This window comes from Flagellimonas olearia, from assembly GCF_009184425.1.
In the GTDB taxonomy this organism is placed as follows: Bacteria; Bacteroidota; Bacteroidia; order Flavobacteriales; family Flavobacteriaceae; genus Flagellimonas; species Flagellimonas olearia.
The window spans coordinates 460,381-575,723 of sequence record NZ_WELG01000002.1; the positions used below are offsets into that span (position 1 = coordinate 460,381).

Below are 115,343 nucleotides of genomic sequence, written 5' to 3' on the forward strand. Positions count from 1 at the left end.
CCAGTGAGGGTTTTGAGGAATGGCTCATCCAGATAAAATCGGAACTCGAACAGTTTGAGAAAGAAACGGGTAAAAAACCGGCTCCTTTTGGTGTGAACCTTATTGTGCACCCCACCAACCCCAGATTGGAAGCCGATGTAAAACTATGCATGAAACACAAAGTACCCTTGGTCATCACCTCTTTGGGTGCCGTGAGCCAAGTGGTCAATGCCATCCACAGTTATGGTGGTTTGGTGTTCCACGACATCATTAAAAAACGACATGCCGAAAAAGCGGCCGAGGCCGGTGTGGACGGACTTATCTTGGTATCTGCCGGAGCGGGAGGACATGCGGGGAATCTAAACCCGATGAGCTTGGTGCACGAGGTCAAGAAATTCTTTCACAAAACCATCATCCTCTCAGGTTGCATCAGCACTGGACAGGATATCGCCACAGCCCTTCAAATGGGAGCCGATTTGGCCTATATGGGCACCCGATTTATCAATACCGAAGAGAGCAAGGCTCCCGAGGAGTATCGAAAAATGATCATTGAGGCCGGGGCCAGCGATGTTATCTACACTGCCGCCATTTCCGGGGTACATGCCAATTTTTTGGCGGCCAGCCTTAAGGCTGCCGGGGTTTCGGAAGAAGATTTGAAAAAAGACCGAAAAATAGATTTTGGCAAGGAACTGAATACCGAGGCCAAGGCCTGGAAGACCATTTGGTCCGCAGGACAAGGGGTTACCACCATTGATGATGTACTTCCTGTCTCTAAATTGGTGAAAACCCTAAAAACCGGGTTCAAAAATGCCATAGAGGAACAATACAAGCTTTTGGAGGTATTTCCAAAAAACTAAACCGATCATATTGACAATGCCCGAGGTTTCTGCCAACTATTCCCCTTCCATATTTTTTAAGAGCGGGCATTTGTCTACCATTTATTGTGGTTTGGTCCGTAGGGTAAACGGTGTAACCCAAAAAAGGGAGCGCCTCCGCTTAGCCGATGGGGATTTTTTGGATTTGGATTGGAGTCAATCCACCACTCCAACAAGAAAATTGGTTGTCCTGTTGCATGGCCTCGAAGGTGATGGGCAACGCCCTTATATTACCGGTAGCGCCAAACTGTTCAACCAAAATGGGTTCGATGCCTGCGCGGTGAATTTTAGGGGATGCAGCGGTGAACCCAATAGGTTGTACCGTTCCTATCATTCGGGTGCCACTGAAGATCTGGAGGAAGTGATCACCCATATCCTCAATACCTATTCCTACTCAGAAATTTATCTGAATGGATTTAGCTTGGGGGGCAATCTTTTGCTCAAATACTTGGGTGAACGCAATACAGTTCCGAAAGAAATCAAGGGAGCAGCTGCTATATCGGTCCCTTGTAGCTTAAGGAATTCCTGCGAACAATTGCTCACCCCAAAAAATGTACTTTACGCTCAACGATTCAAAAAGCATTTGATTGCCAAACTCAGACAGAAACAACATCTTTTCCCTATGTTGATCACGGATTCCGATATCAAAAACATCAAGACCCTAAAGGATTTTGACGACATCTACACGAGTCGAGCGCACCATTTTAAAGATGCATTGGATTACTATACCCAATGCAGTTCGCTTCAATTTCTACCGGATATTACGGTTCCCAGTCTCATCATCAATGCAAAAAACGATTCCTTTTTAGGAGAGGAATGTTATCCCATTTTCGAGGCGGGGCAAAATGAAAATCTGTTCTTGGAAATCCCAAAATACGGAGGGCATGTTGGTTTTTGGGGTAAGAATAATTGTACGTACACGGAAAAAAGAAGCTTGGATTTTTTCAATTCCCACTAGATAAATCACATTCTTGGGAAAGATTGTAGCGGTAACTCCAAAAACCCATAAAAATTAGACCTTAAATGCCTATCTTAGTAGCTGCATTTACACAAACTACAATTACGTTCAGAATGAAAAAAATACTTGTATTTCTAGCATTGGGTGCCGTTGTGGCAAGCTGCGGTGGCAAAAAGGAAGAAAAAAAGGACGGTTTTGAGGTAAGCAGAACCAAGACCGAAGAGAAAAAAGTACAAGCCAGTGAAGGTGTTCCAGTAGATATGGACAACAAAGGGGTTGGACCTATAAAGAATGTTGATTTTGCAGATGCCGTCAACGAAGAAATGGCAGCGCGCGGGAAAGCCACGTTCGAGTCCATTTGTGTTGCCTGCCATATGGTTGACCAAAAGATGATCGGCCCTGCCATGAAAGGCATTTACGATCGCAGAAGCCCTGAGTGGGTCATGAACATGATCTTGAATCCTGATGGAATGCTTAAGGAAGATCCCATCGCCAAGGCGTTGATGAAGGAAAACAACAATGCCATCATGCTTAACCAAAACCTTACGGAAGACGAAGCAAGGGACGTTGCAGAGTATCTTAGGACGCTATAACCCTCCAACATACATCTTTGAAATGCTGTTGTTTTATTCCTAAGACAACAGCATTTTTTGTTTATGGCCATGTGGATTCCCAGACAAACAAAACAATATGCTAGCTTTATATAAAATATATCCATCATGAAGAAAAAAATAGTATTCCTGTTTCTTGTTTTTTCTGCTTTGTTCACCATCAAGGCCCAAAATCTCAACGGGGCTTGGCAGGCCACCCTTATCAACAATGATGGTGTGGAGGTGCAATATGTAGCCATTATTACCCATGGATTTTTTTCTGAAGCTTTCTTCGAAAAAGAAAACGGAAAGTTCCTCGGCACCAAGGGAGGTCAATTTTCTTCCGATGATGATACACTGACCTATACCTTGGAATTTGCCTCTTTTGACCCGCAGATGGTCGGTTCAACAAATTCGTTCCCCTACACCTACAAAGACGGAAAACTTTATGTTGGGGAAAAAATCTGGAGCCGTTTGGATGACGGCACTCCCGGTGATTTACAGGGAGCATGGTTGATTTCCGGCCGTAAGCAGGATGGAGAAATTACAAAACGTGATACCTCAGGACCCAGAAAGACCATGAAAATTCTATCCGGCACCAGATTTCAATGGATTGCCTATAACACGGAGACCAAAGCTTTTATGGGCACCGGAGGGGGCACCTATACCACGGTTGATGGTAAATACACGGAAAACATTGGGTTTTTCTCTAGGGACGACTCACGCGTAGGAGCCAGTTTAGGGTTTAACTATGAGCTGATGGACGGGGATTGGCACCATTCCGGGTTGAGCAGCAAAGGGCAACCCATCTACGAAGTTTGGAGCATCCGAAAAGAGTAACAACACTTCTTATCATTTAATTAACCCAAGGGTTAGGGGTGTTTAAGGCATTTTTTTAGTACTTTTCTTTGCATTAACCATTAATTTCCCACAAATGAAACACTCAAGTATTCTTTGTTCCCTTGTTTTGATTTTGACCCTTTCCTGTAATCCAAAGTCGGATGGCTCTTCTGAATTGTTCGGTCCCACATGGGAATTGGAGTACATGTCCGGCCCCCGCATTGCCTTTGACGGACTCTTTCCCAACAAAAAACCACAGATCAGCTTTGATCAAGAATCTAGCAAAGTCATGGGAAACGATAGCTGTAATGGGTATTCGGCAGATTATACCTTGGACGGGAATACCATTTCCTTTGGGGAACCCGGACCTACTACCATGATGTTCTGCGGTGGTGGTGAAAGACAGTTTCTAACTATGATGCAAAAAATAGATGGGTTTGCCTTGGAGGAAGGAAAACTCAATCTATTGATAGGTGAAGTTCCCATGATGCGTTTTATAAAAGTTGAGCCATGAAAAAAATAATGACATCACTTTGTTTTGCCCTGCTCCTTTCAAGCTGTGTGGAGAAGAAAAAAGAGGACAATACCAATCAGGAAGAAATCACACAGGAAGATACCCTGCAAATAAAAACCGTTGAACCCGTTGCCATAAAAATGGACGACAGTTATTTTAAGGCTACTGGCACAGAACCCTTTTGGGGCCTTAAGGTAAAAGAGAACCGAGTGGAACTGAACATGATGGAAGATACCATCATCACACCGCATGCCACGCCCATTAAGGCCCAAGATGCCAACATAAGTATGTACCGTATACAAACCGAAGCCGTTTCCATGGATGTGATCATTGCCCATAAGGAATGTACCAATGCCATGTCCGGTGAAAAATCGCCCTATACCGTCACCATTGCCTATAAATATACCGGGGAAGAGGAAACCCATGCCCTTGAGGGTTGTGGTTCCTATATTACAGACTATCGACTTCATGATATTTGGGTTTTGGAAGAAATGGATGGACAAGCCGTAACCAAAGATGACTTTAATGGAAGGGATGTTCCCAATATGGAAATCGATATTAAAACCAATCGCTTTTCGGGCTTTGCCGGGTGTAATAGGATGACCGGGGGGCTTTTCTTTGAAAAAGATATGCTCCGATTTACCAATGCGGCGTCCACAAAAATGGCCTGCCCCAATATGGATGCGGAGTCTACCTTCCTTAAAAACCTTCAAAGTACTACTACCTATAAGATTGAAAACAATCGATTATACCTGTCCAATGGCAGTCAGGAAAACCTTCTCATTTTCAAAAAAATAGACTGACCATGAAAACAATTGTATATATCGTTTTTACCGCTCTTTTGGTTTTTGGCTGTAAAACCAAAACGGAAAAAGAAAACAACAATGGCCAACCAGAGACTACTACGGTCGTTGAGGAGAAGTCGGCTCCATCTTTAGAAGTAGGATGTTATATCTATGATGCCAACGGAAACCGCATTGTTTTTGAAATTACCGATGTCTCCACAACTGTACTAGGCAATCTCAGCTATGCCTTAAAGGAAAAAGATGGTAACAAGGGAACCTTTGCCGGAGTCATGAACGACAGTGTGCTTTTGGGCAAGTATACCTTTATATCTGAAGGGAAGGAAAGCACCCGTGAAATGGCCTTTTTGGTAGAGGATGCCCAACTCATCGAAGGGTTTGGAGAATTGGACAGTACCGGAACGGCATTCAAGGATGTGACCGTTCTTAGTTTCAGTTCATCCATGCCCTTGAGTAAAACAGAGTGCGATACAGAACCTTAAAAACCCCAATGCAAGGTATAGTGACATGAGAAAATTAATATTACTATTGTTGTTTCCCTTTCTTATCTCCGCACAAGATAATGCAGAAAACAAATCACAGTTCGTGGCCTTGTATACTGTTGGAAATCTTTGGGACAAAGACAAAGAACCCCAGAATCAACCTTATTTTAAGGAACATTCTGTTTTTTTGTCTACGCTTAGAAAAGAGGAAACGATTACTTTGGGCGCAAGATTTAGCGATACAGGAATGATTGTTCTAAAAGCGACTGATTTGCAATCTGCCAAAGCCTTGCTACACCAAGACGTCGCTATTCAAAATGGACTTTTCACGGTAGAAGTGCATCCCTTTCTCCCTTTTTACAGGGGGTGTCTGGAATAATTAAAGGGATTGGTTTTTTCTTTTTCTACCCATTTACACCTATTTTTTGGCAAAAGCACAAATCTGTTTTTAATCAATAATCGGTTACTTTTATGGGAGGTTATTAAATTCTGTGTCATGAAAACAAAAGTCTTTCTCCTCTTTGCCCTGTTCTCCAGTTTTTTGCTGACCGCACAAACCCCATCAGATTACACCATTGTCTTTACGGCTCAGGCAAAGGTCAATATCCATGAAAATAAAAGGGAAGCGGTCAATTCGTTTTTTGGAACCGCCTTAGGCAGAAGAATAGATGCCAAAGCTGATTCCGATTGGGTATATTTTGACGGAGGTGGCTTTGTGAAATTTGCCTACCATTCAGACGAAAATATGGTCTTGGATACGACTGAATTCATCAAATCCATGCAATTGGGGCTATTGGTGCCTTCCACGGAATATGAAGCCGTTCAATCCATCATCAAAGATTCTGGTGCCCTTCCCATGCTGCCCGAAGTGGAAAAATATCAAGACCATGACCACTTCTACTATTTTCATGCTCCGGGGGGGCAAGTGTTCCGAATCGTAAACTCAGCAACAACACTTCCCAAAAAAGGGGAGGTTCTTTTTGATGCCGAAAAAGCGGAAAAATATCGAGCTGATGACTACGGAATGAAAAAATACGTTTTTGCCTTCCTAAAGCGAGGTCCCAACCGCTCCCTCCCCAAAGAGGAAGCCGATGCATTGCAGATGGCCCATCTTCAAAACATTGGAAGAATGGCCCAAGAGGGAAAGTTGGTGCTAGCCGGACCATTTTTTGGAAATGATGACCTGCGGGGCATCTATATTTTTAACGTCTCTTCCTTGGAAGAGGCCAAAAAACTAACCGAAACAGATCCTGCCATACAGGCCGGCAGTTTAATCATGGACCTCAAGGAATGGTACGGTTCTGCTGCCCTTATGGAAGTGAACCAAATTGGCCTTACCTTGGCCAAAAAATCCATTATGGATTAACCTTTTTTGATCATGAAAAACCTTTCTTTTGCCAAATTCGTTGGTTGCGCCTTCTTTTTTATTTTCGCAGTGGAACTACAAGCCCAGGACATGGAACTACCCTACCATCAAATTCCCGATCATGCCGAAACCTACAGTGCCGGCAATATTGTATCACGAATGATTGATGGTTTGGGCTACCGCTATTATTGGGCCACGAAAGGATTGACCGAAAAGGATTTACAATACAAGCCTTCCGAAGATGGGCGAAGCCTTATGGAAACCATGGAGCACATTTACGTGATGTCCAATAATATTGTATTGGCCCCAGACGCAAAACCTTATGAGAGACCCAAAACCCCTACAAAATATTCCTACGAAGAGCTTCGCGAACTCACCCTTAAAAACCTAGAGGCGGCGAGCAATAAAGTATTGGGGAAAAGCTCGGAAGACATGGAAAATTTTAAAGTCATCTTTAAACAAGGTGATCAACAGTCCGAATACCCGTATTGGAACATGATCAATGGAATGCTTTCCGATTGTATTTACCATACCGGTCAAATTGTACTGATGCGAAGGGCAAGTGGCAATCCACAAAACCCAAAGGTAAATGTGTTTCTTGGCAAAACCAGGGAATAAGCCATACCAGTCTTGTAACAAAGTTCTTTTTTTGACTACCTATTAGTAAACAACAATTACTATGGGTTCCGCAAGTCAACCAATGTTGGTGGTCAAAGCCAACCGGGCACTGTTACGAAAGCGCCCCAGCTATAAAGATATTCGCAAAGCCTATGACGGCTACCTTAATGAAACTCAACTTCATTTTAAGGAGCTTACTCCTTTCGAACAAAAGAAGATCAGGGATAAAATCATTGAGCAGGCAAAAAGGGATAGATGGGAAGAAATTAAAATCTACTTTATCAGTCTTTTCATTCTCAGCGCAATCATCACGGGAATTTATTTTTGGTTCTTCAACTAATTTGGAAAGAACCCTTTGTCCTATTTGTCCACCACAACCTTATAGGTTGGGTCTTCCAGCACATTTACCTCGATAATATCATCGGCGTTGGCCAACAATCTTCTACAGTCCCGGCTCAGGTGTTTCAAGTGAAGTTTCTTCCCCACCTTGTTGTAGCGTTCGGTGATCTTGTTCACTGCCTCAATGGCTGACATGTCAACCAAACGGCTTTCCGCAAAATCAATGACCACCTCATCGGGGTCATTGAGCACATCAAACTTTTCGGCAAACAAAGTGGTGCTTCCAAAGAAAAGAGGGCCATAGATTTCATAATGCTTCATCCCTTCTTCATCGATATATTTTCTGGCACGAATGCGTTTTGCATTGTCCCAGGCAAAAACCAAGGCAGAAATAATGACCCCTACCAAAACGGCCAACGCTAAATTGTGCAGGAATACGGTCACCAGAGTTACCAAGACCATGACCAACACATCGGATTTTGGCATACGGCGGAAGGTCTTTAAGCTCGCCCATTCAAAGGTTCCCAATGCCACCATGATCATAAGACCCGTCAATGCGGCCATAGGCACTTTTTCAATAAGACTGGAACCGAACATGATGAACACCAACAACATCAACGCGGCAACTATCCCAGATAATCTTGCCCTGGCACCATTGGAGGTGTTGATCAAACTCTGCCCAATCATGGCACAACCCCCCATTCCGGAAAACAACCCTGAAAGAATGTTTGCTGTACCTTGGGCCACGGCCTCCTTGTTGCCCCTACCACGTGTTTCTGTAATTTCATCCACAATATTCAAAGTAAGGAGACTCTCAATCAACCCAACCCCTGCCACAATAGCCGCATAGGGAAATATGATCTGCAAGGTTTCCAAGGTAAAGGGCAGATCAGGAATATGAAAAGGGGGAAAAGTTCCTTCAATGGAAGCAATATCCCCAATGGTCCGGGTATCCAGACCCAAGAAGAACACAATGCCAAACACCAAAAGAATCGCTGCCAGAGATGCTGGAATCGCCTTGGTCAATTTGGGGAGTCCCCAAATCACCACCATGGTCAACAATACCAATCCAAGAAAAGTAAACAAGGTGCTTCCTGTGAGCCATTCGCCATCGGCAGTTTTAAACTGACTCATTTGCGACATAAAAATGATGACGGCCAGACCGTTCACAAACCCAAAGATTACGGGATGGGGCACCAAACGCATCAATTTACCCAGTCGGAGCAAGCCTGCGGTCATCTGTAAAATTCCCGCAAGAACTACCGTTGCAAAAACGTATTCAACCCCATATTGTTTGGCCAAGCTCACAATCACCACGGCAACAGCACCTGTTGCACCAGAGATCATTCCTGGTCTACCCCCCAAAATGGAAGTGACCAAGCCCATTACAAATGCGGCATACAATCCGGTCAATGGCGATAATCCAGCAATAAAAGCAAAGGCAATGGCTTCGGGCACCAAGGCAAGAGCAACCGTCAAGCCCGATAAAATTTCCGTGCGATAGTTTACTTTTTGGGAAAAATCAAAAAGGTTGAGATACTTTTTCATGGCTTCTTTCTTGAAGCGGGCAAAAGTAGTATTATTAAATGCAAGACCCTAATAAGGTCCTTATTTTTAAGGATTTGATGATTTCCCGTTGGTTCACCCAAAGACCTTTTCAGTCCATAGGTCTAATTTTGCGGTATTTTTTTGGTCTGTTGACGTTTCTCACACATTTTAGACTTCTAACCTTAATGTGATAGCTGTGGGAATAGCCAATATTTGAGCTATCTTGGTTTTTATTAACAACCCAGTAATCAACCATGAAGACCAACCTTAAGCTTATCTCGATGAAACGATGGTCCACCGGAGCAGCTTTGGCAATTGTACTAATTCTTGGATGTAAGCCAAAGGAATCGGTGGTAAATACCTCGAGAGACACGGTAATCTTTACTGAAATCCGGACCGACACCCTCTTTAACAGCAAACAGGTAATCAATATATTGGAAATTCCTGATAGGATGTTCAAGGACTACGAACTCCAAATGGCCTATACGGAGAAAGGAAATAAAAATACTAGTTTCCTTGCACAAAGGGCAAACGCCAAAGCAGCCATCAACGGAGGGTTTTTTAATGTTGAAAAAGGTGGTTCGGTGACCTATTCGGAGCGGAATGACAGCATCGTCAGTTTGACCTGCCCGCCAGAGGTTAAATGGTGCATGCCAGAAGCCATGATCAATGGCGCCATTGTATTTACCAAGGACAACCAATTGATCCTTGAGCCTTTTAAATCGGAAACGTATTACCAAGACTCTAATAAGGAATCCTTCGTTTTAAGGTCTGGTCCTTTTTTGATACAGGACTCGAAAAAATACATCCCAGAAAGTCCGTTTTCCGAAAAACGCCATCCGCGAAGCTGTTTGGGCAAAACCAAGAATTCGGTTTTGCTGATTGCCATTAACGGACGTTCCGAAGAGGCCGATGGAATGAACTTTACCGAAGTCCAAGATTTCCTATTACAGCTTGGGTGTACAGATGCCATAAATCTGGACGGTGGCGGCTCAACCACACTTTGGAGCAAAGAAAAGGGAATTGTGAACTATCCTACGGACAAAACAGGGGAACGACCTGTGGCAAATGCCATATTACTGGCGGCAAAACAATAAAACATGCATAAAAAAACCGCCCCTAGTTTAGTTTGCTAGAGGCGGTCCTTAACTAAATAACCAACCAAAAAACTTTTCTCTATAGTCGAAGACTATGTTTAGTCCTTACATTTTTCTTTGACGAACAACGTCCATTATCGGATTTTTAACTTTTGTTCGTTTTTTTCCAGTATCACTGCCCGATTTCAAGTACTCCATATATCCCCTTCCCGAGAATTCATAGACCGTTCCGCTGGACACATGGTACAACTCAATGGTGCTATCATCAATAACGTAAAGTTCAAAGTAATCATTGCCCAAATAGTCATAATCCAAGGTTAAGGTCTTGAGCATGGCATCGTCTTGTACATCATAGACCTCGTAGTTTCCTTGATAATCCCATTCCAAATTGTTCAAAGGAATTCCAGAAGCATCAATGGAAGACCTAAAAGACCCATCGTAGTTTACTGGAAACTGTAGGTAGTTTTCCTCATCAAATTCATTGATGGCACCTACCTCACTGGTATAGGTCTTTTCCCATACCTGATATTCCTGAAGAAAATAGTGGATGTTGTCATAAAACACCTGATCATAATCAAAATTCCTGCTTTGGTATCCACGTACCACATAAGAGGTATCGGAATAGGGGTTGTAGAGTTCCAGGGTATTGCTGTTCAACGCATATACTTCCAACAACCAAAGTCCGTCCACATCATGGTTTATCTCAACAGCACCTGAAAGAGTTCCATAGGAACCCACATCAATTCCCAATCCGTTCCCTGTTTTTCCAATCCCTACCAGATTGTTATTGGCATAAACCACCCCTCTGTCAAAGGAAATGGTAAAGGCGCGCTGTAAAAAGGGGACTTCGCCACTGCCTTTGGTAGCATTTATATCTACATACCACAAATCGTAGCTTTCCAGGACCAAGGCCGTATTGATGGGAGATTCGGTGATATAATCATCTTCCACAATAACCTCGGTATAACAAGAACTGGCCAAAAGGCCTATCCATACTATTCCAAAAAGTAGTTTTCCAATTTTCATAATCGAGGTTTTAAGATTCAACCTATACAGACCAATCACTGTGCCAAAAATTATAATAAATTGATAATCAGTAGTTAATGTATGCTCTGATATATTTTTTAGCTTTGCCCCATAAATGGTATCCATGGATAGTAGATTGAAATTTGGGGTTTTTGGTGGAGGAAGCTGGGGAACCGCTTTGGTTAAGATGTTATCGGAAAACCACGAAAAGGTAGGTTGGTACATGCGGAACGAAGCGGCCATAAGACATATTCGGAAAGAGGGCCACAATCCCAACTATATCAGCTCCGTGGAATTTGATGTGGACCAACTTGTTCTGAGCCACGATATCAATGAAATTGCCAAAGTTTGCGATGTGCTTATTTTTGCCATCCCCTCTGCGTTTTTGAACGGGGAACTCAAGAATCTCACTGTTGATTTAAAGGATAGGATTATCTTTTCGGCCATAAAGGGGATTGTACCCGAAAGCGGTCATATTGTTGGAGAGCATTTTCATAACCAATACAACATTCCATTCGAGAACATTGGAGTAATCACAGGACCCTGCCATGCCGAAGAGGTGGCCTTGGAACGCCTTTCGTACCTTACCATTGCCTGTGCCGATGCCAATAATGCCAAACTGGTGGCCGAGGGATTGAAAAGTGACTATATCCGTACCAAGATATCCGATGACATCATTGGAACGGAATACGCCGCCATGCTCAAGAACATTTACGCCATTGCCGCCGGTATTGCGCATGGATTAGGGTATGGCGATAATTTCCAGAGCGTTCTGATGAGCAATGCCATCCGGGAGATGAAACGGTTTATTGACCGGGTGTACAAAATGAAACGGAACATCAACAACTCCGCCTATCTGGGTGATCTGTTGGTAACTGGATATTCCACCTTTAGCCGAAATCGCCTGTTCGGCAATATGATCGGGAAAGGCTATACCGTGAAAAGCGCCATGATGGAAATGAACATGGTGGCCGAAGGGTACTATGCCACCAAAAGTGCACACTTGCTCATGGACAAGTTGGAGAAGAAATCCAAAACCCCCATCATTAATGCGGTCTACCAAGTGCTCTACAAGGAAAAGAATCCGAAAAAGGTGTTTGAGAAGTTAACCGACAAGCTGGACTAGTCCCTATCCAACGAAAAGTTGGAATGTTCTTCCAATTCTTCTTCCAAGGTTTTGTGGAATGTCACCATTTGGTCAGCCGTGTATCCAAAAGCCTTTTGGAATTCATCCAATACCGCATCCTTGTACTGGCGCACACTTTCGATATCAAAATACAACCGCCCGGTTCGTCTAATGAAAAAATCCATGGGATTCAGGGCCATTTCATGGGCAATGGCAAACTGGGCCTCTGCCCTGATCATGCGTTCATGCACATCAGAATTGGTAAGGGCCGCGTAGTGCTCCAGAACGGTCTCGGTCTGTTTGCCATAGGTAGTGACCAGATACCACGCGTCGTATTCAGAAAAACCACTGTCCTGGATACGGTCAAAAATCTGTGCGATGTACTTTTTTACGTGCTTGAACTTTTTAAAATCGCTCCCGCAAAGCGGTATTTTATCTGTCATACAAGGGTCCAATAAAACCCCATGATCCTCTTCCATTTGCTTGGCGATGCGGTTCACGGTACGTTCCGCCATTTTCCGATATCCGGTAAGTTTACCCCCCGCAATGCTCACCAAGCCTGTATTAGAGGTGAAAATCTCATCTTTCCGGGAAAGTTCCGAGGCCGATTTTCCTTCTTCATGGATCAAAGGCCGCAACCCAGCCCATGACGAAATGATATCGTCCAACTCCAGATTGATGTCCGGGAACATATGGTTTACGGCAGAAATCAAATAAATGGCGTCGGCAATATCCGTGGTCACATGGTCTTTGTCCGAGTTATAATTGGTATCCGTAGTACCGATGTAGGTCACCTTTCCCCTTGGAATGGCAAACATCATCCTACCATCCGGGATGTCAAAATACACCGACTGTTTTACGGGAAGTTTTTCTTGGGGAAACACCAAATGCACCCCTTTGGTCAAATGCAGCCGTTTTCCTTTTTTGGAGTGGTTCATACTCCGCAACTCGTCTACCCAAGGTCCCGCCGCATTGATCACATATTTGGATTTTATGCTGATTTCCTTTCCAGCCACTTCATCTTTTAGGGTTACCCCGGCCACTCTTTCATCTTCATAGATAAAATCCGTGACCCTGGCATAGTTCAGCACCTGTGTCCCATAATGAAGGCTGGTCTTGATGTTTTCCAAGGTAAGTCTGGCATCATCGGTTCGGTATTCGGCATAATACCCTGCCCCGTTCAGTATCTTTTTGGGCAACAGGGGTTCCAGCTTCATGGCTTCCTTCTTTTCCAACATTTGCCGCTTGTCATCTCCAGAGACCTGGGCCAAGATGTCGTAGACTTTCAGGCCGATGGAAGTCAACCATTTTCCATAGGAACCCCCTTCGATCAAGGGCAACAACATTTTCTCGGGAATGACCAAATGGGGGGCCAGTTTATGGACAATGGCCCTTTCGGAACCCACTTCCTTCACCAACCAAAAATCGAATTGCTTCAAGTAACGAAGTCCTCCGTGGATCAATTTGGTGGATTTGCTACTGGTGCCCGAGGCAAAGTCTCCCTTTTCCACCAAAACCGTTTTCAATCCGCGGGAAGATGCATCCAAGGCAATCCCAGCTCCGGTGATACCTCCACCGATCACCACTAAATCATAAGGCTCTTTGGCCAATTTCTTTAGGACTGTATCCCTGTCCAGGTTTGAAAAAGCAATGCTTCCCTCCATATCTTACTTGGTGAATTCATATTCGCGCTCCACCTTACAAATTCGGACTTTATACCAAGAATACCAAGTTCTGATTCCTTTCTTTTGCGCTTCGCGATGTTCCATTTGGGCCTTCCAATGGGCAATGGCCTCCAAACTTTCCCAATAACTGATGGTCACGCCCAATCCGTCACGGGCACTTTCAAAGTCTAAAAAACCGGGTTGCTTTCGGGCCATTTCCTCCATGGCCACGGCCATTTCCCCATAACCATTGTCGCCATCGGTGCGCAAACTTGTGAAGATAACCGCATAATAAGGTTTCTGTAGTTCCATATCGGGGTCAATCAATATATTCCTTTTCCAAAAAATAGTTCACCAAAGCCTCTTTCATTAAAATGGCCTGTTCCCCAGATTTTAAGGGAGGTAGTTGTTCCTTGACCTTATAATGGGGCCATCCCTCATCATCAAAAAAATCAAAATCGTAATAGCCATAGGGTTCCAACAGTCTACAAATGGCAATATGCATAAGATTGATCTTTTCATCCTTTTTGAAACCCCGGTGGAAACTGCCCAATTCCTGTACCCCAACGAGGTAAATCATCCCATCGATTTCCAAAGGGTCGCCATCGGAAAATTGCCGTGACAATCGTTCTACCAGAAGCTCCCATCGTTCCTTTAATTTCTCGTCCCTGGACATATCATTTGTGTGAATTCCAAAGGTACAAATCAATATTCTATATTTGTTAAAACCCTCGTATGAGCTTTTTGGATATTGTTATTGGGATTTTATTGGTTTGGGGCCTTTACAAGGGTCTTAAAAATGGCCTTTTTGTGGAGATTGCCTCTTTGGCGGCGTTGATTGCCGGAATTTATGGGGCCATCCATTTCTCCTACATTACGGGAAATTATTTGGCCCAGCACATGAACTGGAGTGAACAATATATGAACATTGCGGCATTTTTGATCACTTTTTTTGCCATTATCCTATTGGTCAATTTTGCGGGTAAGTTTCTGACCAAAATTGCGGATTTTGCCATGTTGGGCCTTCTGAACAAGCTTGCAGGCGGTATTTTTGGTGCGCTCAAGGTCGCTGTTATCCTAGGAGCGATGCTCATCTTCTTTGAACGACTTGCCACGCCCTTGAACCTGATCAATGAGGATACCAAAAAAGAGTCTGTCTTTTATAATCCCGTAAAAGAAATCGGGGCATTTGTATTTGCCTTGGTCCTGCCGGATGAAAAACCGGCGGAAGAACCCGAGTTCAACGGACAGACCATTTAAAAATCCAAACCTTACTTTTTTGCCCCTTTCCTACCTACTTTTTGCAATTCAACGTAAGAATCTGCCATCTGTGGAGAATTTATGGCCAAAGCCACCTGCTCCATTAGATTAGCTTACAGAACACTAGGGATTGTAGAACCGGTCCCCGAAAGTACCCCGAGGATGAAAAAATTGTATAGCGCAATGTTGCTTCTTGCAACAGTTGCCTTATTGACTATGTGCAACTCCACATCAATTGAAGATGAGATCGAATACACCGAGGCTTCCATTGGAAATGATAAAATTTCCATAGATCCCAATGGCATTGAAAGTAAGCTCATTGATATGGTCAACGACCACCGAGCTTCCGTTGGAAAGAACACCCTTCAAGATAGTCCATCTTCCTACAAGTATGCCGAGGAGCATAACGATTACATGATTGCGAAAAACAAACTGAGCCATGATAATTTTGAATCAAGGGCCGAAAAGATAGCGGAAGAAACCCATGCTACCGGGGTTTCCGAAAATGTGGCCCGATACTATACCTCGGCCGAGCAGACCATAGAGGCTTGGTTGGACAGTGATTCCCACAAAAAGGCCATGGAGGGAGACTATACGCACACCACGTTGAGCGTGCAGTTGGACAAAGAGGGTAGACCTTATTACACCCAGATTTTCATTAAAGTGGATTAGCATTTTTCCACATACATTTATATTAGTGCTGAAGACCTGTTTGCCAAGCAGGTCTTTTTTGTGAAACACTATGTTCCCACTCAGGTTTTTTTTACCTTTCCTAAAATCTTGAGATATGGCAATACAGGCGCCTTTCAACCTGAACAAATGGATTGAGGAAAATAGGGATACCTTAAAACCTCCGGTTGGCAATAGAAATCTTTATAAGGAGGCAGACGATTATATTGTGATGATCGTTGCGGGGCCCAACGCCCGAAAGGACTATCACTATAACGAAACCGAAGAGCTTTTCTATCAATTGGAAGGCCAAATTGAAGTCCATATCCAGGAAGATGGCCAAAAAAAGACCATGAAACTGGGGCCAGGCGATATGTACTTGCATCCCGCCAAAGTCCCCCATTCCCCGGTACGCCATGAAGGGTCCATTGGACTGGTGGTGGAGCGAAAAAGGAAAGACATGAAAGTAGATGACGGATTGCTTTGGTTCTGTGACCACTGCAACAACAAACTGTATGAGGTCTACTTTACCCTAAATGATATTGAAAAAGACTTTTTGGCCCATTTTAAGCACTTCTACAGTTCCGAGGAACTGCGCACCTGTGACCAATGCGGAACGGTAATGCCCGTGGACGAACGCTTTATTGCCCAAGAAGAATGATACTCCTATTCGCTAAAATCGTAGTGGTTATTGTGGCTTTGCTCCACATCTATTTTTTATGGTTGGAGATGTTCGCATGGACCACAAAGGCAAAAAAGGTTTTTCGCCAGTTCCCTGAAGATTTGTTCGAACCTACCAAAACCCTGGCCGCCAACCAAGGACTGTACAATGGGTTTTTGGCGGTAGGACTTTTATGGTCATTGTTCATCCAAGACCCCATCTGGCAGATAAATATTGCCCTTTTCTTTTTGGGTTGCGTTGCCGTTGCCGGCATCTATGGCGCCCTTACGGCTTCCAAGAAAATATTGGTGGTACAGGGATTTCCCGCCCTATTGGGAATTGTTCTGTTCCTGCTGCATCTTTTCCTTTGAAAATCTTCGTTTTCCCTTCTAGATTATTCGTATTTTTGAAAAATATAACAATTCACGATTAAAAAGTTATAAATGTCAAACGTAGCAACTGCTTTTGGAATGGACGAAGCCCTAAAGGAACTGGGCCTAAACGAAATAAATAATGGGACTTCCACAGGAAAAGATTGGTTTTCCAACGGACCGATCATCGAGTCCTATTCACCAGTGGATGGCGCCCTTATCGGAAAGGTGAAAGCCACAACACCAGAGGATTATGAAAAAGTAATCAGTACTGCACAAAAAGGGTTCAAAGTCTGGAGAACAATGCCTGCTCCCCAACGTGGTGAGGTGGTGCGTCAGTTCAATGATGAGCTTAGACGTTTAAAAGAACCCTTGGGCAAGTTGGTTTCCTACGAAATGGGAAAAAGTTACCAAGAAGGTTTGGGAGAAGTCCAGGAAATGATAGACATCTGCGATTTTGCCGTGGGCCTATCCAGACAATTGCATGGCCTCACCATGCACAGTGAACGCCCAGGTCACCGAATGTACGAACAATACCATCCTCTTGGTGTGGTTGGAATTATTTCAGCATTCAACTTCCCGGTTGCCGTTTGGTCTTGGAATACTGCCTTGGCATGGGTCTGTGGTGACGCCTGCATTTGGAAAGGTTCCGAGAAAACCCCAATGACTTCTGTTGCGTGTCAGAACATTGCCGCACGGGTATTTGCCAAAAATGGGGTGCCTGAAGGTATTTCCTGCTTGATTACCGGCGATTACACTGTGGGTGAATTGATGACCAAGGATGAGCGCATTCCATTGATTTCCGCTACCGGTTCTACCCGTATGGGGAAAATAGTCGCCAAAACCGTTGGGGAACGATTGGGAAAAACGCTGTTGGAATTGGGTGGAAACAATGCCATTATCGTTACCCCCGATGCCAACATAAAAAATACCGTGATCGGTGCCGTATTTGGTGCCGTGGGAACCTGCGGGCAACGTTGTACCTCAACACGTAGATTGATCGTTCACGAAGATGTATACGACAAGGTGAAAAATGCCATTGTGGATGCCTATAAACAAATACGGATTGGAAACCCCTTGGATGAAAACAACCATGTGGGACCCCTTATCGACAAAGATGCCGTAAAGAACTATCTCAATGCCTTGGAGAAAGTAACGGAAGAAGGCGGAAAAGTTTTGGTGGAAGGCGGAGTACTCGATGGCGAAGGTTATGAAAGTGGATGCTATGTAAAACCCGCAATCGCCGAGGCCAAGAACCACTTTGAAATTGTCCAGCACGAAACCTTTGGTCCCGTTCTGTACCTTCTAAAATATAGTGGCGACCTTGAAAACGCCTTGGAAATGCAAAATGGGGTCAGACAAGGGTTATCCTCGGCTATTATGACCAATAATCTACGTGAAGCCGAACGTTTCCTTTCCGTGGAAGGCTCAGATTGTGGAATTGCCAATGTGAATATTGGAACCTCCGGTGCGGAAATCGGTGGCGCCTTTGGAGGGGAGAAAGAAACCGGCGGAGGTCGTGAAAGCGGCTCAGATGCCTGGAAAGTCTACATGAGACGTCAGACCAATACCATTAACTATACCACTGAACTTCCTTTGGCGCAAGGCATTAAATTTGACTTGTAATGCATTGGCAGTTCAACCCATAAAAAAAGCCCGGAGGATATCCGGGCTTTTCTTTTTTAGTAAGTCATCATTCCTTTGGTGCAATCCTATGCACCAATTCATAAAGGATACTGTACTCAAAACCTCCTTCGGGCATTATTTCGCCCATTTTGGATTTGGAAACCACTTCTTGGAAATCCCCATCCATTCCACTGGGATTGTAACGAAGGTAGTTCATGACATCGGAAATCTTGTCAAATCCATCCCAAGTCAAGACTGAAAATCTGGCAAGTCTCCCGGTGGGATAAACCACGGACATCAATCCCCATGATTTCATCCCCAAATTTCCACTTTTAATATTCTTCTGATGAAGGGGCTTCCAGAGTTCCTTGTTCTCTTGGATAAACCCGTTTCTGCTTTTGGGCATGGCATAGTTTACCAAAGCATATTTATAATCCCCAGGTATCATATCCTCCATCTGCAACCAATAATCAAAAGGGATCTTGGTAAAAGAATTGGTCTCTACCATACCAGGTGCCACCCCCATGGTCTTTAGATTTTCACTGTTCCAGATCTGGCTCGGATCGGCGGCCTCAAAACTGTCGTACACGTTTACAAAAACATAATTGGGAGCACCTTCCTCGGTTACCCCTACCTTTCTCCAAAGCGACCAACTGGCCATTTTACCCTTGTCTACCGCAGCTTGGGCCACTTTTGCCCAATACTTGGTTTCTTTTTCAACAAAATCAGCCTCCCTGTCCTGAGGAACCACCCTATACTGAAAATAGGCCACTTGTCCATAAGAACAGATTGCAACAACCAATGCAATGCATGTTAATAGTGTTCTTCTCATCTTGTTTAGTTTTTAAGGTTAACCTTTTAATGTACTAAAAATCAGATACTATTAACATATTCTTAACTTTTGATTAACATTTTTTTAATGTTGCTGAAAGACCCTTCTTACAAGGGGTATAAACAAAGTCGCCCATTTAGGATGAACACTAAACGGGCGATCTTAAAAAACCAACTTAACTAACTCAAACTTAGTTTGATTAAACCCTATTTCAATGCCGGAGCTTTGTCGGGAGAAATAGGGTTCCTTACCTAATATTTGTTGCAAATTTCCAACTATTCAGCCTATGCTTTTCAAGCTATCGTATCAGTGGTAGAAAAAAATGTGTGATTGGTTCCTTTAGAACTGTTTTCAGTTTCCTGATTTTGTCAACTTCTTACAGATAGCTTCCAAAAAGCTCAAATTCTTGTAATTATCCTAAAAAAATTAAGATTTTTTTAATATTTTGGATAGGACGTTTGCAAACTATACAACCTCAAAAAATGGATTTCCAAGACTCAAACACCTGGTACTGGATTATCTTGGCGCTAACGGCGATTATCTCAGGTATTTTGGGATACATGTTTGGAAAGTCAGATATTCCATCTGCTCCCGATAATTATAATGAACTGAACAGTCTGGATATTGAAAACGCCAAGCTCAGGGCCGACTTGAAGACCTGCAAGGAACGTTTGTCATCTTTCAGTACTCCAAAGCCAAACTCAAAATCACTGGTTAAACCGGAAAAAATCATTTCTGAATCGTTCAATCCTGTTTCTGCAAAAACCGCATTGGGTAAAAAAGTAAGTTTGGACGACCTCAAAATTGTTGAGGGTATTGGCCCTAAAATAGAGGGACTCTTCCATAATTTCGATATTAAAACATGGAAGGCGCTTTCCGAAACATCGGCGGACACCTGTCAAAAAGTACTCGATTCCGGTGGAAAACGATATAGGATCCATGACCCGGCATCTTGGCCCATGCAGGCTAAAATGGCCCACGAAGGACACTGGGAACAGCTTGCCCAATGGCAAGAAAAACATAGGGCCGGAAAATTCTAAGCTACCTGATATTGTTTTAAAGCATTCCGTTGGCCGTGACCCATTTGAAGGTGTGCTGCTCTTCGGAAAATTTCATCCGTTCGGAGATACGCTGCAACCTTTCCGGAAGTTTCATAAGATAGTCCCGGGCTTTTTCTGCTGTATCCGAAAGGGATTGCAAGCTTCCCAATTGCCAATAATCGTTCAACTTTTGTAGAATGTCAATGTAATCCTGGGCGGTATATACACCCAATCGTTGGGCACAATCTGAAAACTGTTCAAATGCCAAGCCTATACTTCCACCGGATTCACGCAAAAAGTGAGCGGGCATCACTATTTTTCGTTTCATCATATCTGCGAAGGCCAAAACCATATTATTGGGGTCATGCTCCAATATAATTTTCACAAATTCCCTATAGGCCAAGTGGTGTCGCATTTCATCACCCGCAATAATATTACACATTTTGGCCAAAGATTTATTGCCTTTTTGACGGGCCAACTTTCCTACCCGTTTATGGGAAATGTTGGTGGCCAGCTCTTGAAACGAGGTATATACAAAATTCTTGTAAGGGTCTCTGTCAGTCCCTATATCAAATCCGTCGGATATCAAATGTTGGGTAGTAATTTCCACTTCCCGCATGTTCACGCGGCCAGATAGGTACAAGTACTTGTTGAGCACATCGCCATGCCTGTTCTCTTCCGCAGTCCATGCCCTTACCCATTTGCTCCATCCATTTTCCTTGCCGTTGTGTTGATCGATTCCTTCAACATCCATCAACCACGATTCATAGGTGGGCAATGCTTCTTCGGTAATGGTATCCGCAACCAAGGTCACCCAAAAATCGTATCCCAATTCTTTGGCCTCACCACGGATCTCTTCCACTTCATCAAAAAATTTATCGCTTTGGGAATCTGGCAAGAAATCTGTCGGTTGCCATATTTCTTCCGTAGGAATGAGAAACTCCTTCATAAATCCTTCCACTTTCGGTTCGATGGCTTGCATCACCTCCAACCGAATATTCTTTTCTGGCATAAACTAAATTTTTACAAAGATCTCCATTAAAATTTAAAAACGGATGGAATAGTTTTAATTTCTTCCTCTTTCCCCAGGATAAAATGTATGTACGGGATCACTTTGCCAAAATTCCTTGGTTTCCACATCCATCATGGTCAGCGCCCCCATGAAAGCTGCTCCGGTATCAACATTCCAGACATTGCCTCCATTTTTGGGCACCACTTCCTCTTTCTTTGAAATAGGCGTGTGGCCAATGAAAACTTCTTTGTAGTGGTTCAAACGTTTGGGGAAATTTGAATCGTCTGGAGTAAGTTTTGGGTCCACGGCCATGGCAAGCTCCCATAACGTGCGATCCCAATAGAACGATTGTTCAAAATATTCGAAATCCACCCCTTTAAGGTTGGTATACCCTGCATGGAGATAGAGCCTATTGTCCTCAGCCAAATAATAATTCTCCAAGGTGGCGTAAAACTCAAGGTGAGCGTCCCAATTGTCTCGATCATCCCCCACATACGAATCCCTTGTGGCTGTTCCTCCATGGGCCAACCATTGCGGGTTCTCTTTTTTGGTCAAGAGCCATTCCCTACAGAGTTCATCGTGATTCCCCCTTATAAACGTGCACTTATATTCCTCTTTCAATGCCAATAGAAAATCCACAGTTTCCACCGCAGTACTCCATGAATCCACATAATCCCCCAAAAAGATAAGATGGTCCGTTGGGGAAACTTTGGCACGTTGAAGAAGTTGTTCCAATGCCCTTACTCCTGAATGGATATCCCCCACAACCAATGTCCGCATACACTAAAACTTTTGGCAATATTACACACAAAAGGTACGGTTCGTACTAAATTAAGGTAAAGTTTTGGGGTGTATCTGACACAGATCTCCACAAAACCGTTATAATTTTTGGCCAAGGCGCTTTTTTATATGTACATTGGGATAGTACAAGGAGAAATGAAAAAGGTATTTTGTGTTGGGGAACTACTGATAGATTTTGTGGCTGAAAACCAAGGAAGCGATCTTTCCAAGGCTATAAAATTTACCAAAAAGGCTGGCGGTGCCCCGGCCAATGTTGCCTGTGCCATCTCCAAACTTGGCGGAAGAGGTATTTTTATAGGTTGTGTTGGCGACGATCCCTTTGGGCGTTTTTTGCTCGATGTGCTCAAAGCAGAAAATGTAGATATCTCATTGACCCAACTCTCCGATACGTTCACCACATTGGCCTTTGTCTCCTTGGCAGAAGATGGTGAACGCGATTTTGTGTTCAGCAGGGGTGCCGACCGCGAATTGGACTATGACCCCCTATTGCGAAAAAGCTTTAAGGACAATATTTTGCATTTGGGTGCCGCAACGGCATTATTGGGCGGTCCTTTGGAAAAGACTTATAGCAAATACTTGTTTGATGCCCTCACCAAGGAAATGTTCATCTCCTTTGACCCCAATTTTAGGGGAGATCTGTGGAAAGATGAGGAAGAAACCTTCATTAAAAAATGCATGCCTTTTGTGGAAAAATCCCATTTGTGCAAGTTCAGTTTGGAGGAAGCCCAACTTATATCGGGCATAGCAGACCCTAAAAAAGCTTGTGATTTTATGCACGAGGCAGGTGCCAAGATCATAACCATAACCCTTGGTGCAGAAGGTACTTTACTCAGTGCCCTGGGCACTAAAAAAATTATTCCGAGCATTGCCGTACAGCCCGTGGATACTACGGGTGCAGGAGATGCGTTCATAGGATGCCTTCTCCACCAAATTTCGGACTTGGGCAATTTTGATCCTGTTTTTGAACAGTTTGACCTATTGGAAAAAATGGTCGCCAAAGCCAACAGGGCCGGCGCCCTGACCACCACCCAATATGGGGCTATTGCGGCATTGCCCACCAAGGAACAGTTGGAACCATAAAAATGACCCAAGCCCAATTACATCAGCTTCTGCGTTCCCAATTGAAGGAAAATGACCCAAAGGTCTTGTTCGACCTTAGATTGGCCACAAATTTAAGTTTGATCCAACAGCTTTTCTTTTCCCTGTACCCCAAGGAAGCCCATCCAAAGCATTTTGAAAAGTTGTTGAAACTGCTTCCCAAATTATTCGCCTCCCGTCCCGAAGCCTTACAAAAACAGGATTTGCAGCGTTTAAAAGCTGGGAATTGGTATCAGTCCGAGCAAATGGTTGGCATGCAACTCTACGTAGAGCATTTCAACAAAGATTTGAAAGGGCTTCAAGAAAAAATACCCTATTTCAAAGAATTGGGCATCAACTTTATCCATATCATGCCCATCACCACAAGGCCCAAAGGAGAAAATGATGGGGGATACGCCGTAAACAGCTACCATGAGGTGGATAAACGATACGGCACCAAGAAAGATTTGTTGGCTTTGACCACTGAATTCAGAAAACAGGGGATATTCCTAATGTTGGATTTTGTGGTAAACCACACCTCCAATGAATTCCCTTGGGCCAAAAAAGCGGTTCAGGGCGATAAAAAATATCAAGACTACTATTACATCTTTGAGGATGATACCATTCCATTGGAGTTTGAAAAAAACTTGCCGGAAGTGTTCCCGGAAACCTCCCCGGGGAACTTTACCTATGTCCCAGAAATGGAAAAATGGGTGATGACCGTTTTCAACAGCTACCAATGGGACCTTAACTATGCCAACCCTGAAGTGTTTCTGGAAATGCTCACCAATCTGATCAAACTGGCAGACATGGGGGTTGATGTGGTTCGGTTTGATGCCCTCGCGTTCCTTTGGAAAAAAATGGGAACCATTTCACAAAACCTACCAGAGGCACATAACCTTATTTCACTTTTTAGAATGTGCCTACAGGTGGTGGCACCAGGTACCATTCTGCTGGCCGAAGCCATTGTGGCACCAACGGACATCATTAAATATTTTGGTGAAGGACCTACAAAAGGGAACGAATGCGAGGTTGCCTATAATGCCTCCCTAATGGCCCTTTTGTGGAATTCCATTGCCACCAAAAAAACTTCCTTGCTGTATAAAAGTTTGGCCCATGTTCCTCCAAAACCCAAGGATTGTACATGGATCAATTACATCCGTTGCCATGACGATATTGGTTTGGGATATGAAAACCATTTGATCCAGGAACTGGGATGGAACCCAGAGCAACACCGCAAATTTTTACTGGATTACTATTGCCAACGATTGGATTGGTCCCCGGCAACAGGACATCTCTTTATGTACAATCCAAAAACTGGAGATGGCAGGATCACTGGGAGTGCCGCCTCTTTATTGGGTCTGGAAAAAGGGCTCTCCCAAGCAAACAATTCCCTGATTGATCAATCCGTGTCCAAAATCATCATGATGCATGGCATTATTCTAGCGTTTGGTGGAATCCCCCTCATCTATGCCGGGGATGAGATCGCCACCTTGAACGACTACAGTTTCCAAAATGACCCTTCCAAGAAAGACGATAGCCGCTGGTTAAACCGCCCTCTACAGGATTGGGAAACCATTTCAAAACTGGAAAATAGTAAACTGCCCTCTTCCCAAGTATTCCATGAGCTTCAACGATTGATTGCCATCCGAAAGGAAAATTTGGTTTTTGTAGACCACAATGATGTGGCCCTATACCATACCGGAAACGAGCACATCCTGGTTTTTGAACGAACCAACAAAAAAGAAGGACTGCTGGTCATCTGCAATTTTGATGAAGGCCCGCAAGTCATGGAGACCAGTTGGGTAAAAAAGTTAGGGTATTTTGCCCAAGGAGACCCCAAAGATTTGGTGTCCGGCTTAAACGTCAAGGTGAATAGTGGCCTGCTGGAAGTAATGCCCTACCAAATGATCTGGTTGAAAAAAGATTAATTGTACCGTACTTTTCTAAGGATGCGTTGGGATTCCTTCAAAGATAGATACACACTCTGATCATATTCCTTTAACAGGGGACGGGCCTGGTCCATTTGTTCTTTGGCCTCTTCAAAGCCGTTCAGGTAGCAAATAAGGTAAGTGGCCGGTAAATGGGTAAGATCAATTTGTTCAGCGTTGGTCAGAGTTATTTTCTTTTCCAGTTTTTGTAGGAGTGCATTGTTGGAATTGTACACGTGGTACAAGGTTTTTTTGTCGTACTGAGGGGGCTCAAAAATCAATTTGCTGTTGATGGTGTACTTACCATTTTCCGAAAATGTGATGACCACTTCTTCCAAGGGATAGTACTTTTGCTGTACGCCCAATCCCAGCTGCACAAACTCCAAGGTACTGAACGAATCATCATCGTAAGCAATGGTAATCTCATCCAAGGCCGAATAGAATAGTTTTACCTGCTCGTTGATCAATTCTATATCCACCCGTGAATAATACGTCTTGTTCTTTACTTTTTTCTTGTTACCTGCCCAACAGACCACAAACTGTTCCTTAAAGACTTTATAATTGCTAGTCAAATCGGGATGTCTGGTGTTCATGAAGTTGATGACGGCATCCAAGGTCAATTCAATATTGTTACGAGCATGTTGTTCTATGGTGGCCACTACCTCGGAATTTATGTCCTTCAACTCAATATCAAAAGCCTTGGGGAGACTAATGCTCCCTTCCCTAAAGAAAACGGCTCCACCATAATACTTCCAAATATTCTTTCGAAGGGCACAGACCTTCCCATTAGATCGGATGGTGACCAACCCCACCACCTTACCTTCGGGCAAATGGGGAAATGGAATGTTCTCATAAGAAATGATGGGTGGATTGTCCAAATAGGCATTCACCAAGTTCTGGATCTTGCTGTCATCGAAAAAATCGACCCCCACAATCTCATTGTCGGCATCCTCCACTCCAACCACAATAAAGGAGTTGTTCTTGGGGTTGCTGTTGGCCAACGCACAAACATGCTTTAAAAATTTGGCCTTGCCTTCTTTTTCGCCTATGGATATAAAGCGCTTTTTGTCGTAAAAACTGTTTTCGTCGTTATGCGCTAAAAGATTCTTTACCAGTAGGCGTTTATTGATCATAGCTCCTTCTTCACGATGGTGCTGCTCGCTTGGGCCGTGGGCATCACCACCAAATCTGCAATGTTCACGTGATAGGGACGGGTGACCACAAAAAGGATGATATCCGCAATATCTTCAGGTTTCAAAGGTTGAAATCCTTGGTATACTTTAGAGGCCTTATCGGTATCTCCCTTAAACCGCACATCGCTGAATTCGGTCTGTACCAAACCAGGATTCACCGCTCCAACCCGAATACCATAGGCATTGAGATCTATCCGCATTCCTTGGTTGATGGCATCCACGGCATGCTTGCTGGCGCAATACACATTCCCATTGGGATATACTTCCTTTCCTGCCGTTGACCCAATATTGATGATATGCCCGGCCTTGCGTTCCACCATTTGGGGCAATATGGCTTTGGACATGTACAACAAGCCTTTTACATTGATGTCCAACATGGCTTCCCAATCATCAATACTTCCCTTGTCTATGGGGTCAAGCCCGTGCGCATTTCCGGCATTATTGACCAAAATATCAATTTGGGCGAAAGCTTTGGGTAAACTTTCAACAGCTGCAAAAACAGCATCCCTGTCCCTCACATCAAAGTTCAACGTATGCACTTCAATACTCCCCCCAAGTTTCTCCTTTAGGTCATCCAAACGATCTTGTCTACGTCCACATAAGACCAAATTAAATCCTTGCTTTGCAAAAATCTCCGCCGTTGCCTTTCCAATACCACTGGTAGCTCCAGTGATCAATGCTGTTTTCTTCATTCTGTATTTTGGTTTACGGAACGCCATGGCCTTGGCTTGCTTCCAAAAGAACAAACCAATCCTGTAGTTCCAAATCTATGTTTAGGGCCTTCTTGGCCAAGGTTATTCTGTCTTTGTTCGTAGTACCTATGACGGGGTATACAATAGCCGGATGTTTGAGGAGCCACGCCAAAAGCAATTGACTTTCATCCGCCCCATATTTTTCCATCAAAGGCACCATGGTTTTTTTTATTCGTTGGGTCTGTTCCGTTTCCTCACGGAACAAACTTCCCAAGGGGCTCCATGCCATTGCCATCCTATTATTTGCGATGCAATCATCAAATGTTCCATCGTACATGGGAGAATCGTATGTCAATGAAAACTCCACTTGGTTTCCGGAAACAGGAATCGTCTTTTCCAACATGGCCACTTGCGATGGGGTAAAGTTGGAAACCCCAAATTGTTTGATCTTACCAGTTTGTAATAAATGATCAATGGCTTCCGCTATTTCATGGGGTTCCATCAACGGACTGGGACGATGCAGTAAAAGCAAATCCAGATATTCTGTATTCAACTTTTTAAGCGATTGCTCGGCAGACCAAATGATGTAATCCTTACTGTATTCGTAATGGTTGATGCGATTTTCCCTGCCACGGGTAATCTGTATGCCACACTTGGAAATCAATTGGATATCCTCCCGTTTGATGCCACTTTCGGCATAAGCCTGGCCAAAATCGGCCTCAGTGGAATAGCTACCATAAATGTCGGCATGGTCAAAGGTGGTAAGCCCAAATTCAATGCAATGCTGCATCAAATCAATCATTTCGCTTTTGGAAAGTTTTTTGCCCCAACTTCCCCATGTCATGGTTCCAGCAATGATCCTGGAATACGTATCTCTCTCTTTCATATGGGATGAAAGTATAAAATTAAACCCTTAAATCCTTCATAAAACTAGGGGTTTACCGTTTTTTTTAACCATTAATTAACAGGCCAATTTTAAATAAATTTTCATTTTGCACCTCTTAGCATTCAGACTGACTTAAACACATAACAATAAAGGTTTATATGGAAGAAAACACTACTATAGATATTAGTGCTGTGAATGAGAAAATTGCCCAAGAAAGTGCTTTTATTGACCTGCTTACCAATGAAATGAACAAGGCCATTGTGGGTCAAAAACATATGGTGGAGCGGTTGCTCATTGGTCTTTTGGGCCAGGGCCACATTCTTTTGGAAGGAGTTCCCGGGCTCGCAAAGACTTTGGCCATCAACACCTTGGCCAAGGCCGTAAAGGGTAGTTTTAGCCGTATCCAGTTTACTCCGGACCTCTTGCCTGCCGATGTGATAGGGACACTCATTTACAACATAAAGGAAAACGATTTCTCCATTAAAAAAGGACCCATCTTTGCCAATTTCGTCCTTGCCGATGAGATCAACAGGGCGCCGGCCAAAGTGCAATCCGCTTTGCTGGAGGCCATGCAGGAAAAACAAGTGACCATTGGGGATGAAACCTTTAAACTGGACGCTCCCTTTTTGGTAATGGCCACCCAAAACCCTGTGGAGCAAGAAGGAACCTACCCGCTTCCCGAAGCGCAGGTAGACCGTTTTATGCTGAAAACGGTAATAGACTACCCCAAGCTCAACGAAGAACAACTAATCATCCGCCAAAACCTCAAGGGTTCCTATGAGGAAGTAAAACCTGTGGTTAGCATCAAGCAAATCCTAAGTGCCCAACAAGCAGTACGGGAGGTATATATGGATGAAAAAATTGAAAAATACATTCTGGATTTGGTGTTCGCCACCCGATATCCGGAAAAATATAACCTTGAAAGCCTAAAGCCGCTGATAAGTTTTGGTGCCTCCCCAAGGGGAAGCATCAACTTGGCCAACGCTTCCAAATGCTATGCTTTTATCAAAAGACGCGGTTATGTGGTCCCAGAGGATGTAAGGGCCGTTGTACATGACGTGCTTCGTCACCGTATAGGCATTACCTACGAAGCAGAGGCGGAAAACATTACCTCGGAAGAAATCATAAACAAAATTGTAAACGAGGTAGAAGTACCGTAACGGTTCAATGTTTCTCGGTCAAAGTAGCCCTACTTTTAACCAACCCGAAAACCTATTTCTTGAACCCAATGGACACAAAGGAATTACTTAAGAAGGTACGTAAAATTGAGATAAAGACCCGGCGTCTTTCCGACCATATTTTTGGTGGGGAATACCATTCTACCTTTAAAGGCAGGGGTATGACCTTCAGTGAAGTGCGTCAGTACCAATTTGGGGATGATGTCAGGGCCATTGACTGGAACGTGACCGCCCGTTACAACGAACCCTTTGTAAAAGTCTTTGAGGAAGAACGTGAGCTCACCATGATGCTAATGGTGGATGTGAGTGGGTCGGAGCTTTTTGGAACTACCAACCAATTCAAAAAAGAGATCATTACCGAGATTTCTGCCACGCTGGCTTTCTCGGCCCTGCAGAACAATGATAAGGTAGGGGTGATTTTGTTCTCCGATGAGGTTGAGCTCTTTATCCCTCCCAAAAAAGGTAAAAGTCACGTGTTACGCATCATACGTGAATTGTTGGAGTTCACTCCAAAAAGCAGCGAGACCAATATTGCCGAAGCCTTAAAATTTCTCACTAACGTGATGAAGAAAAAAGCCATCGTTTTTGTGCTGTCGGACTTTATTGCCGATGATTATGACAATACCCTTCGCATAGTGGGGAACAAACACGATGTTACCGGCATCCGCGTCTTTGATGAACGGGAAGAAACCATTCCCAATCTGGGTATGGTCCAAATGATGGATGCTGAGACCGGAACCATGCAGTTGGTGAACACCCAATCCAAAAAAGTGCGAAATGCCTATGGCCAATTCCATAAAGACAAAGTCTCCTATTTCATGGATTCCTTTACCAAAAGTGGTTGTGGCGTGATCCATTGCAGGGTGGATGAAAGTTATGTACGAAAATTGTTGGGTTACTTTAAACGAAGAGGATAAATGCGAATGGAAAGGTTAAAATTGAAAGGTCAAAGTCATATAGCACCAATGGTGTTGATGACCCTCCTTTGCCTTTTTCTATTGCCCTTTGTGGGGTGGTCACAAACCGATTCCAAAATTTCCACTGATGTAGATACCCTTTCCATAAAAATTGGAGAGCAGATAAAATACACCATCACCGTGGAAACCGATTCCACTGATGTGGTCCATTTTCCAGAGGGACAGACCTTTTCTCCTTTGGAAACCGTGGAGGCCATCATTGGAGATACCCTCAAAAACAACAATAGGGTTATCCTCCAACGGATATATTCCCTTACCCAATTTGACAGTGGAGCCTACACTATCCCCCCGCAACGTATCGCGATCAACGAACAGCCTTTTTTCACGGACTCTTTCAATATAAAAGTGGCCGATGTGGCCGTGGACACCACCAAACAGAAAATGTACGACATCAAACCTTTGATGCAGGTGGAACGCAGTAACGCCGAGCTATGGAAAACTTTGCTATGGGTTCTATTGGGACTGCTTATTGTTGGTGGATTGGTATACTGGTTCTTCCTAAGGAAGAAACCCCTCACAGAGGAGGAAATAGTGGCCCTTTTGCCCCCTTATGATCGCGCCTTGTTGGAGTTGAAGAAATTGGAAAATTCCCGATACCTCATCCAGGACGAATACAAGAAATACTATTCCGAACTGACGGATATCGTTCGGTTGTATTTGGAGGACGAAGTACATGTTTCGGCCATGGAAAGTACCACCGGACAGTTGATGTCCAAACTTGAAATGTTGAAGGATGCCGGGGAGCTCAAATTGGACGATGAGACGCTGCATCAATTCCAAAATATTTTACAGACTGCCGATTTGGTGAAATTCGCCAAATCCAGACCCGCAACCGCGGAACAAGACCGAAAAATAGTGGAACAAATTGTGGTCAAGACCCACGACGCCCTCCCCGAGCCTACCGAGGAAGAGTTGTTGCTCAATGAAGAATACTTGGAAGAGCTTGCCAAGAAAAAACAACGCAAACGCATTTATTGGGCCGCGGCCATTTTTGCAGGACTGGTCTTTTTGGGAGCAGGAGCCTCCATTGCCTACTACGGTTTTAAACAAGTTAGGGACACCGTTTTTGGTTATCCCACCAAAGACCTTTTGGAAGGGGAATGGGTGTCCAGTTCGTACGGTTTTCCTCCAGTTGAACTGGAAACACCGGATGTACTGGTGCGCCAAGAGGTAAAATTGCCCCCTGAGGCTGAAGAATTGGTCAAGGAACTTCAATCGTTTTCCTACGGAAGTTATGTTGGTATCTTCTCCGTCTCGGCCAGTTCCGCCATTTATAAAGAAGAAAAAGACCCTGACTTTTCAGCAGCCGTTGGTGCTACCTTGGCCACATTTGAAGGGCTTGGACTTAAAAATATCATCACCAAACAAGAAGAGTTCACTACAAAATCCGGGGTAAAAGGCTTAAAGACCTTTGGCACCGGAACTGTTATGGGCCCAAGTGAAGATCAATCCAAAAAGGCCAAGTACACCATCCTTTCCTTTGGTGGAAAAGGCTTTATGCAGCAGGTAGTGATCACATGGGAAGATGGGGATGCCTATGCAGAGCAGATCGTGGACCGAATATTAAACACATTGGACGTAAAAACACAGGCATAGATGTTTGAGAATATAGAATTTGCAAATCCACAGTTTTTCTGGTTGCTTTTATTGCTTCCACTGGCTTTGCTATGGTATGTTTTCAAGCACAGAAACCAAACTGCTGCCTTGAGGATTTCAAGCATTAAAGGGTTTTCCGTAAGTAGTTGGACGTCTAAATTGAGACCTATCCTATTTGTAATGCGCCTTTTGGCCTTGGCTGCCATTATTACCGCTTTGGCCCGTCCACAAACCGAGGATATTTCCACCCGCACCAAGACCACCAAGGGCATAGACATTGTCATGGCCATAGACGTTTCTTCCAGTATGTTGGCCCGGGATTTAAAACCCAACAGGCTTTCGGCCTTGAAAGAAGTGGCTGCGGATTTCATAAAACAACGTCCCAACGATCGTATTGGTCTGGTGGGCTACGCGGGCGAAAGTTATACCAAAACACCCATTACCAGTGACAAAGCCATTGTGTTGAACGCCTTAAGGGAAATCACCTATGGTGAATTGGAAGACGGAACGGCCATTGGCATGGGATTGGCCACCTCTGTAAATCGATTGAAGGAGAGCAAGGCCATCAGTAAGGTCATCATCCTACTGACCGACGGCGTGAACAATTCTGGTTTTATTGAACCCCAAACCGCGGCGGATCTGGCTGTTGAATTTGGCATCAAGACCTACACCATTGGTCTGGGAACCAATGGAAATGCCCTTTCTCCCGTGGCCTATAACCCTGATGGCACTTTTCGCTATGGAATGCGCCAAGTGGAAATTGATGAGGAGTTGCTCAAGGAAATCGCACAGGTGACCGGTGGACAATATTTTAGGGCAACGGACAACGAGAAGTTGGAAGAGATCTATGATGAAATCAATAAGTTGGAAAAAACCGAAATAGAGGAGTTCAAATATTACAAGTACGAGGAAAAGTTCCGGCCATTGATTTTTTTGGCAGGTGTTTTGCTCCTATTGGAATGGACCTTGCGTAATTCCATATTTAAAAGCTTTATCTAGCATATGGTTCAGTTTGATGAAAAAACATACTTCTATCTCTTGGGCATTATTCCCGTAATGGTCCTGGCGTTCTTTTTTCTTCAAATTTGGAAAAAACGGACCCAACGTAGTTTTGCGGACAACAAATTGCTAAGGCGATTGGCACCCAATAAATCGAGTTTTAAATCGGCGGTGAAATTGGTTTTCCTTCTGGCCGGTTTATCCTTGCTCGTTTTGGGATTGGTAAACCCCAAAATCGGAACCAAAATGGAAACCGTGAAAAGGGAAGGTGTGGACATTGTTTTCGCAGTGGATGTATCCAAAAGTATGCTGGCGGAGGACATAGCCCCCAACCGATTGGAAAAGGCAAAGCGTTTGGTCTCGGAAATCATCAACCAATTGGCAAGTGACCGTATCGGCATCATTGCCTACGCCGGGCAAGCCTATCCACAGTTACCCATCACCACGGATTATGGAGCCGCCAAAATGTTCTTGCAGAGCATGAACACAGATATGCTGTCGTCCCAAGGAACCGCCATCGACGCAGCCATCGACTTGGCCACCACGTACTATGATGATTCTGAGCAGACCAACCGGGTGCTCTTTATTGTTTCCGATGGGGAAGACCATTCAGAAGGAAATACCACCAACGCGGTGGAAAGTGCCGTTCAAAATGGCATCCGTGTATTCACCATTGGGGTGGGAAAACCCAAAGGGGCCCCCATTCCCATCAAAAGAAATGGTGTGGTGGAAAGCTTAAAAAAAGACAATCAAGGTGAAGTGGTCATTACCAAACTTAATGAAGCCATCTTGGCGGAAGTTGCGGATCGTGGTAATGGGGAATATATTGATGGCTCCAACACGGAACAAGCCGTGGAGTACATCAAGGAACTCTTGAACCAGATGGATAAAACAGAATTTGAGGCCACACAATTTGCCGAATACCAAGACCAGTTCCAATGGTTTCTTGGGGCGGCCTTTTTATTTCTATTTTTGGACATCTTCATTCTGGATAGAAAAACACAATGGTTAAAAAAACTAAATCTTTTCAATGAGCACGATGATGAATAAGATGAGATGGACGTTTGCCCTGGTACTTTGCACAGGCATTGCCTTGGCCCAGGACGGAATAGAAGCGGAAAAAGTTGCCGAAAAGGCACTGAAGAACTCAACCAACCTTACTTATGAGGCCAATGAGGAGCTTTCTTCCAATGATTTTGTAACTGCGGAAGCCAATTACCGAAGGGCCATTTCAAAGAGCGAAAAGAATGTGGCCGCTCCCTTCAATTTGGGAAATGCCTATTACAATCGGGAAAGCTTTGGAGAAGCTTTTGGCCGTTATAAGCAAGCTGGCGAAACTGCGGAAGACAAACCTGAAAAGCATAAGGCCTTTCACAACATGGGCAATGTGTTCATGAAGAACAAGGAATACGAAAAGGCCGTCGAAGCCTACAAGGAAGCCTTGCGGAGTAATCCGAATGACGATGAGACCCGTTACAATTTGGCCTTGGCCAAAAAGATGTTGGAGAAACAGCAAGACGAACAACAAAACGACCAGAACCAGGATAATCAGGACAAGCAGGATCAGCAAGACCAAAACCAGGATCAGAACCAAGACCAAAACAACGAAGGGGACAACGATAAGCAGGACGAAGGAAAGCAAAACGAAGACGAGGACAAGGACGAGGGCGATCAAGGCGATAACGGTAATGACAAGCCTGAGGAAAATCAAGAGGGGGACGGCGACAAGAAAAAGGAGCAGGAGAAAAAACCCAATCAAGGAGATCAGCCTGAGGACCAAAAACAACAACCACGACCCAATCAGCTATCCGAACAACAGATTCAAAACCTTTTAGAGGCCATGCAGAACGAGGAGAAAAAGGTTCAGGAGAAGATGGAGGAAAGAAAAGTAAGGGGCAAGAAAATCAAAAACGAAAAAGACTGGTAATGTATAGGTTGAGGGGCAAAATTTTACTTTTTACCATCATCTCCCTTTTTGTAGGGATATCTTCCTATGCCCAAGATGAAGAGGTTACGTTTCAAATGAACCTCAGCAAGGAAAAGTTGGGTATCAACGAGCGACTTAGGGTAGAGTTCAGTATGAACAAGGACGGGGATAATTTCAATCCGCCTCCCTTTGAAGGCTTCAAGGTGGTCATGGGTCCTTCACAATCCATAAGTTCATCATGGGTCAATGGAAAGCGAAGCTTTTCAAAAACCTATTCCTATATTTTGGTCCCTACGGCAAGAGGAAACTTTACCATCAAGCAGGCCACTATTGATATTGGGGGAGAGACCTACAAAACCCTTCCCAAAACTGTTGAGGTTACCGCTGCCGTGGACAAACCCAGTGACCAAAAAACCGTGGATGACGTAGCCGACGAGAGTCTACACTTGGTGGCCGAAGTTTCCAAAGGAAATCCTTATCTCAATGAGGCGGTGACCGTGATTTACAAGCTCTATGTAAGTCCGGATATCAGTGTTACCAACTATCGCCCTTTGGACAATCCTACGTACAACAATTTTTGGAGTCAGGACATTCCCGTGACCCGACACACGGCCCAGAACGGCACTTATGAAGGAAAGCCCTATCGCTACGTAGTGTTGAAAAGAGTGGTACTATATCCCCAAAAAGCAGGTAAATTGGATATTGAGCCTCTTTCCTTGGAAATCTTTGTGGACGTACCCACCAACCGAAGGGATTTCTTTGGCGGACGCATCTACACCCAGACCAGTAAAACGGTTTCGGCGGGAAAAAGAACCATCAACGTAAAATCGCTTCCTGAGGCGGGAAAACCGGCGAATTTTGGAGGTGCTGTGGGTGATTTCGAGTTTTCAGTGACCGCAACCAAAAAACAACTCAACGCTTCCGAGTCGTTACAGGCCATCGTAGAAGTTTCTGGTAAGGGCAACCTGAAACTCTTTCAACTTCCTGAGCCCGAGCTGCCAAGTGCCCTTGAAGTCTATGACCCTGAGCATGAAGAAAATATACAAACCTATAGTTCCGGAATGGAAGGGAAGGTTTCCAATAATTACACCATTGTTCCCTCATTTCGGGGAAAATATCCCATCCCCAGTATTTCTTTCAGCTATTTCAACCCAAGTACGGCAAAGTACGTCACCCTTAATTCGGAAGAAATCAATATCGAGGTCTTGGAAGGACCTACCAGTGCTTCGGCAAACGATGCCGCAGGAACCAACACCAGCAAGCAATTGGTGGTGCCAACGGGAAAACAGTTCCATTTTATAAAGATCAATCCCAACCTCAGTCCTATTGGCGTCAACTATTTTTTTGGCTCCAATACGTTTTATCTCTTGCTGTTCGGTCCCTTGTTGTTGATTCCGATTGCCATCTTTTCTTTTAAGAAAAGAGAGGCCATTGCACAGGATGTGGTTGGAAACAAAATAAAGAAAGCCAATAAATTGGCCAGAAAATACCTCTCCACGGCCAAAAAGGAACTGGGCAACAAAGAAGCCTTTTATGTGGCTTTGGAAAAAGGATTACATAACTATCTAAAAGCCAAACTAAAAATCGAGACCTCTGAATTCAGCAAGGAAAAAATCACTTCCATCCTGTTGGACAAAAAAGTGGACCCTGTAGATGTTGACGGCTTTATTGATTTACTAAAAAGTTGTGAAATGGCCCGTTACAGTCCCTTTTCAGATGTGCAGATGCAGAATGATTATGAAAAAGCCAGTACGGTAATCTCTAATTTGGACAAACAGTTATGAGTATAAAAAAATTCGTTCTTTACCTCTGTTTCCTTTCATTTTCCTTTGGGTTCTCCCAAGGCAAGGCCCTGTTTGAGCAGGCCACCGAACTGTACAACAAAGGGGAATACTCCAAGGCCATTGAAAATTACGATCAAATCCTAAAGAACGGGGAGCATTCCGCCCAACTTTACTTTAACATGGGCAATTGCTATTATAAGCTCAACGCCATTGGACCTAGCATCTATTATTATGAAAAAGCCTTGTTGCTGGATCCCAATGACGATGAAATCCTGAACAATTTGGGCTATGCCCAAAACATGAGGTTGGACGCCATAGAAAATATGCCCAAAACAGAAATAGCCCAATTCTACGAAAGTGTGGTAAGCTTATTTTCCTTTGATCAATGGGCCTATTTGGCCATTGCTTTCATCATTCTTTTCGTTCTGGGTTATTTAGCCTATTTTTTTCTTCGCTTTGCCAATCAAAAACGATTGGCCTTCATTGTGGGCATCTTTGCATTGGCCCTAGGAGTCCTGTCGGTTCTTATGGCCTACTTACAACGCCAGGAATTCAAAAAGGATAACCCTGCCATTGTTTTCAGTAAAGAAGTTAGGGTATCCTCTGAACCCAATAACAACAGTGAAATAGTCTTTACCCTTCACGAAGGTACCAAAGTGAATGTTCTGGACCAATTGGACGATTGGAAGAAAATCCGGATTTCAGATGGGCAGACAGGATGGTTGTTGGGCAACGACATTAAGCTGTTGAAGGACTTTTAAACATTATTTAACAAAAAATATCCCCCATCCTTTTATTTTTGCAAAAAAGAGTATAGTGCTAAGACTGTTGGCTTTTCCTTTTGTCTCGGTGATGTTGGTCATGATTCTCATGACCTCTCCCCTTGTTCCCTTTTTGGGAAAGGAGTACTGTACCGCAATAATTCTTGGTTCTTCCGAGGAGGAAAACAACAGCAACGAAACAACAGGCAGCAAGAGTTTTGAAAGCAAGTATTTTTTGCTTCGGAATTTTTTTCCTGTGGATACTTACCTTAATCAGGAACAGGACTTTAATTCTCTAGGGTATATGTTTCCCGTATTGGATTATACTGTTGAAATTCTTGACCCCCCTCCCAGAAGATTGGTTTAATTCTCCGGAAAACACATCAACAATCAATTTCTAACTGTCTTCAGCATGCCTTAAATTCTGAAGGCAACTTTATCTTTATTATTATGTTCAAGTATATTAAAAATGACTTGCCAGCCAGTATTGTGGTCTTTTTTGTGGCTCTTCCCCTTTGTTTGGGAATTGCACTGGCCAGTGGCGCCCCTCTTTTTTCAGGTCTTATTGCTGGAATTATCGGGGGTATTGTTGTGGGGGCACTAAGTGGCTCACACATTGGCGTAAGTGGTCCTGCAGCTGGTCTTGCGGCTATTGTATTGACCGCCATAGGCACCCTGGGAGGTTACGAAAATTTCTTGGTGGCCGTAGTTTTGGGAGGTATCATCCAAATGGTATTTGGAATGCTAAAAGCAGGGGTCATTGCCTATTATTTTCCATCATCCGTAATCAAAGGAATGCTGACGGGAATCGGAATCATCATCATTTTAAAACAGATTCCACACTTTTTTGGATACGATGCCGATCCGGAAGGGGATTGGGCATTCTTTCAGGTGGATGGGGAAAACACATTCAGTGAAATTCTCAACGCGGTTAACTTTATCAGTCCCGGTGCCACCTTGATTGCCATAGTGGCCCTGGCCATCCTTATTCTTTGGGATAGGGTCCTAAGTAAAAAATCCAAGGTTTTCCAATTGGTCCAAGGGCCTCTAGTAGCCGTGGTTTTGGGAATCCTTTATTTTTCATTTACCTCAGGCGATGCCCAATGGGGTATTTCCGCCGAGCATTTGGTAAGTGTTCCAATTCCAGATGGCTTGGAGTCTTTTGCAGGCTTGTTCAGTTTTCCCAATTTCTCGGCCATAACCAATCCCGAAGTATGGATCACAGCCTTTACCATTGCATTGGTGGCCAGTCTGGAAACTTTGCTTTGTGTTGAAGCCACGGATAAGCTAGATCCACACAAACGGGTAACCCCAACCAATAGGGAATTGCTTGCCCAAGGGGTAGGGAACAGCCTTGCTGGGTTGGTCGGTGGACTTCCCGTGACCCAAGTAATTGTTCGTAGTTCGGCCAATATTCAATCTGGCGGTAGAACAAAGGCTTCGGCCATTATCCATGGGTTTTTATTGTTGGCCTCGGTAATCCTGATTCCCAAACTTCTCAACATGATTCCTTTGTCTGTCTTGGCAGCCATCCTCTTTGTTGTAGGATATAAATTGGCAAAACCAAGCCTTTTCAAGACCATGTACAATTCTGGATGGAAGCAGTTTGTTCCCTTCGTGGTAACCGTGGTTGGAATTGTTTTCACCGATCTATTGATCGGAATTTCACTAGGTTTGGGGGTTGGAATTGTGGTCATCCTCATAAAGAGTTACCAAAACTCCCATTTCCTTCATATAGAGGACAAGAGCAATGGGGTCCACAAAATAAAAATGACCTTGGCCGAAGAAGTTACCTTTATCAATAAAGGAGCCATTTTAAAAGAGTTGGATCGACTTCCTGAAAATTCCTATCTTGAATTGGATGTTAGAAAAACACGGTTCTTGGACAATGACATTGTTGAGATTTTGGAGGACTTCTCGAGTAAGGCAAAAACGCGGAAAATAGACATTAAGATCATTTCCGAGAGAGGGGTTGTTGAAAACCCAAAAAGTTATATTGAATTTTTTAATCTAAGACCGAAAAAAACGGCATAGCCATAGTACTATGAAAGCACACACAAAAGAAACACAGGCCACCATGACGCCCAAGAAAGCACTGGAATTCCTCCAAGAGGGGAATGAGCGTTTTCAAAAAAACCTAAAGGCCAATAGAAACCTTCTCCAACAAGTAAACGAAACCAAGGATGGACAATTCCCTTTTGCCACCATCCTTAGCTGTATTGACTCAAGAGTCTCTGCGGAATTGGTATTTGACCAAGGTCTTGGAGATATCTTCAGCGTTAGAATCGCTGGGAATTTTGTCAATGAGGATATTCTTGGAAGTATGGAGTTTGCCTGTAAACTGGCTGGCACCAAACTACTTGTTGTTCTTGGACATACCAGCTGTGGAGCGGTAAAAGGCGCTTGTGATCATGCGCGCTTGGGGAACCTCACCACGTTGATCAATAAAATTGAACCTGCGGTCGAAGCCGTCTCAGAACCAAAAGATGAATCTTTGAGAAACTCCAAAAACTTGGATTTTGTGGACGCCGTTGCCGTTAAGAATGTGGAGTTGACTTTGGATAATATCAGACAACAAAGCCCCATCTTAAAAGAAATGGAGGAAAAGGGAGAAATCGCCATTGTAGGTGCCATGTATGATCTTTCAGATGGAAAAGTCTCCTTCTTATAACAAGATTTGAACCAGATAGTTAAAAGGCCGGTGATCTTCCAATCATCGGCTTTTTTGTTTTCCAAAATTACTATCTTAATGCTCTATTATCTAATCCCGCCGCTATATGTTCAAACACGTAAGAGGAGACCTTTTTGGTGGAATTACCGCGGGAATTGTGGCACTCCCTTTGGCCCTTGCCTTTGGAGTAAGTTCAGGGCTTGGCCCAAGTGCGGGATTGTACGGTGCCATTTTCATAAGCTTTTTTGCCGCCCTCTTTGGTGGAACCAACACCCAGATTTCCGGTCCAACAGCTCCAATGACCGCAGTGAGTATGGTGGTCATTGCCGGTATTGTTGCCGTTAATGACGGAGATATCAACAAAGCGCTACCGGCCATACTGACGATTTTTCTTTTGGCAGGCATCATACAGATTGGATTGGGACTCGTTGGTCTGGGAAAATATATCAAATACATCCCCTATCCTGTGGTCTCGGGCTTTATGACCGCCATTGGGGTAATTATATTGGTCACACAAATATTGCCTGCCGTGGGCTATTATCCCAAAGAAGACGCGCAGTATGTGAACCAATATGTAGCTGAAGCCGAGGAGAAAATATTGGAAAACATACTCCGGGAAGAGGCTGGTGAAGGCATTTTGGTCCTAGAAGATTTTGAAGAAACCATAAAAAGGGCACACGCCATCACCGAGGCAGATATGCTGAAGGAAGCCCGTACCCTAGCCGCCAAGGATGCTTCAGGGGTGTTGGGAACTTTCAAGGTGTTGCCCAGAGCTGTTCGCAACATCAACTGGATGGAATTGGGGCTGGCCTTGGTCACCATTTTCATCATTTACGGTTTTAAACGTATTACCACTGCAATTCCCAGCACTTTGGTAGCCTTGGTGACAGTTTCAGGGGTTGCATTTGGTTTTGGGTTGGATTATCGTCCCATTGAGCAAATCCCAAGTGGCCTCCCCATTCCCAATCTGGAAATATTTACCAACTTCAATTTAAGTACCATCACGCCCTATATATTCACAGCATTGACCCTTGCTTTGCTTGGGGCGATAGATTCTTTGCTCACCTCCGTGGTGGCCGATAATATGACCCAAACCAAGCACAAACCCAACAAAGAATTGGTAGGGCAAGGCATTGGCAATAGTATTGCGGCCCTATTTGGAGGAATTCCCGGTGCCGGAGCAACCATACGGACCGTGGTCAATATCAATTCTGGAGGTAAGACCAGACTTTCGGGTATGGTTGCCGGAGTGCTCTTACTTATTGTCTTGCTTGCCCTTGGACCTGTGGCCTCACAAATACCGGCAGCAGTATTGGCCGGTATCTTGGTCACTGTAGGTATCGGCGTGATGGATTATAGAGGTCTAAAAGCAATTCCCCATCTTCCCAAGGATATCAAGTTGGGACCATTGAAATTGAGTTCGGAGGTAATCATTATGTTGGTGGTGATGGTCCTTTCCTCCATTTGGAACCTGGTATATGCCGTAGGTATTGGTTTAGTAATTGCATCATTGATGTTCATGAAAAAAATCGGCGATATAACCGCCCAAAGGTCCGATGTGAAACCCCTTCGGGAAGAAACATGGTCCGATGAAAAAAATCTGCCTGAGAATATTAAGGAAGAAATCTTTATCAAACATATAAAAGGTCCTCTCTTTTTTGGTTCAACCACTGAGTTTCAACAATTGGCCTCACAAATTCCGGATACCGCCTCTACCGTGGTCATTAGAATGGGGCGTATGCAGTATATGGACCAATCCGGCCTATATGCCATGGAAGATGTCCTACAGGATTTGAAACGAAAGAATGTTATGGTGCTCTTGGTGGGAATACTGGACCAACCCAAATATATGATGGAACGGATTGATATCATCCCCGGACTCATCCCCCAGGAACATATTTTTGAATCCTTTAAATCGTGTATGAATTGGGTGGGGCAAAGCTCCAAAAACAGCAATCCGTAATCCTGAATTTTTGATAAACCCATGCCTTTTCTAAAATTTCCAAACGATTCCGGCCCCATTTACTTGGAAACCCTGGATGGTAGATGGCCTGTGGAGCCCTTCAATACCTATAGCAATTTGATCTTCTTATTCATTATTCTATACTGGGGCATACGGGTCTACAGAAATCCCAAGGCACATCTCTTTTTGGCCGGGGTACTTCCGGTAATCGCCATCAGTTATATTGGAGGTACCATCTACCACGCTACAAGGAATCATGAATTCTGGCTTCGGTTGGACTGGATGCCCATTATGCTTTTGTGTGCTGCCTTGGTCATCTACTTTATTTTCAAAGTGGTCGGAGGTTGGTGGCAACGACTTCTGCTTATTTTTCTGCTCTTGGGAACCTCTTATATGCTGCGTATTCTGCCCATTCCCAATGGATGGCGGATTTCATTGGGCTACGTGATCACGGCAGGCACCATTCTATTGCCTTTGGTTGGCTACCTCATTAAAACCCAAGGTAAAAATGTCATTTTGGTCATTACAGCCTTTGCCATTTTTGCAGTCGCCATTTTATTCAGGACCATAGACAAGAGTCAATCTTTTTTTCCAATGGGCACGCATTGGCTATGGCATTTTTTTGGCGGTATTGCAGTACATTTTCTTATTGCCTACATATTCAAGGACAATTTGCTAAATTTGTCGGCCAATACTGCCAGTAAAAATGATTGAGACCATAAAGGAACACTTGGCTGAAGTAGAAAAATTCACTTCAACCTCAACAGAAGAGATAGAGAATTTCCGAATCAAGTATTTGGGAAAAAAAGGCCTTTTGAACAGTTTCTTCGCCGAGTTCAAAAATGTTCCCAATGAGGAAAAGAAAGAGTTTGGGCAGGTCATCAATCAATTGAAAAATTCAGCAACGGAAAAAGTCAACGAGCTTAAGGCGGCCCTTGAGAACCAGGCCGAGACCGTTGGCAAGTTCGGGGACTTGACCCGTCCTGGGGAGCCCATAGAAATTGGGGCCAGACATCCTATTTCCATAGTAAAAAACCAAATCATCGATATTTTCTCCAGAATCGGATTCAATGTTTCGGAAGGCCCTGAAATAGAGGATGATTGGCACAACTTTACGGCATTGAACCTGCCAGAGTACCATCCTGCCAGGGACATGCAGGACACTTTCTTTATCCAGACCGACCCGGATATCCTGTTGCGTACCCATACCTCATCCGTACAGGTTAGGTATATGGAAAGCAACCAACCGCCCATTAGAACCATTTCCCCCGGAAGGGTATATCGAAATGAGGCCATTTCTGCCCGTTCGCACTGTTTTTTCCATCAGGTGGAAGGATTATATGTAGACAAAAATGTATCCTTTGCCGATTTGAAACAAACCTTGCAGTACTTTACTTCGGAGATGTTCGGAAAATCTAAAATCCGACTAAGACCCTCCTATTTCCCATTCACCGAACCCAGTGCCGAGGTGGATGTATACTGGGGACTTGAAACTGAAACGGATTACCGTATGACCAAGGGTACCGGTTGGTTGGAAATCATGGGGTGCGGCATGGTGGACCCCAATGTACTGCGCAATTGCGGTATAGATTCCGAAGTATATTCTGGATTTGCCTTTGGTATGGGAATAGATCGTATTGCCCTTTTATTGCATCAAATCTCCGACATTCGGTTGTTAAGTGAGAACGATGTACGATTCTTGGAACAGTTCAAAAGCGCCCTTTAACCCTTTTATTTTCAATGTGTTGATGATATAACTCATCTCTTGATGGTTTTTTAACACAAGTTTAAGTTCGTTTAGTTTGGTACCTTCCGAACCAACTGTAATTTTGCGGCTTCAAATCCATTTTATGGTAACTGCAAATCAACAACTTATAGAAACATTAGGGGTTCATCTGGAAGGGGAGTACAATTTACCTCCTCTAGCTGCTAGAATCTATGCCATACTTATTTTAACGGATGAAGATGGACTTACTTTTGAAGACTGTCTGGAAAAAAGAGGGGCCAGTAAAAGCTCAACCTCAACCTCATTGAACCTTCTCCTTAACATGGGGATTATCACCTACTTTACAAAGCCTGGCGATAGAAGGCGTTATTTCTCCATTGCCAAACAGAAAACCTTTTTTCTTGCCAAACTCCAGGAAAACCTCAAGCGGGTAGAGAAGGAAAAGGCCATCATCACCCTAGTCTTGGATTATCACAAAAAAAGTAGCCCAAAGAAATTCAAGGAGGGACAGGAAAGAACCCATATCTATTTGGACTATATGAACAAAAATGAAGCGCTTCTAACAGAGTCCATTGAGAAGCTTAAAAAAATTTTAGACTAAAAATGTTTACCCAACTATTCAAAAACCTTAACACCAGAAATAAAGTCATGAAAACAACGCATATAGCCTTAACCCTAGTGACTGCTTTGATCCTGTCCTCTTGTGGGGAAAAAGCCCAGCAACGAACCGCGCCACCTCCACCAACCTTAAAGGTGGGCAATCTTAAAAAACAAGACATTACCATTTATAAGGTCTATGCCACTTCCATGGAAGGCAAGCAAAATGTTGAGATCTGGCCTAAGGTTTCAGGGTTCGTACAAAACATTTATGTGGAAGAAGGACAACAGGTAAAGAAAGGACAGTTATTGTTCAAACTGGAAACACAAACGCTTTCCCAAGATGCGCAAGCAGCCAAAGCTGCAGTAAATGTGGCCCAAGTTGAAGTAGATAAACTGGTTCCGTTGGTTGAGAAAAATATTATCAGCCAAGTACAATTGGAAACTGCCAAAGCCCAATTGGAGCAGGCAAAAAGCAACTACAGCAGCATTGCCGCCAATATTGGCTACTCCAATATTGTGAGTCCCGTAAATGGTTACATTGGCGAGATTCCATACAAAGTAGGGGCTTTGGTCAGCAGCACCATGGGCGAACCATTGACCGTGGTTTCCGATATAAGCGGTATTCGTGCCTATTTTTCCATGACCGAAAAGGAGCTACTGGAGATGAAAAGCGAGATGACAGATGACGGCTCACAAGTTTCGGCCAAAAATACGCCCGAAGTGGAATTGGTGATGATCAATGGCGAGACCTATCCACAAAAAGGAAAGATTGCAATGGTGAACAATATCATCAATCCAACTACCGGAAGCGTAACCCTAAGGGCTGATTTTGACAATCCCAGTTTGTTGTTGAGTTCAGGAAGTACTGGAACCATTAAGGTTCCATCGACCTACGAAGATGTCTTTGTCATCTCCCAATTTGTTACCGTGGATCTACAGGGCACCAAAATGGTGTATGTGTTGAATGATGACAATACGGTGAAAACCGTTCCCTTGAACATCGTGGCTCAAACGGACAAGGAGTTTATCGTAGAGGAAGGTTTGGAAGAAGGAAGTACCATCGTTACCGAAGGTGTATCCAAACTTAAGGATGGACAGACCATCAATCCAGTAAAACAATAATTACCATCAATCATTTATAGAACGAATTATATATGTTCCAAAAATTTATAGATCGTCCTGTACTCTCCACAGTAATATCCGTGATCATTGTGATCTTGGGTATTCTTGGGTTGAGTACATTGCCCGTAGAACAATATCCGGAGATTGCCCCTCCAACGGTACAGGTAAACGCCAACTATACCGGCGCCAACGCTGAAACGGTACTCAAAAGTGTGGTTATTCCATTGGAAGAGCAAATCAACGGTGTGGAGGGCATGACCTACATGACCTCCTCCGCCAGTAACGATGGTACGGCCAATATCAGTGTGTTTTTCGAATTAGGGGTTGACCCGGATATCGCGGCAGTAAACGTACAGAACCGGGTGGCAAGGGCCAATAGTTTATTACCACAAGAAGTTATAAACACAGGGGTTACCACCCAAAAAGCTCAGAACAGTGCCTTGCTGTTCTTCTCCATTTATTCCGAAAATAAGGATTACGATGCCACTTTTGTGGAGAACTATGCCAAAATCAACCTTGTGCCCCAATTACAACGGATCAAAGGGGTAGGTAACGTAAACGTGTTCGGATCCAAGGATTATTCCATGCGTATCTGGATTTCTCCCGATAAAATGGCCGCCTATAATTTGGTGCCCTCCGATATTCAAACCGCACTACGTGAGCAGAATACCGAGGCGGCAACAGGTAAGATCGGGGAGAACGCCGATGGTATTTTTGAATATGTAATGAAGTACAAAGGACGTTTGTCCGAAGTAAAGGAATACGAAAACATTATTCTTAGAACGACGGACGACGGTGGTTTCCTTCGCCTAAAAGATGTGGCCGAAATAGAGCTTGGTGCCTTGAGCTACGTAAGGAAAAACTCCGGTATGGGAAATCCTGGTGTTGCTGTGGGTGTTTACCAAACTTCTGGTTCCAATGCCAAGGATATCATTGACGAGATTGAAACCATTCTGGAGGAATCAAAAGTGGATTTCCCCAAAGGTTTGGATTATGTAATCCCATTTAACTCCAAAGACTTTTTGGACGCTTCCATTGATCACGTTGTAAAGACTTTGATTGAGGCATTCATTTTGGTATTTATAGTTGTGTTCCTGTTCCTTCAGGATTTCAGGTCCACTTTAATTCCAGCCATTGCGGTTCCTGTGGCTATTGTGGGTACTTTTTTCTTCCTGCAATTGTTCGGGTATTCCATCAACATGTTGACCCTTTTCGCCATGATCTTGGCCATTGGTATTGTGGTGGATGATGCCATTGTGGTGGTCGAGGCTGTACATGCTAAATTGGAAGAAGGGGCAGATTCGGCTAAAACCGCCACCAAGAACGCCATGAGCGAAATTTCGGGAGCCATTATCTCCATTACCTTGGTGATGTCAGCGGTATTTATCCCTGTTTCCTTTATCCAAGGTTCCTCGGGGGTTTTCTATCAACAATTTGGTATTACCCTAGCGGTGGCTATTTTAATTTCGGCCGTGAACGCTTTAACTCTGAGTCCTGCGCTGGCGGCATTGTTCTTAAAGCCTCATGACCATGAAAAGGGCCAAAAGTCGAATTTCTTGGCCCGATTCTTTAGGGCATTCAACGTTGGCTTTACCGCCATGACCAATAAGTACACCAACACCATTGGCACCTTGGTGAAACGTAAATGGATAACCCTTGCCCTTCTAGTGGGCTTTAGTGTGATTGCCATTTTCCTTTTCCGCTCCACCCCATCAGGCTTTGTGCCCGATGAGGACCGTGGAATGATCTTTGCCAACGTGAGCATGCCTCCTGGTACAACCATTGAAAAAACAGAGGAGACTATCATGAAGTTGGATTCCATTTATGAGTCCATGGATGTAATCGATGCCCGGATGAGTGTGGCTGGTTTCAGTTTGTTGAACCGGGTGAGTGCTGGGTCTTATGCGTTCTCTATCATGAAATTGAAAGACTGGAGCGAAAGGGATGCGGATTCCCTATCAGTAAGTGCCACTATGCAGCGTTTATATGGCATCACAGCAGGTTTCAATGATGCACAAATCATATACTTTACCCCTCCCAGTATCCAAGGATTTGGTACCAGTTCAGGTTTTGATGTTCAGCTTCAGAGCAAAACTGGCGAAGACTGGAATTCCATCAACGATGTGAAAAATCAATTTTTGGGAGCCTTAAATGCCAGACCTGAAATTCAATATGCCATTTCACAGTTCGATCCCGGTTTCCCTCAGTACGACTTGGATATTGATATGGAAAAAGTAAAAATGGCCGGGTTGACCGCCACTGACATATTCAACGCACTCCAGGGTTATTTTGGAGGCATTTATGCTACCGACTTCAACAAATTTGGTAAGCAATATCGTGTAATGATCCAGGCCAAACCTGAAGACCGTGCCAACGAAAACTCGTTGAACCATATTTTTGTCAGGAACGCCAGCGGGGAATCTGTTGCGGTAAGTCAGTTTGTGGACCTGAAAAAAATCTATGGCCCGGAAGTTGTGTCGCGTTTCAACCTTTTGAGTTCGGTGAGCATTACAGGGGTTCCTAATCCGGGATACTCTACGGGTGATGCCATTACTGCCATTGAGGAAGTGGCAGAACAAGTATTGCCCAACTCCTATACCTACGATTATTCTGGATTGACCCGGGAAGAAAGCAATGCGGGCTCACAGACCATCCTTATTTTTATTTTGAGCTTGGTGTTTGTTTACTTCTTGTTGAGTGCACAATATGAAAGTTACATTTTACCATTTTCCATATTGTTGTCGCTGCCGTTTGGTATCGCAGGAGCGATTCTTTTCATCAACGTAGCTGGTTTACAGAACAACATCTATTTCCAGATTGCATTGATCATGCTTATTGGTCTTTTGGCCAAAAATGCCATTTTGATCGTGGAGTTTGCCCTACAGCGTAGACGGGCGGGACTCTCATTGTTTGATGCTGCCGCAGACGGTGCACGGGCAAGGTTACGTCCAATTTTGATGACGTCTTTTGCCTTCATCTTCGGTCTATTGCCTTTGGCTCTTTCATCTGGTATTGGTGCGATAGGAAACCAATCCATTGGTGTGAGTGCCGTAGGCGGAATGTTGGTCGGAACCATTTTGGGAGTATTTGTCATACCAGTACTTTTTGTGGTGTTCCAGGCACTCCAGGAACGTATTTCAGGGAAGCCCGAAGTAATTCAAAATGAAAACAATGCCTAATTATCCTTTGATCGAACAAAGTATATCATCCATGAAAATAAAATCGACATATAAACTGCTCTTGGTTCTTACGGTGCCTCTTTTGTTGCAATCGTGCTTTGTGGCCAAAAACTACTCAAGACCAGAAGTAGGGACAGAAAATCTCTATCGAACCGATAATTTGCCTCAGGACAGTATTTCCATGGCCGACGTATCTTGGAAAAACTTGTTCAACGATGGGCAACTAAAGTCCTACATTGAACAAGGTCTGGAGAACAACATAGATATCCGGATTGCGCTACAGAATATTGTGGCCGCCGAAGCTTATGTAAAACAAGGTAAGGCTGGTTACTATCCTACGCTTTCAGGGACCGCCAGTTTTACGAGGACCAAAAACTCCCGAAACAGTCAGTTCGGTAGCTTTTTTACCAGTGCTTTGGAGCAATACGAATTATCCGGGAGTCTTTCGTGGGAAGCCGATGTCTGGGGTAAGATAAGGAGCAATAAAAGGGCTGCGGGAGCCTCTTATCTGCAGAGTGTGGCCGCACATCAAGCTGTTAAAACAAATTTAGTGGCGAGCATTGCCAGCACCTACTATCAGTTAATGGCCCTTGATAAACAATTGGAAGTATCCAAACAAACATTGGAAGCCAGAAAGTACAGTTTGGAGACCACTGTGGCACTGAAAGATGCAGGCCAAGTGACCGAAGTTGCCGTAAAACAGACGGAAGCACAAGTCCATACCACTGAAATTATTGTGATCGACCTTGAGAACAATATCAAACTTTTGGAGAACGCTTTCAGTATTCTTTTGGGTGAAGCACCACAGAAAATTCAACGTGGTAGTTTGGATAATCAGAGCATTGATACCGAATTGAAGACCGGCGTACCCCATTTGTTACTTGCCAATCGTCCCGATGTGATGCAGGCAGAATACGGTCTTATCAATGCTTTTGAATTGACCAATGTGGCCAAAAGCAGTTTGTACCCTTCTTTAAGTTTATCCGCCAACGGAGGTTTTCAAAGTTTGGAGTTTGATAATTGGTTGGATGCCAGTTCCTTATTTTCCTCTTTGGTGGGGTCCTTGACCCAACCCATTTTTAACGGAAGACGACTGCGCACCCAAATGGAAGTGGCCAAAGCCCAACAAGAACAGGCCCTGCTAACCTATAAACAAGCCTTGCTTACCGCTGGCAGGGAAGTAAGCGATGCTTTATACACATACGATGCCGAGACCCAAAAATTGGAAGCCCGTGCCAAGGAACTGGAGGCCTATACCGTTGCAGAGGACTATTCGGAAGAATTGCTGAACAATGGTCTGGCCAACTATCTGGAAGTATTGACTGCCCGGCAAAATGCGCTGAACTCAGAATTGAGCTATGTGGATTCCCAATATGGACAATTGAACGCCATAGTGGAACTATATAGGGCCCTGGGAGGAGGTTGGCAGTAAAAACAGGACCATGGAAAATAAAAAAGAGTTACTGGAATGTGCCTTTTCCAATTTTTCAAAATTTGGGAGCAAACGCTTTTCCATGGACGAGTTGGCCCATGATCTGGGCATTTCAAAAAAAACCATATACAAACATTTTCAAAGTAAGGAAGAGCTGGTCATGGAAAGTCTTCAATGCTTTTTACGCAAAGTACGAAGCACCATTGATGATCACATGCAGGAGAGCCCCAATGAAGACCAGCCCTTGCTTACCATTGTGTACATATATAAGTTGGGGCTTGACCATCTGCAAGGTATAAGCCCAGCTTTCTTTTATGGCCTAAACAAATACTACTACAAGGCTGCTCAGGTTTATTCCGAATTTAGGGAAGATCTCGTTTGGAATGTAGTACACCCTTTACTGCTGAAGGCCCAAAACCAAGGGCAAATACGTCCCAACGTCAATGTGGAATTGGTCTGTAAACTTTTTCTATTGAGATTGGAAGACACGGTATATTCCAAAGCCAATCTGTTTGACGAATATAGCGCCCAAGAATTGCTGGATCATGTTATTATAAACAATCTAAGGGGCGTTCTTACCCTGGAATATCTTCAAAATTGCCCCTACGAAAGCTATTAGTCCATAGCTTTTCTCTAACCAACCCTGAAAACACTTCTCCATATAAATGTGTACCTTTCTAAAAAACAGAAAGCCATGCATTTTAAACACTTAACCACAGTACTTTTTGTGGTATTGTTGGTAGGTATCCCCAGCAATGCACAGAAAAAATCCTTTACGGTAAACCAAGACCGACTTGAAAAACGAATTTTTGATCTGGCCGATTTTGGAATACAGGAAAATGGGGAAACGGAGCGTGTTGCTTTCAGCGATGCCGATATTGCCGCCAGAGAATGGGTCATTCAGACCATGAAAGATTTAGACTTGACCGTCACCGTGGATGTTGCTGGTAACATCATTGGCAAACGGGAAGGCTCCCATGCCTCAAAGAAGCCCATTTCCTTTGGGTCCCATATAGACCGGGTGCCCCATGGTGGAAATTATGATGGTTGTGTAGGTTCTATGGCCGCTTTGGAGGTTATGGAAGTGCTTAAAGAAAATAACATAAAAACAAAGCATCCCTTGGAAGTCATTATTTTCCCAAATGAAGAAGGAGGAGTCATGGGGAGTAGGGCCATGTCTGGAAACTTGAGCAAAGCAGCTTTTGATGTGGTCAATTCCACGGGATTTTCCATGGGAGAGGGCATTATGCGATTGGGAGGAGATACCACAAGGATTACGGAAGCCATCCGTAAAAAAGGAAGTATGGCGGCCTTTCTGGAACTTCATATTGAACAGGGTGGTGTCTTGGAAAAAGAAGGTCTTAACATTGGCGTTGTGGAAGGTATTGTGGGGCTGAAATGGTGGGATGTGACCTTTACCGGCTTTGCCAACCATGCGGGTACCACCCCGATGGATGCAAGACAGGATGCCTTGTTGGCAGCGGCCCAATTCATTGTTGCTGTAAATGAAGTCACCAATAGTTTTGAGGGCAGTCAAGTGGGTACGGTTGGACGTATAAAGGCTGAACCCGGGGCGCCCAATGTCATTCCTGGAAAAGTAGTGGCCAGTTTGGAGATTAGGGACCTCTCTTCCGAAGTCATTGAAAACGTTTTTCAGGCCATTAAGGCCAAGGCCAAGGAAATTTCAACCAATTCCGGTGTGGAGATTGAGTTCCATCCCTTGGATACCACCGCTGATCCTGCCCTAACGGACCAAGGCATTCAAAAAGAAATAGAGAACTCCACCAAAAACTTGGGACTTACTTTTAAATATATGCCCAGCGGCGCGGGTCACGATGCCCAAGACATGGCACGGATTGCCCCAACCGGGATGATTTTTGTGCCCAGTAAGGGGGGAATCAGCCATTCACCAAAAGAGTTTACCTCAGCCCAAGACATGGCCAATGGAGCCAATGTTTTGCTCAATACGATTTTGGTCCTGGACAAAAAGCTGGATTGATCCAAACTATGGTTTCTTCCCTAAAGCTATTTTGTAGGCAGCATTGGCAATCAACCCAATACTAAGCCAATACGTTACCAAAATAAGAACACTGGCATAGTTAAAAGGTGCTTTGAACTTATTAATGGCCAGCAAGGTATCCGAAAGCATAAAAAATAGCACAGCCAACGCTATCCATGCGTATGCCTTTGCCTTGTCCCTTAGATATAGGCCTATTCCTTGCCATGCCATTGCAGTAATCACCAAAACATAGAACAGAACAGGTACCATAAAATCCCCTAAATCCGGTTTTAACCAAAAGAAAATAGCTCCTCCTATCAAGAAAAGAACCACAAACGAAACCCAATGGAACCAAAAGGCCTTGTGTTGGATAAATGCCACAATGAAGAGGAGGTGTGCCAGTAAAAAAGCGACCAATCCAAAGACAAAATAGCCTGAATCAAGCAAAAGCACATCGCCCAGCAAACAAAACGCCAAAGCCACAAGGATAAGCTTGGTAAACTTTGCGAATAATCCCTTCGGGATAAAAAACAGGAGTGATAGTATGGAAATGGTGGTCAATGGTTTCAAGAACATATAGACCATTTTATACCCCAAATACTCAGTACATATGGCTGCCAAGGCCAACACCAAGCTAATCAGATTAATCGTGCTTTGTCTTTTATGGTCTACCATTCGGTAAATGGTTTTTGACTGAGTTGCGAATTGTAATATTTTTTCTGGCCGGTGACCTCTTCGCCCAACCAGCTGGGTCTCTCAAAAAACTCATCTTCATGCTGAAGTTCCACCTCGGCAACTACCAACCCTTTGTTTTCTCCCAAAAATTCATCCACCTCGAACACATGGTCGCCCAATGGCACCATGAAACGCACTTTTTCCAAGATGACATCCTTGCACAGATCTATCAGATTGGTGGCTTCAGCAGCGCTGATTTCGGTTTCCCATTCAAATCGTGAGGTGCCGGACGCATTACTGGCTCCTTTCACGGTCAAAAAACCTTGGTTCCCCATGATTCGTACCCGTACCGTTCTTTGGGGGTCCGTACTCAAAAAACCCTGTGCTATGCGAATGCTTGATGCGGCTTCTTGCTGGTAGGCATCGGAAGTTACCAAAAACTTTCGCTCAATTTCCAAGTGTTCCATCAAACTAAATATACCCTAAATTTGAGTATGGATTTTGATTTTCCCTTAAGAAAAATCATTCATGTGGACATGGATGCGTTCTATGCCTCCGTGGAACAGCACGATAATCCCGAGCTGAAGGGGAAACCCATTGCGGTGGGAGGCGGCTCAAAGCGGGGAGTAGTCTCCGCTGCCAGCTATGAGGCGCGTATATTTGGAGTGCGCAGTGCCATGGCCGGATCCATTGCCCAAAGGAACTGTCCGGATCTGATCTTTGTAAAACCCAGATTTGAGCGCTACAAAGAGGTTTCCTATGAAATTCGGAGCATATTCTTTGAATATACAGACCTTGTGGAGCCCCTTTCTTTGGACGAAGCGTATTTGGACGTTACTGAGAATAAAAAGGGAAACCCTTCCGCTACCTTGATCGCCAAGGAAATCCGTCAAAAAATCCTGGAGAAAACCGGACTTACGGCATCGGCAGGAATTTCCATCAATAAATTCATTGCCAAAGTAGCTAGTGACTACAACAAACCCAACGGCCAAAAAACGGTGAACCCCGAAGAGGTCATCCAGTTTTTGGAAGACCTGGACATTCGTAAGTTCTATGGCGTGGGTAAGGTAACCGCGGAAAAAATGTACCGCTTGGGCATTTTCACCGGAAAGGACCTCAAACAAAGATCGCTGGAATTTTTGGATGAAAAGTTCGGGAAAAGCGGCTCCTACTACTATCATGTGGTCCGGGGCATACACCACAGTGCGGTAAAGCCCCATCGAACTCCAAAATCGGTTGGGGCGGAGCGTACATTTTTTGAAAACTTGAGCAGTGAAATCTTTATGCTGGAAAAGTTGGAGAACATTGCTTCGGAGTTGGAAAGAAGACTTCAAAAATCCAAAATCGCAGGGAAAACCGTGACCCTGAAAATCAAATACAGTGACTTTACCCTCCAAACCAGAAGCAAGACCCTACCCTATTATATCGCAAGTAAGGACCTTATTCTTGAAACGGCCAGAGAACTCCTGTATCAATCCTCCCTAGAAAATTCAGTGCGGTTATTGGGTATCTCATTGGCCAACCTCAATACTGAAAAACAAAAGGAGGCAACAGAAAAAGAAGTGGTATCCGTTCAGCTCAGGTTCGATTTTTAGCTTCTACCTCACCGAAACAACGGTGACCCCATAAATGATGAGTGATGATAAAAATATCCCCAAGGCATTTGCCAAGAAGGCTTTTTTCTTTTCAATCTTCAGTAGATAGGAGGCTATACTTCCCGCATAAACGCCAGTACCAGGCAAGGGAATCATGACAAAAAGAACCAATCCGAAAAAGCCATACTTTTGGACTTTGTCCGCTGTACCCGTCTTCGCCCTTCGGGCCACGAAAAGTGCCGATTTTTTATAAGGCCTCCATTTGGTCAAATGCTTATTAACGTTCTCCAAGAAAAACATCATCATAGGGAACACGAGCAAGTTGGACAGGAAACAGGCCACAAAAACCACATAACTGTTCACTCCCTTACCTATCCCGTACGGAATTCCAACCTTGGACTCCCCGAAGGGAGACAGGCTCCAAAACATGGCTATTATTAAATCGAAAATCATGTAATTCCAGTAAACCACAAAACTACTGCTGAAATTGGGTTGTAGTATACTCCTTTATGCTAAAAAATGATTAAAAAAACAGTAGACAGACCGGTCTTTTGTATATTTTTATGGGATGAAGACATCCATCCACGAGAAGATCATTGATACGGCAAGCAATCTGTTTTATATCCACGGGTACCATTCCACCGGAATCAATGAGATCATAGCTAAAAGTGGCATTGCCAAAGCCACACTCTATGGTCATTTTAAATCCAAGGAAGATATTTGCATCGCTTATTTGAACCACAGGCATGATGGCTTCATGAAATCCCTTGAAGAGTTCGTGGGACGAAGAAAAAAAGGAAAGAACCAGCTTTTAGCCATCTTTGACTTTCTACAAGACCTATACCGGGAAGACCATTTTAATGGTTGTTGGGGAATCAAGACCTTAGGGGAGCTGTCCCCTAAAGAGAAAAAAATACTCGAAGTGATCCAAAAACAAAAAAAGGAGCTGTTGCTTTTTTTAGGTGAAGTGGTTGGGGCCAATATCGCCAATCTCTCCAAGGCCGAAATTGAAAGAATATCCAGTGGACTTTATCTTTTGTACGACAGTGCCATAACCGAAAGCCATCTTTTTAAGAACGACTGGCCCATTTTCATGGCCAAAAGCATAGCACCCTCCCTTTTTGCCGATTTGGAAGTGGAATAAAAAAACCCTTTCAAAAATTTGAAAGGGTCCTTGTTCCTAAAACTAGTTTTAAGCTTAAGCTTCCACTTCTTCCAAAGGCTGTGCCACCGGAAAATCGATAGGGGCGTCAAATGTATTGTTGATAAAGTTGGAAATGGTCTTGTCTCCCACCAACAAAATAGTGTCGATCAAGTTTTCCTTGGTCCATCCGGCAGCAAAGAAATTATCCAAAACATTGGCATCGGTAGTCCCTTTGTTCTCGGTAATGTTTTTGGCCAATCGAGCCAAGGCATCCAACTTGGCATCAAAAGAGGCTTTTCCCGCTCTCAGTTCCAAAATTTGGGCCTCTGAGAAACCGTTCATTTTTCCTATGGCCGTATGGGCCGATAGACAATACAGACAGTTGTTCACTTCACTTACGGCCAAGTTTACCACTTCCTTTTCTTTGGCTTTCAAGGAGGTCTTGCCATTGGCAAAGGTTAAATAATTGCCCAATGCATTTTCGGAATGCGCATAGGTGGCGTAAAGATTGGGAACAAAGCCCAACGCCTTTTCCAAGTTGTCAAAAATGGCCTGATTGGCTCCGCTTACTTCTTCTCTTTTGGGTACATTAAATGTGCTCATGATCTAAAAATTTTAAATGAATTATTATTTTGATTATCTATTTTGTACAAATGGTCTTTCCGTATCACAATAGAAATCGTGATGGTGGTTTTGCTCACAATGATCGTTGGCAATGACAGTCTGGACCACTCTTCTTTGTGGTGTCCTAAAAATTTCGATAAGATTGAAAAGGGTTTTTCCTGTATGCTTCATCTTTGGTTTGTTTTAAATTACAGTGCAAAGATGTTGCGAAAAGGAAGGTAGATGTTAGGAGGAATTTCCCGAGGACTTGCCCATTTTTCCCTTAGGCGGGGACCAGCTGGTTTTCCCTATACTCCGAAGGGGTCATTTGGGTCATTTTTTTGAAGAATCGGCTGAAATGGGCAGGATCATTGAAGCCAAGGTCATAGGCAATTTCCTGATTCTGTTTATCCGTATAGTTTATGAGACGCTTTGCCTCCAAGACAATACGGTCCAAAATAATCTGTTGGGGCGATTTTTGATTATAGATGGAAAAGAGATTGGAAAGTGTTTTAGGGGATTTGTACAACATTTCGGCATACTCACTCACCTTTCTTTTGGTCTTAAAATTCAGATCCACCAGATAATTGAACCTTCGGATAATATCTATTTGATCGTTGCCCAAGGTTTTTACAATGAGTTGTTCCTTGGCCAAGCGGGTGGTCATAATGATCAACCGCTTTAAGAGCATCTGAAGCATTTCTCCTTGGATGTTGTCCGGGGTCGAAAACTCTTCCACAAACATATCGTACAATAGATTGAACTTGCGCAGCTCTTCTTTTTGGATGGTTACAATGGGCAAATCCTGTGTTCCAAAAAACAATATCCCATTACAGGAAACCTCACTGTCATGATCAAAGACACAATAGAATTCCCTGTTGAAAAAAATAGCGGAGAGCGGCAACTCGGTTTCGGTGTAAGAAACATGTTGCAGGTACGTAACCGTTACCATTTGGTTGGGCATTAGCTTCAATGGCATCCCATCTACCATAATGGTGAGGGGGCCCTCATTTCGGTTCCATAGGAATTTAATGTTGTTGGGTATAGGGGAGTGTCTTGGGCAATCGTTTTTAATGTCTTCCACCAGCCGGAGCATGGCCCCTAATCTTGTATCCTTGAATTCGTATACCATGGGAAATATTGGACTAAAATGAGCTTATGTTCCCGTTAGTCCCCCATTTTGGCCCATGCTTACAGGGCATAAAGCAAAAATCCCAGATTCCATGGGTTTCATGGAATCTGGGATGGTTTAAATAACTTTTTACTGAGGTATAGGCACTTGTACTAAAACAAGCATTTTTCAATCTCGCTCACCCGAAGGGTGTTCACCATTCCCTTGTCCTTAATGGGCATGGCCGCCAAACTAATGAGCATATCCCCCACATCCAAAAATCCTTTTTTGCAGGCAATTCGGTTTACATCCTCAATGGTTTCGTCCGTGGAAACAAAACGATCATAATAAAATGCCTTGACGCCCCACAACAGGTTCAACTGTGTGAGTATTCTTTTGTTGGAGGTAAATACCAAAATATGGGCGCTAGGTCTCCATGCCGATATTTGAAAAGCGGTATACCCACTGTTGGTCAAGGTTGAAATCGCCTTGGCCTGAATCTCATTGGCCATCAATGCCGCATGATAACATACCGATTTGGTAATATATCGCTTGGTGCGAATATGGGGAGGTGTTTGCGGCACCTTTATCAATTCCGAGTTTTCAACACTGGTCAAAATACTGGCCATTTTCTCAATCACCTGAACGGGATAATTTCCAACCGATGTTTCACCGGACAGCATCACTGCATCCGCGCCATCCATAACGGAGTTGGCTACATCGTTCACTTCGGCCCGTGTTGGCGTTAAACTGGTGATCATGGTTTCCATCATCTGTGTTGCAATGATCACAGGGATTCTGGCTTTTTTGGCCTGAAGTACCAATTTTTTCTGGATCAAAGGAACTTCCTGTGCTGGAACCTCCACACCCAAATCGCCACGGGCCACCATAAGTCCGTCACAATAGGCCACAATCTTATCGATGTTTTCAACAGCCTCTGGCTTTTCTATTTTGGCAACGATTGGAATTTTGTGATCCGTATGCTTACTGATCAAGTCCTGTAGGTCTATCAAATCTTGGCTATGGCGTACAAAAGACAGGGCAATCCAATCCACTTTGTGCTCAATGGCATATATGGCATCCTTGATATCCTTTTTGGTCAGGGCCGGCAATGAAATATTGGTATTGGGGAGGTTGACCCCTTTTTTGGATTTCAATGGTCCTCCTTGTATCACAGTAGCTGTGACCTCATCCTTTCCGTTGGTGGATTTTACTTCAAAAATCAACTTGCCATCGTCCAAAAGGATACGCTCTCCCGGTTTTACATCCTGAGGAAAGCTTTGATAGTTCATATATACCCGTTGTGCTGTTCCTTCAAAGGGCTCACCAGTGGCAAAAGTGACCTCGTCCCCAGGGACAACCACGGCCTCACCGCCCATGACCCCGACCCTAAGCTTAGGGCCTTGCAAATCTGCTAGTATAGATGTATGCACCTCCAATTCCTCATTCAACTCACGTATCATGTTGATACGCTCCGTAACATCGTCATAGGAAGCATGGGAAAAGTTTATCCTAAAAACATCCACCCCTGCCTCTATCATTGCTTTAAGGGTTTCCTTAGTGCTGGTTGCAGGTCCCAACGTTGCTACAATTTTCGTCTTCTTTCTAGTTGGCATTGTTAAAAGATTAAATTTCTTTTTGATTTTAATGTGTGTGTTTCCAACGGGTATGCTGTTACCACCTTGGAAATTTTGTTGATGGCCTTTACTTTCTCTTGCAAGGCAATTTCATCGGCACCGTCGACCTTTAAAAAATAGTCTATTTCCTTACGTTCCTTGACCAAGTGATTGGTCCTAAAGGAGGAAGTGCCTCCAAACAGACCATCGGATGGAACGGTTTCCTCAATCGTGCAGGCATTGGAAATCAAGGTCCAATACACATCGTTTATCTCATCCTCCCAATCAAATACGGAAAAAAAGAAACTTCCGTCCAAATGGAGGTCGTTTTCCATTCTTTTCAGGTACAGTGAACAATTGGAATTGATACCATAAGCCAAGGCATAATCCTCCAAATTGCTGTGGATGGCAATAAGCCCAAAACTGTCATCAAAAAAGTCTGCCGATATCCTATGCGTTGTCAACATGCCTTTAACACGAAATGTAAATATACTCTTAATCCCTTTGACTGCCTAGCTGAAACGGTACAATACGTTCAGAAACCAAACGAAAACGTTTGAATTTACCTTTATTTAATCTTGTTGATTTTCAATTTTGTTCTGAAGGGCAAAATAGGCTCTTTTGGAAGCCTTCTCTTCTGCCTTCTTTTTGGATGTGGCTCTTGCCTTTGCCAAAATTCGGTCGCCAATGGTCAGCTTTACGGCGAAGTGTTTCAACTCATCATTCCCGGTGTCCTCGTATACGTTATAGTGGAACGACTTTTTTTGCTTTTGGCACCATTCTATGACCAAACTCTTGTAGCTGATCACTTTACCTTCCAACTGATCAATGTCTACATAGGGCTCTATGACCCGTTCATTGATGAATTTTTCACAATAGGGATAACCGCGGTCCAGATAAATGGCCCCTACCAGTGCCTCAAAAACATTACCGTGAATATTCTCCCCAAAATGGGACTTTGGGATTCGGCTTTCCACAAACTGTAAAAGTTCCAAATCCTTTCCCAGTTCGTTCAAGTGCTTTCTGCTCACTACTTTTGAGCGCATTTTGGTTAGGTAACCCTCATCCCCTTCGGGAACTTCATTGTAGAGATGCTTTGAGATGATGGTTCCCAACATGGAATCGCCCAAAAACTCCAACCGCTCATAATTCATGGGGTTCCCATCGGGGTCCTTTTTGTTCACGGACCGATGTAAGAACGCCCTTTTGTAGATCTCAATGTCCCTAGGCTTAAACCCAAGTATTTTTTTGATCCCCAAAAAAAAATCCCCATCCGTATCTGGATGGGAATTGAATATTTTGGAGGTGAATTTCATCTTGAAACTACCCTAATTTTTTAAACAAAACACATGCGTTGTGACCTCCAAACCCGAAGGTGTTGCTCATGGCCACTTTAACCTCACGTTCTTGAGCCTTGTTCAAGGTAAGGTTCAGCGAAGGATCTATTTGATCATCTACCACACTATGGTTGATGGTTGGAGGAACCAAACTGTGTTCCATGGCCAAAATGGAAGCAATGGCCTCAATGGCTCCAGCAGCTCCCAGCAAGTGTCCGGTCATGGACTTGGTGGAGTTGATATTAATCTTTGGTGCATGGTCCCCAAATACTTTGGATATGGCTTTTAACTCGGCCACATCACCCAAAGGTGTAGAGGTTCCGTGGGTATTTATGGCATCCACATCTTCCGGTTTCAGGCCGGCATTCTGCAAACAGTTCTCCATAACCTTGACCACTCCAATCCCCTCAGGATGTGGTGCAGTCATGTGGTAGGCATCACTGGAAAGTCCGCCGCCCAATACCTCTGCATAGATTTTAGCGCCTCTGGCCTTGGCATGCTCGTACTCCTCCAAAATAAGAGCACCAGCACCTTCACCGAGTACAAATCCGTCACGAGTGGCATCAAATGGTCTGGAAGCAGTCTCAGGACTATCGTTTCTTGTAGATAGGGCATGCATGGCATTGAACCCTCCCATACCTGCGATGGTCACTGCGGCCTCACTTCCTCCAGTAACAATGACATCACAATGTCCCAATCTAATGTAATTGAGTGCATCGATCATGGCATTGGCAGAAGAGGCACATGCGGATACCGTAGTATAGTTGGGACCCATGAACCCATGCTTTATGGAGATATTGCCCGGAGCAATGTCCGCAATCATCTTTGGAATAAAGAACGGATTGAACCTTGGGGTTCCATCGCCATTGGCATAGCCAATCACTTCGTTTTGGAAGGTTTCCAAGCCACCGATCCCAGCACCCCAAACAACACCGACCCTAAATTTGTCCACATTGTCCAAATCTATCCCTGAATCGGCGATGGCCTCATCGGACGAGACAAGGGCATATTGGGCAAACCTATCCAGTTTTCGGGCTTCCTTTCTATCAAAGAAATCCTCTGGATTATACCCTTTGAGCTCACAGGCGAAGTTGGTCTTGAACTTCTCCGTATCGAAATATGTTATGGGGGCAGAACCGCTCTTACCGGTCCGTAGTCCTTCCCAATAAGCTCCCAAATTGTTACCAATGGGGGTCAACGCTCCCATTCCCGTAACCACTACTCGCTTTAACTGCATTGAACTATTTTTTACCCTTTGAAACCTAAATTATAAAAAAATTATCCATGCGATCAAACACCACATGGATAATTTATACTCTCTAGTAATATATCATGTAATTACTTCGCTTCTTCTATGTAGCTAATGGCTTGACCAACAGTTGCAATGTTTTCTGCTTGATCATCAGGAATTTGGATGTCAAATTCTTTCTCAAACTCCATGATAAGCTCAACAGTGTCCAAGGAATCCGCTCCTAAATCGTTGGTAAAGCTAGCTTCTGCTACAACTTCATTCTCATCAACACCCAGTTTATCAACGATGATAGCCTTTACTCTTGATGCAATGTCTGACATAATTATAGTGGTTTTAAAAATTTAATCGTTGGCAAAAATAAAAAACTTTGGATTAAATACACCATTTGTCGATAAAATGTGCCCTAAATTAAACATCTTTAGCTTCAGTACATTACTTTAGCCCTGTAAAGTTAATCGAAAATCCCTTCCATTCCTTACTGGATGAAACGAATAGTTATCCTGGCCTCGGGCAGTGGGTCAAATGCAGAAAATATCATCAATTACTTCAAGGAAAGCCCCAATGTGGAGGTTTCAGCGGTGCTGACCAATAAGCATACAGCCAAAGTATTGGAGCGATGTGACAGGTTGAACATACCCGGATTCTACTTTAACAGGGCCGCCTTCACAAATTCCGATACCGTGGTCCAATTTATTAAGGGGCTGGAGGTCGATTTAATTGTTCTTGCGGGATTTTTATGGAAAATTCCTTCAAATATCATTGATGCGTTCCCCAATAAAATCATCAACATACACCCCGCCTTGTTGCCCAAATATGGTGGAAAAGGCATGTATGGCGAAAAAGTACACCAAGCCGTCAAAGACAATCTGGAACCTGAAACGGGCATTACCATCCATTATGTGAACGAACATTATGATGAGGGCGCCATCATTTTTCAGGCAAAAACCTCCATATCCACGGAGGATGATACAGCAACCATTGCCCAAAAAGTACACCAGTTGGAGTACGAACATTTTCCAAAGGTGATTGAAAAACTTCTTTTGTAATGGCGAAGAAGGCAAAGTTTTACGTGGTCTGGAAAGGAAAGCGTCCAGGCATTTTTGAATCTTGGGACGATTGCAAAGCCCAAATTGAAGGTTTTAAGGGTGCCCAATATAAATCGTTCGCAACCTTTGCCGAGGCCAAAAAAGCCTTTAACGGGAACTATTTGGAGTACAAGGGCACATCCAAAGGGAAGTCGGAACTTTCGCCGGAAGAGCTTTTAAAAATCGGGGACCCCAACTACAACTCCATTGCTGTTGACGCTGCTTCCAGTGGAAATCCCGGAAAAATGGAATACCGCGGAGTGGACACCAAAAGCAAAAGGGTATTGTTCCATCAAGGTCCCTTTGCCGAAGGCACCAGCAATGTGGGAGAGTTTTTGGCCCTTGTGCATGGTCTTGCCTTTCTTAAAAAACAAAACAGTGACCGAATCCTGTATTCCGATTCCCGGATTGCCATAGGTTGGGTGCGGAAAAAGAAATGCGGCACCAAACTCAAAAAAGGTCCAAAAAACGCCATTCTTTTTGAACTTATTGAGCGGGCAGAGGATTGGCTCAAAAAAAACCGCTACGCTACGCCCATCGTAAAATGGGAAACCAAGGCATGGGGTGAAATCCCAGCGGATTTTGGCAGGAAATAGGTTCAAAAAACATCAAATCCCCCATTTTTTAAAATTGCGCTTACCATAGTTTAAAATGGAATTGCTATACCGTATATTTGCACCAAAATTCACTGAATGGGCAAATTACTGATTGTTGGAAGTGTGGCCTTTGATGCTATTGAGACCCCGTTTGGCAAAACGGGCAGGATTTTGGGAGGCGCCGCACCTTTTATTGGATTGGCCGCATCACAGTTCAACGTAGACGCTGCCATAGTTTCGGTGGTTGGGGACGATTTCCCTCAAACCTATCTGGATTTGCTCAAGGATCGTGACATCGATATTTCAGCCATAGAGGTGGTACAGGGGGGCAAGACCTTTTACTGGGAGGGCCGATACCACAACGACCTCAATTCCAGGGATACCTTGGTCACTGAACTCAACACCTTAGGCACCTTCAGCCCAGTTGTTCCCGAAAATTTCAAGAATGCCGATGTGGTCATGTTGGGCAATTTACACCCCAGCACCCAATTGAGTGTAATTAATCAGATGGAAGAACGACCAAAACTTATAGCTCTGGACACCATGAATTTTTGGATGGACAATACTTGGGATGAGTTGATGGAAGTTGTTTCACAAATCGATGTGATTACCATAAATGATGAAGAGGCAAGACAGATGACCAATGAGTATTCGTTGGTAAAGGCTGCCGCCAAGATCCAGGAGATGGGACCTAAATATGTGGTCATTAAAAAAGGGGAGCACGGTGCTTTGTTGTTCCATAAAGAGAACATTTTCTTTGCCCCCGCATTGCCTTTGGAGGAAGTTTTTGACCCCACCGGAGCCGGAGATACCTTTGCAGGTGGTTTTTCAGGATATTTGGCCCAAACAGGGAACATCTCTTTTGAAAATATGAAGAACGCCATTATTCAAGGCTCCAATCTGGCTTCGTTTTGTGTGGAACGTTTTGGCACCGAACGGATGGCCAAACTGGAGAAACATGAGGTAGATGCCCGTTTGATGCAGTTTAAGGAATTGACACAGTTCAATATTGAATTAACATAAATACCCGCCCTGAAAGTTTTTCGGGGCTTTTTATTTGGTTTATTATGAGTGATGCCATTAAGCACGAATGCGGAATATCACTGATCCGCTTGCTTAAACCTCTGGAGTACTACAAGGAAAAGTACGGTACAGCTTTTTACGGAGTAAACAAAATGTACCTAATGATGGAGAAGCAGCATAACCGAGGGCAGGATGGCGCCGGTTTTGCGAGCATAAAGCTGGACATGAAGGCCGGGGAACGCTACATGAGTCGGGTACGATCCGCGCAACAGCAGCCCATACAGGATATCTTTGAGCAGATCAATTCGCGAATCAATACCGCCTTCGCTGAACATCCTGAATACGAAAATGACGTACAGCTTCAAAAACAGCATATCCCTTACATTGGTGAGTTGCTTATGGGGCACGTACGCTATGGCACTTTTGGGAAAAACAGCATAGAAAGTGTACATCCCTTTTTGCGACAGAACAACTGGATGCACCGAAACCTTATTGTGGCCGGAAACTTTAACCTGACCAATGTTGACGAACTCTTTGGCAACTTGGTGGAATTGGGGCAACATCCCAAGGAAATGGCGGATACGGTCACCGTTATGGAAAAAATTGGTCACTTTTTGGATGATGCCGTGGCCAAGCTCTACAAACAGATCAAAAAAGAAGGGTATAGCAAACGGGAAGCTTCCCCATTGATCGCAGAGCGATTGAACGTGGCCAAAATATTGCGAAAAGCATCCAAAAACTGGGATGGCGGGTACACCATGGGCGGATTATTAGGCCATGGTGACGCCTTTGTGGTGCGTGATCCTGCGGGTATCCGTCCTGCTTACTACTATAAAGACGATGAGATTGTTGTAGTGGCCTCGGAACGTCCAGTGATCCAAACCGTTTTCAACGTATCCTATGATGATGTGCACGAGTTAGATCCCGGACATGCCATCATTGTGAAAAAAGGAGGCACGGTTGATCTCAAGGAAATCTTGGAACCCACCGAACGTAAGGCCTGCTCTTTTGAACGTATCTATTTTTCAAGAGGAAGCGACAAGGAAATTTATCAAGAACGAAAGATGTTGGGGAAACTCGTATTTCCACAAATCCTTAAATCCATTGATGATGATTTGACCAATACGGTCTTCTCCTATATTCCCAATACAGCCGAGACCTCTTTCTTTGGAATGGTAAAGGAAGCGCAGAGCTACCTCAACAAGAAAAAAGAACAACAGATCCTCGCTTTGGGGCCCAATATAACCGGAGAGGAGCTTCATGAAATTTTGGACGTGCGTCCACGTATTGAAAAAGTGGCCATCAAGGATGCCAAGCTACGGACCTTTATTACCCAAGACAGTAGCCGGGATGATCTCGTGGCCCACGTTTACGACATTTCTTATGGCTCTGTCAAGGAAAATGACAATTTGGTCATTATAGATGATAGTATTGTTAGGGGAACTACCTTAAAGCGAAGTATCCTAAAAATCTTGGACCGACTTTCTCCCAAAAAAATCATTGTGGTCTCCTCCGCACCGCAGATACGTTATCCGGATTGTTATGGTATTGACATGGCCAAATTGGAGGATTTTGTGGCCTTTAAAGCTGCCTTGGCCCTGCATCAAGACCATGGCACCATGGACAAGGTGAAAGAAATTTATGAAAAGTGCTTGACCCAGACCAAGAACAAGGACAAGGATGTGGTCAACTACGTCAAGGAATTTTATGCGCCCTTCACCAATGAGCGGGTTTCGAAAAAGATTGCCGAAATCCTCAGTCCAGAGGGTATAAAGGCAGAAGTGGACATTATTTACCAAACCGTGGAAAACTTACATGAGGCCTGCCCCAAGAATTTAGGCGATTGGTATTTTACCGGGGATTACCCCACTCCAGGAGGAAACAGGGTAGTGAACAGGGCCTTTATCAATTTCTACGAAGGGAAAAATGAACGCGCCTATTGACCTATTGGTTTGGAAGCCCTGCCTAGCTATGCATTTCATCGATGAAATGAGTAGATTAGCGGGTTTTTATACGATGGGCAAGCTGCAAACCTACTTTAGTGTTGCCATAGCATAAGTAGGTTAAGTTCATGGTAAGATTTGGGGCAAAAAAGGTGGAAATCATTCCACCTTTTTTATTTTCCATCTATCCCAAATCAGAAAAAATCAGTCTCAATTTCTTGACATTTATCAATACTGTACCCCGGTTGTACACTTTAACCAATTAAAGTGGGTTTCATCTAAAAGCTTGTTGGCTAACAGACCCCTTGGCGTACATTTGGAGGACCATAGCATAAGTAGGTTAAGTTCATGGTAAGATTTGGGGAAAGAAGGCGGAGCATGCTCCGCCTTCTTTATGTTTGACAACCAAGGATTTATCCATTTTATCGATGAACTGCATGTTTTCTTTTTTCTTGAAAAAGCAAAAATTTCTCCAAAACCCTTTGTTATTTTACACAATACCAGTATTTTAGTCTCGCCATAGCATAAGTAGGTTAAGTTTATGGTAAGATTTGGGACGAAAACGGCAGGAGCTTTCCTGCCGTTTTCTATTGGTGAAAATCCACAACCAAAAAAAGGGCTCCCATGCAGCCCTTTTAATACTTACTTTTTTATTTTACCACAATTCCATTCGCTTCTGAGTCATTTATGGACAATGGCACCTCTTCAATGATCTGGCCGTTCATATCCAACTTCCACATGGTTGCAAAGGTATCTTTCTGTCCTACTGCATATATGTGATTATCGAAAAGATAAACATCCTCTATGCCGGAATAGACCTCCGCATTACCCAAATCTATACTGGTTACCATATTATCCTTAATAATCCATATCATGGCATGTTTTTGATAACCTGGGTCGTAACTCTCTTCGAATCCACCTACGGCCATGCTATTGCCATTGCCAGCTATGGAAAGAGCCCTAGCATCACCCGCTCCATCGGTCAATTGATAAAGTTCCCCTTGTTCATCCCAAATTTTTACTACGGAATAGTTTGCATTCTCAATATCTTCAAATCCAGCTATAAATTTGTGTACCTGACCTTCAATTTCACTCACATAGATACCACGTCCAAAGGCCCCACCACCAAATTGCCCTGGTGCAATGTCTTGTGATGTATTGGAGCTTGCATTCCAGAGCACACAATTTATTAATTCAGCACTGCTTTCTTGCCCAATAACATATAGTTTCCCATTGTAACTGAATGCATCCATGGCAAAAGAATTATAGACGTCTTCTGTCAAGTAGGAGGGGTTCCCGTCATTCCATACTGTAGCACGGTTTTCCTCATGGCCTACAAAATACAGGTCCCCGTTATTGATGGCCACTTCCTCCACTTGAGAGTATGTTTCCAAAGAAAATATCAAATCCTTATTTTTCCATCCTCGTGCATAATAAATCTCAACTCCAAGTTCATAGCCTCCAACGAATACATCTGACCCTTGAACTTCAATGGATTTCCCTACTGTGGAGTAACCGCCTTCCGCTGGGTAGGAGTATAGTTTTGAACCGTTTATCCATACTGTAGCTTCATCGTTGTCCTGCCCAACAACAAAAACACTTGGCTCCACGGTAACATCACAAGTTGCGGTTAGTGACCCAATCGTAACCGTGACCTTTGCCGTGCCTGCTTGCAATGCGGAGATGTTGCCCTGACCATCCACTTGAATCACATCGGCATTGTCCGCATTCCATACTATTACAGGGTCATCAAACTCATTGAGATTGGTTATGCTCAACTGGTCGGTATCCAAAGTGCTCAGTTGCAAACTTGTTTTATTGAGCACTATGGATTCGTTAGTGCCATTGGTAACCGTAAAAGCTGTAGCGCTTGAGGCGGTTTTGTCACCAACCTTTACCGTAATGTTCCCTGTAGTGGCCCCATTGGGAACAGTTACCGTGAGTTTGGTGGCCGTCGCGGTCTGTATGACTGCCGCTTGCCCGTTGAACTTCACGGTATTGTCCGTCTTTGTGGTGCTAAAGTTTTTTCCGCTGATCTCCACCGTGGTGCCCACCGGGCCACTGGTGGGTGAAAAGCTGGTGATCTCGGGAGATTGCGGTGTCGGGGTTTCTGGGCCATCATCCTTGCCGCAGGAGAAGACCATTATGGCCAATGCAAAAGCCAATATTTTTAGGGATGCAATTTTTTTCATGATTCCTTTTTTATGGTTAAAGCATTAAAGAAAAAGGAACTCCATAAAAAAAAAGACCGCCAATTGACGGATGCCCCATTTGGATTGATGGATGCCTTTTTCAAGTCAGTTTGAAACAAAAAAAACCGCGCAAGATGCGCGGCTTTCCCATATATATTATGAATGCGGTCTTATTTTCCCGCTTCGTAATTTTCGGATACTTTGTCCCAATTGATCACATTGAAGAATGCCGAAATATAATCGGGTCTTCTGTTTTGGTAGTTCAAATAGTAGGCATGCTCCCATACATCCAACCCTAAAATGGGCTGTCCGTCACAACCTGTTCCGGGCATAATGGGGTTGTCCTGGTTAGGGGTGGAGCACACTTCCAACTTTCCTCCCTTGTGCACGCACAACCAGGCCCATCCAGATCCAAAGCGGGTTGCCGCTGCAGCAGCAAACTTTTCCTTAAACCCATCAAACGATCCAAAAGCGGCATCAATGGCTGCGGCCAAATCGCCAGTTGGGGCACCGCCTCCATTGGGGGACATTACTTCCCAGAAAAGGGAGTGGTTGTAAAATCCGCCGCCATTGTTTCGAACTGCACCATTGTTCATGTCCAAATTGGACAAAATGTCTTCAATTCCCTTTCCTTCCAAATCTGTTCCCGCGATTGCATTGTTCAAATTGTTGGTGTAGCCGTTGTGGTGCTTGGTATGGTGGATCTCCATGGTCCTAGCATCTATATGGGGTTCCAATGCATCGTATGCATACGGTAATTTTGGTAATTCAAAAGCCATAATTCTTTGTTTTTGTGTTAGTACTTAATTCACGTAAAAATAAGGGTTTTAACAAACATATTCATTTAAAACCATGTTAAGTTCAGATCGATAATCCGTATTTTGCAATAAAAGTTTTCTTGGGCGACACCAACTTTAAAATATACAGTGCTTCGGCAGGTTCGGGCAAAACCTATGCCCTGACCAAGGAATACTTGAAGCTCTTGTTGGCCAACGATTCTCCCGCAAAGTTCAGGCAGATTTTGGCCATTACCTTTACCAATAAGGCTGTGGATGAAATGAAGACCCGAATCTTGGACAACCTGTTCGCTTTTGGCCAGGAAACCATCGCGAAAAAGCAGCAATCCCTTTTCCATACATTATGCCAAGAACTGGCATTAAGCGAAATGGAATTGCAGCAACGCTCGCAAAGAGCCCTGAAACGAATCCTACACAACTATTCCTTCTTTGAGATTTCCACCATTGACAAGTTCAACCATAAGATCATAAAGACCTTTGCCCGCGATCTGCACCTGTCCCAAAATTTTGAGGTGGAGCTGGATATTGAACTACTCTTGGAAGAAGCCGTGGGTCGTTTGTTGGAACGCGCCGGCAGCGATGAAGAACTTACCGAAGTACTCATTGCTTTTTCCCTTGAAAAAATTGATGACGACAAAAGTTGGAACATTTCCTACGATCTTTTGGAAATTGGGAAACTACTCTTCCAAGAAAACCATGCCGCACATGTGGATCCATTGCGTTCCCAGTCGATTGGTGATTTCAAGGAAATTCAAAAAAAGCTTGCAGAAAGTATCACCCTTTCAGAGTCCAAAATTGTTGAAATGGCTCAAAAAGCACTTCAGGAAATGGACCGCCAGGGCTTTGATGCTTTGGATTTTCCAAGACAAACCTTGCCCAATCATTTTAAAAAAATGGTGGCAGGGGAATTCGACCCAAAAAAAATCTATACCAGCAAAACTTTGGAACCCAATTTGGTTGAGGGGAAGATTTTAAAAGCCAGCGACAAGAGGGATGTTTCGGAACTGTCCATGACCCTTCTCAATACTTTTTTGACCCTCAAACAACAGATTTATCGGAGGGCCTACCTCAAGAACATTTATGGCAACATGGTTCCCTTGACCTTGCTCAACGAGATTGCCAAGGAAATCAGAAATATTGAGCTGGACCGGGACATCATCCCCATTTCATCCCTAAATGCCATTCTCTCCAAGGAAATCAAGGACCAGCCCGTTCCTTTCATCTATGAACGGATGGGTGAAAAATACCGCCACTACTTTATTGATGAGTTTCAGGACACCTCCCAAATGCAGTGGGAGAATTTGGTGCCCCTCATTGGCAACGCCTTGGAAAGTGAGGACGAAAAACACCAGCGAGGCTCCCTTTTCTTGGTGGGCGATGTTAAACAGGCCATTTACCGTTGGCGGGGTGGACGGGCCGAACAGTTTTTGGGCCTTTTGAATGGCACAACAAAGCCCTTTGTGGTGGAGCCCAGTATCCATTCATTGGATACCAACTGGCGGAGCTGTGACGAAATAGTGCAGTTCAACAACCGCTTTTTTACCGCCGTGGCCCCAGTTCTCCAAAACGATGCATACAGGAATCTCTTTATGAAGGACAGCCATCAAAAAACCAACAACAGGCCAGGCGGTTTTGTACAGCTGTTGTTTTTGGAAAACGGCATTGAAAATAGAGAAGAGGCCTACTGCTCCAAGACCTTGGAGACGATCCAATACCTGACATCCGAAGGATATCCCTATGCGGATATCTGTATCTTGGTGCGTGACAACAAAAATGGAATGCTGTTGGCCGATTTTCTGGCCCAGAACCATGTGCCCATCATCTCTTCAGATGCCTTATTGCTCAACAACAACAACAAGGTCACTTTCCTAATGGCCCTGTTGCGGATGATGCAAAATCCCCAGGACCGGGAAGCGGCTTATATGGCATTGCTGTTTTTGGCAAAGGATGAAACGGACAAACATGAGATTATCGCAAAGCATCTGGACCACGCAATAACCTTCCTGTTGGACCACTATGGTTTTGATATGGAAGGATTACGGGGAGAATCCGTATTTACCATCCTGGAAAATGCCATTGTACAGTTTGAGCTTGCCCATGATTCCACCGCTTACCTTACCTTTTTAATGGATGAGGTCTTGTTGGTGGAGAAACGAATGGGGTCTAGTATCCATTCCTTTTTGCAGTACTGGGAGCAGAAAAAGGATTCCCTGTCCATTGCCGCTCCGGACAATGTGAACGCCGTACGGATCATGACCATCCACAAAGCCAAGGGGCTGGAGTTCCCCTTTGTGATCTTTCCCTTTGCCAATGCTAAACTGAACAAGATGGGTAAGAAGTCTTGGGTCCCAGCGACCGCCTCTGAAATGGAACTTGGGTTGAACGAATTTCTCATCAACACCAACAAGGACATGCTGGAATACAATGAGGAATCGGCACAAATTTATTCGGATGAGGAGCAAAAGTCCATCTTGGATGCCATGAACGTTCTGTACGTGGCCCTTACCCGGCCTGTGAAAGGTTTATATGTTTTCACTGAAGCTGGAAAGGAACTGGGTTCCTTGGAAAGCGTTTCTACCTATGCGGACCTTTTCCAATGGTATCTTGATGATCAGGGTCTCTCAAATAATGAAACGGGGCAGTATACGTTTGGTACCTTCCCCGAGAATGACAATGCTGCCATACCACCAAAAACCGAAGCCTCCATTGCCTATGTTACACGACCCAAGAACGATCAAGGTTTTGTGATCTCAACCACTTCGGGTCGTTTATGGGACGACGATGGGCGTTTAGAGGCCATTGAAATGGGAAATCTTATCCATTATGCATTAAGCCAGATACATACTGCCGAAGACATTCCCCAAGTGGTGGAGAAGCTTCGATTGGCGGGACACTTTCAAAAAGACTCATCTGGGGAAATTCAACAAAAATTGATGGATGTAGTAACGCTTCCCGATCTAAAGACTTACTTTTCCAACGCATTTGAAATTTTGAACGAACAGGAAATCCTGACCACAAATGGTTGGTCCCTACGACCGGATCGTATTGTTGTCTCGAATGGTAGCGCAACGGTCCTTGATTACAAGACAGGGAAGCCTTCACCGTCACACAAAGAACAGATCGTGCAATATGCAGATGCCCTTAACGCAATGGGCTACAAAATTGAACATACGATTATTGTTTATATTGATCAAAAAATAAACCCCATTTACATTTAATCATACAGTCATGTACGGAAACATAAAAGAACACTTGGCCCAAGAACTGGAAACCATAAAAGAAGCTGGGCTGTTTAAAAAGGAACGTATTATCACTTCGGCCCAAGGAGCTGTCATTAAAATTTCCACAGGGCAGGAGGTCATAAACTTTTGCGCCAACAACTATTTGGGCCTTTCCTCCCACCCCGATGTGATCCAAGCCGCAAAAGATGCCATGGACACCCATGGGTTTGGAATGTCGTCCGTACGGTTCATCTGCGGCACCCAGGACATTCATAAGGAGTTGGAACAAAAAATCGCAGATTTTTATGGTACAGAGGATACCATATTATACGCTGCTGCGTTTGATGCCAATGGAGGGGTGTTTGAACCTTTGCTCACCGCAGAGGATGCCATCATATCAGATTCCCTCAACCATGCTTCCATTATAGACGGTGTACGTCTCTGCAAGGCCAAGCGCTACCGCTATGCCAATAGTGATATGGCAGACCTGGAACAACAACTAAAACAAAGTATTGCGGACGGGGCACGATTCAAGATCATTGTCACAGACGGAGTTTTTTCCATGGATGGCCTTTTGGCGCCTTTGGACAACATATGTGATTTGGCCGATAAGTACGATGCCATGGTGATGATAGATGAATGCCATGCCGCAGGTTTCATTGGGGAAACCGGCAGGGGAACCTTGGAAGAAAAGGGCGTCATGGACCGTATCGATATCATTACTGGAACCTTGGGTAAGGCCCTTGGTGGCGCCATGGGCGGCTACACTACCGGAAAGAAAGAAATTATTGAAATGCTGCGCCAACGCTCTAGACCCTATTTGTTCTCCAACTCTTTGGCACCTGCCATAGTAGGGGCTTCCATCAAAGTTTTTGATATGTTGGACAAGGACACATCCCTCAGGGACAAGCTTCAAGACAATACGGAATATTTCAAAAAAGGAATGAAAGCAGCAGGCTTTGATATCATAGATGGAGATTCAGCCATTGTGCCCGTTATGCTCTACGATGCCAAACTTTCCCAAAAAATGGCCGATATGCTCCTAGAAGAGGGTATTTATGTAATTGGCTTTTTCTACCCAGTGGTTCCCAAAGAAAAGGCAAGGATCAGGGTACAGCTTTCCGCAGCCCATGAAAAGCATCATTTGGATAGTGCCATAAACGCATTCATCAAGGTTGGCAAGGCTTTAAAAATCGTTTAACGGTACAAAAAGTTCCATGTAATGCGTTAAAAAAAAAGAAAAATTGATTTTGTTAATAGTTCTTAACAACTTACATTTGCAGCTGATAAACACTTAAACTTAAAAATTTTGAGCATGAAACATCTTAGCAAATTATTGGTTGTTGCCCTTGTGTTTGTAGGGATTAACAACATACAAGCGCAAGACGAGAATAATCCATGGCAGATTAGCTTTGGAGTAAATGCTATCGACGCTTATCCAACCAATGACGAAAATAACCCATTCTCAAGTACTACTTTGTTCGATCAGTACTTTAACGTTTCAGACCACTGGAACATTTTGCCTTCCGTTTCCTATGTAGGAGTATCCAAGTACATCGGTGATGGTTTCTCTATTGGTGCACGTGGTTCCTTGAACAGAATCGAGAAAATCGGTGATGTATCTGTAGACGACCTTTCTCACTACGCTGTGGACGGTACCATTAAGTACAACTTCCTAAAAAACACTACGATCGATCCTTTTGCTGAAATCGGTGGTGGTTATACTTGGATTGATGAAATCGGTGCCGGTACTGTTAACGGTGGTATTGGTCTTAACATCTGGTTCTCTGAGAACATCGGTCTTACTTTGCAAACGCAATACAAGCACGCTTTCGAAGATTACTTGGTAAAGCACTTCCAACACATGGCAGGTCTTAGCATCAAATTTGGTGGTACTGACACTGACGGTGATGGTATCTATGACAAAGACGATGCTTGTCCAGAAGTAGCTGGTTTGGAAGCTTTCAACGGTTGTCCTGATTCTGACGGTGACGGTATCGAAGATTCCAAAGATGCTTGTCCTAACGAAGCTGGTTCCAAAGAAATGAACGGTTGTCCTGATTCTGACGGTGACGGTGTTGCCGATAAAGACGATGCTTGTCCTAGCACTCCTGGTCTTCCTGCTCTAGCTGGATGTCCTGATGCTGATGGTGACGGTATTGCCGATAAAGATGATGCTTGTCCTAACGAAGCTGGTCCTGCTGCCAACAAAGGATGCCCATGGCCTGATACTGACGGTGACGGTGTACTTGATAAAGACGATCAATGTCCAGACGTTGCTGGTACTGTAGCCAACAATGGTTGTCCTGAAGTAACTGAAGAAGTTCAAAAACAATTGAACGACTACGCTAGAACTATCTTGTTCGATACTGGTAAAGCTTCCATCAAAGCAGAGTCTACTTCTGTAATGGTTGACATCATCCAAATCTTGAACGAGTATCCTAACGCTAAGTTTACTGTTGAAGGTCACACTGACAGCGTAGGTAGCGAGAAATTGAACCAAGAGCTTTCTGAGAAAAGAGCTAACTCTGTTCGTGACTTCTTGATCGACAAAGGAATCTCTTCTTCTAGATTGACTGCCATCGGTTACGGTGAGTCTAAGCCTATCGCCACTAACAATACAAGAGCTGGTAGAGCACAAAACAGACGAGTTGAGATCAACTTGGTAAAATAATGAAATAGAAACTCAGTTTTCTTTTCGAAAAGGCTCTCGATAATTCGGGAGCCTTTTTTATTTTTAGTCCATGTATCAAAGTTTTCTGGAACACGTATTGGACCGTTTGCAAGAGAAGGAAATCAATCCTTCCCAATGTACCTTTGTACTCCCAAGTAAACGATCGGGGACTTTTTTAAAAAAGTTCATTTCCAAAAGGCTGCAGCAAAACACCTTCGCCCCGAAGATTTTTTCCATTCAGGATTTTATCGCGGGCATTTCCGGAATGGACAAGGCTCCAAACCTGGAACTACTCCTGACGCTCTTCCAAGTTTATCAAAAGTCCAATTTGGAAGAACACGATGACTTTCCCACCTTTATGAAATGGGGACAGGTCCTATTACAGGATTTTGATGAAATAGATGGGTACCTAATTCCACCCAAGGATATCCTCAACTATCTGTCCGCTATCAAGGAACTCAACCACTGGTCCCTACAAAAAGAGAAAACCGAGCTCGTTAAAAACTATCTACAACTGTGGAATAATTTGGAGTCTCTTTACAATGGCTTTACCAAAACCTTGTTGGCACAGAAACGAGGCTACCAAGGACTCATGTCCAGAATTGCCGTTGACCATCTGGAGGCCTATGGGAACCAAACCAAGGACCATCCAATCGTTTTTGTGGGCTTCAATGCTTTGAACAATGCAGAATCTACCATTGTCCAATATTTTTTGGAACAAGGAAACGGACTCATTTTTTGGGATATTGACACCCATTTCTTGAACGACCCCATCCATGACGCCGGGCTGTTCATCAGAAAATACCAACGGGAGTGGCCCTATTACAGAAATAAAGGCACCATAGAGCCCCAAGACCATTTTCTTGCTACCAAAAGAATAGAAATAACCGGGGTTCCAAAAAGTATCTCACAGACCAAATATGTGGGACAGTTGTTGCAGAATTTAAACGATAGCAAGGAAATCGATCTCGCAAAGACCGCCGTGGTACTGGCCGATGAAACCCTGCTCACACCCATGCTCAAGGCCGTGCCTGCCGCCATTGAAAGCACCAACATTACCATGGGCCTACCGTTGGACAAAACCGTGCTCCACTCCTTTTACCTGAGTTTTTTGGACCTAAGTAGCACCGCTTCGGAACGGGGATGGCTCTATAAAAATGTTTTGGAGTTCCTCTCCAATCCCTACACCTCGGTATTGTCCCAAGACCAACCATTGGATTTTGCCAAGGTAATCTCCAACGACATCAAACAGAACAATTGGCTGTACTTGGATTCAACCACCTTATCCAACTACGCCGATGCATCTGAAATCCTAAAGATTATTTTCCCCGGAACAAGCATTTCCCCATCCCAGTGGGTAGATTGCTGTATTTTGCTCACCCTCCGCTTAAAAGCGCTGTTCCAAAAAGAGGAAAATGCATTGGAACTGGAGCAGCTATACCGCTTTTACACCCTCTTCAACCAATTAAAGCAGCACTTGGACAAATTGGGACATATTAAGGAACTTCGGTCCATCAAAAGTCTGTTCAGACAGTTGGCCAACATGGAAAACCTGGATTTTGTGGGCGAACCACTGACAGGCCTTCAGATCATGGGAATGCTGGAAAGCCGAAACCTGGATTATGAAACGGTCATCATCACCTCGGTCAATGAGGGAATCCTACCTTCCGGGAAATCCAACAACTCCTTTGTTCCCTTCGATGTAAAACGGGACTACGGCCTGCCCACCTACAAGGAAAAAGACGCCATTTACACCTACCACTTCTACCGACTCATCCAACGCGCCAAAAACGTGTTCATTATCTATAACACCGAACCCGACGTCTTGGAAGGCGGTGAAAAAAGTAGACTGGTCTCGCAATTGCTCACCGACAAGGACGTGGCCCCTTTCGTGACCCATACCATAAGCACGCCACAGACCCAGATCACGGCAGAAACCCTCTTGCAGATCACCAAGGGCGAACAACTGCACAGAGACATCGTGGCTTTTGCCGAAAACGGTTTTTCTCCCACCTCCCTGACCAATTACATTAGAAACCCCATCGACTTTTACACCCGTAATATTTTAAAGATCAACGATGTGGAGGAAGTGGAGGAGAACATTGCCGCCAACACCTTCGGGACCATTGTGCACGACAGTCTGGAGGACCTGTACCAACCTTTATTGGGGCAAGTGCTCACCAAGGAAAACGTATCCGCCGTAAAACCGCAGATTGCCCAAACGGTGCAGAAACATTTCAATAAAAACCTGTCGGGGGTCGATGTTTCCAAAGGAAAATATCTTCTGGTCTACAACGTCATTGTAAAATATCTGGAAAACTTCATCGGTTTGGAACTGCAACAGCTCCAGCGGCATGAGGTAAAACTCCTAGCCCTTGAAGAACGGTACGAGTGCCAACTGGACATTCCCGGTCTGGACTTCCCCATAAAATTGAAGGGGACCTTGGACCGCGTGGACCAAATAGACGGCATTACCCGTGTGGTGGATTACAAGACCGGAAAGGTGGAACCCAAAAACGTAAAGATCACGGATTGGGAGGAACTCATCACCAATTACGACAAGAGCAAGGCGTTCCAATTGCTGTGCTACGCCCTGCTGTACACCAAAAAGCATGGGGAACAGCCCTTGCATGCAGGCATCTATTCCTTTAAAAACCTAGGACAGGGATTTTTTCCCTTTTCCGAGGACAAAAACCCCTTGATCGATACCAAGGTGTTGGAAATATTTACCAGCTATCTGGAACAGCTCATCAAGGAAATCTGCTCCACACAGACCCCGCTGACCGAAAAGCCCGTCTAATTACTTCAGATCGGGGCGGGTGGGCCGCACCTCTATCTTGCTGGGCAATGTTCTGGGGTGCATGGTGAGTAGATCTACCACCAATTTTCCAATATCTTCCGGTTGGATCTTCCAAGCGTCCTTTTCCGAGGGTTCATGGTCGTTGAAATGACTAGCCACCGATCCCGGCATGATCGTGGTCACCTTGATGTTGTATTGCCTCAAATCCAGCATGGCGGCCTGCGTAAAGCCCACAACGCCAAACTTGGTGGCATTGTAGCCCGCCGCGGTGGCAAAAAAGTTGGTCCCGGCCAAACTGGCCAAGGTCATGTAATATCCTTCGGACTCTTTCAAGGCCTCCACGGAAGCTTTTAAGGTGTGGAACACCCCACTTAGATTGGTGTCGATCATACGGTGCCAATCCTTGTCCGAAAGTTGGTCTATTGGGGCAAAGATTCCCACCCCGGCATTGGCCATGACCACATCCAATCGTCCCCAAGCGGCCAGAATTTGATCCACGGCCTGTTTCTCGTCCTCCAACTTGGAGACATCGGAGGCCAGACCCAGCACACGTCCGCCGTCGCCAAGGTTCTTTACGGCCCAATCCACCCCTTCTTGGCTTCTTCCGCTAATGGCCACCTTCATGCCCTGTTCCAATAAACACTCGGCAATCCCGTATCCAATTCCTTTGGTGCCTCCCGTGATGTAGGCCACTTTTCCTTCTAAGTCCATATTGATTTTTTTATACCCTAAAGTTCACAAAGGAAATGGGCAAAAACAAAAAATCCATGCTAAAAGGATGGTAAAATTTGAGATGAATCTCACATCCAGCCAAAGCCATAAATCATGTGGCTGGGCACCACCACGCTTCGTAGTCAAATAATTTCTTACTTTGCGTAGGTGAACAAATCTTTAGACCATCTACCTAAAACCAAGCAAGATGAGCTGGGCCGGCTCACCACCCTGCTCTCCGCCTTTAAAGAGGTGGAAATGGTGCTGCTCTTTGGCAGCTACGCCCGCGGCAACTGGGTAGAGGACACCTATGTGGAAAAGGGCATCACCTACGAATACCGCAGCGATTATGACCTGCTGGTGGTCTTGACCCACGAAGATCTGCAACAAAAATTCCGGATAGAGGACAAGGTAAAGGCCGAGCTTACCGCCACCGGAAAGGTGCGCACCCCCGTGAACCTCATCTTCCACGGTATTAAACACCTGAACCAAGCCCTGCGACTGGGCAATTACTTTTTTAAGGACATTAAAAAAGAGGGCATTGTGCTATACGACTCGGAAAAGTGCAAACTGGCCACGCCCAAACTGCTCACCCCCCAAGAAAGCCAACAAAAGGCACAGGACTATTACGACCAATGGTTTGATAGTGCCAATGATTTCTTTGTTACTTATAAGTTTGACTTTGATAGAGAAAAATTTCATAAAGCTGCCTTTGAGCTCCACCAAGCCACGGAGCGTTACTACACCACCATATTGTTGGTGTTCACGGACTACCGCCCCAAGGACCACAATCTGGAGACCTTGGGCATTAAAGTGGAAATGTGCGACAAGCGTTTTGCGGTCTTCCCCACCCAGACCGAAGAGGAAAAACGCCTCTTTGAACTCTTGAAGCGCGCCTATATAGATGCCCGCTATAAAATGGAGGAGTACCACATCACCAAAGGTGATCTGGAGTATCTGTCGGCCCGCGTGGCTGAGCTACAACAATTGACCGAGGACATTTGCCTTGAAAAAATTAAGGGGATTGGGGAGAAATGAAAAATGTCATGAGAAAACTGCTGATTATAAACATCCTGTCCCTATTGCTTTTTTCTTGTGATTTGACATCTTCTGGAGAGTACTTTAATCGTGCGCGGGATTTTGAAATAGAAGGAAAATACGAAAAAGCCAACGCGTTATTGGATAAAGCTATTGCTAAAAACCCAAAATTTAGACCTGCTTTATTGAACAGGGCTGTTAATAAATCCATTTTAGAAGATTATGAGGGTGCAATAGAAGATTATAAAGCACTACTGGAGTTTGATCCAGACAATGCCCTTGCTCTTTTAAATTTGGGAAATAATTATAAACGAATAAAAAACTATGAAGATGCCATTTCGTCCTACAACAAAGCTTTAAGCACCGAATGGGTTATAAAGTCCGTACCAGTTGGAGAGCTGATCAACGATATTGAAACAAGTTTAAAACTTGAGCTTGATCAGCACCCTTCATTTGATAAAGATTCTGAATATGAAGTAAATGAGTTAGATGTAATTTATGAAAGAGGTATTGCTTACGTGTTAAACGAACAGTTTAGCCACGGAATCAATGACATGGAAAAACTTTTAGAGCATGAATATTATATTGCGGATTGCCATTACTGGATTGGCAATGCCCATGTTGGATTAAAGGATTCAACAAATGCATGTCAAAGTTTCATCAAATCTGCCAAATTGGGGTTAAAAATTGCTAGAGAAAAAATCAAGGAGCATTGTCTAAAAAATAAGAATTGAAAATAATCTTTAGCCGTCGCAAGATTCCATCTTGTGGCAAACAACTCCTTAAAAAAGTATCCCGGCCACAAGCTTTGCCTAAGTTTTAGGAAAAAGTTAAGCATCACCCTTTGCGATTAATGTTATTTTTAGCGAGCCCTTCCTTTGGAAGAGGTTATAAATCAATAGATTACAATTCGCATAAATCATCATCAAAAAACAAACCTCATGAAACGATCGCTTATTCTTGCCTTCTCCATTTTTTCATTGTGCACTATTTCCGTTATGGGTCAAACGCAAAAAGATACCTTGGAGATCACCCAAGTGGCGTTGGACTATATTGAGTCCCAACATAACGTAAACCCAGCCCAATTTGAACGGGCCGCCCACCCTAGAATGGTAAAAAGAACGTTCTGGACCAACAAGACAACCGGCAAGGAATACCTAAGGGAAACCTTTACCGATGCCATGATCCTACTGGCCGAAACCTACAACAAGGACGGGGACCGGTTTCCGGAGAATCCCAAAAAGGAGGTGGTTATTTTGGATATCTTTGATAAGACCGCTTCGGTAAAACTCATTGCCGATGATTGGATAGATTACATGCACATTGTAAAACTGAACGGAAAATGGCAGTTGGTGAATGTACTGTGGCAGTTCAACGATTCCAACAGCCATTAAAAGCAGACTTAAATAAAAAGCACCCCGATTGAGGTGCTTTTGTTTTCGTGGAGAATACCGGATTCGAACCGGTGACCTCTTGCCTGCCAGGCAAGCGCTCTAGCCAACTGAGCTAATCCCCCAAAGAGAGCGCAAAGGAAATACTTTTTTCCGAAACTATCAAAAATAGTGCGCCTGCTTAGTCTTTTTTAACGCTGAGCACCAATACGGGGATGGGTACAAAGAACTCGGACTTTCTAATGGTGTTCTTTTCCCACAGTTTTTTAAAGAACCCGCGTTTTCTTCGGAACACACACAGCATATCCGGATGTTCGTTCCTAAAATGCTCCGTTACCCCCAGATAGGTAGTGGCGTTTTCGGTAATGGTCAACTGCTTGCTCAGGTCCATAAGGGCGGTGTTCACCTTGAGGTCGTCCTCGGAATACCCGGGACGTTTTACCAACAACAGGCTCACCTCTGCCCTGAATTTGTTCTTTATGGTCACCAACGGGCTCAAAATGCTGCTCCGCTTCAAGATCCCCGATCCAAAGGCCGTCAAAACCTTTTTGATGGGCTTGAACTCCGTGCCCTTGGGCACGATCAAGGTGGGGATATCGGTCTGTTTAATGATCCTCCCCGATGTGTTCCCCAGGTAAAGCTCCTCCATAATGTCGTTGCTCCGTGGTGCTATAATGATCAGGTCTATGCCCAACTCCTTGTTTATGCTGTTCAGGCCATCCACAATATCACCATTGTAGGTGGCCATCTTGATTTCCACACCTTTGGTGTCCACTTGGTCGATCACCTCCTTTAAATGTTCCTTGCCACTTTTTGAAACCTTCTCTTCCACATTGGCCAAGCTCCCGATCCCAGTGGCCACGTGAAACACATCCATGACAAAGATCTTGGCACCAAAGTTCGATGCAAAGTCTACGGCATACTGCAAGGTTTGTGAAGAATCCGGTGATGTTCCAATGGGTACAAGAATGTTGTTCATTTATTTGGCTGTTATGATTTAACCCTAAATTTACAATTAAATTGAAATGAATCCATGATACGGCACGCAAAGATATCTGAAATTGACCATATCCTGACCATTACCAAGGCCTGTGCCCTAAAAATGCAGTCCAACGGTATTTTTCAATGGAACGAGCACTATCCCAACAAGGCCGCATTTGTCAATGACCTTGACCGAGACGAACTCTACGTGAAGGAGCTCGAAGGCTCCGTTGTGGGGGCCATTGTGGTTTCCACCTTCATGGATGAGGAGTATGTGCCCATTGAATGGCTCACCTCCAATGGAAACAGTACCTACATCCACCGACTTTGTGTGGACCCGGCCTGTCAGGGCAAGGGTTTTGCCCAAGAACTCATGGATTTTGCGGAGGAACATACCAAAGCACAGGGGTTTGCATCGGTGCGGTTGGATACGTTCTCGCAAAACAAACGGAACCAGCATTTTTATGAGCAACGGGGATACCAAAAGCTGGGCGATATCTTCTTTCCCAAACAAAGTGGGCATCCTTTTCATTGTTATGAATTAGTGCTGTAACTTGCAGCGTCTTGAGCACGCAGATCAATTTTAAAAGCATCAACCAACTGGCGGTTCCCGCCACCATTTCGGGCATTGCGGAACCCATTCTTTCCATAACGGACACGGCCATTGTGGGCAATATTCCCGTGGACGGGTTGGAGTCGCTGGCTGCGGCCGGGATTGTGGGGTCATTTTTGTCCATGCTCATCTGGGTGCTGGGCCAAACCCGAAGCTCCATTTCCGCGATCATCTCCCAATATCTGGGCGCCGGTAAATTGGAAGAAGTGAAACATCTGCCCGCACAGGCCATCTTTTTCAATATTTTATTGAGTATCGTGGTGCTGTTGTCCACCGTCTTTATCATTGAGGATATTTTTAGCCTTTTCAATGCCACCGGAAAAATTTTGCAGTATTGTATTTCTTACTATTCCATTAGGGTCTGGGGCTTTCCGCTTACGCTGTTCACCTTTGCCATTTTTGGCATTTTTAGGGGGTTGCAGAACACTTTTTACCCCATGGTGATTGCCTTGATCGGTGCCGTACTCAACATTGGTCTCGATTTTTTGTTGGTCTATGGAGTGGACGGCTACATCCCCGCCCTCTATCTGGATGGGGCCGCTTGGGCCAGTTTGATATCACAGGCCATCATGGCCCTGATCGCGTTTGTCCTCTTGTTGAAAAAGACCCATATCAGTCTAAGGTTGGTGCTCCCATTGAACAAGGAACTCACCCGATTGGTCTTCATGAGCCTCAACCTTTTTGTGCGGGCCTTGGCCCTGAACGCAGCATTGATCATCGCGGTTAGGGAAGCCACTGCCCTTGGCGATAGGTATATTGGGGCACACACCATTGCCATAAACCTGTGGCTCTTCGCCGCCTTTTTTATTGATGGATATGGCGCTGCCGGAAACAGCATGGGTGGAAAATTGCTGGGCGCCAAAAACTATGATGGTTTATGGGAACTTGCCAAGAAAATCATTTTCTATGGGCTCACGGTAAGCGTGGTCCTTATGCTGATAGGTTTTCTGTTCTACAGGCCCATTGGGCACCTTTTTTCCAACGAGACCGTGGTCCTGGAAACCTTTTATGGTATTTTTTACATCGTTATTCTAGGCTTGCCCATGAATACCTTGGCCTTTGTTTTTGATGGGCTTTTTAAAGGTCTGGGTGAAATGAAATATTTGCGGAATGTGCTGCTCTCGGCCACCTTTTTGGGCTTTATCCCGGCGCTATATCTTGGAAAATACCTCGGATGGGGATTCCATGCCATTTGGATCGCCTTTGTGGTATGGATGATGATCAGAGGATTTGCCTTGGTTTGGAAATTCAGGCAAAAGTTCAGGCCCTTGGTGCAAAACGTTTAATTTAGTGATTGAAAAAGTTCAAGTTCAAGTTCAAACACAAATAACTGATAACTGATAACTGATAACTGATAATTGATAATTGATAATTGATAATTGATAATTGAAGATAATGCCTACAGACAGACCCAACGGAAGTTTATATACCAAGATTGACAACGGTGTTGCAACGGTCGAATTTGGCCATCATGCCAGCAACTCCTTTGTTTCTGAACTTTTGGAGCGATTGTCCAAGGAGTTTGGCAAGCTTTCCGGGAATGATTCGGTTTCGTTGATTGTCCTTAAATCGGAAGGGGAGCGTGCTTTCTGTGCCGGTGCTTCCTTTGACGAACTGGTGGCCATTTCCAATTTGGAAGAAGGGAAGGCTTTTTTCAGTGGCTTTGCCAACGTGATCAATGCCATGCGCAAATGCCCCAAGCCCATCATCGGGAGGGTACAAGGAAAAACGGTTGGCGGAGGCGTAGGCTTGGCCGCCGCGTGTGACTATGTGTATGCCACGGTGGATGCTGCCATTAAATTGTCCGAGATTTCCATCGGTATCGGGCCCTTTGTGATTGCCCCGGCCGTGGAACGAAAAATGGGAAAGGCGGCCTTGGCCGAACTCAGTTTTAACCCTACCGAATGGAAAAATGCCTATTGGGCCAAGGAAAAAGGACTCTTTGCCAAGGTGTTCGACTCCATTTCGGAAATGGATAAAGAGTTGGATTTCCATATCCAGAAATTGGCGACCTATAATCCCAGTGCTTTGGCCGAAATGAAACGCATCCTTTGGGAAGGAACCGAACATTGGGGCGACTTATTGGCGGAACGCGCCGAAATTTCAGGAAAATTGGCCCTTTCCCCCGATACCAAAACAGCTTTGGAAAAATTCAAAAAATAAATATATCATGAGAAGTGTATTCCCCATATTGGTTCTGTTCGTCGTAGTGGTCTACGTGGTCAACAGATTCCGAAACAATAGGAAGTTCAAAAGATAGATGAAGAACATCAGTCTACCCAAAAGCAAGAAGGTCTATTTTGCCAGCGACAACCATCTTGGGGCACCTACCCGAAAGGACAGCCTGCCCCGGGAAAAAAAGTTCGTGGCTTGGCTGGATTCCATCAAGCATGACGCCCATACCATTTTTTTGATGGGTGATCTTTTTGATTTTTGGTTTGAGTACCGAACAGTTGTGCCCAAAGGGTTTACCCGAACGCTTGGGAAGCTCGCCGAACTCTCGGACATGGGCATTCAGATTACCTATTTTGTGGGCAACCATGATTTATGGATGAACGGTTATTTTGAAGAAGAACTCAACATTCCCGTCTATCACAAACCCCAACAATACCTCATCAACGACACTTCGTTCTTTATTGGCCATGGTGATGGCCTGGGCCCTCATGACAAGGGCTTCAAACGGATGAAGAAAGTGTTTACAAATCCCGTTGCCAAATGGTTCTTCAAATGGCTGCACCCTGATCTGGGTGTTCGTTTGGGGCAGCACCTTTCCGTGAACAACAAGGTGATTTCAGGTGATGCCGATGCCACTTTTTTGGGTGAGGACAAGGAGTGGCTCATTCTCTATGCCAAACGGAAATTGGAACAGCAACACTATGACCATTTCATTTTTGGACATAGGCACCTTCCCATGGAAATCAAACTCAACGAAAAATCGACCTATACCAATCTAGGGGATTGGATTTCGTATTTTACCTATGCCGTTTTTGATGGTGAAAGACTAACTCTGGAAAAGCTGGAAGGCTAGTCCTTTTCGTGTTCGTCTATGTCTTTTTGAAGGTCCAGTCTCCTAAATGTAGGGGAAACCAAGGCAGTGGTTCCTGCTGTCAATAAGGTCATACAACCTCCAAAGACCACAGCGGTCACGGTACCTAAAAGTTTGGCGGCCAAACCGCTTTCAAAAGCGCCCAGTTCATTGGACGATCCTACAAAAATGGAATTCACCGAAGCCACCCTGCCTCGCATATTGTCCGGAGTCTTCAATTGTAGGATGGTCTGGCGTATAATCATGGAAACCCCGTCCACTGCACCACTCAAAAACAGCGCCACCACGGACAGCCAAAAGAATTCCGAGACTCCAAACACGATGATACAGACCCCAAAAGCAAAAACGGCCCACAAGAGTTTCTTCCCTGCCTGTCTATGCAATGGAAAACGTGTGGACCCCAACATGGTCAAGGATGCACCTACTGCCGGAGCGGCCCGCAAAATACCAAAGCCCTCGGAACCCACATGCAAGATATCCTGGGCATAGATGGGCAATAGGGCAACAGCCCCACCAAACAATACTGCAATCATATCCAAGGTCAAGGCCCCAAAAATGGCCTTATTCCCAAAGACAAATTTGAGTCCGTCCTTTAAGCTCTGCATCACGGGTTCCCCAATTTTTGGGTTGAGGATGGGTTTCTTGGGAATTTGAAACAAGAACAGAAGTGCTATCAGGGAAAACATAAAAATCACACACATGGACCAATGTACCCCAATCCAACTGATGGAAAATCCCGCCAAAGCAGGCCCCAAAACAGAGGCCAACTGCCAAGTGGAACTACTCCAGGTAGCGGCATTGGGATAGATTTTCTTGGGAACTATCAGGGCAATCAATGAAAAAATGGTAGGTCCCAAAAACGATCGTACCAATCCGCCCATGAACACCAACGCGTAAATCGAGTACAGAATCTGCTTGGACGACCAAGAATCCTCAAGGCCGGGCCAACTCAATAGAAACAGGCCCAAACTGATTACGGAAAATCCCATGATACAGGTCACCAAAAGGTTTCGTTTTTCCCGCTGATCTACCACATGCCCCGCAAACAGAGCCATCCCAACGGCGGGTATCACTTCCATCAACCCAATGATTCCCAAGGAAAGTGGGTCTTTGGTCAAGGAATACACTTGCCATTCAATAACGATGAACTGCATGGACCAAGCAAAGACCATGGCAAATCTGACCAGTAAAAATATGTTGAACTCCTTATAACGAAGCGCAGCGTAGGGATCCATAAATGTCTAGCGAATGTCTCTTAATTTCAATTGAAGGCTTACTGTTCCGTTCCATTCATTTTCATCCAACGAAAATACAGCATCAAAAGGTTTTTTATCCTTGATTTGGTTCAATTTATTTCCAAGGTTGAAGCCTATGGCTCCAATGGGAGGTGAGTCGTTTTGGGTCAAAGAAGCTTTCAAATGTTTTTCGCCTTCACCCACGCCTCTGGCATACCCGGTATCCTGTATACCTTCGGCCATAAAAATGGGGGTCATGTTCCCTGGGCCAAAAGGGGCAAATTGTTTAAGGATGCGCATCAGTTTTGGGGAGATATCACCGAGTTGCATCATAGCATCAATGCTCAGTTCCGGGTTGAGCATGGCAGGATCTATGCTCTCCGCCACCACTTTTTCGAAACGCTCTTTAAAGGTTGGGTACTGTTCTTCCAAAAGGGTCAGGCCTGCAGCGTATTTATGCCCGCCAAACTGCTCCAAACAGTCTGCACAGCCTTCCAAAGCATTATAAATATCGAACCCTTTCACGGATCGGGCCGACGCTGCCAATTTCTCCCCACTTTTGGTGAAGACCAAGGTCGGGCGGTAATAGGTTTCGGTAAGTCTGGAAGCCACAATGCCTATGACACCCTTATGCCAATTTTCATTATATACCACCGAGGTGAATCGATTCTCTTCCGCGTTTTCTTGAATCTGCAGCAAAGCTTCCTCAGTAATCTCTTGGTCCAAACTCCTTCGCTCAGTATTAAAGGATTCTATCTCTCCGGCAAATTTTTGGGCTGTATTGAAATCCGTCTCGGTCAATAGTTCCACGGCGTGCTGCCCATGTTTCATCCTTCCAGCAGCATTGATCCGTGGTGCAATGATGAACACCACATCCGTAATGGTCAAGGTGGTTTTGCGGACCTGGTCAATGATGGCCTTGATGCCCATTCGTGGGTTGGAGTTAATTACTTGAAGCCCGAAATGGGCCAATACCCTATTCTCCCCCGTAATCTGGACAATGTCCGCTGCTATGGCCGTTGCTGCCAAATCCAGATACGGCAAAAGATCTTCCACTGTTTTCCCTTGCCGGGAACCCAAAGCCTGAATCAACTTAAAGCCCACTCCGCATCCACAGAGCTCTTTGTAAGGATAGTTGCAATCGTCCTGTTTTGGATCTAGAATGGCTATGGCATCGGGGAGTGAATTTCCGGGTCTGTGGTGATCACAGATGATAAAATCGATGCCCTTTTCCTTGGCATACTGCACCTGTTCAATGGCTTTTACCCCGCAATCCAAGGCAATTATGAGTGAAATGTCATTGTCCTCAGCAAAATCGATTCCCTGCAAGGACACGCCATACCCCTCCAAATACCGATCAGGGATATAGGTGGCCACATTGGGGTAACTTTCCAATAGGAAGGAGCTCATCAGGGCCACGGCGGTTGTTCCGTCCACATCATAATCGCCATACACCAAAATATTCTCTTGGTTGGCCATGGCCAACTCAATACGGGCCACCGCCTTATCCATATCTTTCATCAAAAAGGGGTCGTGCAAATGGGACAATTTCGGACGGAAGAAATGCTTGGCCTCATCGTAATTGGTAATTCCCCTTTGAATCAGTAAATGGGAAACTAGAAGGTCAACATTCAGCTCATGGGAGAGCTGTTGAACGGCTTCTTCGGTAGGTTTTGGTTTTATGGTCCAACGCATGATAATTAAAGTTCAAGATTCAGAATCAAGCTCAAGATAAATTTGGGGTTATTTTTTCTTTTTAATGATTGTAGCGGTAACCTTAATCAATTGTTCAACTTCATCCAATAAGCTTATGCGCATTTCCATATTGCCATAGCCTATTTTGTTCAAAATCTTGAGATTTACTCTTGATTCTTTCAGTTCCCTTAATGATATGGTGGCCCTGTACACATAATCTCTATCGGTATTTGTCCCTTGGGCCTCGCCAAAATTCAATGCTGCACCACCAGCAGAGCGAAGCAACTGATTACCATAATATTGACCGGTGAAATCGTTGGATAAATCTTGGCAAAAGGAAGCAATATTAGCTGCCAAATCAACAAACCTTTCCTCTAGATCAAACTTTTTTTGGGTCATAAATCATTTTTATTTGATTTTGAGGTTGACCTGATAAATATAAGTGATTTACCTGAATCTGAGTTTTGTACTTGGACTTTACAGTTGTACTGCTCTTTTCTTGAGTTTACGCTTGAACTTGAGTTTTGTACTTGACTGCTACTTTTTATGGAAAACCGTCTTGATCTCCAATTGGGCAAACCGTCTGAACATTTCCATGACCCCGCAGTACTTTTCCACGGAAAGGTCCACCGCTCTTTGGAGTTTGTCCTCTTTTAGGTTGGAACCGTAAAAGTGGTATTCAATGACTACGGAATCATAATATTTGGGATGCTCATCCGTAAGGTTGGCGATGGTCTCAATGGTAAAATCGTCCACCTCGAGTTTCATTTTTTTGATCAACGAGGCCACATCCAATCCTGAGCAACCGGCCAATCCAGACAACATAAGTGCCTTGGGACGCAATCCTGAGCCTTCCCCACCATCGTCCGGCCCTGCATCTATTCTTAAATTGTGCCCTGAAGGGTTGTTGCTCTCAAAGGCCATTCCGCCCAACCATTTGGTAGTGATGTGATTTGTCATGGAGTCAAAAAATTTTGTTTCTTGTAGAATTCAAAAATACAATTTAAAATCGCATCCATGGCCTTAGTGAACCCTCTTGATCCCAATCATGATCTTGAAACCAAACAGCTTGCTGAATTCTTTAACGAGACGCTGGGGTTTTGTCCCAATTCGGTATTGACCATGCAGCATCGGCCTGCCATTTCCAAGGCGTTTATCAACCTCAACAAAGCAGTGATGGCGAATGAGGGAAGGGTAACCTCGGCACTGAAACGTATGATTGCCTGGGTGAGCAGCAATGCCACCGGGTGTAGATATTGCCAGGCCCACGCCATACGGGCGGCGGAACGTTACGGGGCCGAACAGGAACAGTTGGACCATATCTGGGAGTACCGCACCCACCCTGCCTTTTCTGAAGCGGAACGGGCCGCTTTGGATTTTTCGTTGGCCGCTTCGCAGGTACCCAACGCTGTTAATGCCGAAATCAAGGGACGCTTGTACCAACATTGGAACGAAGGGGAAATTGTGGAGATGTTGGGGGTGATTTCCTTATTTGGTTACCTCAACCGATGGAACGATTCCATGGGCACTTCCATTGAGGATGGAGCTGTGGAAAGTGCCGACCAATATTTGGGCAAACATGGTTGGGAAAAGGGCAAACATGATGGGTCTAGGTATTAAAGGATAGACTTTAGAAGTTAGACCGCTTCGCTTTAAGATTGTATTATTTAACCCGTTTTTATGGTTCATTGCGGATTTCCATAGATTTCTTGACCTGCATCAATATTTATGTTTCCATGATGTTCAACCTTTGTAGAAATCAAAAAACGAACTATTATGGCCCAATTGCTCCTTACCCCTGAAAACCACATCCAGCGATTAAACGCCATTCTCAATAAGGTTGACCAACTTCAAAATCTGGGGTTGCCTTCGTTGACAACTCCTCCGAATAGTAAATCATGGAACATTTTGGAAGTCTTGGTGCATCTCAATATAGCGTATGGCCATTATCAACAAAAATTCAATCAACACATTCCCAAATTACCAGACACTCAATCTGAAAGTGAAGGTTTTAGAATTAGAAGATGGCAAAAATTGGTGGTTGATAGCCAAAGGCCAAAAGAAGGTGTTCGCAAATGGAAAATGAAGACCTTAAAAAAGTTTGAACCTCTTTTGGACCACAACCAATTAAATCCAGAAAAAACGGAAGAAATCTTCAAAACTTTTATGGAGTTACACAACCATCTCAAAGAAGCCGTCTTGATCTGCAGGAAAAAAGAGGTGTCCCAGCTAAAAATTCCTTCAGCCATTGGCTCTGTAGTCCGTTTTTATCTTCCGGAAGCCTTTGAGTTTCTAATTTGTCACCTAGAACGGCATATGGTACAGATTGATGAGATCCTTCAACAACAAGAATCCTTGGTTTCTACCTAACCACCTTCGCTCTAGCTGCAACATAATCCCTATTTTTAGGGCAATCAAGTCATTCCTGTTATGGACGATGAAGCATCCCGTATCCTAAAAGGATTCTTTCCAAATATCGATCTTACCAAAGAAGAGGGGCTGTATTTTAAGTCGCTATGGTCCATTAAAACATTTGATCAATATGATCTGATCACCGAAGCGGGCAACATTGAGCGCTGTTTTTATATTGTGCTTGATGGTGTTCAGGCCATTTACCTTTTAAATGAGAAAGGAGAAAAAGTAGTGCTGGGGTTTTCCTATTCGGGGAGTCCGTCCGGTGCGTTTGATTCCTTTATCCAGCAAACTCCCTCAAAAACATTTTTGGAAGCCTTGAAACCTTCAAGGTTATTGGCCATATCAAAGAGCGACTATGATTCCATGTTCAAAAAACACCCTCGTTTTTATACTTGGGGGCATCATTTTTTTCAGGATATCTTGTTTGGTCGCCTCTCCCGTGAGGTGGAACTATTGACCCTCACTGCCGAACAGCGGTATGTTGCCTTTATGCAGCGCTGCCCAGATGAGTTAAAAGTAATCCCCCAGAAATATTTGGCCTCCTACCTCAACATGAAACCTGAAACTTTCAGCCGATTACGGGCCTCTGTTTCTTATTGATTTTTTAGGATGCTGGAAACTGCTTTTTGAAGTTGAGGGATTACTTCCTCTTCAAACCAAGGATTTTTACTCAACCAAAAACGGTTTCTGGGCGATGGATGTGGCAACACAAAAAAATCCGGCCCATAGTCTTGATGGTTTTTTACAGTTTCGGTCAAAGTTTTCTTTCTGGTATCCCCCAAGTAATGGTTTTGCGCATATTGCCCAATAAGGATGGTCAGTTTTAGCTGCGGCATTTGATTTAACAATGGTTGATGCCACAGCGGGGCACATTCCACTCTCGGGGGTAAATCGCCCGATTTCCCTTTTCCGGGATAGCAGAAACCCATGGGGATTAGAGCGAACAATTTTTCATCATAGAACTGCTCATCTGTCACATTCAACCATTTTCGGAGCTGCTTACCGCTTGGGTCGTCCCAAGGTACTCCCGTTTGGTGTACTTTGGTTCCCGGCGCCTGCCCAATGAGCACGATCCTGGATTCTGGATGGGCAGAAACTATGGGTCGGGGACCCAAAGGCAAATGCGCTTTGCAAACGGAACAATTCCGAATTTCAGAAAGAAGTTGGTCCATACTTCCTGCTTTTGTCGATAAATACTGTTCTTACTAACACTTTTTCCTATAAAATGGGACTTCTACCCCATGACCTGTTGTAGTAGATAAATAGTGATCATTCCCCAAAATGTACCCGTGGCCATACTCAAAATGGCCAAGATAATGGCGTGGGGCATCCACTGTTTTTTATAGGCAGCGGTTACTGCTGGGGCCGTGGCAATACCCCCAACATTCGCCATGCTGGCAATGGGCACCCAAGCCATGTTCACGTTGAGGAGTTTGGCAATGAGCACCATGAACAGAAAATGTCCCAAAAGCCAAACCAAAAGGAACCAGAAAAAGTATAGGTCAAACCCAAATAGGTCAAAACGCAGCTTTAGCCCCAATATGGACATGACGGTAAGGATAAGGACCCCTCCCAATTTGAGGGAGAACCTAAAATTCCATCCACGGATAAAATTGCCCAGAGCCAATCCCACCAACGAAAGTGTGACCACTTTTCCCACAAAGGACTCCATTACGACATTCAAAAGAAAAACGACCGACACCAAGACGAGAAGTGTACTCCAAATGGGCCATCGCTTTGAATCTTCTTCCCGAATGCCTTCGGGAAGCATGGCATCCTTAATTCCCAAGAACGAATTCAGTCCATTGCTTTTTTTGATGGTTTGGAACATCAAGATGGTCCAAATGTTGACCAAAATATTGTCCATCACCAAAACGGAGAGAAAAACACCCTCAGGACACTCTACCAATTCCTTAAGTACCAACTGACTGGTACTTCCTCCAATCCAGCTTCCCACAATGGGAGGCACCCCTTTCCAAAAACCCTTGTTGGAAAAGGTCTCGGTCACCAAATCCGTATGGGAAAAAACCGCTACGAAAACCACTGGAAATAGCGCAATAAAAAAGGACCCTGAAACAAAAAGAAGAATGGGTTTAACCCCAATGGCCCTCAACTGCCCTAATGAAAGGCTAGCCATTACCGCAACTATGGTCAATGGGATGAAAAAAGTTTTGCTCAGGTCATGAATGCCGTCCTGGGAAAAGTCCCATCCGAAAGCATAGCATATCAGGGCTGGGATAATGTAGGACAAAAGAATGGCGGGAACCCAATCAAAAATTGACTTAACTGTTCTGTGTTCCCAGCGATCCAAAAAATAGACCGATGTTACCGTAAAAAGAGTTATGCCCCAAGGAAGCCAACTCATGGCCGAGATTCTAAAACGCCCAGATGGATAATCCGTCCACCGGAAATATTCACTGGATTGGTGCTCCTCCCAATGACAATCCCGGATTCTGGGGCAAAATATTCCTCAACCACTTCCCCAAATGGATTGCGAAGCGTTGCCAAAAGTTCTCTTTTTTTAACCACTTGGTTCAACGACACATGTACCTCCAAATACCCCCCTTTTTTGGTGAAGAGCCAATATGATCTTGAACAAACATTTTTGGCGGGTGGAATCTTGGTTTCGCCTTTGACAAAATCCAACCACTTTAGAAGATTCTGGATTCCTACGACTCCACGATCTATCATTTCTTTCTGAAAAACCTGTGGATTTCCGTATTCCAACGTAATGCTCTTTACTCCTTTCTTCATGGCAAAAGCCCGTAGGGTAAGCCCACTTGCCTCCCCAAAACTGGCCTCGCCCTTGTTGGAAACAATAATATCAGGCTCCAAAATGCGAAGCATGGTCGATAGGGTATCGTCTTGCATGTCACCACGTCCGTAAAGCGTATTTTCCCGACCAAAACTGGCCGTGTGCAAATCAATATGATAATCGAAAAGCGGAATGATTTTTTTTCCTATCTGAAAGGCCATTTGCTGGGAACGATTGCCGTTCTCCTTCCCGGGAAAAAGACGGTTCAGATCTTGTTGGTCCACGAATTCACGCCGCTGGTTGGCAATGGCCAAGGGATTCAACCCCGGAACAGCAATGATGGTTCCTTTCATTTGGGTAATATCAAGGGACTCGAAAACTTTCTGGATAATTGCAATGCCATTGAGTTCGTTTCCATGGATGGCCGCCGTTAGTCCAAGTACTTTGCCTTCATTGCTTCCTTTGGCAATCAGAACAGGAACTTGTATGGGGTTGGCGAAGCCGTCATCCCCAAGGGAAAGCCATACTTTATGAATCTTTCCCTCCTCAAAACTTGATAGGACCAGACTATCCAGTGTGGGAATCGATACCGCTTGACTCCACCCACATATTGAGGTCATCATCAAGAAACCCAATAAAATACTGATTTTCATGGCTTTGGAATTTGAGAAATAAATATAGTCTTTATTTCTTCCCGCCCACCACGATAACAAATTCTCCCTTGGGAGGTTTCTCCGTAAAATGTGAGAGTACCTCTGCTAAGGTTCCCCGGACCGTTTCCTCATACAGTTTGGTGAGTTCCCTTGATACTGAAACGGGCCTGTCCGCCCCAAAATATTCCACAAATTGGGCCAAGGTCTTTATCAATTTATGGGGAGATTCATAAAACACCATGGTACGGTGTTCTTCGGCCAGCTGTTGCATCCGGGTTTGACGGCCTTTTTTTATGGGTAGAAAGCCCTCAAATACAAAGCGGTCATTGGGAAGACCACTGTTCACCAAGGCTGGCACAAAGGCCGTTGCCCCGGGGAGGCATTCCACTTCAATGTCGTTTTCCACGCAAGCACGGGTGAGCAAAAAACCCGGGTCCGAAATAGCTGGGGTCCCTGCATCCGAAATCAGCGCCAACGTGGCCCCGCCCTTTAACTTTTGCACCAATGCATCAACTTGTTTGTGCTCGTTGTGCATGTGATGGCTCTGCAGGGGAGTGGCTATTTCAAAATGTTTGAGCAGTTTTCCGCTGGTACGGGTATCCTCCGCCAAAACCAAATCCACTTCCTTCAAGACCTTGATGGCCCGAAGGGTCATATCTTCAAGATTTCCAATTGGGGTCGGAACCAAATACAGTTTTCCCATGTCCCAAAGTTACGGTCTTGTTTGGAAAAGTAATTGAAAAGATGTTTGTTAAGCAAATCTGCGTTCAATGAGGGCCATCAAACGGGTTTCGTATTCTTCCTTGCCTTCCCAGTTATTGTATTCGGGTTTTACCATATTGTTGATGAAGGCAACGGAGCGTTCCTCGGTATCAATGGTATTCAATTGGGACAATACTCGGGTATAATCCTCCATACTGTTGTTGAACAAGTGCTTCACGAAGGCCAATCTATCATTGAGTCCTACCTGCATATCCTTTCCCAAGGTGTCGTTCAAGGATTTGGGCTTATTGCTCTGTTCTGCCTTTATCTGCCTTTCAACAGAAGTCACATCTTCTTTATCGTTTTTTACAAATTCGGGTTTGGCCACGAATTCGGCAAACACCTGTTCCAAGGCCATTTCAGATGGCATTTCAGAGACCATCCCTTTGATGGTTTCCATACCTGGTGTCATGATATCTTCCTCGTGGGGGTTGCTTTCCGGTACGGCAATATTTCCGCTGAGTACGGCATTGGCCACTTTCTCAAAACGTGAAGCAACCACATTCTTGGAGACATCAACCTCCACATCACTCAATTTCTCATCGATGAATTTGAGTACGGCCAGTCTTTCATAGATACTTCTTGCCTTCTCATACAAAACCACCAAATCCTGATCTTCCCTTGTGGTAATGATCTCGGTGGACAATTTTATCAGTTCTTCCCTTAGTTTCTGTATCATAGCCAACTTCTTTAGTATAAAAATATAATCATTTTATATTTACCGCTGCGAACAAAAGGTTAAATTTTAACCTAAGGTCAGGGGTACATTTTTTTACTAGCTTTGTGCTTCGTCCCAATACAACGAAAAAAACATACAGTTTCGTTCAAAAATACGCTATGTTTCTTGAAAACACGGTAAACCCCAAAGAACAGTTCGGATGGATAGAGGTCATCTGCGGTTCCATGTTTTCTGGAAAGACCGAGGAACTCATCCGCCGATTGAAGCGGGCACAGTTTGCCAAACAAAAAGTAGAGATTTTTAAACCCATGGTGGATACCCGCTACCATGAGGATATGGTGGTATCCCATGATGCCAACGAAATCCGTTCCACTCCTGTTCCAGCTGCGGCCAATATCCGCATTCTTGCAGATGGTTGTGATGTTGTAGGAATTGATGAAGCCCAATTCTTCGATGATGAGATCGTGACCGTATGCAACGATTTGGCCAACCGGGGGGTACGTGTGGTGGTGGCCGGGTTGGATATGGACTTCAAGGGTAATCCTTTTGGCCCGATGCCTGCCTTGATGGCCACTGCCGAGTATGTGACCAAAGTACATGCCGTTTGTACACGCACAGGAAATTTGGCCAATTATAGTTTTCGGAAATCCAGCAATGATAAATTGGTGCTTTTGGGCGAGACCGAAGAATACGAGCCACTTAGCCGAGCCGCTTTTTACAAGGCCATGCTCAAGGAAAAAATAAGCCAAATGGACGTGGATGCGGAGGAGGTGGATGCTAAAAAGAAAAATGGCAATGAATAAGGTCGGGGAAACCACTTTGGAAATAAACCTGACCGCCCTAGCGCACAACTACAGGTTCCTCCGTTCAAAAATAGCACCGGACACCAAATTTCTGGCCGTGGTCAAGGCTTTTGCCTATGGCAGTGACATGATTGCCATTGCACAAAAAATGGAGGCCTTGGGTGCAGATTACTTTGCCGTGGCCTATGCCCGTGAAGGCATCTTACTAAGAGAAGCCGGGATTACCAAGCCTATTTTGGTCCTTCACCCACTTCCCGTAAATTTTGAGGAGATCATTGAACTTCGCTTGGAACCCAATATCTACTCCCCAAAAATCCTCAAAGCGTTTATAGGGACGGCCAAAACAATGGAACAGGTGCAATATCCCATCCACCTTAAATTCAATACAGGACTCAACCGTTTGGGCTTTGGAGAAAATGATGTTGATTTTATTTCGGAACAGGTCAAGGATGCACCCGAGGTAAAGGTAACCTCCCTGTTTTCGCATTTGGCTGCATCGGAAGATCCAAACGAAAAGGATTTTAGCGAAAATCAAATCAACACCTTCAAAAAAATTGCTGAAGCACTCGGTCAAAAATTGGGCTATAGGCCCATGAGACACATGCTTAACACTTCGGGCATCCTAAATTATCCCGAGGCCCAATTTGAAATGGTTCGGAGTGGAATCGGTCTGTACGGCTATGGAAACCATAAGGACGTTGATGCCCAATTAAGACCGGTGGCCACCTTAAAGACCATCATTTCACAAATACATCAATTGGAACCTAATGAAACGGTAGGGTACAATCGGGCATTCAAATCCGATGGCCCACGAAAAACCGCTACCCTTCCCTTGGGCCATGCAGATGGTATTGGTCGCCCCTATGGCAATGGAAAGGCCCATGTACTCATCCATGGGAAAAAAGCCCCGATCATTGGCAATGTGTGTATGGACATGATCATGGTGGATGTTACCGATATCGATTGCAAGGAAGGCGATGAAGTCTTGGTCTTTGGACCCCAAAAATCGGCTGAGGAATTCGCTTCCGGGGTAAAGACCATCTCCTACGAAATCTTAACGGCCCTATCCCAACGGATAAAACGCGTAATCGTGGAAGACTGATTTTTCCCAAATGTTTGTGGAATCAATGCCTTTTTTTGATTATTTTGTTTCTTGATTAACCAATACTTAACTATAACATGGGATTTTTAAAAGAGTTTAAGGACTTCGCCATGAAAGGAAACCTAGTGGATATTGCCGTAGGTTTCGTAATGGGCGCAGCGTTCAACAAAGTGGTATCCTCCTTCACCGGAGGCATTGTTTCACCCTTGGTCGGTCTATTGTTCAATTCGGACTTCAACGATTTGAAATACGTAATTACGGAAGGAACCGTCAACGATGCTGGGGAAACCGTAGGGGAAATTGCGGTCCTATATGGAGCGTTCCTCACCAACGTGATCGATTTCACCATTGTGGCCTTTGTCATGTTCATGATCGTTAAAGGCGTAAACAGGATGAAAAAGAAAGAAGAGCCCGCACCAGAGGCTCCAAAAGGCCCCACTCAGGAAGAGTTGCTGGCCGAAATCCGGGATTTGTTGAAGAAATAATTGAATCTCCGTAATCAATCGTAAGGCAATGTCACTTCGAGCGCAGTCGAGAAGTTAACGGGTACAGTGTCTTAAGATAAGGTCTCGACTGCGCTCGACCTGACAATTTTTTTAGTTGTATCATTGATTACGGACAATCAGAAAACAAACATCGTTGGTGCTGAATTTTCGGCATCCCCGCTACATCACAATTAACCCTTTAAAAACCATCAATTTGCCCCGCAAGCAGGTTGATGGTCGTTTTATTTGTAACTTTTTGTTATTTTTTGATTATTCTTCTATTGGATGCTTGTTTAAATCGCTATCTGGCGTACCTTTGCGGTTCAAATTTAAGTAAGCATGAAAGTAGCAGTTGTAGGTGCCACAGGAATGGTTGGCGAAGTGATGTTGCAAGTTTTGGCGGAACGCGATTTCCCCATTTCAGAATTGTTATTGGTGGCCTCGGAGCGCTCCGTGGGCAAAACGTTGGAGTATAAGGGGGAGAAGCATACCGTTATTGGGCTTGCCGATGCCGTTGCCGCCCAACCCGATATTGCCATTTTCTCCGCAGGTGGGGACACTTCTTTGGAGTGGGCTCCCAAATTTGCCGAAGTTGGTACCACCGTCATCGATAATTCTTCCGCTTGGCGAATGGACCCCACTAAAAAATTGGTGGTCCCTGAAATCAATGCAAGTGAATTGACCGCCGAGGACAAAATCATAGCTAACCCTAACTGTTCCACCATTCAATTGGTGATGGTGTTGGACCCGCTACATAAAAAATATGGGATGAAACGTGTGGTGGTCTCTACCTACCAATCCGTTTCCGGGACCGGGTTAAAAGCCGTTCAGCAAATGGAGAACGAAGCTGCCGGCATAGAGGGGGACATGGCATATCCCTACCCCATCAACCGAAATGCATTGCCCCATTGCGATGTGTTCTTGGAAAACGGCTACACCAAGGAAGAAATGAAATTGGCCCGTGAGCCCCAAAAAATATTGGACGACCGTACCTTTTCGGTTACAGCTACCGCAGTGCGTATCCCAACCGCTGGTGGGCATTCAGAATCGGTGAACATTGAGTTCCTAAACGATTTTGAGCTTGCCGAAGTGCGACAATTATTGAGCGAGACTCCCGGTGTTGTGGTACAGGACAACACGGACACCAACACCTACCCCATGCCTATGTTTGCCCATGGCAAGGATGATGTGTTCGTGGGACGTATCCGTAGGGACGAGACCCAACCCAACACCTTGAACATGTGGATCGTGGCGGACAACCTTCGTAAAGGAGCGGCTACCAATGCCGTTCAGATTGCCGAGTATTTGGTGGAGAACAATTTGGTTTCGAACACTTCAGAAGCTGTTTCTTAAGTTTTTAGGAAAATTCAATCATATAAAAAGGGCCCAATTGGGCCCTTTTCTAATTCCACAGTATTTAGTAACACGGACCATCACAAGGAGTGGCATTATTATAATTTTTTTGATCTATCAAATACAAAAATCTGCCACTACTTATTTTTTGATAGTCTTGCTGATTTAACAATGAAAACCCATTTGGCTCAAACATGTTGTGCCCTTGTATTCTTTTTCCATCAAAAACTATTAAAATGGAGTCAGCGCTAAATACATCAAAAGGAGTAGTACTCGATCCCAAGGCTTCCCCAGACTTTTTATAGGTATTTCCTAGACCCTCAAGGGTTACGACACTCGTTTGTGCACTAGGAAGACCATTCCTATAAAAACGCAGTACGATTGGAATATTGAGACCATTTTCAATTTGATACTCTGAAATCGTGGATTGTTCTGGAGTGCATCCAAAAAAGATCATAACAACCATTGCTCCGATAATTAAGTGTCTCATTTTTATAAATCATCAATAACAAGGTCCTTCACAAGGGGTCGCGTTGTTGTAGTTTTTCTGATCAATAGTGTAGGTATGGGTGTCTCCTTTTTTCTCATAGGAACTAAAATCAAATAAGCTATTACCGACAGGCTCGTTATAGAATAGTTTATGCGTTTCAATACGTTCATTATCAAAAATCACCTCTATGGAATCTGCTTCAAAAATTCCATTGATTTGCACTCCCATATTTGTATCTCCATCACTAAAAACCTCCCCCTTCCCCAATCTAGAGATTGATTTTCTGCCACTTGGAAGACCATTTTTGAAAAACTTTAATTCTATATGGTTATCCAGGCCATTATTTATGATCAGGTTAACGGTTTCCTCCATTTCCCTGTGCCAACAGGACATCACAAGAAATGGGACAATAAAATAGATCAATATATATATAAACTTCATTATTTTGGATTTACCAATTATTAAACAATTCTCGAATTTTATAAGACTGTCCAGAGATTGCAACATTTTTTTCCCGACATTCCTCCCATCTAGTTGTTCCAATTAAAGACTTTTCCATATTTGGCCATGTCACTCCTGAAACCCTGTCTATGGGTACTTCAATACCATATTTATCCCTCTGATTAAGAGGGTCGAACATATCATAAAACGTTGTTGTGTAAAATTTGAAAATACTCCCCCCATTATCAATTTTTCTATTTTGAAGGTTTGTATTCTGATAATCATAGCTATTAGGCCCCAATCTTCTATACCGCATATTGGTAAGGTAAATTTCCACGCCTGTGGCCCAACTTTCCATTAGCCTGCGCGCACTTGCCCCGGCCGGGCCAGGATTGTTACTTCCACCATTATAAATATACCCCTGTTCCACCAAATCATCCCAAGAAATGGGATCAATACGCCAATGGGCGGCATGGGCAAGTTCATGTATGGTAGTGCCATAAATTTCCTCTGAAGGCTCGCCATATCTCTTGATCTTAATATGGGGGATTATTCCAAAAGTACCATGACCCACTTGCATTTTTGTGGAAGAAGGGCCTTGACTGGTCTCCACTGCGGCTATCTTAATTTGGGTCTTCCAAAACCCATTGGTCGGCGGGCGGGTCAAACCACCTATATCATGATAATAAAAGTGCATGGCGGCTTGGAAGATCTGCCCCCTGTACTTCATTCTTCCTCCCGTTATCCTAAGGTTCCAAGGTTGTTTGTACAGTTTTGGCCCGCCACTTTTTTGGGGCAATTGCCATAATCACCATAATAGCAAGGGGTATAGTCGTAGGTATAGGAGGTTTGGCATTCCATGACCGTATAGCTCGATGTACCCAAATTATCATCAAAGATCTGCACATTGCCGCTTGGCCTCCATCTACTTCCAAGATTGATTCCGAGCAGACAGGTTTCACAAGTCTCCTTTTTGTTGTCCAATAAAGGTTCCACCAACAAATCCTCATTGTTGGTGTCCTTATATGCCTGTTCGATCACATGGTTCATAAAGTCTATGGTATTGTTCACTTTACCTCTTTCGGTTCCCTTGTCGCTCTTATCTGCCATATTGTTGAGGTCTTCGTCCCTTTCGGGGATATACATCTCCTGAAGTATGGTATGGGGAATGTTCTTGGGATACTTGGCCTCTACAGGAATACTGGTGTAGAACGACAACCGTTCACCATCGTCCAAAGGGTTGGCCTTGTGATACTGTTCCCCATCCTCATATTCAAAAGGATAATCAATGAACACTATCTTTCGGTGCTCCCTTAACTTATTTTCCTGCTGGTCCGTTTCAGGACTGAACTTCATGTAGCGATAGTTGGGTACAATCTGGCTGGTGTCCTTTGTTTTGGTCTTTTGATAGGTTTTCCCTGCTTCAAAGTTGCCATACTCCAAGCTGTCCAATACTTTTTGATAGGCCCTTCTGAATGCATGTATTTCATAAGGATTTTGAAGCAACTGCTTGTTTGTGGCGTGCTTCCCAATTTCAGCGGTCTCATCAAGGCCGTCGGTTTCTGTGATGTCAACTTCCTTTGTGCAGCCAAGGAAAGCCATAATTGTCACGAGCACTGCTAGGCCGGATGGTTGGTAGATTGAATTTTTCATATAATGATAGATTTGAGGGTTTTTAAGACGTTGGCCTCCTACGTTGAAAATCCTATTCCCAATCACAGCACTCCATATCCCCTTCCATCATCATCGATCAAAACCTATGGCAAATGATTTTGTAGGATTTTGTTTACGCTCAATACTAGGTAAAAAAGGCTGCCCAATGTTTCTGAATTGATGAATGATAGGTTTCAATTGACCACTGCCCCTTTTCAATTGATGATGCCCTGTTGCAGCTTTCCCATACCTAGTTTGGAACATCCTGTTTGGACCATGAAGGTTAAAAAACGTTAATGGAGTATGCGCTCTGTCCCAAAACCCAATATTCATTGTATTTTTATCGGCATCAATCTCAAAAAATGCGAAACCAAAGTCTCCTAGCTGTTGTGGTTTTATGCGCTGCCTGCCAGACCACTCCCAAAAAAGAACCCATCGCTGTGAACTATCCCACTACCCAGAAAGTCGATACCGTAGACACGTATTTCGGAACCGAGGTCAAAGACCCTTACCGCTGGTTGGAGGACGACCGAAGCCCAGAAACCGAAGCTTGGGTAAAACAACAAAACGCCTCCACTTTTGGATATTTGGACAAGATCCCGTTCCGGGAAGACCTTAAAAACCGTCTGGAAAAACTCTGGAACTACGAAAAAGTGGGTTCTCCCTTCAAAGAAGGGGTATATACCTATTTCTATAAAAACAACGGACTGCAGAACCAATATGTGGTCTACAGAAAAAAGGGTGACGGACCTGAAGAAGTATTCCTGGACCCCAATACCTTTTCGGAAGATGGAACTACCTCCTTGATGGGACTGAGCTTCACCAAGGATGGCTCCAAAGCTGCCTATCTTATTTCGGAAGGGGGCAGTGATTGGCGCAAGGGCATTGTCATCGATGCCGAATCGCGCGAGGTCGTGGAAGACACCTTGGTCGATATCAAGTTCAGTGGCCTTTCATGGAAGGGGAACGAAGGTTTCTTCTATTCCAGCTACGACAAGCCGGATGGCAGTGAGCTTTCAGCAAAGACCGATCAGCACAAACTGTACTACCATGCATTGGGCACCCCCCAATCCGAAGACAAAATCATCTTTGGTGGCACTGCTGAGGAAAAACATCGCTATGTGGGCGGGTACGTTTCCGAAGATGAAAAATACCTGTTCATCTCCGCATCCGTTTCCACATCGGGAAACAAATTGTTCCTTTTGGACCTCACCGACCCCAATGCAAAATTGGTCACCATTCTGGACGATACCGATTCCGACACCTCTGTGATCGACAACGAAGGTTCCAAACTGTTTTTGGTCACCAACCGGAACGCACCCAATAAAAAAGTGGTGGTGGCCGATGCCTCCAACCCCACTCCGGAACAGTGGACGGATTTAATCCCAGAAACGGAAAACGTACTCACGGTAGGCACCGGAGGCGGCTACTTTTTTGCCGAATATATGGTGGATGCCATTTCCAAAGTATTCCAGTACGATTATCAAGGCAACCTAATCAGGGAGGTGAACCTTCCCGGTGTGGGAAGCGCCAGTGGTTTTGGGGGCAAAAAGGAGGAAAAGGAATTCTATTTTTCGTTCACCAACTACAACACGCCCGGCTCATCCTATAAATTCAATGTGGAAACCGGGGAATACGAGCAGTATTGGAAACCACAAATCGATTTCAACCCCGAAGACTACGAATCCGAGCAAGTGTTCTATACCTCCAGGGACGGCACCAAGGTTCCCATGATCATCACCTATAAAAAAGGATTGGAACGCAACGGTAAAAACCCCACCATCCTTTATGGGTATGGAGGGTTCAACATTAGCCTTACACCCGCTTTCAGCATTGTAAATGCCGTTTGGATGGAGCAAGGCGGCATCTATGCCGTGCCCAACCTCAGAGGGGGAGGCGAATATGGCAAGGAATGGCACATTGCGGGTACCAAACTCCAAAAGCAGAATGTGTTTGACGATTTTATCGCCGCAGCGGAATATCTCATCGACAACCAATATACCTCCAAGGAATATTTGGCCGTTCGTGGGGGGTCCAATGGTGGACTTTTGGTAGGGGCCACCATGACCCAGAGACCCGATTTGATGCAAGTGGCGCTTCCGGCCGTTGGGGTCTTGGACATGCTCCGCTACCACACCTTTACCGCCGGCGCGGGCTGGGCCTACGATTATGGCACCGCGGAGGACAATGAAGAAATGTTCAACTACCTAAAAGGGTATTCGCCCGTGCATAACGTAAAGGAAGGCACCGAATATCCAGCCACCTTGATCACCACTGGAGACCATGACGATCGTGTAGTGCCTGCCCATAGTTTTAAGTTTGCGGCAGAACTGCAGGAAAAACAGACCGGGACCAACCCCACCCTCATTCGGATAGAGACCAATGCAGGGCACGGGGCCGGAACACCGGTAAGCAAGACCATAGAACAATATGCGGACATCTTTGGGTTCACCTTTTACAACATGGGATACGACCAGCTTCCCAACCAAGCGGTGCTCAAGGAGTTTAAGGACTAAGGAATCGCTGTAGATTCTAAAATTTTATATGCTCAACGTTCAGATTCCATCATTTCAGTACAAATCCAAGGTCATTTTGGAAGATGTGGCCTTTGAAGTTCACCCCGGCGAACACGTGGCCCTGATGGGCGAAAGTGGTTCGGGGAAAAGCACCCTCCTAAAAATCATTTATGGGTTTTTGCATGTGGAGGACGGTTCCATTTTTTGGGGCGACAGGCAGGCCTTGGGTCCCAATTTTAATCTGGTGCCGGGCGAACCGTACATGAAATACCTCTCCCAAGATTTTGACCTGATGCCCTTCACCACGGTGGAAGAGAACATTGGGCAATATCTTTCGGTCTTTGAACGGGAAACCCACCAAGAACGAATCGCGGAACTGTTGGCCCTGATAGAACTGGAGGCCTATGCCAAGACCAAGGTGAAAAACCTGAGTGGCGGACAACAACAACGGGTGGCCCTGGCTCGGGTACTGGCCCAAGAGCCCGAAATCCTCTTGTTGGACGAACCTTTTGGGCACATCGACAACTTTAAACGGAACTCCCTTCGCAGGAACCTTTTCGCCCATCTCAAGAAAAAGGGAATTACCGTCCTCACCGCCAGCCACGACCCCAGTGATGTACTTCCGTTTGCAGAGCGGACCTTGATTTTGGAAAAAGGGCGCATCATTGCCAACCAAAAGACCAAAAAACTGTACCGCAATCCACCCAACTACTATACGGCCAGCCTGTTTGGCGAGGTGAACGAACTGCCCATAAAATTGCTGAAATCGTACTCGCAAATCGATAAATCGGTGTTGGTGTACCCTGATGAGTTCAAGGTGTCCGCCACTTCGGGATTAAAGGTGAGGGTGACCCACTCCTTTTTTAAAGGAAGCCATTACCTCAACGAGGGGCAGGTGGAAGATGGGCCCATGCTCTATTTCAACACGCCCAAAAAACTGAAGGTGGGCGATACCGTTTTCCTTAATGTATCTTTGGGGACCATAAACAAGCGTCTCCAAGGTGAACAAAAAACAAATCCATAGCGAACTACAGTTTAAGGCCGTCCGAAGCAGTGGCGCGGGCGGGCAGCACGTGAACAAGGTTTCCACTAAAGTGGAACTGGCCTTTGATGTGGCCGCATCCCAAGGATTGTCCGCCGTGGAAAAGGAACGCCTGCTCCTGAAACTGAAATCCAGGCTTACCAAGGATGGGGTCTTGCAATTGCACTGCGACGAATCCCGAAGCCAACACAAAAACCGTGACCTTGTGGTGAAGCGCCTTTTTGACCTGCTGAAAAATGCCTTGATCGTTCCCAAAAAACGGAAACCCACCAAGCCCACCCGATCTTCCGTGGAAAAACGGTTGAAATCCAAAAAACAGGCCGCGGAAAATAAGTCCCAACGCAAAAAACCGGGGTTGGAGTAGCTAGTCTTCCTTTTCCAAAGTAGAAATGAGTTCCCGCATCTGGTCCAAAAACCCGGCTTCCTCAAACGGGATAAGTTGGGCCGTGAGCTCCAGAACTTTCTGGATGTGCACCTGCGGTTCCCTGATCTGCGTATGTTCCCCCACATGGGGATTGTCCAGCGCCAAGATGCAGACATTGATCAAGGACTCCAGATGGAACAACAGATCCTGATAGCCTTTAATATACAAGTGCTCCACCTCAAAACCCGATCTGTAGGGCCGCAACGACCTAAAATGCTCCTCGGCCAAAATTGTAACGCCCTTTAAAAAGGCGGTCTGGTTGTTTTCCATAGTTAAAGATTTGAGTTCATTTAACCAAAGGAAAAGAATCTAAATGAGAAAAGCGCGGACGATAATCCGCACTGGTTCAGATTGATAGCGATAAAACCGTAAATTAGAGGATATAAACCCTAGTTATGGAAGCCGAAAAAGAAACAATCTCAGTAATTACCAGTGCCGCTTTGACCGGAATAGCCTGAATTGCTGTTTGGTTGTACAGGCGTTATCAAGCTAAAAAGAGATCCAACTAAAATTGGGCATGGAACAGTTTAGCCCACCTCCAAAATGGTATGGGTGTTTCCATTAAAGTCAAAGGTCTGGCCCACCTCTTTTCCCATGAGCAATTGCGCAATGGGCGATCCCGCCGATATGCAGTAGACCGTCTGGCCCTCCCATGGGGCGGCCCCGCAGGAAATGGCCAAAAAATACTGGGCCGTGCCGGTCTTTACCCAACTTCCCAAACGTATTTTGCCCTGTGCGGTTTCAACATTTATTTTTTGGAGCACTTCCTTGAGCCGGTCCAGTTCCACCAATTGCTGGGCCAGTTTTTCCTGCTCCAATTGCACCATGGCCCGTCCGGTCTCGTGCTTGTCCCCAGCGCTGCTCTTGGTTTCGGAATCCAAGGATTCCTGTAGGGCCGCGGCACTTCTTTTCAGGCGCTCCGTTCGGGTGTCCACATAGTCCCAACAGAACTTTAATAGCTGTTCTTTCTTCTGCATTTTCAATTGTGGTTTAGGCAAACGTCAATCTAAAAACGGTTTCTTGGTCGGGTACGGAGTGTACCTGTATGCCTCCGCCGTGCAGTTGCATCACCCGTTTGCTCAGGCTCAGGCCAATCCCCGTTCCCTCACTCTTGGTGGTGAAGAAGGGTACAAAAATCTCTTCCAGCACTTCAGGTTGAATGCCCGGGCCGTTGTCCCTTACCTCGATATATTTTTTTCCGTTGCGGTCCATTCCGGCCACCATCTGTACCTTCCCGTTTTTGGTGTCCCCCACGGATTGAAGTGCATTCTTGCCCAGATTGATCAATACCTGAACAATCTGTTTTTCATCTATGAACAGTTCCAAATCCTCCGGGTCGCACAGCACCTGAAAATCGGTTTCGCCCTCATGCAGCCGCGCGGACATGAGCACATCGATCTTGCCCAAAAGGGCCTTTCCCTGTACAATGGTCCTGTTGGGTTCCGGCACGTGCAAAAGGCTTCGGTAAGATTGTACAAAGTCCATGAGATTGCCCCCCTGTTCCTTGATTACCTCCAACCCTTTCAGGGTGTTCTTGATCTGATGCTCTTCCAACTCCTCCATGGGGGTGATTTTTCCATTGTTCCGATAGTATTTGATAATGGAATCCGAAATGGAGGCGATGGGGGTGATGGTGTTCATGATCTCATGCGTCAGCACCCGGATAAGGCGCACCCAGGATTCGGTCTCCTTTTCGTCCAGTTCTTTGTGGATGTCCTGTATCACCACCAACAGGAGCGATTTGCCATCCAAAGTAAAAGCGGTAGACTTAATGGCCAGATGGATCTGCTCCCGCTCATTGGTGAGTTGAAACTGTTTGCGCTCAAAAGGCTCAAAGGTTTCAAAGATCTTGAACAGGTTTTCATCCACTTGGGCCAATTGTTTGATGTGGTTCAACGGGGAATAGTCCAACAACTTTTCCATGGTAGGGTTGGAAAACAGGATATGGCCCTTCTCGTTATAGGTCATGATACCTATACTGGCCTGTTTCAGGATTTCCTGATAGTATTGTTCCCTGATCTGCAATTGCAGGTGTACTTCCTGGATCAACCCATTGACCCGGTTAAGGCTTTGGTTGAGCTCCTTGAAGGATTTAATGGCCACCCGTTCGGGAAAACGAAGGGTAAAATCCTCATTGCGGATGGCATCGAAAAAATAGGCAATCTTGCGGTTCGTCCTATTGATGAATATGATCAAGGCATATACTTGGGACACCAAAAAAATCACCGAAAACGCCAAGGTGAAATACCACATTTTAGAGATTGCAAAAGCGAGGGCCAAGGCCGTGAGCGTGATCAAAATCACCCGAACAATCAACTGGATATAAAAATGTCGACTGGCCATTATTCGTGCTTTTTCTTCAATTTATTGTAGAGGGTCTGTCTGGAAATGCCCAATTGTTCCGCCGCGGCGCTGTAATTGCCATCGTGTTGGTCCAAAGCCCGTAAGATCATCTGCTGTTCCATCTCGTTCAGCGTCAATGGCTGATGGTCCAACGACTGCATGGGCTTGGCGTGCAACAGAAAATCGGTGGGCTTGAGCACATTTCCGTCCGAAAGGATCACGGCCCGCTCCATGGTGTGCTGCAGCTCCCTGACATTGCCCGGCCATTGGTATTCCATTAATTTTTCTTGGGCCACATTGTTGATGCGTAGCCCCGGTTTATCATATTTATGGGCAAATTTTTTCAGGAAAAAGTCGGCCAGCACCAAAACGTCCCCTTCGCGCTCGCGCAAGGGAGGCACTTCAATATGGATGGTGTTGATGCGGTAGAGCAAATCTTCCCGAAACAGTCCATCCGCTACCATTTGCTCCAGATTGCAATTGGTGGCACAGACCAACCGAATATCCACCTGACTGGAGGTGTTGGACCCTACCCGGACCACCGCCCTATTTTGGATGGAAGAGAGCAACTTGGCCTGCATCTGCAAAGAAAGGTTCCCGATTTCGTCCAGAAACAGGGTGCCTTGGTGGGCGGCCTCAAATTTTCCCGCCCGATCTTCCTTGGCATCGGTGAAGGATCCTTTTACATGCCCGAACAGTTCACTTTCAAAAAGGTTCTCGGCAATGGACCCCATGTCCACCCCAATGAACACCTCATTTTTTCTTGCGGATAATCGGTGCAATTCCCGAGCGATGAGTTCTTTCCCCGTTCCATTTTCGCCGGTGATAAGGACATTGACATCGGTCTTGGCCACCTTGGCGACCAAGTTCAAAACCGAGGAGAGCGCCTTGGATTGGCCAATGATAAAGTTCTTGTCCTCATTGATGACCTGTTTTAGGTTGCTTTCCTTTTTCTTCAGGTTGTGGATCTCTTGTTTGGATTTCCGCAACTCGTAGGCCGATTGCACCGTGGTCATGAGCCGTTCGTTGTTCCAAGGCTTCAGAACAAAATCGGATGCGCCCTGCTTCAAGGCCTTTACCGCCAAGTCCACCGCACCGTAGGCCGTCATCATGATGACAGAGGTGTTGGGGGATTTCTTTTTGATCTCGTTGAGCCAAAACAATCCTTCGTTCCCTGTGTTCACCCCAGCGGAAAAGTTCATGTCCAACAGCACAATGTCCATTTCCTCCATATTGGGAAAGGAAGAAATCTGGTTGGGGTTGAACAAGGTCTGAACGCTTTTGTATTCAAACTGGAGTAAAATCTCCAAAGCGCTCAATACGCTCTTGTTGTCATCTACCACTAAAATCTTGGCGTCGGTCATAACTCCTATAATTCCTTTTCAATTCTAAAACTACGAATTGGTACAATGCAAGCCATCGATGTGTAAAATAATTTGACATTTTTTGTATAAATATTTTACACCTATGCTTAACTTTCTTTTTAGAAAATATTTTAATTAATTGATAATTAGACTATTATGTTTTTGGCATAAGAATGGACATAGTTTTGGCACAGGAATACATTATGAACCTTAGAACATACATTACCGGCCTTTTATTTTTCGTTGCAATCTCCGGGTTTTCACAAGAGACCTGGACCTTGGACGAATGTGTGGCCTACGCCATTGAGCACAACCTTCAGGTAAAGAACACCAACTATAACCGCGACTCGAGCAAAGAGACCTATCGCCAGTCAATCCGTGATTTGTTGCCCTCTGTGGGCGGCTATACCGATTATAGGATTCGCTACGGTAGATCGGCCGACCCGAACACCAACGATTATGTGAACACGGAATTCTTTAGCAACAATTACTCCCTAAGTGCCAACATGGGACTATTTCAGGGGTTTCAAAAATTGAACTCGATAAAAGCCTCAAAATTCATTTTGAAGGCCACACAGGAAGATGTGTTACAAGAAAAATTCCTCTTGGCCTTCAGGGTGATGAGCGCTTTTTACGATATTAAATTTTATGAAGGCCTTGTGACCAATTCCTTGGAACAACAGGAAATCTCCCAAGCCAATTACGATTTGGTTGCAAAGCAAGTGGAACTGGGCATCATGGCGGGTGCCGACCTCTACGAGGCCGAATCCAATCTGTTGGGCGATAAATTATTGGTGACCCAGAACAGAAACCTGCTCACCAATGCCAAGTTGGTTTTGCTTCAAGAAATGAACCTCAACGAAGTAACGGATATTACCCTACAGGAAACTTTGGAACCCCTTCCCAATGAAATTGAAAGCGCTCCCTTGGACTCCTTATATGAAACTGCAAGAGGATTTGTGCCCTTGGTGAAATCACAGGAATACCGGGTAAGTGCTGCCAAAAAACAACTTCAGGCCACCAGGGGGGCACTTTATCCTTCCCTTTCCTTGGTCGCCGGGTACGGGACCAGTTATTTTGAGACGAATGTGGATGAGAATGGGAACATCATTCCCTTTAAGACCCAGTTCAACGACAACACCTCCAAGTTTGTAGGGGCCGAACTGAGCATCCCCATCAGTAATGGATGGTCCAACCATTCCCGGGTAAAACAGCAAAAAATTGCCTATTTGCAGGCACAGAACAATCTTAAGATCCAAGAGCAGGAGCTCTTTCAGTTATTGCAACAGCTCGTACAGACCAATCAGGCATTGATTGCAGAATACGAGCAAAGCAACCAAAAGGTGGAGGCCCAACAATTGGCGTTCACCATTGCCCAAAAACGCTACGAAAAAGGACTCATCAATGCCTTGGACCTTTTTCAGGCCAAGAATTTGTACGGCGTGGCACAAAACGAAAACTTACAGGTAGGTCTCCGGTTGAGAGTGAACAAGAGCACCATAGATTTTTATAGCGGCCTGCCCATTTTTAATATCAACTAATCAGAACCATGGATATACAATTAGAGAAAAAGAAAGGACTTAAACCCAAACATTACGGCTATATAGCCTTGGGCGTACTTTTATTGTTCGTGGGATGGAAGCTGCTTTTTGCCAGTTCCGTTTCCACCTTCAGGACCGAAAAGGAACGCCTTTCCATAGCACAGGTCACTGCCGGCAAGTTTGATGACTATATTACCATCAACGGTACCGTGGCCCCAATTGCCACCATCTATATGGATGCCTATGAAGGCGGAAGGGTTTCGGAAAAATTGATCGAGGAAGGATCCATGGTAAAAAAGGGTGACATCATTCTCAAACTCGAAAATATGGGTCTTTACGAACAGATCTTGGCGAGCGAGAGTAACTTGGCCCTCAAGCAGAACGACCTTCGCTCCACCAAACTTACCTTCGATTCAAGACAAGTAGAGGGCAAACGGAACTTGGCCACCGCCGAGTATGACCTTCAACGCCTAAAGCGAAATTACGAACAGAACGAAGAGTTGTTCAAGGACGAACTGATTTCCAAAGAAACCTACCTTCTTTCCAAGGAGAATTACGAGCTCGCCAAAAAACAATATGATATTGTAAAACTGCAGACCGAGCAGGATGATGAGTTGAGAGAAACTTCCTTGACCGGTCTGGATGCCGATTTGGCCCGGATGCACAAGACCCTTTCCATGGTCTATGAGCGTTTGGACCATCTCAACGTCCGCGCCCCTGCAGATGGCCAGCTTGGGTTTTTGGATGCCGAGATTGGACAGAACATTGCCCAAGGGGAACGTATCGGTCAAATCAACGTACTCACCGATTTTAAGATCGAGGCCGAAATAGACGAGCACTACATTGATCGGGTAAAACGGGACCTGTCCGCAACCTTGGAGCGTAATGAAAAGGAATACGGTCTACGACTGCGCAAGGTGTACCCCGAAGTTCGGAACGGTCGCTTTAAGGTAGATTTGGTATTTACCGATGAAAAGCCCGAGACCATCCGCGCAGGACAGAGCTACAACATTCGCCTACAGTTGGGCGAATCCAACGAAGCCCTTTTGTTGCCCAAAGGCGGGTTCTTCCAGAGTACCGGGGGCCAATGGGTATTTGTGGTGAACCCTGATGGCGGCGAGGCCCTAAAACGTAATGTACGTCTGGGCAAACAGAATTCAAGGTACTATGAGGTCCTTGAAGGCCTACAACCTGGAGAAGAAGTGATTACCAGCAACTATGACAGTTTTGGGACAGCAGAACGGATTGTGTTAAAATAACCGTGCAACCTGTAACACCTATTGATTTAGAGAAGTCTATATACTAACAGCGAAACAACCATAAAAATGATACAGATACAGAATCTTAAAAAAAGCTTCAGAACCGAAGAAGTGGAAACCTTGGCCCTGAACGGGGTAAACCTAAAGGTTGCCGAGGGAGAATTTGTGGCCATCATGGGGCCGTCCGGGTGTGGGAAATCCACCCTCCTGAATATTATTGGAATGTTGGACAACCCTACCGAGGGAAGCTATGAGTTTGCCGGCCATCAAGTGGGGGGGCTCAAGGAAAGCCAACGCACCCAATTGCGAAAAGGAAACCTAGGCTTTGTCTTCCAAAGCTTTAACCTTATTGATGAGCTTACGGTTTTCGAAAATGTGGAGCTACCCCTCATCTATCTAAAAATGAACAAATCTGAGCGTCGTGAAAAAGTAAAGGCAGTCTTGGAGCGCATGAAAATTGCGCATCGTGAAAAGCACTTTCCACAACAACTGTCCGGTGGACAGCAGCAAAGGGTGGCCATTGCCCGGGCCGTGGTTACCAACCCAAAACTGATTTTGGCGGATGAGCCTACGGGGAACCTGGATTCCAAAAATGGTATCGAGGTCATGAACCTATTGACCGAACTGAACCAAGAAGGCACCACCATTGTTATGGTGACCCACTCCGACCGCGATTCGCATTATGCGCACAGGGTCATCAACCTGTTCGATGGGCAAATTGTCACTGAAAGTCAGAACAAGCCCATGGGGGCAATGGTCTAGGGGTTTATTCATCAATCATCATCAAAACCAAACGTCATGTTTAAGAACAACATAAAAATTGCCTGGAGGAATCTAAAAAAGCAACCCTTTTTCACGTTTCTCAACACTTTTGGCCTTGCTATTGGAATGGCCGGTGCTCTGCTTATCTGTCTCTTCATCCATGACGAATTGAGCTATGACAAAATGTTCGCGGATGCCGAACGCATCTACCGGATTGACACGGACATTAAATTCGGTGGAGCCGAAATCAAAGCTTCTGAAGCTGCAGCTCCCATGGCCGAAGTCATACTCAGGGATTTTCCACAGGTGGAATCTGTCATGCGGTTTCGGGACCGGGGCAGCCTGCTCTTGAGAAAAAGTGGAACCTCCGCAAACACCAAAGAGCCCAGAGTTGCTTTTGCCGATTCTACCTTCTTTGACTTCTTTGGGATAACCCTCTTGGTGGGCGATTCCAAAACAGCCCTGGCCCAACCCAATACTTTGATCCTGACAAAAACTGCCGCTGAAAAGCATTTTGGGATCAAAGACGCTTTGGGGCAAAGTCTATTGCTGAACAATACGGATACTTATACCGTTACGGGAATCATTGATGACCTTCCAAAAAATTCGTTCTTGAGGGACCATTCCGTTTTTATGGCCATGAGCGGTTTTGCGGATTCCCGGTCACCCGATTGGGGCAGTCACAATTACTATACGTTCGTCAAACTCATTCCCTCGGCGAACGTGGCAGACTTCCAAGTTCCATTGAATACGCTCTTCGACAACTATTTACTGCCTTGGGCGCAGAATTATTTTCCAGGCATCACCAAGGAATCCTTCCTTGCTTCGGGGAACTTCGTCAACTATCATACCATGCCCTTGACGGACATTCACCTCCATTCAAATAGGCAATCCGAAATGAGCTCCAACAGTACCATGCAAAATGTGTACATCCTTTCGTTTATAAGCTTGTTTTTGATTGTTCTTGCCTGTGTGAACTTCATGAACCTCTCCACGGCTTATTCCTTGAAAAGGGCCAAAGAAGTGGGGATAAGAAGAACCTTGGGGTCCAATAAAATAGACTTGGTACGCCAGTTCTTGATCGAATCAGGGCTTATCTCATTCATTTCACTCTTGGTAGCGCTGGTCATTGCCTCAGTAGTACTTCCCTTTTTCAATGAACTTGCCGGAAAGTCGATTGCCATACCCTATACAAATCCAATATTTTGGGGAATTCTGCTATTGGCCACTATTATCTTGGGGATATTCTCCGGTAGCTATCCTGCCTTTTTCATGTCGCGGTTTATGCCCGTGAAAACCCTTAAGGGAGGTGGACAAAGTGATGTGGGAGGTGGCAACGTACGCAATGCATTGGTGGTGTTCCAGTTTGCCATTTCGGTATTTTTGATTGTCAGTACGATTGTTGTTTTTCAACAGCTGACATTCATTCAAAACAAAGACTTGGGCTTTACCAAAGATCAAGTGGTTCTGATAGACGATGTTTTTTCCGCCGGATCCCAGGTAGAAGCCCTTAAAGAAGAAGTTCTCAAACTAAGTCAGACCAAAAATGCCACCCTAAGCTCTTATTTCCCCACACCTTCATCCCGTTCCAACGGATCCTTTGTCAAAGAAGGGGCTTTGAGCCAAGAAAATGCCGTTCAAATGCAAACATGGGCCGTTGATGAAGATTACATAAATACGATGGATATGGAGCTCATTGCCGGACGCAATTTCAGTAACGAATTTGGGGCCGACTCCACGGGGATGATCATCAATGAAGCAGCCCTAAAAATTCTTGGTCTTAGCGCGGAAGAAGCATTGGGCCTTAAAATGACCGATGACCTAGCCGTTGAAGAACTCAGGTTCAGCACCATTATCGGGGTGGTCAAAAACTTCCATTACGAGTCCTTGCGGGAAAATATTGGGGCATTGGGTCTCTTTTTGGACAGACAACCGTCGGGTATGTTGGCAGTACGATTGAATGCTGGTGACTTTTCATCGGCCATTGCCAAAATAGAAGGAATTTGGAACAGGTTTGCTCCAGGGCAGCCTTTCAACTATCGATTTATGGACGATTCCTTCAACACCACCTATGATGCAGAACAACGTTTGGGCAAAATATTCATGGTCTTCACGGTACTGTCCATTTTGATTGCTTGCTTGGGCTTGTTCGGGCTTGCCGCCTTCAACGCACAAAAGCGAACCAAGGAAATCGGTATCCGAAAAGTGTTGGGGGCCAGTGTACAACAGATTACCTACCGATTGACCACCGACTTCCTAAAAATGGTCGGGATCTCCATCCTTATCTCCTTGCCCATTGGCTGGTTTGCCATGGACAAGTGGTTGGAAGATTTTTCC

115 protein-coding genes and 1 tRNA gene (2 of these 116 only partly in view) are annotated in these 115,343 nt (G+C 44.7%); 72 read left to right on the top strand and 44 right to left on the bottom strand.

What is annotated here, in order from left to right; all coding sequences use genetic code 11:
* The 11 genes from F8C76_RS11450 to F8C76_RS11500 all read left to right on the top strand — a co-directional run.
* On the top strand, positions 1-836 hold the 3' portion of the coding sequence (locus tag F8C76_RS11450) for an NAD(P)H-dependent flavin oxidoreductase (RefSeq protein ID WP_152131840.1). The gene continues 142 nt to the left of window position 1, outside the view; 836 of the gene's 978 nt are visible here — the last part of the coding sequence; its start codon lies beyond the left edge, outside the window; its stop codon occupies positions 834-836.
* Between the two features lie 16 nt (positions 837-852).
* Positions 853-1,812, top strand: a complete 960-nt coding sequence (locus tag F8C76_RS11455) for a YheT family hydrolase (RefSeq protein ID WP_152131841.1) — start codon at positions 853-855, stop codon at positions 1,810-1,812.
* A 113-nt stretch (positions 1,813-1,925) separates the two neighbouring features.
* Positions 1,926-2,405: a c-type cytochrome gene (locus F8C76_RS11460; protein ID WP_152131842.1), complete on the top strand. Its 480-nt coding sequence runs from the start codon at positions 1,926-1,928 to the stop codon at positions 2,403-2,405.
* Positions 2,406-2,531: 126 nt separating this feature from the next.
* Positions 2,532-3,242 carry a membrane or secreted protein gene (locus tag F8C76_RS11465; protein ID WP_152131843.1) on the top strand — a complete coding sequence of 237 codons (711 nt, stop codon included), beginning with the start codon at positions 2,532-2,534 and terminating at the stop codon, positions 3,240-3,242.
* A 94-nt stretch (positions 3,243-3,336) separates the two neighbouring features.
* Positions 3,337-3,756, top strand: coding sequence for an META domain-containing protein (locus tag F8C76_RS11470; protein WP_152131844.1), 420 nt, complete (start codon positions 3,337-3,339; stop codon positions 3,754-3,756).
* Positions 3,753-4,559, top strand: a complete 807-nt coding sequence (locus F8C76_RS11475) for an META domain-containing protein (RefSeq protein WP_152131845.1) — start codon at positions 3,753-3,755, stop codon at positions 4,557-4,559. The genes F8C76_RS11470 and F8C76_RS11475 overlap by 4 nt, the downstream gene beginning before the upstream one ends.
* 2 nt (positions 4,560-4,561) lie before the next feature.
* Positions 4,562-5,041: a hypothetical protein gene (locus F8C76_RS11480; RefSeq protein ID WP_152131846.1), complete on the top strand. Its 480-nt coding sequence runs from the start codon at positions 4,562-4,564 to the stop codon at positions 5,039-5,041.
* A 25-nt stretch (positions 5,042-5,066) separates the two neighbouring features.
* Complete coding sequence (locus tag F8C76_RS11485) at positions 5,067-5,420, top strand: YciI family protein (protein WP_152131847.1); 354 nt, start codon at positions 5,067-5,069, stop codon at positions 5,418-5,420.
* A 117-nt stretch (positions 5,421-5,537) separates the two neighbouring features.
* On the top strand, positions 5,538-6,407 hold the full coding sequence (locus tag F8C76_RS18965; RefSeq protein WP_249042407.1) for a YciI family protein: 870 nt from the start codon (positions 5,538-5,540) through the stop codon (positions 6,405-6,407).
* Between the two features lie 12 nt (positions 6,408-6,419).
* Entirely contained in the window at positions 6,420-7,025 is a 606-nt protein-coding gene (locus tag F8C76_RS11495; RefSeq protein ID WP_152131848.1) for a DinB family protein, read from the top strand.
* Positions 7,026-7,086: 61 nt separating this feature from the next.
* Positions 7,087-7,365 (top strand): hypothetical protein, encoded by a 279-nt coding sequence (locus tag F8C76_RS11500; protein ID WP_152131849.1) that lies wholly within the window; start codon positions 7,087-7,089, stop codon positions 7,363-7,365.
* A gap of 20 nt (positions 7,366-7,385) precedes the next feature.
* On the opposite strand, the gene F8C76_RS11505 is transcribed toward F8C76_RS11500, so the two are convergent.
* Entirely contained in the window at positions 7,386-8,912 is a 1,527-nt protein-coding gene (locus F8C76_RS11505; RefSeq protein WP_152131850.1) for a SulP family inorganic anion transporter, read from the bottom strand.
* A gap of 254 nt (positions 8,913-9,166) precedes the next feature.
* Between F8C76_RS11505 and F8C76_RS11510 the strand changes: the two genes are divergently transcribed.
* Entirely contained in the window at positions 9,167-10,009 is an 843-nt protein-coding gene (locus tag F8C76_RS11510) for a phosphodiester glycosidase family protein (RefSeq protein ID WP_152131851.1), read from the top strand.
* A 105-nt stretch (positions 10,010-10,114) separates the two neighbouring features.
* On the opposite strand, the gene F8C76_RS11515 is transcribed toward F8C76_RS11510, so the two are convergent.
* Positions 10,115-11,035 (bottom strand): nicotinic acid mononucleotide adenyltransferase, encoded by a 921-nt coding sequence (locus tag F8C76_RS11515; RefSeq protein ID WP_152131852.1) that lies wholly within the window; start codon positions 11,033-11,035, stop codon positions 10,115-10,117.
* A gap of 124 nt (positions 11,036-11,159) precedes the next feature.
* Between F8C76_RS11515 and F8C76_RS11520 the strand changes: the two genes are divergently transcribed.
* Entirely contained in the window at positions 11,160-12,161 is a 1,002-nt protein-coding gene (locus F8C76_RS11520) for an NAD(P)H-dependent glycerol-3-phosphate dehydrogenase (protein ID WP_152131853.1), read from the top strand.
* Here F8C76_RS11520 and F8C76_RS11525 read toward each other — a convergent pair.
* From F8C76_RS11525 to F8C76_RS11535, 3 genes are read right to left on the bottom strand one after another with little or no spacing between them, the layout of a single operon-like run.
* Positions 12,158-13,825, bottom strand: a complete 1,668-nt coding sequence (locus F8C76_RS11525; protein WP_152131854.1) for a glycerol-3-phosphate dehydrogenase/oxidase — start codon at positions 13,823-13,825, stop codon at positions 12,158-12,160. The two genes, F8C76_RS11520 and F8C76_RS11525, sit on opposite strands and share 4 nt — an antisense overlap.
* A gap of 3 nt (positions 13,826-13,828) precedes the next feature.
* On the bottom strand, positions 13,829-14,137 hold the full coding sequence (locus F8C76_RS11530; protein WP_129653732.1) for an antibiotic biosynthesis monooxygenase family protein: 309 nt from the start codon (positions 14,135-14,137) through the stop codon (positions 13,829-13,831).
* A gap of 7 nt (positions 14,138-14,144) precedes the next feature.
* Positions 14,145-14,501, bottom strand: a complete 357-nt coding sequence (locus F8C76_RS11535; protein ID WP_129653733.1) for a hypothetical protein — start codon at positions 14,499-14,501, stop codon at positions 14,145-14,147.
* A 59-nt stretch (positions 14,502-14,560) separates the two neighbouring features.
* Between F8C76_RS11535 and F8C76_RS11540 the strand changes: the two genes are divergently transcribed.
* From F8C76_RS11540 to amaB, 5 genes are all read left to right on the top strand, one after another.
* Complete coding sequence (locus tag F8C76_RS11540; protein ID WP_152131855.1) at positions 14,561-15,085, top strand: CvpA family protein; 525 nt, start codon at positions 14,561-14,563, stop codon at positions 15,083-15,085.
* A gap of 162 nt (positions 15,086-15,247) precedes the next feature.
* Entirely contained in the window at positions 15,248-15,757 is a 510-nt protein-coding gene (locus tag F8C76_RS11545; protein WP_170284021.1) for a CAP domain-containing protein, read from the top strand.
* Between the two features lie 115 nt (positions 15,758-15,872).
* Positions 15,873-16,415: a 3-hydroxyanthranilate 3,4-dioxygenase gene (locus F8C76_RS11550; protein ID WP_129653736.1), complete on the top strand. Its 543-nt coding sequence runs from the start codon at positions 15,873-15,875 to the stop codon at positions 16,413-16,415.
* Positions 16,412-16,786: a DUF1304 domain-containing protein gene (locus F8C76_RS11555; protein ID WP_152131856.1), complete on the top strand. Its 375-nt coding sequence runs from the start codon at positions 16,412-16,414 to the stop codon at positions 16,784-16,786. Before F8C76_RS11550 ends, F8C76_RS11555 begins: the two co-directional genes overlap by 4 nt.
* 72 nt (positions 16,787-16,858) lie before the next feature.
* Positions 16,859-18,412, top strand: coding sequence for an L-piperidine-6-carboxylate dehydrogenase (gene amaB, locus F8C76_RS11560; protein WP_152131857.1), 1,554 nt, complete (start codon positions 16,859-16,861; stop codon positions 18,410-18,412).
* A gap of 67 nt (positions 18,413-18,479) precedes the next feature.
* Here the strand turns inward: amaB and F8C76_RS11565 are convergent, their stop codons facing one another.
* Positions 18,480-19,244 carry a hypothetical protein gene (locus tag F8C76_RS11565; protein ID WP_152131858.1) on the bottom strand — a complete coding sequence of 255 codons (765 nt, stop codon included), beginning with the start codon at positions 19,242-19,244 and terminating at the stop codon, positions 18,480-18,482.
* 482 nt (positions 19,245-19,726) lie between these two features.
* Between F8C76_RS11565 and F8C76_RS11570 the strand changes: the two genes are divergently transcribed.
* On the top strand, positions 19,727-20,284 hold the full coding sequence (locus tag F8C76_RS11570) for a hypothetical protein (protein ID WP_129653740.1): 558 nt from the start codon (positions 19,727-19,729) through the stop codon (positions 20,282-20,284).
* Positions 20,285-20,300: 16 nt separating this feature from the next.
* Here F8C76_RS11570 and F8C76_RS11575 read toward each other — a convergent pair whose 3' ends face one another.
* Together F8C76_RS11575 and F8C76_RS11580 are read right to left on the bottom strand one after the other, a co-directional pair.
* Positions 20,301-21,296: an acyl-ACP desaturase gene (locus F8C76_RS11575; protein WP_116216488.1), complete on the bottom strand. Its 996-nt coding sequence runs from the start codon at positions 21,294-21,296 to the stop codon at positions 20,301-20,303.
* Positions 21,297-21,350: 54 nt separating this feature from the next.
* Positions 21,351-22,076 carry a metallophosphoesterase family protein gene (locus F8C76_RS11580; RefSeq protein ID WP_152131859.1) on the bottom strand — a complete coding sequence of 242 codons (726 nt, stop codon included), beginning with the start codon at positions 22,074-22,076 and terminating at the stop codon, positions 21,351-21,353.
* Positions 22,077-22,232: 156 nt separating this feature from the next.
* Between F8C76_RS11580 and F8C76_RS11585 the strand changes: the two genes are divergently transcribed.
* Both F8C76_RS11585 and F8C76_RS11590 read left to right on the top strand, forming a co-directional pair.
* Positions 22,233-23,177, top strand: a complete 945-nt coding sequence (locus tag F8C76_RS11585; RefSeq protein WP_152131860.1) for a carbohydrate kinase family protein — start codon at positions 22,233-22,235, stop codon at positions 23,175-23,177.
* 2 nt (positions 23,178-23,179) lie between these two features.
* Positions 23,180-25,105, top strand: coding sequence for an amylosucrase (locus F8C76_RS11590; protein WP_152131861.1), 1,926 nt, complete (start codon positions 23,180-23,182; stop codon positions 25,103-25,105).
* Here F8C76_RS11590 and F8C76_RS11595 read toward each other — a convergent pair.
* Genes F8C76_RS11595 through F8C76_RS11605 form a run of 3 tightly spaced genes read right to left on the bottom strand, consistent with a single transcriptional unit; the run spans position 25,102 to position 27,876 of the window.
* On the bottom strand, positions 25,102-26,238 hold the full coding sequence (locus tag F8C76_RS11595; protein WP_152131862.1) for an ATP-binding protein: 1,137 nt from the start codon (positions 26,236-26,238) through the stop codon (positions 25,102-25,104). The genes F8C76_RS11590 and F8C76_RS11595 overlap by 4 nt on opposite strands.
* Positions 26,235-26,990, bottom strand: a complete 756-nt coding sequence (locus F8C76_RS11600) for an SDR family NAD(P)-dependent oxidoreductase (protein WP_152131863.1) — start codon at positions 26,988-26,990, stop codon at positions 26,235-26,237. Before F8C76_RS11600 ends, F8C76_RS11595 begins: the two co-directional genes overlap by 4 nt.
* 13 nt (positions 26,991-27,003) lie before the next feature.
* Complete coding sequence (locus F8C76_RS11605; RefSeq protein WP_152131864.1) at positions 27,004-27,876, bottom strand: aldo/keto reductase; 873 nt, start codon at positions 27,874-27,876, stop codon at positions 27,004-27,006.
* A gap of 158 nt (positions 27,877-28,034) precedes the next feature.
* Here F8C76_RS11605 and F8C76_RS11610 point away from each other — a divergent pair, with 158 nt between their 5' ends.
* The 20 genes from F8C76_RS11610 (at position 28,035) to F8C76_RS11705 (ending at position 51,790) form a co-directional block, all read left to right on the top strand.
* Entirely contained in the window at positions 28,035-29,036 is a 1,002-nt protein-coding gene (locus F8C76_RS11610; RefSeq protein WP_129653748.1) for an AAA family ATPase, read from the top strand.
* 68 nt (positions 29,037-29,104) lie between these two features.
* Positions 29,105-29,971: a DUF58 domain-containing protein gene (locus F8C76_RS11615; protein ID WP_152131865.1), complete on the top strand. Its 867-nt coding sequence runs from the start codon at positions 29,105-29,107 to the stop codon at positions 29,969-29,971.
* A complete protein-coding gene (locus F8C76_RS11620) occupies positions 29,972-31,627 on the top strand; it encodes a BatD family protein (RefSeq protein ID WP_152131866.1) in 1,656 nt (551 codons plus the stop codon).
* A complete protein-coding gene (locus F8C76_RS11625) occupies positions 31,628-32,626 on the top strand; it encodes a vWA domain-containing protein (protein ID WP_152131867.1) in 999 nt (332 codons plus the stop codon).
* 3 nt (positions 32,627-32,629) lie between these two features.
* Positions 32,630-33,676: a VWA domain-containing protein gene (locus F8C76_RS11630; protein WP_129653751.1), complete on the top strand. Its 1,047-nt coding sequence runs from the start codon at positions 32,630-32,632 to the stop codon at positions 33,674-33,676.
* Positions 33,657-34,553: a tetratricopeptide repeat protein gene (locus tag F8C76_RS11635; RefSeq protein ID WP_249042408.1), complete on the top strand. Its 897-nt coding sequence runs from the start codon at positions 33,657-33,659 to the stop codon at positions 34,551-34,553. Before F8C76_RS11630 ends, F8C76_RS11635 begins: the two co-directional genes overlap by 20 nt.
* The gene (locus F8C76_RS11640) at positions 34,553-36,337 is read left to right on the top strand and encodes a BatD family protein (protein ID WP_152131868.1); all 1,785 of its coding nucleotides are present in this window, start codon (positions 34,553-34,555) and stop codon (positions 36,335-36,337) included. The genes F8C76_RS11635 and F8C76_RS11640 overlap by 1 nt, the downstream gene beginning before the upstream one ends.
* Positions 36,334-37,098, top strand: coding sequence for an SH3 domain-containing protein (locus tag F8C76_RS11645; RefSeq protein WP_152131869.1), 765 nt, complete (start codon positions 36,334-36,336; stop codon positions 37,096-37,098). Before F8C76_RS11640 ends, F8C76_RS11645 begins: the two co-directional genes overlap by 4 nt.
* Before the next feature lie 55 nt (positions 37,099-37,153).
* The gene (locus F8C76_RS11650; RefSeq protein WP_152131870.1) at positions 37,154-37,465 is read left to right on the top strand and encodes a hypothetical protein; all 312 of its coding nucleotides are present in this window, start codon (positions 37,154-37,156) and stop codon (positions 37,463-37,465) included.
* 83 nt (positions 37,466-37,548) lie between these two features.
* The gene (locus F8C76_RS11655) at positions 37,549-39,132 is read left to right on the top strand and encodes a SulP family inorganic anion transporter (RefSeq protein ID WP_152131871.1); all 1,584 of its coding nucleotides are present in this window, start codon (positions 37,549-37,551) and stop codon (positions 39,130-39,132) included.
* 10 nt (positions 39,133-39,142) lie between these two features.
* On the top strand, positions 39,143-39,769 hold the full coding sequence (locus F8C76_RS11660) for a carbonic anhydrase family protein (protein ID WP_129653756.1): 627 nt from the start codon (positions 39,143-39,145) through the stop codon (positions 39,767-39,769).
* 106 nt (positions 39,770-39,875) lie between these two features.
* Positions 39,876-41,732 carry a SulP family inorganic anion transporter gene (locus F8C76_RS11665; RefSeq protein ID WP_152131872.1) on the top strand — a complete coding sequence of 619 codons (1,857 nt, stop codon included), beginning with the start codon at positions 39,876-39,878 and terminating at the stop codon, positions 41,730-41,732.
* Between the two features lie 21 nt (positions 41,733-41,753).
* Positions 41,754-42,446 (top strand): hypothetical protein, encoded by a 693-nt coding sequence (locus F8C76_RS11670; protein WP_152131873.1) that lies wholly within the window; start codon positions 41,754-41,756, stop codon positions 42,444-42,446.
* Complete coding sequence (gene pheS, locus F8C76_RS11675; RefSeq protein WP_152131874.1) at positions 42,439-43,458, top strand: phenylalanine--tRNA ligase subunit alpha; 1,020 nt, start codon at positions 42,439-42,441, stop codon at positions 43,456-43,458. The genes F8C76_RS11670 and pheS overlap by 8 nt, the downstream gene beginning before the upstream one ends.
* Positions 43,459-43,582: 124 nt before the next feature.
* Positions 43,583-44,059 carry a GbsR/MarR family transcriptional regulator gene (locus tag F8C76_RS11680; protein ID WP_129653760.1) on the top strand — a complete coding sequence of 159 codons (477 nt, stop codon included), beginning with the start codon at positions 43,583-43,585 and terminating at the stop codon, positions 44,057-44,059.
* Positions 44,060-44,106: 47 nt separating this feature from the next.
* Entirely contained in the window at positions 44,107-45,180 is a 1,074-nt protein-coding gene (locus tag F8C76_RS11685) for an efflux RND transporter periplasmic adaptor subunit (RefSeq protein WP_165357308.1), read from the top strand.
* A 32-nt stretch (positions 45,181-45,212) separates the two neighbouring features.
* A complete protein-coding gene (locus F8C76_RS11690; RefSeq protein WP_152131875.1) occupies positions 45,213-48,359 on the top strand; it encodes an efflux RND transporter permease subunit in 3,147 nt (1,048 codons plus the stop codon).
* A gap of 31 nt (positions 48,360-48,390) precedes the next feature.
* Complete coding sequence (locus F8C76_RS11695; protein WP_152131876.1) at positions 48,391-49,791, top strand: efflux transporter outer membrane subunit; 1,401 nt, start codon at positions 48,391-48,393, stop codon at positions 49,789-49,791.
* 10 nt (positions 49,792-49,801) lie between these two features.
* Positions 49,802-50,410 (top strand): TetR/AcrR family transcriptional regulator, encoded by a 609-nt coding sequence (locus F8C76_RS11700; protein ID WP_152131877.1) that lies wholly within the window; start codon positions 49,802-49,804, stop codon positions 50,408-50,410.
* Between the two features lie 75 nt (positions 50,411-50,485).
* On the top strand, positions 50,486-51,790 hold the full coding sequence (locus F8C76_RS11705) for a Zn-dependent hydrolase (RefSeq protein ID WP_152131878.1): 1,305 nt from the start codon (positions 50,486-50,488) through the stop codon (positions 51,788-51,790).
* Positions 51,791-51,796: 6 nt separating this feature from the next.
* Here F8C76_RS11705 and F8C76_RS11710 read toward each other — a convergent pair whose 3' ends face one another.
* Positions 51,797-52,465, bottom strand: coding sequence for a lysoplasmalogenase (locus tag F8C76_RS11710; RefSeq protein ID WP_152131879.1), 669 nt, complete (start codon positions 52,463-52,465; stop codon positions 51,797-51,799).
* Complete coding sequence (locus F8C76_RS11715; RefSeq protein WP_152131880.1) at positions 52,459-52,932, bottom strand: CYTH domain-containing protein; 474 nt, start codon at positions 52,930-52,932, stop codon at positions 52,459-52,461. Before F8C76_RS11715 ends, F8C76_RS11710 begins: the two co-directional genes overlap by 7 nt.
* A gap of 27 nt (positions 52,933-52,959) precedes the next feature.
* On the opposite strand from F8C76_RS11715, the gene dinB reads away from it, so the two are divergent.
* On the top strand, positions 52,960-54,060 hold the full coding sequence (gene dinB / locus F8C76_RS11720; RefSeq protein WP_152131881.1) for a DNA polymerase IV: 1,101 nt from the start codon (positions 52,960-52,962) through the stop codon (positions 54,058-54,060).
* Positions 54,061-54,063: 3 nt separating this feature from the next.
* Here the strand turns inward: dinB and F8C76_RS11725 are convergent, their stop codons facing one another.
* Positions 54,064-54,513, bottom strand: a complete 450-nt coding sequence (locus tag F8C76_RS11725) for a COG2426 family protein (RefSeq protein ID WP_152131882.1) — start codon at positions 54,511-54,513, stop codon at positions 54,064-54,066.
* Between the two features lie 115 nt (positions 54,514-54,628).
* Here F8C76_RS11725 and F8C76_RS11730 point away from each other — a divergent pair, with 115 nt between their 5' ends.
* Positions 54,629-55,204, top strand: coding sequence for a TetR/AcrR family transcriptional regulator (locus tag F8C76_RS11730; RefSeq protein WP_129653770.1), 576 nt, complete (start codon positions 54,629-54,631; stop codon positions 55,202-55,204).
* A 54-nt stretch (positions 55,205-55,258) separates the two neighbouring features.
* Here F8C76_RS11730 and F8C76_RS11735 read toward each other — a convergent pair whose 3' ends face one another.
* From F8C76_RS11735 to F8C76_RS11765, 8 genes are all read right to left on the bottom strand, one after another.
* Positions 55,259-55,807 carry a carboxymuconolactone decarboxylase family protein gene (locus F8C76_RS11735; RefSeq protein ID WP_129653771.1) on the bottom strand — a complete coding sequence of 183 codons (549 nt, stop codon included), beginning with the start codon at positions 55,805-55,807 and terminating at the stop codon, positions 55,259-55,261.
* 33 nt (positions 55,808-55,840) lie between these two features.
* A complete protein-coding gene (locus F8C76_RS18735) occupies positions 55,841-55,999 on the bottom strand; it encodes a hypothetical protein (protein WP_165357310.1) in 159 nt (52 codons plus the stop codon).
* 91 nt (positions 56,000-56,090) lie between these two features.
* The gene (locus F8C76_RS11740) at positions 56,091-56,939 is read right to left on the bottom strand and encodes a helix-turn-helix domain-containing protein (protein WP_152131883.1); all 849 of its coding nucleotides are present in this window, start codon (positions 56,937-56,939) and stop codon (positions 56,091-56,093) included.
* Positions 56,940-57,091: 152 nt separating this feature from the next.
* On the bottom strand, positions 57,092-58,534 hold the full coding sequence (pyk, locus tag F8C76_RS11745) for a pyruvate kinase (protein ID WP_129653773.1): 1,443 nt from the start codon (positions 58,532-58,534) through the stop codon (positions 57,092-57,094).
* Positions 58,535-58,536: 2 nt separating this feature from the next.
* A complete protein-coding gene (locus F8C76_RS11750; protein WP_129653774.1) occupies positions 58,537-59,001 on the bottom strand; it encodes an IPExxxVDY family protein in 465 nt (154 codons plus the stop codon).
* A gap of 105 nt (positions 59,002-59,106) precedes the next feature.
* Positions 59,107-59,850: a ribonuclease III gene (gene rnc / locus F8C76_RS11755; RefSeq protein WP_129653775.1), complete on the bottom strand. Its 744-nt coding sequence runs from the start codon at positions 59,848-59,850 to the stop codon at positions 59,107-59,109.
* A gap of 7 nt (positions 59,851-59,857) precedes the next feature.
* Positions 59,858-61,108, bottom strand: coding sequence for a beta-ketoacyl-ACP synthase II (gene fabF / locus F8C76_RS11760; RefSeq protein WP_152131884.1), 1,251 nt, complete (start codon positions 61,106-61,108; stop codon positions 59,858-59,860).
* A 101-nt stretch (positions 61,109-61,209) separates the two neighbouring features.
* A complete protein-coding gene (locus F8C76_RS11765) occupies positions 61,210-61,443 on the bottom strand; it encodes an acyl carrier protein (RefSeq protein WP_009778413.1) in 234 nt (77 codons plus the stop codon).
* A 162-nt stretch (positions 61,444-61,605) separates the two neighbouring features.
* Here F8C76_RS11765 and purN point away from each other — a divergent pair, with 162 nt between their 5' ends.
* From purN to F8C76_RS11785, 4 genes are all read left to right on the top strand, one after another.
* Entirely contained in the window at positions 61,606-62,169 is a 564-nt protein-coding gene (gene purN / locus F8C76_RS11770) for a phosphoribosylglycinamide formyltransferase (protein WP_152131885.1), read from the top strand.
* Positions 62,169-62,804: a ribonuclease H1 domain-containing protein gene (locus F8C76_RS11775; protein ID WP_129653778.1), complete on the top strand. Its 636-nt coding sequence runs from the start codon at positions 62,169-62,171 to the stop codon at positions 62,802-62,804. Before purN ends, F8C76_RS11775 begins: the two co-directional genes overlap by 1 nt.
* 96 nt (positions 62,805-62,900) lie before the next feature.
* Complete coding sequence (locus tag F8C76_RS11780) at positions 62,901-63,827, top strand: PfkB family carbohydrate kinase (protein ID WP_152131886.1); 927 nt, start codon at positions 62,901-62,903, stop codon at positions 63,825-63,827.
* 44 nt (positions 63,828-63,871) lie between these two features.
* Positions 63,872-65,770, top strand: coding sequence for an amidophosphoribosyltransferase (locus tag F8C76_RS11785; RefSeq protein ID WP_152131887.1), 1,899 nt, complete (start codon positions 63,872-63,874; stop codon positions 65,768-65,770).
* 650 nt (positions 65,771-66,420) lie between these two features.
* Here the strand turns inward: F8C76_RS11785 and F8C76_RS11790 are convergent.
* Positions 66,421-67,962, bottom strand: a complete 1,542-nt coding sequence (locus tag F8C76_RS11790; protein WP_152131888.1) for an IPT/TIG domain-containing protein — start codon at positions 67,960-67,962, stop codon at positions 66,421-66,423.
* Between the two features lie 170 nt (positions 67,963-68,132).
* Positions 68,133-68,741: a superoxide dismutase gene (locus F8C76_RS11795; protein ID WP_152131889.1), complete on the bottom strand. Its 609-nt coding sequence runs from the start codon at positions 68,739-68,741 to the stop codon at positions 68,133-68,135.
* Between the two features lie 119 nt (positions 68,742-68,860).
* Here F8C76_RS11795 and F8C76_RS11800 point away from each other — a divergent pair, with 119 nt between their 5' ends.
* From F8C76_RS11800 to F8C76_RS11815, 4 genes are all read left to right on the top strand, one after another.
* Complete coding sequence (locus tag F8C76_RS11800; RefSeq protein WP_152131890.1) at positions 68,861-71,977, top strand: UvrD-helicase domain-containing protein; 3,117 nt, start codon at positions 68,861-68,863, stop codon at positions 71,975-71,977.
* 10 nt (positions 71,978-71,987) lie between these two features.
* Positions 71,988-73,181 (top strand): glycine C-acetyltransferase, encoded by a 1,194-nt coding sequence (gene kbl / locus F8C76_RS11805; protein WP_152131891.1) that lies wholly within the window; start codon positions 71,988-71,990, stop codon positions 73,179-73,181.
* Positions 73,182-73,295: 114 nt separating this feature from the next.
* The gene (locus tag F8C76_RS11810) at positions 73,296-74,654 is read left to right on the top strand and encodes an OmpA family protein (RefSeq protein WP_152131892.1); all 1,359 of its coding nucleotides are present in this window, start codon (positions 73,296-73,298) and stop codon (positions 74,652-74,654) included.
* Positions 74,655-74,724: 70 nt separating this feature from the next.
* Positions 74,725-77,454: a PD-(D/E)XK nuclease family protein gene (locus tag F8C76_RS11815; protein WP_152131893.1), complete on the top strand. Its 2,730-nt coding sequence runs from the start codon at positions 74,725-74,727 to the stop codon at positions 77,452-77,454.
* On the opposite strand, the gene F8C76_RS11820 is transcribed toward F8C76_RS11815, so the two are convergent.
* Positions 77,455-78,165 carry an SDR family oxidoreductase gene (locus tag F8C76_RS11820; RefSeq protein ID WP_152131894.1) on the bottom strand — a complete coding sequence of 237 codons (711 nt, stop codon included), beginning with the start codon at positions 78,163-78,165 and terminating at the stop codon, positions 77,455-77,457.
* A gap of 168 nt (positions 78,166-78,333) precedes the next feature.
* Between F8C76_RS11820 and F8C76_RS11825 the strand changes: the two genes are divergently transcribed.
* From F8C76_RS11825 to F8C76_RS11835, 3 genes are all read left to right on the top strand, one after another.
* Positions 78,334-79,203 (top strand): HEPN domain-containing protein, encoded by an 870-nt coding sequence (locus F8C76_RS11825; RefSeq protein WP_152131895.1) that lies wholly within the window; start codon positions 78,334-78,336, stop codon positions 79,201-79,203.
* A gap of 8 nt (positions 79,204-79,211) precedes the next feature.
* The gene (locus tag F8C76_RS11830; protein ID WP_170284022.1) at positions 79,212-79,937 is read left to right on the top strand and encodes a tetratricopeptide repeat protein; all 726 of its coding nucleotides are present in this window, start codon (positions 79,212-79,214) and stop codon (positions 79,935-79,937) included.
* Positions 79,938-80,144: 207 nt separating this feature from the next.
* On the top strand, positions 80,145-80,597 hold the full coding sequence (locus tag F8C76_RS11835) for a nuclear transport factor 2 family protein (protein WP_152131897.1): 453 nt from the start codon (positions 80,145-80,147) through the stop codon (positions 80,595-80,597).
* 48 nt (positions 80,598-80,645) lie between these two features.
* Here F8C76_RS11835 and F8C76_RS11840 read toward each other — a convergent pair.
* Positions 80,646-80,719: transfer RNA gene (locus F8C76_RS11840), tRNA-Ala, on the bottom strand.
* Between the two features lie 56 nt (positions 80,720-80,775).
* Entirely contained in the window at positions 80,776-81,573 is a 798-nt protein-coding gene (locus F8C76_RS11845; RefSeq protein WP_116216554.1) for a universal stress protein, read from the bottom strand.
* Positions 81,574-81,627: 54 nt separating this feature from the next.
* Here F8C76_RS11845 and F8C76_RS11850 point away from each other — a divergent pair, with 54 nt between their 5' ends.
* The 4 genes from F8C76_RS11850 to F8C76_RS11865 all read left to right on the top strand — a co-directional run bounded on the left by F8C76_RS11850 (position 81,628) and on the right by F8C76_RS11865 (position 85,216).
* Entirely contained in the window at positions 81,628-82,128 is a 501-nt protein-coding gene (locus tag F8C76_RS11850; RefSeq protein ID WP_152131898.1) for a GNAT family N-acetyltransferase, read from the top strand.
* A gap of 11 nt (positions 82,129-82,139) precedes the next feature.
* A complete protein-coding gene (locus F8C76_RS11855; protein WP_152131899.1) occupies positions 82,140-83,474 on the top strand; it encodes an MATE family efflux transporter in 1,335 nt (444 codons plus the stop codon).
* 109 nt (positions 83,475-83,583) lie between these two features.
* Complete coding sequence (locus tag F8C76_RS11860) at positions 83,584-84,351, top strand: enoyl-CoA hydratase/isomerase family protein (protein ID WP_152131900.1); 768 nt, start codon at positions 83,584-83,586, stop codon at positions 84,349-84,351.
* 97 nt (positions 84,352-84,448) lie between these two features.
* Entirely contained in the window at positions 84,449-85,216 is a 768-nt protein-coding gene (locus F8C76_RS11865) for a UDP-2,3-diacylglucosamine diphosphatase (RefSeq protein WP_152131901.1), read from the top strand.
* Here F8C76_RS11865 and F8C76_RS11870 read toward each other — a convergent pair.
* The 4 genes from F8C76_RS11870 to F8C76_RS11885 form a co-directional block, all read right to left on the bottom strand.
* On the bottom strand, positions 85,213-86,469 hold the full coding sequence (locus tag F8C76_RS11870; RefSeq protein ID WP_152131902.1) for an MFS transporter: 1,257 nt from the start codon (positions 86,467-86,469) through the stop codon (positions 85,213-85,215). The genes F8C76_RS11865 and F8C76_RS11870 overlap by 4 nt on opposite strands.
* A gap of 6 nt (positions 86,470-86,475) precedes the next feature.
* Positions 86,476-88,164, bottom strand: coding sequence for a single-stranded-DNA-specific exonuclease RecJ (gene recJ / locus F8C76_RS11875; protein ID WP_152131903.1), 1,689 nt, complete (start codon positions 88,162-88,164; stop codon positions 86,476-86,478).
* Between the two features lie 48 nt (positions 88,165-88,212).
* Positions 88,213-88,563 (bottom strand): four helix bundle protein, encoded by a 351-nt coding sequence (locus F8C76_RS11880; protein ID WP_152131904.1) that lies wholly within the window; start codon positions 88,561-88,563, stop codon positions 88,213-88,215.
* A 138-nt stretch (positions 88,564-88,701) separates the two neighbouring features.
* Positions 88,702-89,124, bottom strand: coding sequence for an OsmC family protein (locus F8C76_RS11885; protein ID WP_152131905.1), 423 nt, complete (start codon positions 89,122-89,124; stop codon positions 88,702-88,704).
* Between the two features lie 57 nt (positions 89,125-89,181).
* Between F8C76_RS11885 and F8C76_RS11890 the strand changes: the two genes are divergently transcribed.
* The 3 genes from F8C76_RS11890 to F8C76_RS11900 all read left to right on the top strand — a co-directional run bounded on the left by F8C76_RS11890 (position 89,182) and on the right by F8C76_RS11900 (position 91,179).
* Positions 89,182-89,784, top strand: a complete 603-nt coding sequence (locus F8C76_RS11890; RefSeq protein ID WP_152131906.1) for a carboxymuconolactone decarboxylase family protein — start codon at positions 89,182-89,184, stop codon at positions 89,782-89,784.
* A gap of 156 nt (positions 89,785-89,940) precedes the next feature.
* Entirely contained in the window at positions 89,941-90,534 is a 594-nt protein-coding gene (locus tag F8C76_RS11895) for a hypothetical protein (protein ID WP_152131907.1), read from the top strand.
* A 60-nt stretch (positions 90,535-90,594) separates the two neighbouring features.
* Complete coding sequence (locus F8C76_RS11900) at positions 90,595-91,179, top strand: Crp/Fnr family transcriptional regulator (protein WP_152131908.1); 585 nt, start codon at positions 90,595-90,597, stop codon at positions 91,177-91,179.
* Here the strand turns inward: F8C76_RS11900 and F8C76_RS11905 are convergent.
* The 5 genes from F8C76_RS11905 to F8C76_RS11925 form a co-directional block, all read right to left on the bottom strand.
* On the bottom strand, positions 91,173-91,751 hold the full coding sequence (locus F8C76_RS11905) for a uracil-DNA glycosylase family protein (protein WP_152131909.1): 579 nt from the start codon (positions 91,749-91,751) through the stop codon (positions 91,173-91,175). The two genes, F8C76_RS11900 and F8C76_RS11905, sit on opposite strands and share 7 nt — an antisense overlap.
* 62 nt (positions 91,752-91,813) lie before the next feature.
* Positions 91,814-92,944, bottom strand: a complete 1,131-nt coding sequence (locus F8C76_RS11910) for a DUF819 family protein (RefSeq protein WP_152131910.1) — start codon at positions 92,942-92,944, stop codon at positions 91,814-91,816.
* The gene (locus tag F8C76_RS11915; protein ID WP_152131911.1) at positions 92,941-93,987 is read right to left on the bottom strand and encodes a succinylglutamate desuccinylase/aspartoacylase family protein; all 1,047 of its coding nucleotides are present in this window, start codon (positions 93,985-93,987) and stop codon (positions 92,941-92,943) included. The genes F8C76_RS11910 and F8C76_RS11915 overlap by 4 nt, the downstream gene beginning before the upstream one ends.
* A 31-nt stretch (positions 93,988-94,018) precedes the next feature.
* On the bottom strand, positions 94,019-94,690 hold the full coding sequence (gene rsmI / locus F8C76_RS11920; RefSeq protein WP_152131912.1) for a 16S rRNA (cytidine(1402)-2'-O)-methyltransferase: 672 nt from the start codon (positions 94,688-94,690) through the stop codon (positions 94,019-94,021).
* Between the two features lie 48 nt (positions 94,691-94,738).
* Positions 94,739-95,428 carry a DUF8457 domain-containing protein gene (locus F8C76_RS11925; RefSeq protein ID WP_152131913.1) on the bottom strand — a complete coding sequence of 230 codons (690 nt, stop codon included), beginning with the start codon at positions 95,426-95,428 and terminating at the stop codon, positions 94,739-94,741.
* 158 nt (positions 95,429-95,586) lie between these two features.
* Here F8C76_RS11925 and F8C76_RS11930 point away from each other — a divergent pair, with 158 nt between their 5' ends.
* The 4 genes from F8C76_RS11930 (at position 95,587) to F8C76_RS11945 (ending at position 99,171) form a co-directional block, all read left to right on the top strand.
* Entirely contained in the window at positions 95,587-96,231 is a 645-nt protein-coding gene (locus tag F8C76_RS11930; protein ID WP_116216568.1) for a thymidine kinase, read from the top strand.
* Entirely contained in the window at positions 96,224-97,333 is a 1,110-nt protein-coding gene (gene alr / locus F8C76_RS11935) for an alanine racemase (protein WP_152132875.1), read from the top strand. The genes F8C76_RS11930 and alr overlap by 8 nt, the downstream gene beginning before the upstream one ends.
* A gap of 77 nt (positions 97,334-97,410) precedes the next feature.
* On the top strand, positions 97,411-97,818 hold the full coding sequence (gene mscL / locus F8C76_RS11940) for a large-conductance mechanosensitive channel protein MscL (protein WP_129653805.1): 408 nt from the start codon (positions 97,411-97,413) through the stop codon (positions 97,816-97,818).
* 339 nt (positions 97,819-98,157) lie between these two features.
* Positions 98,158-99,171 carry an aspartate-semialdehyde dehydrogenase gene (locus F8C76_RS11945; protein WP_152131914.1) on the top strand — a complete coding sequence of 338 codons (1,014 nt, stop codon included), beginning with the start codon at positions 98,158-98,160 and terminating at the stop codon, positions 99,169-99,171.
* Positions 99,172-99,235: 64 nt separating this feature from the next.
* Here the strand turns inward: F8C76_RS11945 and F8C76_RS11950 are convergent, their stop codons facing one another.
* The 4 genes from F8C76_RS11950 to F8C76_RS11965 are packed head-to-tail and all read right to left on the bottom strand — an operon-like array spanning position 99,236 to position 101,755.
* Positions 99,236-99,661, bottom strand: a complete 426-nt coding sequence (locus tag F8C76_RS11950; RefSeq protein ID WP_152131915.1) for a hypothetical protein — start codon at positions 99,659-99,661, stop codon at positions 99,236-99,238.
* A gap of 12 nt (positions 99,662-99,673) precedes the next feature.
* On the bottom strand, positions 99,674-100,102 hold the full coding sequence (locus tag F8C76_RS11955; protein WP_116216572.1) for a hypothetical protein: 429 nt from the start codon (positions 100,100-100,102) through the stop codon (positions 99,674-99,676).
* A 10-nt stretch (positions 100,103-100,112) separates the two neighbouring features.
* Complete coding sequence (locus F8C76_RS11960; protein WP_152131916.1) at positions 100,113-100,832, bottom strand: hypothetical protein; 720 nt, start codon at positions 100,830-100,832, stop codon at positions 100,113-100,115.
* Positions 100,833-100,843: 11 nt separating this feature from the next.
* A complete protein-coding gene (locus tag F8C76_RS11965) occupies positions 100,844-101,755 on the bottom strand; it encodes a hypothetical protein (protein WP_152131917.1) in 912 nt (303 codons plus the stop codon).
* Positions 101,756-102,117: 362 nt separating this feature from the next.
* Between F8C76_RS11965 and F8C76_RS11970 the strand changes: the two genes are divergently transcribed.
* Genes F8C76_RS11970 through arfB form a run of 3 tightly spaced genes read left to right on the top strand, consistent with a single transcriptional unit; the run spans position 102,118 to position 105,677 of the window.
* The gene (locus F8C76_RS11970; RefSeq protein ID WP_152131918.1) at positions 102,118-104,271 is read left to right on the top strand and encodes a prolyl oligopeptidase family serine peptidase; all 2,154 of its coding nucleotides are present in this window, start codon (positions 102,118-102,120) and stop codon (positions 104,269-104,271) included.
* Positions 104,272-104,299: 28 nt separating this feature from the next.
* Complete coding sequence (locus F8C76_RS11975) at positions 104,300-105,295, top strand: ABC transporter ATP-binding protein (RefSeq protein WP_152131919.1); 996 nt, start codon at positions 104,300-104,302, stop codon at positions 105,293-105,295.
* Positions 105,273-105,677 (top strand): alternative ribosome rescue aminoacyl-tRNA hydrolase ArfB, encoded by a 405-nt coding sequence (gene arfB / locus F8C76_RS11980; RefSeq protein ID WP_152131920.1) that lies wholly within the window; start codon positions 105,273-105,275, stop codon positions 105,675-105,677. Before F8C76_RS11975 ends, arfB begins: the two co-directional genes overlap by 23 nt.
* On the opposite strand, the gene F8C76_RS11985 is transcribed toward arfB, so the two are convergent.
* The 4 genes from F8C76_RS11985 to F8C76_RS12000 all read right to left on the bottom strand — a co-directional run bounded on the left by F8C76_RS11985 (position 105,678) and on the right by F8C76_RS12000 (position 109,444).
* A complete protein-coding gene (locus F8C76_RS11985) occupies positions 105,678-106,007 on the bottom strand; it encodes a hypothetical protein (protein WP_116216578.1) in 330 nt (109 codons plus the stop codon).
* A gap of 257 nt (positions 106,008-106,264) precedes the next feature.
* Entirely contained in the window at positions 106,265-106,714 is a 450-nt protein-coding gene (locus tag F8C76_RS11990) for a GreA/GreB family elongation factor (protein WP_152131921.1), read from the bottom strand.
* Positions 106,715-106,727: 13 nt separating this feature from the next.
* Positions 106,728-108,080 (bottom strand): sensor histidine kinase, encoded by a 1,353-nt coding sequence (locus tag F8C76_RS11995; RefSeq protein ID WP_152131922.1) that lies wholly within the window; start codon positions 108,078-108,080, stop codon positions 106,728-106,730.
* Complete coding sequence (locus F8C76_RS12000; protein ID WP_152131923.1) at positions 108,080-109,444, bottom strand: sigma-54-dependent transcriptional regulator; 1,365 nt, start codon at positions 109,442-109,444, stop codon at positions 108,080-108,082. The genes F8C76_RS11995 and F8C76_RS12000 overlap by 1 nt, the downstream gene beginning before the upstream one ends.
* A gap of 173 nt (positions 109,445-109,617) precedes the next feature.
* Between F8C76_RS12000 and F8C76_RS12005 the strand changes: the two genes are divergently transcribed.
* The 4 genes from F8C76_RS12005 to F8C76_RS12020 all read left to right on the top strand — a co-directional run.
* A complete protein-coding gene (locus F8C76_RS12005; protein ID WP_249042409.1) occupies positions 109,618-110,985 on the top strand; it encodes a TolC family protein in 1,368 nt (455 codons plus the stop codon).
* Between the two features lie 8 nt (positions 110,986-110,993).
* Positions 110,994-112,244, top strand: coding sequence for an efflux RND transporter periplasmic adaptor subunit (locus F8C76_RS12010; protein WP_152131924.1), 1,251 nt, complete (start codon positions 110,994-110,996; stop codon positions 112,242-112,244).
* 66 nt (positions 112,245-112,310) lie between these two features.
* Positions 112,311-113,006: an ABC transporter ATP-binding protein gene (locus tag F8C76_RS12015; RefSeq protein WP_116216585.1), complete on the top strand. Its 696-nt coding sequence runs from the start codon at positions 112,311-112,313 to the stop codon at positions 113,004-113,006.
* Between the two features lie 36 nt (positions 113,007-113,042).
* Positions 113,043-115,343, top strand: partial view of an ABC transporter permease gene (locus tag F8C76_RS12020; RefSeq protein WP_152131925.1) — the 5' portion only. 135 nt of this gene lie beyond the right edge of the window; the window shows 2,301 of its 2,436 coding nt (coding positions 1-2,301); it begins with the start codon at positions 113,043-113,045; the stop codon falls past the right edge of the window.

What these genes read in the sequence shown, in the direction of transcription:
- F8C76_RS11505 (WP_152131850.1), bottom strand. Translation starts at nt 8,912, where the DNA reads ATGAAAAAGTATCTCAACCTTTTTGATTTTTCCCAAAAAGTAAACTAT.
- rsmI (WP_152131912.1), bottom strand. Translation starts at nt 94,690, where the DNA reads ATGGGAAAACTGTATTTGGTTCCGACCCCAATTGGAAATCTTGAAGAT.
- F8C76_RS11665 (WP_152131872.1), top strand. Translation starts at nt 39,876, where the DNA reads ATGTTCAAACACGTAAGAGGAGACCTTTTTGGTGGAATTACCGCGGGA.
- F8C76_RS11535 (WP_129653733.1), bottom strand. Translation starts at nt 14,501, where the DNA reads ATGTCCAGGGACGAGAAATTAAAGGAACGATGGGAGCTTCTGGTAGAA.
- F8C76_RS11925 (WP_152131913.1), bottom strand. Translation starts at nt 95,428, where the DNA reads ATGATACAGAAACTAAGGGAAGAACTGATAAAATTGTCCACCGAGATC.
- F8C76_RS11685 (WP_165357308.1), top strand. Translation starts at nt 44,107, where the DNA reads ATGAAAACAACGCATATAGCCTTAACCCTAGTGACTGCTTTGATCCTG.
- F8C76_RS11730 (WP_129653770.1), top strand. Translation starts at nt 54,629, where the DNA reads ATGAAGACATCCATCCACGAGAAGATCATTGATACGGCAAGCAATCTG.
- kbl (WP_152131891.1), top strand. Translation starts at nt 71,988, where the DNA reads ATGTACGGAAACATAAAAGAACACTTGGCCCAAGAACTGGAAACCATA.
- dinB (WP_152131881.1), top strand. Translation starts at nt 52,960, where the DNA reads ATGGATTTTGATTTTCCCTTAAGAAAAATCATTCATGTGGACATGGAT.
- F8C76_RS11530 (WP_129653732.1), bottom strand. Translation starts at nt 14,137, where the DNA reads ATGGAACTACAGAAACCTTATTATGCGGTTATCTTCACAAGTTTGCGC.
- F8C76_RS18965 (WP_249042407.1), top strand. Translation starts at nt 5,538, where the DNA reads ATGAAAACAAAAGTCTTTCTCCTCTTTGCCCTGTTCTCCAGTTTTTTG.
- F8C76_RS11955 (WP_116216572.1), bottom strand. Translation starts at nt 100,102, where the DNA reads ATGAAGTTTATATATATATTGATCTATTTTATTGTCCCATTTCTTGTG.
- F8C76_RS11690 (WP_152131875.1), top strand. Translation starts at nt 45,213, where the DNA reads ATGTTCCAAAAATTTATAGATCGTCCTGTACTCTCCACAGTAATATCC.
- F8C76_RS11485 (WP_152131847.1), top strand. Translation starts at nt 5,067, where the DNA reads ATGAGAAAATTAATATTACTATTGTTGTTTCCCTTTCTTATCTCCGCA.
- F8C76_RS11910 (WP_152131910.1), bottom strand. Translation starts at nt 92,944, where the DNA reads ATGAGTTGGCTTCCTTGGGGCATAACTCTTTTTACGGTAACATCGGTC.
- F8C76_RS11695 (WP_152131876.1), top strand. Translation starts at nt 48,391, where the DNA reads ATGAAAATAAAATCGACATATAAACTGCTCTTGGTTCTTACGGTGCCT.
- F8C76_RS11950 (WP_152131915.1), bottom strand. Translation starts at nt 99,661, where the DNA reads ATGAGACACTTAATTATCGGAGCAATGGTTGTTATGATCTTTTTTGGA.
- F8C76_RS11480 (WP_152131846.1), top strand. Translation starts at nt 4,562, where the DNA reads ATGAAAACAATTGTATATATCGTTTTTACCGCTCTTTTGGTTTTTGGC.
- F8C76_RS11580 (WP_152131859.1), bottom strand. Translation starts at nt 22,076, where the DNA reads ATGCGGACATTGGTTGTGGGGGATATCCATTCAGGAGTAAGGGCATTG.
- F8C76_RS11590 (WP_152131861.1), top strand. Translation starts at nt 23,180, where the DNA reads ATGACCCAAGCCCAATTACATCAGCTTCTGCGTTCCCAATTGAAGGAA.
- F8C76_RS11830 (WP_170284022.1), top strand. Translation starts at nt 79,212, where the DNA reads ATGAGAAAACTGCTGATTATAAACATCCTGTCCCTATTGCTTTTTTCT.
- F8C76_RS11945 (WP_152131914.1), top strand. Translation starts at nt 98,158, where the DNA reads ATGAAAGTAGCAGTTGTAGGTGCCACAGGAATGGTTGGCGAAGTGATG.
- F8C76_RS12015 (WP_116216585.1), top strand. Translation starts at nt 112,311, where the DNA reads ATGATACAGATACAGAATCTTAAAAAAAGCTTCAGAACCGAAGAAGTG.
- F8C76_RS11975 (WP_152131919.1), top strand. Translation starts at nt 104,300, where the DNA reads ATGCTCAACGTTCAGATTCCATCATTTCAGTACAAATCCAAGGTCATT.
- F8C76_RS11860 (WP_152131900.1), top strand. Translation starts at nt 83,584, where the DNA reads ATGCCTACAGACAGACCCAACGGAAGTTTATATACCAAGATTGACAAC.
- F8C76_RS11670 (WP_152131873.1), top strand. Translation starts at nt 41,754, where the DNA reads ATGCCTTTTCTAAAATTTCCAAACGATTCCGGCCCCATTTACTTGGAA.
- alr (WP_152132875.1), top strand. Translation starts at nt 96,224, where the DNA reads ATGAATAAGGTCGGGGAAACCACTTTGGAAATAAACCTGACCGCCCTA.
- F8C76_RS11905 (WP_152131909.1), bottom strand. Translation starts at nt 91,751, where the DNA reads ATGGACCAACTTCTTTCTGAAATTCGGAATTGTTCCGTTTGCAAAGCG.
- fabF (WP_152131884.1), bottom strand. Translation starts at nt 61,108, where the DNA reads ATGCAGTTAAAGCGAGTAGTGGTTACGGGAATGGGAGCGTTGACCCCC.
- F8C76_RS11510 (WP_152131851.1), top strand. Translation starts at nt 9,167, where the DNA reads ATGAAGACCAACCTTAAGCTTATCTCGATGAAACGATGGTCCACCGGA.
- F8C76_RS11640 (WP_152131868.1), top strand. Translation starts at nt 34,553, where the DNA reads ATGTATAGGTTGAGGGGCAAAATTTTACTTTTTACCATCATCTCCCTT.
- F8C76_RS11785 (WP_152131887.1), top strand. Translation starts at nt 63,872, where the DNA reads ATGAGTGATGCCATTAAGCACGAATGCGGAATATCACTGATCCGCTTG.
- F8C76_RS11460 (WP_152131842.1), top strand. Translation starts at nt 1,926, where the DNA reads ATGAAAAAAATACTTGTATTTCTAGCATTGGGTGCCGTTGTGGCAAGC.
- F8C76_RS11520 (WP_152131853.1), top strand. Translation starts at nt 11,160, where the DNA reads ATGGATAGTAGATTGAAATTTGGGGTTTTTGGTGGAGGAAGCTGGGGA.
- F8C76_RS11555 (WP_152131856.1), top strand. Translation starts at nt 16,412, where the DNA reads ATGATACTCCTATTCGCTAAAATCGTAGTGGTTATTGTGGCTTTGCTC.
- F8C76_RS11970 (WP_152131918.1), top strand. Translation starts at nt 102,118, where the DNA reads ATGCGAAACCAAAGTCTCCTAGCTGTTGTGGTTTTATGCGCTGCCTGC.
- F8C76_RS18735 (WP_165357310.1), bottom strand. Translation starts at nt 55,999, where the DNA reads ATGAAGCATACAGGAAAAACCCTTTTCAATCTTATCGAAATTTTTAGG.
- F8C76_RS11985 (WP_116216578.1), bottom strand. Translation starts at nt 106,007, where the DNA reads ATGGAAAACAACCAGACCGCCTTTTTAAAGGGCGTTACAATTTTGGCC.
- F8C76_RS11710 (WP_152131879.1), bottom strand. Translation starts at nt 52,465, where the DNA reads ATGGTAGACCATAAAAGACAAAGCACGATTAATCTGATTAGCTTGGTG.
- F8C76_RS11765 (WP_009778413.1), bottom strand. Translation starts at nt 61,443, where the DNA reads ATGTCAGACATTGCATCAAGAGTAAAGGCTATCATCGTTGATAAACTG.
- F8C76_RS11545 (WP_170284021.1), top strand. Translation starts at nt 15,248, where the DNA reads ATGAAAAAATTGTATAGCGCAATGTTGCTTCTTGCAACAGTTGCCTTA.
- F8C76_RS11550 (WP_129653736.1), top strand. Translation starts at nt 15,873, where the DNA reads ATGGCAATACAGGCGCCTTTCAACCTGAACAAATGGATTGAGGAAAAT.
- F8C76_RS11500 (WP_152131849.1), top strand. Translation starts at nt 7,087, where the DNA reads ATGGGTTCCGCAAGTCAACCAATGTTGGTGGTCAAAGCCAACCGGGCA.
- F8C76_RS11515 (WP_152131852.1), bottom strand. Translation starts at nt 11,035, where the DNA reads ATGAAAATTGGAAAACTACTTTTTGGAATAGTATGGATAGGCCTTTTG.
- purN (WP_152131885.1), top strand. Translation starts at nt 61,606, where the DNA reads ATGAAACGAATAGTTATCCTGGCCTCGGGCAGTGGGTCAAATGCAGAA.
- F8C76_RS11630 (WP_129653751.1), top strand. Translation starts at nt 32,630, where the DNA reads ATGGTTCAGTTTGATGAAAAAACATACTTCTATCTCTTGGGCATTATT.
- F8C76_RS11870 (WP_152131902.1), bottom strand. Translation starts at nt 86,469, where the DNA reads ATGGATCCCTACGCTGCGCTTCGTTATAAGGAGTTCAACATATTTTTA.
- F8C76_RS11865 (WP_152131901.1), top strand. Translation starts at nt 84,449, where the DNA reads ATGAAGAACATCAGTCTACCCAAAAGCAAGAAGGTCTATTTTGCCAGC.
- F8C76_RS11700 (WP_152131877.1), top strand. Translation starts at nt 49,802, where the DNA reads ATGGAAAATAAAAAAGAGTTACTGGAATGTGCCTTTTCCAATTTTTCA.
- F8C76_RS11470 (WP_152131844.1), top strand. Translation starts at nt 3,337, where the DNA reads ATGAAACACTCAAGTATTCTTTGTTCCCTTGTTTTGATTTTGACCCTT.
- F8C76_RS11605 (WP_152131864.1), bottom strand. Translation starts at nt 27,876, where the DNA reads ATGAAAGAGAGAGATACGTATTCCAGGATCATTGCTGGAACCATGACA.
- F8C76_RS11570 (WP_129653740.1), top strand. Translation starts at nt 19,727, where the DNA reads ATGGATTTCCAAGACTCAAACACCTGGTACTGGATTATCTTGGCGCTA.
- F8C76_RS11930 (WP_116216568.1), top strand. Translation starts at nt 95,587, where the DNA reads ATGTTTCTTGAAAACACGGTAAACCCCAAAGAACAGTTCGGATGGATA.
- F8C76_RS11740 (WP_152131883.1), bottom strand. Translation starts at nt 56,939, where the DNA reads ATGGTATACGAATTCAAGGATACAAGATTAGGGGCCATGCTCCGGCTG.
- F8C76_RS11595 (WP_152131862.1), bottom strand. Translation starts at nt 26,238, where the DNA reads ATGATCAATAAACGCCTACTGGTAAAGAATCTTTTAGCGCATAACGAC.
- F8C76_RS11725 (WP_152131882.1), bottom strand. Translation starts at nt 54,513, where the DNA reads ATGATTTTCGATTTAATAATAGCCATGTTTTGGAGCCTGTCTCCCTTC.
- F8C76_RS11615 (WP_152131865.1), top strand. Translation starts at nt 29,105, where the DNA reads ATGGACACAAAGGAATTACTTAAGAAGGTACGTAAAATTGAGATAAAG.
- F8C76_RS11735 (WP_129653771.1), bottom strand. Translation starts at nt 55,807, where the DNA reads ATGAGCACATTTAATGTACCCAAAAGAGAAGAAGTAAGCGGAGCCAAT.
- F8C76_RS11895 (WP_152131907.1), top strand. Translation starts at nt 89,941, where the DNA reads ATGGCCCAATTGCTCCTTACCCCTGAAAACCACATCCAGCGATTAAAC.
- F8C76_RS11540 (WP_152131855.1), top strand. Translation starts at nt 14,561, where the DNA reads ATGAGCTTTTTGGATATTGTTATTGGGATTTTATTGGTTTGGGGCCTT.
- recJ (WP_152131903.1), bottom strand. Translation starts at nt 88,164, where the DNA reads ATGCGTTGGACCATAAAACCAAAACCTACCGAAGAAGCCGTTCAACAG.
- pyk (WP_129653773.1), bottom strand. Translation starts at nt 58,534, where the DNA reads ATGCCAACTAGAAAGAAGACGAAAATTGTAGCAACGTTGGGACCTGCA.
- F8C76_RS11680 (WP_129653760.1), top strand. Translation starts at nt 43,583, where the DNA reads ATGGTAACTGCAAATCAACAACTTATAGAAACATTAGGGGTTCATCTG.
- F8C76_RS11645 (WP_152131869.1), top strand. Translation starts at nt 36,334, where the DNA reads ATGAGTATAAAAAAATTCGTTCTTTACCTCTGTTTCCTTTCATTTTCC.
- F8C76_RS11635 (WP_249042408.1), top strand. Translation starts at nt 33,657, where the DNA reads ATGAGCACGATGATGAATAAGATGAGATGGACGTTTGCCCTGGTACTT.
- amaB (WP_152131857.1), top strand. Translation starts at nt 16,859, where the DNA reads ATGTCAAACGTAGCAACTGCTTTTGGAATGGACGAAGCCCTAAAGGAA.
- F8C76_RS11775 (WP_129653778.1), top strand. Translation starts at nt 62,169, where the DNA reads ATGGCGAAGAAGGCAAAGTTTTACGTGGTCTGGAAAGGAAAGCGTCCA.
- F8C76_RS11790 (WP_152131888.1), bottom strand. Translation starts at nt 67,962, where the DNA reads ATGAAAAAAATTGCATCCCTAAAAATATTGGCTTTTGCATTGGCCATA.
- F8C76_RS11465 (WP_152131843.1), top strand. Translation starts at nt 2,532, where the DNA reads ATGAAGAAAAAAATAGTATTCCTGTTTCTTGTTTTTTCTGCTTTGTTC.
- mscL (WP_129653805.1), top strand. Translation starts at nt 97,411, where the DNA reads ATGGGATTTTTAAAAGAGTTTAAGGACTTCGCCATGAAAGGAAACCTA.
- F8C76_RS11890 (WP_152131906.1), top strand. Translation starts at nt 89,182, where the DNA reads ATGGCCTTAGTGAACCCTCTTGATCCCAATCATGATCTTGAAACCAAA.
- F8C76_RS12000 (WP_152131923.1), bottom strand. Translation starts at nt 109,444, where the DNA reads ATGACCGACGCCAAGATTTTAGTGGTAGATGACAACAAGAGCGTATTG.
- F8C76_RS11885 (WP_152131905.1), bottom strand. Translation starts at nt 89,124, where the DNA reads ATGACAAATCACATCACTACCAAATGGTTGGGCGGAATGGCCTTTGAG.
- F8C76_RS11705 (WP_152131878.1), top strand. Translation starts at nt 50,486, where the DNA reads ATGCATTTTAAACACTTAACCACAGTACTTTTTGTGGTATTGTTGGTA.
- F8C76_RS11965 (WP_152131917.1), bottom strand. Translation starts at nt 101,755, where the DNA reads ATGAAAAATTCAATCTACCAACCATCCGGCCTAGCAGTGCTCGTGACA.
- F8C76_RS11620 (WP_152131866.1), top strand. Translation starts at nt 29,972, where the DNA reads ATGCGAATGGAAAGGTTAAAATTGAAAGGTCAAAGTCATATAGCACCA.
- F8C76_RS11845 (WP_116216554.1), bottom strand. Translation starts at nt 81,573, where the DNA reads ATGAACAACATTCTTGTACCCATTGGAACATCACCGGATTCTTCACAA.
- F8C76_RS11625 (WP_152131867.1), top strand. Translation starts at nt 31,628, where the DNA reads ATGTTTGAGAATATAGAATTTGCAAATCCACAGTTTTTCTGGTTGCTT.
- F8C76_RS11815 (WP_152131893.1), top strand. Translation starts at nt 74,725, where the DNA reads ATGTATCAAAGTTTTCTGGAACACGTATTGGACCGTTTGCAAGAGAAG.
- F8C76_RS11575 (WP_116216488.1), bottom strand. Translation starts at nt 21,296, where the DNA reads ATGCCAGAAAAGAATATTCGGTTGGAGGTGATGCAAGCCATCGAACCG.
- F8C76_RS11565 (WP_152131858.1), bottom strand. Translation starts at nt 19,244, where the DNA reads ATGAGAAGAACACTATTAACATGCATTGCATTGGTTGTTGCAATCTGT.
- F8C76_RS11820 (WP_152131894.1), bottom strand. Translation starts at nt 78,165, where the DNA reads ATGGACTTAGAAGGAAAAGTGGCCTACATCACGGGAGGCACCAAAGGA.
- F8C76_RS11475 (WP_152131845.1), top strand. Translation starts at nt 3,753, where the DNA reads ATGAAAAAAATAATGACATCACTTTGTTTTGCCCTGCTCCTTTCAAGC.
- F8C76_RS11880 (WP_152131904.1), bottom strand. Translation starts at nt 88,563, where the DNA reads ATGACCCAAAAAAAGTTTGATCTAGAGGAAAGGTTTGTTGATTTGGCA.
- F8C76_RS11610 (WP_129653748.1), top strand. Translation starts at nt 28,035, where the DNA reads ATGGAAGAAAACACTACTATAGATATTAGTGCTGTGAATGAGAAAATT.
- F8C76_RS11850 (WP_152131898.1), top strand. Translation starts at nt 81,628, where the DNA reads ATGATACGGCACGCAAAGATATCTGAAATTGACCATATCCTGACCATT.
- pheS (WP_152131874.1), top strand. Translation starts at nt 42,439, where the DNA reads ATGATTGAGACCATAAAGGAACACTTGGCTGAAGTAGAAAAATTCACT.
- F8C76_RS11750 (WP_129653774.1), bottom strand. Translation starts at nt 59,001, where the DNA reads ATGTTGACAACGCATAGGATATCGGCAGACTTTTTTGATGACAGTTTT.
- F8C76_RS11715 (WP_152131880.1), bottom strand. Translation starts at nt 52,932, where the DNA reads ATGGAACACTTGGAAATTGAGCGAAAGTTTTTGGTAACTTCCGATGCC.
- F8C76_RS11585 (WP_152131860.1), top strand. Translation starts at nt 22,233, where the DNA reads ATGAAAAAGGTATTTTGTGTTGGGGAACTACTGATAGATTTTGTGGCT.
- F8C76_RS11455 (WP_152131841.1), top strand. Translation starts at nt 853, where the DNA reads ATGCCCGAGGTTTCTGCCAACTATTCCCCTTCCATATTTTTTAAGAGC.
- F8C76_RS11900 (WP_152131908.1), top strand. Translation starts at nt 90,595, where the DNA reads ATGGACGATGAAGCATCCCGTATCCTAAAAGGATTCTTTCCAAATATC.
- F8C76_RS11600 (WP_152131863.1), bottom strand. Translation starts at nt 26,990, where the DNA reads ATGAAGAAAACAGCATTGATCACTGGAGCTACCAGTGGTATTGGAAAG.
- F8C76_RS12005 (WP_249042409.1), top strand. Translation starts at nt 109,618, where the DNA reads ATGGACATAGTTTTGGCACAGGAATACATTATGAACCTTAGAACATAC.
- F8C76_RS11495 (WP_152131848.1), top strand. Translation starts at nt 6,420, where the DNA reads ATGAAAAACCTTTCTTTTGCCAAATTCGTTGGTTGCGCCTTCTTTTTT.
- F8C76_RS11655 (WP_152131871.1), top strand. Translation starts at nt 37,549, where the DNA reads ATGTTCAAGTATATTAAAAATGACTTGCCAGCCAGTATTGTGGTCTTT.
- F8C76_RS11915 (WP_152131911.1), bottom strand. Translation starts at nt 93,987, where the DNA reads ATGAAAATCAGTATTTTATTGGGTTTCTTGATGATGACCTCAATATGT.
- F8C76_RS11990 (WP_152131921.1), bottom strand. Translation starts at nt 106,714, where the DNA reads ATGCAGAAGAAAGAACAGCTATTAAAGTTCTGTTGGGACTATGTGGAC.
- F8C76_RS11780 (WP_152131886.1), top strand. Translation starts at nt 62,901, where the DNA reads ATGGGCAAATTACTGATTGTTGGAAGTGTGGCCTTTGATGCTATTGAG.
- rnc (WP_129653775.1), bottom strand. Translation starts at nt 59,850, where the DNA reads ATGAAATTCACCTCCAAAATATTCAATTCCCATCCAGATACGGATGGG.
- F8C76_RS12010 (WP_152131924.1), top strand. Translation starts at nt 110,994, where the DNA reads ATGGATATACAATTAGAGAAAAAGAAAGGACTTAAACCCAAACATTAC.
- F8C76_RS11810 (WP_152131892.1), top strand. Translation starts at nt 73,296, where the DNA reads ATGAAACATCTTAGCAAATTATTGGTTGTTGCCCTTGTGTTTGTAGGG.
- F8C76_RS11835 (WP_152131897.1), top strand. Translation starts at nt 80,145, where the DNA reads ATGAAACGATCGCTTATTCTTGCCTTCTCCATTTTTTCATTGTGCACT.
- F8C76_RS11795 (WP_152131889.1), bottom strand. Translation starts at nt 68,741, where the DNA reads ATGGCTTTTGAATTACCAAAATTACCGTATGCATACGATGCATTGGAA.
- F8C76_RS11960 (WP_152131916.1), bottom strand. Translation starts at nt 100,832, where the DNA reads ATGAAGTACAGGGGGCAGATCTTCCAAGCCGCCATGCACTTTTATTAT.
- F8C76_RS11995 (WP_152131922.1), bottom strand. Translation starts at nt 108,080, where the DNA reads ATGGCCAGTCGACATTTTTATATCCAGTTGATTGTTCGGGTGATTTTG.
- F8C76_RS11660 (WP_129653756.1), top strand. Translation starts at nt 39,143, where the DNA reads ATGAAAGCACACACAAAAGAAACACAGGCCACCATGACGCCCAAGAAA.
- F8C76_RS11525 (WP_152131854.1), bottom strand. Translation starts at nt 13,825, where the DNA reads ATGGAGGGAAGCATTGCTTTTTCAAACCTGGACAGGGATACAGTCCTA.